Here is a 112,308-nt window from a genome sequence, read left to right on the forward strand (position 1 = left end):
ATAGAGGTGTAAAAGAGACAGCGAGTGCGCCCCGGCGGCGCCGGCGGCGTCGCGCCACTTCGGGTGCAGGTTCGGGGCCAGCGAGGGCAGCGCTACCGGCAGGGTCAGCTGGACGCGCTCGCCGCCGGGCAGCGTGGCCACCACCGGGATGTCGTAGGACCCGGCCACGACGAACTCGGCGTCGCGCTTCCGCGCGGCGGGCGTGAGCGTCGCGGCGCCGGTGGCGGGGTCGATCGCCACCCAGTTGCCGTGCGGCGAGCCCTCTGCCAGGGCGAACGTGGCCGAGTCGCCGAACCCGCCCGGGGCCTCAGACCGGGTTGTCTCCCCCGCGGGCGCCACGACCGTCCCCTCGGGGTAGGCGCGCGCGTCGGTCACCCGCACGGTCACGTCCTGCGTATCGCTGCTGCCGTCGCCGTAGGTGGCGGTGATGCGCAGCGTCGCGCGGTCCCCCGCCTTCGCGCCCGCGCCGGGGTGCACGGTGACGGAGTCGCCGTTGGCAGAGGCGGACCAGGATGTGGCGTCGATAAGCGATGCCTCGACCACCGCACCTTCCACCGAGTCGCCCGAATTGGCGACCTCGATCGGCTCGCCCTGCGGCGCGCTGGCATCGGCCCAGGTCGGCGCGGTGCGGTCGCTGACCGTGCGCACCGTCACCGGGACCTCGATGTCGCGAGTCGCGCCGCTGTGGTCGGTCACGCGCACGCGCAGCGTCCGCTCGCCGGCCTGCGAAAGCTTCGGGGTGTACGAAATGGTGCCTTGCTTATCGACGCTCCCCTCACCCCCAACAACCGCAAACTCCAACCCCTCGCGCACGCCCTCGAGCGGCGCGATGGTCACCGGCTCGCCCACCTGCGCCTCGGTCCGCGTGGGGTAGGCAACCTCGGAGCGGTTCGCGCCGACCGTGACGGGGACCTCGATGATGCGGACGTTGCCGCTGCCATCCTCCGCGCGCACCGGCACCCGCACCAGGCCCGACGGGACCTTCGCGTCCGGGCGCAGCGTGATCGTGCCGTCGGCGTCTACCTGCGCCCACGTCGGCGTCGGCCCGGTGTAGCCCGGCGCGCCCGAGTCAGCCTCCGTGACCGGCGCGAACGCGATGTTTTCGCCCGCGGGGGCGGCGACCTTACGCTCCTCGTCGCGGGCGATCCGCTGCGGCGGGTAAGGGGCATCGCCCAGGTCAGCGACGTTATCCCCCGGGGGTGCGACGACGGTGACGGTGAAGGTGTCGGTGTCAACCGTGTCGGGCTTGCCCTCCGTAGTGTCGGAGTACTTCGTTGTCGCCGTGAGCGTCGCGGTCGTGCCGACCTTGGCGTCGGCGGGCGCGGTGACGTCGATGGAGCCGTCCGCGTTGGCGGTGGCGGCGAACCCGTCGGTGTCGGCCGCGACCGAAGTCGTGGCGTCCTCGCCCGGCAGCGTGCCGGCGAGCGGGACGCGCACCGTGGTCGTTCCGCGCTCCAGCGTGGCGTCCTCCCAGCGCGGCTCGTACTGGGCGGCCAGCGGGGTCACGGTCACGTCGACACCGAAGCGGGAGTGCGACCCGTCCTGGAAGTCCACCCGCATCTGGACCTTGTGCTTACCCACATGCTCGGGCGCGGTCGGGCGCGCCACGATGCGGCCATCCTCCACGGATACCCACTCGGCGTCCTTGCCAACCACGGTGAACGTGGGGTTCACCGGCTGCTCCGGGTCGCCCGCGATGCCGGCGGAATCAAACTCCGGGAGCGCGGCGCTTCCCTCCTGCCCCGTCACGGTGGTGATCGGTGCGACCGCCCGGGGGACGTAGTTGTCCTTGTCGGACAGGTTGCCAAAGAAGACGTAGAGCGGGACGGTGTCCCACGCCTCTTCCATCGTGCTGTCGTTGAACGTGGTGAAGGACTCGCCGTCGCGGGCCTTCCAGCGGAAGCGGACCGGCAATGCCCCACCCGCGTAGCCCTGGTTGGTCAGCTCCTCCAGCTTCTTCTCCGCGTGGATGCGCAGCTCCTGGAACTGGCCGTTCGCGTCGTTGACCACCTCGACGTTGACGTACTGGGGATCAAGGAGCGGATTGCCAGGGTTTTCTTCCTGCGGCTGCGGCTCCACCACCAGGTCGGCGTCCCAGATCCCGTCCGGCCAGAACCCCGGCGTCTCGCGCTCCTTGCACCGCACCAGCTCCTCGCCCGGCTTCTCCCCGCACTGTACTTGCGGGTCCTTCCACGAAATGTCCTTCCGGGTCAGCGTGAGCGTCTCTCCCGGGGTCAGCGGGATCGGGCGGCGCGCAAACCGCGGCTCCTCCACCGTGGCCGGGTTGTTGTACGCCTCGTAGCTCTCCTCGTTGTTAAACAACACCACGGTCAGGTGCTGCGTCCAGTCGTGACCGTCCGGGTAGGTCACCTTCACGCTCAGCGACGCCACCTGCTCCGGCGTGGTCAGCTTGTTGGTCATGCGGAGGTACGCGGAGATGTCGTTGGTGATGCGGATTTGCCCGGTGTTGGAGTCCACCTCCAGCCACTCCGGGCCGTCCACCTTGGTGTAGGTCAGCGGCTGCGGTGGCGTCACCTGCTCGTATTCGGGGATGAAGTGCGCGTACACCGGCGGGTTGAACGCGTCGCCGCGCTCGACCTGGTCGCGCAGGACGTACAGCCAGTTGCCAAACTCGGGCCGGTAGAAGGTGAACAGGGGGTAATCGCTCGCGCCGGCGTCGCCAAGCGGTGCCTCAGCCGAGTTGGACACGTCGGAGGCCGCAGGGGCTGATGACGCTGGCGGCGCGCACAACGCGACGGCAGTCACGGTGGTGGTGACAAGTGCTACTGCAGAACGAACAATCCGTCCACGCATTTCAGTTCTCCCAAACTTTCCGCCGGACTAGAGCACGACACGCGCCAGAGAAGGGGGCGCATGAGCCTTCCATAAAAACTAGTAGGCGTTGGCGCAAAATTCCATAGGAAGCGGCGCGCCCGTGCGTGCGCACGCCTAGTAGACGGCCCGGCGAAGGCGCTCAAGCGCGTCGTGCACCCCGTCGACCGAGGGGTCCTCGCCGAGGTCCTTGGAGGAGAGCTGCAGCTGGGCGATGGAGGCGTCGGCAGCCTGAATGGCCTGCTCCACCTGCGCGACCAGCGGGTCGATGTTCTGGCCCACCGGCTGCTGCGCGGTGGACTGGGACCAGCGGCGGATCATCTCCAGCGGCATCTTGGTCAGCTCGGAGATGGAGTTCACCTTCAGCTCTACGCGGTTGGCCAGCGAGGAGTGCAGGAACACCGCGTTGTCCATGTCGCGGAGGGCGACCTCCATGGCGTCATAGAGCATCTGCATCGACTCAATCCGGTCCTCCTCCGCGGAGAACGTCGCCGTCTGCGCGGCGTGCAGGCGGGCCAGGGCGATCGCAGTGCGGGCCTTCGCCGCGCGGTCCTGGAGTTCCTCGGCGACCTCGGCGAGCGATTGCGCGTTTTCATCAATAATCCCGCGCATGGTGGCCCACACCTGCAGCGGTGCGAGCAACAGCGTGCGGGTGGCGCCCTCCGCCACCACGTTTTCCATCTCGCCTTTGACCCGGTTGGTCACGGCGTTTTCCTCCAACAGGGTCTGGCAGGCGCGCGAGAGCTCCTCGGCCGACTGCTTGATGGAGGTCTGGATGCCCATGAAACTCTCCAGCTCCGCGTACAGCGCCGCGGTGGCCTCGTACACCTCACCTTCGCCCTCGGGGAGGACAAAGCCGGCCTCCTCGCGCGCGGCGACCTCGGCGGGCAGGATCTCCGCCATGAACGCGTCGTAGTCCGGGATGAGCTCGCAGATCCGCTCCCACCCGAGCTCGGCCCGCTTCCGTCGTCCGACCCCCTCGGCCTTCGCCTTGTGCTCAACGGCGTTCGCCTCCTGGTACACCTTCGCGGCGTCCTGGAAGTAGTGCGTCATCGGCCGGGTGCGCACCGACAGATAGCGGTCCCCCGGCAGCGGGGTGACCGTGGCCAAGACGTCGTACGCCGAACCGCTCTTGGCCAAGTTTCGCACGTAGGCGGCGAACGGCTTGCCGGCCTGGATCCAGTCCCACATGGCCTTGAACGCGCCGCCCGGCATCTCGTCCTGGCGGATGAGGTTGTGCGGCTTGCCGATCATCTCTTCCAGCGGGTACTGGGCGTAGTAGATGAACACCTCGTTCACGTCGGTCATGATGCCCTTGGCATCCGTGACCGAGAAGAAGATGTCATCCACCTCGACCAGGTGCTGCGGGCCGTCCGTCACATCCCGGTCCAGAATCACGTCGTAGGCCATAGTGGGTCTCAATCTATCAGGTATTTCTGCGCAATATCCGATTAATTTCGGACGGTCAGATTCACCTTCTGGAACGACTTGGTGTCCGTGTAACCGCACTTCGCCATGATCCTGCGCAGGCCACCCACCAGGTTCATGGTGCCGTACGGGTCGTGCGACGGTCCGTGCAGCACAATCTCCAGCGGCTGGCGCTCCTCGGCAGCAACCACCCGACGCATCTCACCACGCGGGAAGCGCGGGTGCCCCAGCACCGACTCCCAGTACATGCCCTCGCCGGAGGCCTCCGCGGCGCGAGCGAGCGGCTCGCCCACCATGACCGCGTCCGCGCCCAGCGCGAGCGCAACGGCAATCTGGCCAGAGGTGCGCACGTCCGCGTCAGCGAGGACGTGGACGTAGCGGCCACCAGTCTCATCCAGGTAGTCGCGGCGCGCCGCGGCCACGTCGGCGATCGCGGTGGCCAGCGGGACGTCCAGCGCCATGTTCTGGTTCGACTGGCCGGAGCCGACGATCACGCCGGCCGCGCCCGAGCGCATGAGGTGCATCGCGGTGCTGTAATCAAAGACGCCGCCGGCGATCACCGGGACGTCGAGGGAGCCGATGAACTCCTTCAGGTTGAGCGGCTCGCCGCCCTGCTGCACGTGCTCGGCGGAGATGATGGTGCCCTGGATAAACAGGATCTCTGCGCCCGCCTTGATCAGGTGCGGCGCCAGCTCGCGCGCGTTCTGCGGGCTCACGCGCACCGCGACGGTCGCGCCCGAGTCGCGCACGCGCGCCATGTGCTCCGCAAACAGGTCCATGTCCAACTTCGCCTGGTGCAGCTCCTGCAGCACGGCGGTGCCGCGCGACTGGGACTGCAGCATGGTCTCCATCTCGTGCCAGTCGGTGCTCGCCGCGCCGACGACCTTGGCCACGGAGTCCGCAAACGACGCGTGACGGCCCAGCAGGCCCTCCGCGTTGAGGATGCCCAGGCCGCCCTGCTTGCCCATCTCAATGACAAACTCGGGGCTGGCCAGCGCGTCCGTCGGGTGCGAGCACAGTGGCAGGTCGAACGTGTAAGCGTCGATATGCCAGGTGGTGTCGACGTCCTTGGACGAGCGCGTGCGGCGCGCCGGGACCAGGGACAGATCGCGGAGGTCGTAGGCCTTGCGCGCCTCGCGGCCGCTGCCAATTTCCACGTATTCGTGCATGGTGTTGTTACAACTCGATCCTAGTGGCGGTAGTTCGGTGCCTCGACGGTCTGGGTGATGTCGTGCGGGTGGGATTCGCGCAGGCCAGCCGTGGTGATCTGGACAAACTGCTTGGTCTGCAGCTCCTCGATCGATGCGGAGCCGGTGTAGCCCATCGCTGCGCGCAGGCCGCCGACGATCTGGTGGGTGATGGAGTCGAGCTCGCCGCGGAACGGCACGCGCCCCTCAACGCCCTCCGGCACCAGCTTGTCCTCGCTGGTCACATCGGCCTGGAAGTAGCGGTCCTTGGAGAAGGAGCGCTTCTCCCCCGTCAGGCCGCGGCCCTGCATGGCGCCCATGGAGCCCATGCCGCGGTAGCGCTTGTACTGCTTGCCGCCCACCACGACGATCTCGCCCGGGGCCTCGGCGGTACCGGCGAGCATGGAGCCGAGCATGACGGTCGATGCGCCGGCGGCCAGGGCCTTGGCCACATCGCCGGAGAACTGCATGCCGCCGTCTGCAATGATCGGCACGCCCGCCTTGTGCGCCGGCACGGAGGCCTCCATAATCGCGGTGATCTGCGGCGCGCCGACGCCGGCGACAACGCGGGTGGTGCAGATCGAGCCCGGGCCGATGCCCACCTTGATGGCGTCCGCGCCGGCGTCAATCATCGCCTGCGCCGCGGAGCGGGTGGCCAGGTTGCCACCGATGACGTCGAGGCGGTCGCCGAAGTCCTTCTGCACGCGCGCCACCATTTCCAGCACGCGGTTGTTGTGCGCGTGGGCGGAGTCGACCACGAGGGCGTCGACGCCGGCCTCTGCCAGCAGACCGGCGCGGTCGTAGGAGTCCTCACCGGTGCCGATACCGGCGGCGACGAGCAGGCGGCCGTTCGCGTCCTTGGACGCGTTCGGGTACTGCTCCGTCTTCACAAAGTCCTTCACGGTGATCAGGCCGACCAGCTTGCCGTCCTTGGACACGATCGGCAGCTTCTCCACCTTGTTTGCGGAAAGCAGCTCGAGCGCCTTCTCCTTGGTCACGCCCTCTTCTGCCACGACCAACGGCATCGGCGTCATAATTTCGGCGACCTTGCGCTGGAAGTCGCGCTCGAAGCGCATGTCACGGTTGGTAACGATGCCCACGAGGCGCTCGTCCTCGTCCACGACCGGCAGCCCGGAGATCCGGAACCGGGCGCACAGCGCGTCCACGTCGTTCACGGTCATGTCCGGGCGCGCGGTGACCGGGTTGGTCACCATGCCAGACTCAGAGCGCTTGACCACGTCGACGTTTTCCGCCTGGTCCTGCGCGCTCAAGTTGCGGTGCAGCACGCCAATGCCACCCTGGCGGGCCATGGCGATGGCCATGCGCGACTCGGTGACGGTGTCCATCGCCGCCGACGCAATCGGCATGCCGAGGGTAATGTTGCGGCTGAACTTGGACGTCGTGGACACCTCGGCGGGCACGATGTGGGACTCGGCCGGCAGGAGCAGTACATCGTCAAAAGTCAGGCCCCGCAGCGCCACCTTGTTCGGGTCGTCGCCACCTGTGAGAACTCGTTCATTTGCCATATTGCTGCGTCTCCTCTCCCGCGCGGGTCACACCGTTTACTTTCCGTCATGATATATCGTCAGCGCCGTTTCACGTAAGGCGGGGGAATTGGCACGGGCCCGCAAAGCACATAGGGTTGGTGGTGTGAACTTTGATGACATGATGCCCAAGGACCCGTTCGCGGATGACCCGAACGATCCGGCGTCGTTTATTGAGGATGACGCGCTCCCGGAACCCCTCTCCCCGCAGGAGCGTGCCGACGTGCTGCGCGACCTGCAGTGCGTTCGCGACTGCATCCGCCGCCTGCAGCCCCGCGGCATCCGCGGCATCTACTTCATGTGCGACGACTGCGAGCAATGGCACTACTACGACTGGGCCATCATGGAACACAACATGCTGGCCACCCTGCGCAACCAGCTCCCGCCGGTGCACGAGCCGAGCGCGGAAATTGATTACGACGCCTACGTCACCTGGGACTACGCCATGGGGTTCCTCGACGGCCTGGAGGCCCGCTAACTTCGGGCCCGGCGCTTCCTAGTAGTTCTGCGCCTGACCAAGCGCGTCGCTGTGGTCCGCCACCGACCCGGCGCCCTCGCTTTCCCCGGCTGCACTCTGATCCACCTGGGACGGGGCAGCCGCCCCGTCCGTAGCGTTTTCCTCGTTGCCGGACTCTGTGCCCTGGCTTGGCGCAGCCGCGCTCGGTTGAGGTAGAGGGTTCGGGCGAACGGCACTGGACTGGCTTGACGGCTGAGCGCTCGGTCGGGCGGCAGCGCTGGACGACGGCTGCTCCAGGGTCGGCTGCGGGTTGGCTGAGGGCACCACCGTTTCCGTCACGGTCTGCGGCTCCGGAGCGGGAGCCGGCGACTCAGCAGGCGGCGGGGTGACCGTCACCGTGGAGACCTTGGTGCGCATCGTGGTGATCGGGGCCTGGCTCTTTTCGCCGTCCCGGTCCTGGTTTGCCCGCGGCTCCATGGATGCAAGCAGCGCCCTGGCCTGCTCGAACAGCGCGGACGCCGCGTCCTTGTCGCCGGAGTCGTTGGCCGCCTCGAGCTCGTCGAGCGTGGCGGCCAGCTCGACGGCCGCAGTGCGGTCTCCAAAGACTGCGGTCGCCGGGCCCCAGAGGGGCGAACCAGGGGTTGCGTTGTAGAGCGCCGCCCCGCTGCCAGTGACAACGGCGGTCGCCGCGGCAGCGCCGACCAGGCCGGAGACCCACGGGCTCACACCACGGCGCGACCGGCGCGGCTTCCGGGACGCGCTGCGGAACGGGATGACGGAACCTGCTGTACCGGTCTCGTCGGAGGCGTCGGAGGCGTCGGAGGCGTCGGGGGCATCGGAGGGGGTCGACGTGGCGTCGATAAGCAGCGGCTCCGACGCGGGACGATCCACCTCGCCCTTCAAGTCCAGGAAGAGTGCCGCGAGCTCATCCTCGCCGCCGGAGGGGTCCTCGCCTGCGGCGATCGCATCAAGCCAAGCGTCTACGTCGGCTACCGCGGCGAACTCCTCGGTGGCCTCATCATCGCGCCGAGTCATTGTGCAACTCCCCTTCCTCCAGTTTTTTACGCAGCGTCGCCAGCGCACGGTACTGGGCAACTCGCACCGCACCCGCGGTCGAGCCCACAGCCTGCGCCGTCTCCTCTGCGGAAAGGCCGACGAACACCCTCAGGATGACGATGTCGCGCGCCTTGTCATTGAGTACATCGAGCAACGCGCGCGCTCTGTTACTCCCGTCCCCCACCAGCGCAAACTCCTCCGGAGTCAGGCCGTGAAACTCCTCATCCGGCACCTCTTCGGTGGGGGTGAGCTTGTCGCGCGAGAGCGCGCGGTGCGCGTCAGCGACCTTGTTAAACGCGATGCCGTACACGAACGCCATAAACGGCTTGCCCTGGTCCACGTAGCGGTGGATCGAGGTGGCCACCGCGAGGCAGATCTCCTGCGCGACGTCCTCCGCCGTGGGCATGCGGTGCCCGCCAATCCGTGCGCGGGTGTAGCGCAGCACCATCGGGTGCACGATGGCCAGCACCCGCTGCAGTGCCCGCTTGTCCCCGTTTGCGGCGAGGGGGACGAGCCGCTGCAGCTCGTCCTCATCGTGGGGAGTCGTCATCTCGCTCCTTGCTCGCTCGCCGGCTTAAGGTCCACCGTTTTAAGTAACCGTAGGAAGTGTAATAGGTAGCAGACCATAGTGTTGCACTGCGGTCCAAGAGGCACACAAGCACGCAGAGCGCTTATCGACGCCACCTCCCCGGCATTTTCCGCACCTCTTCCAAGGTTCCCTTAAAGTTCACCAGCGCTTTACCTTTATCATCCACCCAGCTCACAGTGCATTTTTTCGGCGTTGCTTGCGCGAATACAGCTGTGGGACACCCATGGGAAACCTATCGTTTACCAAGGCGGTGGACACTTCGAAATCGGTGACGCCCCGCGCGGCCCGCCTGCACAACTTCACACGCTTTCCCTTCAGCACATTCTCTACAAGGAGCCTCTACGATAATGTCCCTGCCGCATCAGCTTCCCGGACCGAACGCAGACTTCTGGGATTGGCAGCTCCACAGCGCATGCCGTGGCGAAGCTTCCGAGGTGTTCTACCACCCGGATGGAGAGCGCGGACGCGCCCGCGCACAGCGCGAGAACCGCGCGAAGGCGATCTGCTACACCTGCCCCGTCCTCGAGCAGTGCCGCGAGCACGCGCTCCGCGTCGCTGAGCCGTACGGCATCTGGGGCGGCATGAGCGAGTCCGAGCGCCAGGTGATCCTGCGCGGCGGGCACGGCAGCAGCGTGAAGGTGCCAGCTGCGGCCTCCGCAAAGTAGCGCCCACACAAAATGCCCCGGGACTTTAAGTCCCGGGGCATTTTGCCGGTCCAACCGGCGCGCGGTGAGTCTACCGCTAGTGCGCGTGGCCTGCGTGGCCAGCGGCACCTGCGGCCTCGTCCTCCTCGGCCGGCTTGGTCACCACGGACGCCTCCGTGGTGAGCACCATACGGGCGATGGAGGTGGCGTTGACCACTGCAGAGTGGGTCACCTTCACCGGGTCGATGATGCCCTGCTCGACGAGGTTGCCGTACTCGAGCGTGGCGGCGTTGAAGCCCTCGTCGTTGTTCATCTCGGCGATCTTGGAGACAACGACGGAGCCGTCCAGGCCCGCGTTGTCAGCGATCCAGTACGCCGGCTTGCGCAGCGCGCGGGCGACGGCCAGCACGCCGACCTTCTGCTCGCCCGCGAACTGCTCGGCGTAGGACTCGAGCTCCTTTGCAATCTGCACGAGCGCGGAACCGCCGCCGGCGATCACGCCCTCCTGCACCGCGGCGCGCGCGGCGTTGATGGCGTCCTCGACGCGCAGCTTGCGCTCGTTGACCTCGGTCTCGGTGGCGGCGCCGACGCGGATGACAGCGACGCCGCCGGACAGCTTGGCCAGGCGCTCCTCTGCCTTCTCCCGATCCCAGGTGGAATCGGTGGACTCGATCTCGCGACGGATCTGGTTGCGACGCTCCTCGATGGCCTCGGCCGTCCCCGCGCCGTCGACAAGCACTGTGTCGTCTTTGGTCACGGTGACGCGGCGTGCGCGGCCGAGCTGGTCGAGGGTGGCGTCCTTGAGGTTGACGCCGACCTCCGGATCAATGACGGTGGCCTGGGTGACCACGGCCAGGTCGTCCATGAACGCCTTGCGGCGCTCGCCGAAGTACGGCGCCTTGACGGCGGCGACCTTCAGGGTCTTGCGCATCGTGTTGACCACGAGGGCCTGCAGCGGCTCGCCCTCGACGTCCTCCGCGATAATCAGCAGCGGCACGGAAGACTCTGCGATCTGCTCCAGCAGCGGCAGGAAGTCCGGCAGCGACGAGATCTTGTTGCGGACCAGCAGGACGCGCGCGTCCTCGAGCACGGCCTGGCCGGCGTCCGGATCCGTCATGAAGTACGGCGACAGGAAGCCCTTGTCAAAGGAGATGCCCTCGGTGAGGTCCACGTAAGAGTCGATGGACTGGGACTCCTCGACGGTGAGCACACCGTCCTTGCCCACCTTGTCCATCGCGCCGGCGACCATCTCGCCGACCTCCGGGTCGCGGGAGGAGACCGTGGCCACGTTCGCGATTTCCGACGATGCCGAGACCGGCGTCGCACGCTCGCGCAGCTCCTCCACGGTCTTCTCCGCCGCGGCGGCAATGCCCTTGTTCAGCTCGATCGGGTTCGCGCCCGCGGCGACGTTGCGCAGCCCCTCGGACACGAGCGCCTGCGCGAGCAGGGTCGCGGTGGTGGTGCCGTCACCAGCGATGTCGTTGGTCTTGACGGCGACGGACTTGACCAGCTGCGCGCCGAGGTTCTCAAACGGATCCTCGAGGTCGATGTCGCGCGCGATGGTCACGCCGTCATTGGTCACGGTCGGGCCGCCCCAGGACTTGGAGAGGACCACGTTGCGGCCGCGCGGGCCGAGGGTGACCTTGACTGCGTCGGCGAGGATGTCCACGCCGCGCTGGATGCCCTCGCGGGCCTCCTGTTCAAAAGCGATAAGTTTTGCCATTGGTGGCTAAGCCCCCTTCGCTTACTTTTCGACGACAGCGAGCAGGTCGCGAGCAGACAGCAGCAGGTACTCCTCGCCGTTGTACTTCAGCTCGGTGCCGCCGTACTTGGAGAACACGACGGTGTCGCCCTCCTTGACGTCCGGGGCGACGCGGTTGCCGTTGTCGTCCAGACGACCCGGACCAACAGCGATGACGACGGCTTCCTGCGGCTTCTCAGCGGCAGAGTCCGGGATAACCAGGCCGGAGGCGGTGGTGGTTTCAGCCTCTGCGATCTGGACGAGAACCTTGTCTTCCAGCGGCTTGATATTGACGTTTGCCATAATCGGTACCTTGGTGACCTTTCGTGATGTTGCGTTGCAATCTTGCAGGTTTTGCAGTTGTCTCGATTGTCTCGATGCGCAGCCGTCGTCGCGGGTAAACAACTGTGCTCTACACAACCTGGTTAGCACTCTACCCACACGAGTGCTAAGTCACAACAACACGGCCCCCCGAAATCGCTACTGCGCGTGATCCGCGTTCAGTACCGCGTTGCGCCAGAGCTCGTATTCCTCCGGATTGTCCTCACGGTAATTCTGCACCGCGCGGATCGCCTGATCCACAGACTCGATGGTGCGCTCCTCCACACTCTTGCCCTCGCGGTTGGTAAAGATGACCGGCCCGCAGATCGCGCGGGTCGGGTCCGTGAGAAACGCCGGGTTGTTCGTCGCCGCGGTGTTGCGCGCCAAAGAGGCCACCGGGTTCGGCTCCGCGCCCTGAGCGCGAGCCTCCGGGTTGAACAGCGCGTGGAAGCGGTTGCCTTCCTGCTCAAATGCGACGTCAACAAAGTCGTCGTGCATCCCGCCAAGGAAGTCACGCGCCGTGTCCTCATCAAACACGATGCGGCGGTAGCTCAGGTCCGGCGACACCAGGAAGCCGAACCGCTCCCGGTCCGCCTGCTCCGGATTCGTCGTGGTCTCCGGCGTGTGGCCCGTGGCGTGTGATGCATCAGTCATGGTCAGCAATCCTCCCTGGCGCAGTGCTGCTCTGGTGCAGTGATCTGCTCTTGGCTCTGCTCTCGCCCACCAACATAGTCACTCCCCAGCGTTTGTGCAGGAGCGAAAGCTCCTCCGGGCCAGGGGTCACGCGCCGACGAGCGGCGTTTCCACCTCGAGCGACGTGTCGGTGGCAGTGGACAGCGGGGACGGCCGCGCGCCCTCGTGGATGAGCTGGCCGGCCAGCGCAGCGATCATCACGCCGTTGTCCGTGCACAGCTTGAAGCGCGGAACCCGTAGCTCGATGCCGTGGGCCTCGCAGCGCTCGCGCGCGAGCCCGCGCAGCCGCGAGTTGGCCGCCACGCCGCCGCCGAGCAGCAGCGTCCGCGCACCGGTGTCCTCGCAGGCCATGACGGCCTTGGCGGTGAGCACGTCACACACCGCCTCCTGGAAGGAGGCACACACGTCTTCCATGCTGATGACGTGCCCCTCTCGCTCAGCGGCCTCCACGTAGCGGGCGACCGCGGTCTTCAGCCCGGAGAAGGAAAAGTCGAAGCGGTGCTCCCCACGCAGGTCCTGCGCTTTGAACAGGCCGCGCGGGAACGCGATGGCGTTCGGGTCACCCTGCGCCGCCAGCTTGTCCACCACGGGTCCGCCCGGGTACCCGAGGCCGAGGAGGCGGGCGACTTTGTCGTAGGCCTCGCCGGCGGCGTCGTCAAGCGTCGAGCCCATCTCCCGCATCGGGCGGCCCACGGCCTGGACCTCGAGCAGCTGGGTGTGGCCGCCGGAAACCAGCAGGGCGATGGAGTGCGGCAGCTCGGACTCGCCCTCCAGATTGGCCACCGCGACGTGGCCGCCGAGGTGGTTCACGCCGTAAAAGGGCACGCCCCAGGCGGCGGCGTACGCCTTCGCCGCGGACGCGCCGACCAGCAGCGCGCCGGCGAGGCCCGGGCCGACGGTCGCGGCGACGGCATCGGGCTTGGCAATGCCGGCCTCGCGCAGCGCGGCCTCCATGACCTGCGGCATGGCCTCGAGGTGGGCGCGCGAGGCGATCTCCGGCACCACGCCGCCGAAGCGCGAGTGCTGCTCCATCGAGGACGCGACGGCGTCCGCGAGGACCTCCATCGTCCCGTCCGGGTGCAGGTCCACGATGCCCACGCCGGTCTCATCGCACGACGATTCAATCCCCAGCACGATCATGCTTCCTGCTCCCCTTCTGGTGATGTATGACTTCCCCGCGCGGTCCTGCGGGAGCGCATCATAGCGTACGCGTCCGCGCCCGACGCCTGGTAATAGTTCTTGCGCACGCCGGTGGTGGCAAAGCCGTAGCGCTCGTACATGGCAATCGCGGGGGCGTTGTCTGTGCGCACCTCGAGGAACACGGGCCCGTCGAGTAGGTCGGCGGTGTGCAGGAGCTGGTCCATCAGTGCTCGGCCGACGCCGCGGCGCTGGTGCGCCGGGTCGACGCCGATGGTGTGGATCTCAAACTCGGGGTCCTCGCGCGGGCCCAGCATGGCCAGGCCGGCGTAGCCGATGAGCACTCCACCGTCAGTGTCGCCGTCATCGAAGGCGCCGACGTAGAAGGTGTGGCGCTGGGCAAACTCCGCCAGCAGCATCTTCTCGGTCCACGGCTGGTCGCCCGCAAACAGGGCCTGCTCTAGCTCGGCCACGCGGGTGGCGTCCGCCGGGACCAGTTCCCGAAACTGCACGTGCTCCCCTTACTTCCCCGGCGCGCGGAACTGGGAGAGGTCTACCTCCGGCAGGGCGGGTGACCTCGGGGTCGCCTTCGGCGGGACGGCGTCCGGGCGGCGCAGGTAGTGCGGCACCAGCGGGCCGGGTGTCGCGGTGAGGTCGGCCGCGGCAAGAAGACCGGCGGTGGTGGGCGCCTGGTAGGTCACCCGCTCCGCCTGCGCCGTGAGTTGTTCGGGGAGCTGCTCGGAGAGCTGCTCGGGGACCGAGCAGACCGCCACCGGCGGGCACTCCAGCGCCGCCGGGGCCACCACGTCGGGACCGTCCGCGCGCACGCCGGCGTCGTAACGCGCCCAGTACACCTCGCGCCTACGGGCGTCGGTGACTACGAGGGCCGAGGGGGCGTCCAGCACAGCGGCGACCGCGTCGTGCGTGACCACGCCGTGGACGGGCACGCCCAGGGCCTGGCCGAACGCGGACGCCGTTGCCATCCCCACGCGCAGGCCGGTGAACGGGCCGGGGCCGCAGCCCACCACGATGGCGTCGAGATCCGCAAACGCGCGACCCGCGCCCTGAAGGAGCTGCGTCACCGTGGGGACGAGCAACTCGTTGTGGGCGCGGGTGGCGGTCACGGATTCCGCGATTACCTCGCAGGAAGTAGCGCTGGCGGGGTCAGCGGGGTCGGAGACCTCCGCCAGGCCCGCGACCAGGTCTGTCGTTGCCGTGTCGAGTGCGAGTACAAGCATTACTGCGCCGGCATCATGAACCACTTGCCGCCCTGCTTGCCCACGATGATCGGGGTCTGCAGCGGGTAAGCAGTGGTGGCCGGGGCCTGGCAGATGTCCACGTAGCGCAGATCCACCTTGTCCAGACCCGGCTCGGCGTTTTCATCCTGCTTCAGCAGCGCGACGTACGCGGTGTTCTTCTCGTCATCGCTGGCGTTCTCGTCGGCGCTCATCTCCAGGTCATCCTGGGAGAGGTGCAGTGCCTCCAGCTTGCTGTTCAGCAGCTCCGGCGGCTCGGTCGGGCACAGGGTGGTAAAGCCCATGTACTGCTCTGCGTCGTAAATCTGGCTCGGGTCCAGCATCTGCCCCATGAGCGCGTCGCCGCTCGGGTTGAGCTCCTCGATGGAGTCCTGCAGCGAGTTCGTCGGCGTTGCGGAGGCTGCCTGCGCATTCGGGCGGGACATGGGGATGAAAATCATCGCGACGAGCAGCACGACCCACAAAGCGCAGGCCAGCGCAACCCATCCGCGGTTGGTGTTGGAGAGCTTCAGCATGGGCTAAAGCCTACATTGACTGACCAAGATCGCCAGTTTGCCCCTCACCCGGCTCGCCGCCGCGCCACTCCCAGCCAATAATGCGCCCCTCCGAGTCGGGGTCCTCGCGCACCATCGTCTCGCGGTCCAGCGTGACCAGCAGGTAGCGCGACCCGAGCTGCTCGATCAGTCCGCCGCCCCACTCCGCGACCACCACGGCCCGGTCCAGCTCCGTATCCAGGTCCAGCGCGTCGAGCTCGCCGAGCGGGTCGCCGCTCGAGCCCTCACCGAGCAGCCGGTACGCGTCGACGTGAATCAGCGAGGGGCCGCCGGACAGCGACCGATGCTCCCGCGCAATCACAAACGTCGGGCTGGTCACCCGCCCCTTCACGCCGAGCCCGTCCGCAATGCCCTGCGTCAGCGTCGTCTTCCCGGCGCCGAGCGGCCCGTCCAGAATCACCACATCGCCCGCGCGCAGGGTCGCGCCGAGCTCGCGGCCGAGCGCCTTCGTCTCAGCCGCAGTTTCGCACACTCGTTGCACGTGTCTCCCTCGCCTTTCGCTTATCGACGCCCCTCTCTTCCCTCCCCAACATACTCCCGCACCGTCCTGCCCTTGGGCGCGCACAGCACCTCGTAATTGATCGTGCCCACCGCGCCCGCCAGCTCGTCCACGCTCACGCCGCCGTCGCCGAAGAGCACCGCCTCGTCCCCCGGGCGCACGGTGCTGGCGCCGGTGGCGCCAGCCGAGCCGAGCCACAGCACAATCTGGTCCATGCACACCCTGCCCACCTGCGGGTACCACTGCCCGCCGATGGTGACGCCGAAGTGGTCCTGCCACGAACGCCCCACCCCGTCGGCGTAGCCCACCGGGACGAGCGCCGTGTACCCGTCCTCCGGCGCCTGCCAGGTCAGGCTGTAGCTCACGGACTCGCCGCGCGCGATCGGCTTGACCGCCACCACGCGGGCCGCCCACGTCATCGCGGGCCGCAGCCCGTGGGTCTGGCCCGGCACCGGTTCATCGCCGTACAAGCTCAGCCCCGGTCGTACTTGCTCGCAGTGCGCCTCCGGGCAGGTCCACAGGGCCGGCGAGTTTGCGATGTGGTTGACCCGCGGGTCGAGCCCCGCCGCCCGCGCCTGCGCCTGGGCGCGGGCGAACGCGGCGAGCTGCTCCGCGGTAAACGGGTTGCCCGGGTCGTCCGCGCAGGCCAGGTGGCTCATCAGGCCGACGACGCGGATCGCCCCTTCCGCCTCGGCGCGCGCCGCCCGTGCGAAGGCCTCGGGCCACGCGTCCTCGTCCAGCCCGGAACGGTTCATGCCGGTGTCCACGATGAGGTGGACGCGGGTGGGGGTGGGGGTCGCGGTGGCGTCGAGAAGCATGCCCAGGTGCGCAAGCGAGGGGACGCCGACCTCGATGCCGGCGGGGATCTCCTCGCCCGGGGTCCACAGCCAGGCCAGGACCGGCTTGTCGGTGAGCTGGGCGACCTGGCGGGCCTCCGCGAAGGTGGCGACACCGAACGCCTCCGCGCCGTTGCGGTCCATCACCGGCACGCAGCGCTGCACGCCGTGGTTGTAGGCGTCCGCCTTCACCACGCACATCAGGCGCGCGGGACCCGCCTGTGCTGCGAGGACGCGAGTGTTGTGCGCGATGGCATCAAGGTCGATGCGGGTGACCAGGGTTTGCGGACGTGTTGGGCTCATGCACGCTATTGTGCACCACTCGCGACCGGTTTAAAGCAAGTGCAGGACGCCGAGCAGGATGAGCAAGGCGGACACCGCCCACGTCGCGGCCAGGGTCACCGTGTGGGGGTTCGAGCGCGCCCACGCAAACCCGCGGCCCGCCAGACTCTCCGGGCGCGCGCGGACCCAGCCGACCAGCAGCGCGGACAGGGTTGGCAGCGACAGGGCCACGGTGGCGTAGAGGACCAGCGACGTGTAGCGGATCTCCGGCGGAATGCCCGCCGTGGAGAGCAGGGCCAGCCCGCCATAAAATGGCATCGAGGTGGCTGATTGCACCACACCGAGGATGAAGCCGGTGACCACCGTCAGGGCGTTTGGTTTGCGGAGCGTTTTCAAGATGGCGTCGATAAGCTTGCTGTTGTCTCCGCCCTTCAGCGCGAGCACCGCGGTGGCCAAGCCTGTGACCAGGAGGAGCACGCCGAAGATGGGGCCGTCGACGAAGTCGTGAACGAGGGGCCCGAGGCCGTCGAAAATAGCGAGCATGAGCAGGGCGAGGCTGGCCACGCCCAGCCAATCGCCCGCGATGAGCAGCGCCGTGATGGCTGCGTAGGTGCGGCTGTGGCGGGGCACCATGATGCCTACCGCCACGATGACGCCGATAAGCAGTAGGTTCACCGAATCGACGAATGCGAGCGAGAGTGCGCCGAGCATCCTGCCACCTCCTATCGTTCCCGGCTCACCCTAGCGGAAACGACGCGCGGGGCCGAAGCCGTGGACTGCGCACGTACGACGCACTGCTCGAGTACCATTGTCGGCGTGTCTGCGAAGTTGAAGAATCTTTCCGAACTGTCCAAGCGCGGCCCGCACCGCGTCCTCGAGGGCGACCTGGGCTACACCGGCCTGCCCGGCAAGGTGTACGCGCCGGTGGAAGGCAAGGACCTGCCCGCCGTCGCCTTCGGGCACGACTGGACCAAGAAGGTCGGCGACTACCACCGCTTCCTGCGCCACCTGGCCAGCTGGGGCATCGTCGTCGCCGCGCCGAACACGGAAACGGGGCTGGCGCCCGACCACCGCGGCTTCGCCGCCGACCTCGAAACGGCGCTGCAGATCTGCGCGGGCGTGCGCCTGGGCAACGGCAACATTACGGTCTCCTCCGGCAAGCTCGGCATGGTCGGCCACGGCATGGGCGGCGGCGCCGCGGTGCTCGCCTCCGTGGACAACCCGCAGGTCCGCGCCGTTGCGTCGATCTACCCCGCAAACGTGGCTCCCTCCTCCACGGAGGCGGCGCGCTCCACGTTCGTGCCCGCGATGATCATCGGCCCAGGCCCCGAGGGCGACGCACTGTTTGATCCGGGCAACCCCGCGAAGCTGGCCTACAACTGGGCCGGTGACGCGTGCTACCGCACCATCAAGAAGGGCGACCAGCAGGAGTTTTCCGAGGACGGCCTGCTCAAGCGCGTCCTCGGGCTGGGCAAGTCCAACCGCAGCATCCAAGAGACCGCGCGCGGTCTGGTCACCGGATTCCTCTTGCACCAGCTCGGCGGGGAGAACAAGTACTCCGCCTACTCCGACCCGGAGGCCGCGGGCGGCAGCGTGAAGTCGCTGGTGGGCGACGACCTGGCAGAGGCCGCCGGGCTGAGCCGCGACGACAGCGGGTTCTCGCTGTTCTAGGCGCGTACTAGGCCCGTTTTAGGCACGTTTTAGGCGCAGCCTCGCGATCATCCCTACCGTGGGCGCCTCCCGTTCGGTGGCTCGCGGCGCAGCACCGCCCGGATCGGCTTCTGCCCGTCCTCCGGCGGTTGTAGCAGCTTGGATGTCTTGAGCGGGTAGCTGTACTCTCCGCGCGGCACGACCAGCGGTGGCTTGTTCGGGTTCGCCTGCGCCATCGCGTGGTACTTCGCGGTCTGCGCCATTTTGCGCTGGTTGTCTCTGAGCATGGCCTCGAAATCCAGCATGCGCTTCTGGGTACGTCGCCGGTACTGCTCGGCAAACTCTGCGAAATCCATCACCATTCCCCTGTCTTCTTGATTGCCCACGGTTCATGCGCGTCCTGCGCTGGTTGCTCGGTGTGTTCAGGCTCTGCTGTGTGTTCGGTTTGTCCTTCGTGCTGCTCCGGTTGCGGTTCGACGACCGGGTCAGCGGCAGCCGGTGGCTCGGGAGCCTGGGCCGCTTCGGTCGGCGCGCCCTCCAGGTGCGCGACCTTCTCCGGCGGCGGGGCCGGCTCCTCCACCTGCGCAAGCTCAGGTGGCGGCGGGATCACGCCGTCCTCGGGCACAGGTTCGGGCTCGGGCACCGGTTCGGGCTCGGGCTCCGGCGTCGGTTCAGGCTCTGGCTCGGGCACCGGCTCTGGCTCTGGCTCCGTGACTTCGTGCGTACAGCACTCCGCCCCGGGGCACTCCGCCACCGCGTCGAGCGAGGCCGCAAAACAGTCGAGCCCCTCGAGCACCGCCGCGGCGCCGACCTGCACCAACGTGCCGACCCACGCAGAGGAATCCGAGGAAACCTGCTGCACAGGGGGCTGGAACTGCGACACCGTCTCGCAGTCCACTGCCTCAAGCCCCGCGTTGACGGCGCCGTCGAGCGCGTAGTTGAAGTTCACCTCAATGTTCATCGGCGGCATCTGCGGCGCTGGCGGCTGGACCACCTGCGGGAACACCCCAGCGCCAGCGCCCAACGCGGCGGACGCCGCCGACGTCGCGGCCTGTGACGCGGAGAGGCTCGCTACGCCCACGCCCACCGGAGCGGGGCGCTCAACGCACCTCGACTCGAAGCGGGGGCACTCGCGCTGAGCCGGGGGCTCCGGTACCGGTGCCGGCGCGGGGTCCGGTGCGACAGCCGGCGGCGCCACAGGCTGCGGCGCCGGCTTCGGGGAGGGAGCCTGAACCGGTTCCGTGCACTGCGCAGCAACCGTCCCGGCCGCGCTCGCGCCCACGCCTCCCGCCGCGCCCGCGCCACAGGCACCGCCGCCGTACTCCACCGCGGGTGCCGGCTGCCGCTCAGCGACCTGCTCCACGCACTTCGCGATCGTGTCCAGGCAGTCCTCGATCACGCAGTTGCGGTCCGACGCGGTCGCATTCGCCTGCGTGAGCGCACCAATCGCCACGTCAATGACCTGGTCGGTGAGCTGCGGGAACCCGAACTTCACAATCATCTCCAGCATGGTGCACACCGGGGAGAGCATCTCCTGCATCGCGATGTCGCCCGTCGCGCACACGTCCTCGATGGCCTTGCAGCACTCCTCGATCTGCCCGCCGACCTCATCGACCTGCGTGAAGTGCTCGGCTTCCCGCTCGGTGTCCGAGGACTCGCGCGCGGTAATGCCCACCTCGTCGAACCAGGGCCCGCAGATCGGCTCGCCTGTGGGACCGCGGCCGCCGCCGGGAGGCCCGAAGATGTCAGTCCCCAGGCTCCCGCCCGTGCGCACACTGCCCGTGCCACCGCACCGGGCGCGCAGCTGCGCGCCCGTCTGCGCGAACTGGCTAAGGTTCTGGCCCCGCAGCCTGTCGATGCTGCAGAGGAGCTCGTTCGCCATCCCCTGCGCGGTCGCACGTTTGCTTGACGACGCCACCGGCGCCGCCGAAATCAGCGACATCATCCGCTGCACTTCTGCCTCCACCGCCGTCACGAGAGCACCTCCCCGGCGCCAATCCCCGGCCCGAAGCCGGACGCGTTGCCCTCGTCCGTGCTCGCCACGTCGGAGGCCAGCTGCATGATGCGTTCCCAGTTGTGTGTGCGGGTGCGTAAGTAGGCGGACGTGGTGGCGTCGATAAGCTCGAGCGCCGCCGCTATTCGCACCCCCTGACTCGCAAACCCCTGGCCAAAGCTCGCGGGCTCAACCCGCGCGGGATGCGCCGCGATGGCCTCCCCCGCCGCCTCGTACGCGCCGATGGCTTGCGTGTAATGCTCGCGAACCGCCTCAACATCGACGTCGACGCCGTGCTGCGATGCGCTCATTGTTCCACCCCCATGATGTCCCCCGACCCGCGTGCGCGGGCCGCTGTTTTTGTTGTCCCCTTATTAGACGCAGCCACACCCCCTCCGGTTCCCTCTCCCCGGAAACTTTTTCAAACCCCTTGTTTCCGGGGAGAGGGAACCGACTGCGCGGGACGCCTGCTCGCAGACTACACGGCCGCGACCACGGCGGCGAGGCGACCGGCCACCTCGCGTGCGTGCTTCTCGTCCGAAGCCTCCACCATCACGCGGAAGATCTCCTCGGTGCCGGAGGCGCGCAGCAGGACGCGGCCCTGGTCTCCCAGCTCCGCCTCTGCGGCTTCCTTCGCGGCGATGACCTCCGGGTCCCTGAGAATGGCGGACTTATCCGACACCGGCACGTTGATCAGCTGCTGCGGCAGCACCTGCATCACCTGCGCCAGCTCGGCGAGCGTCTTGCCGGTCTCCGCCATGCGCGCCATGAGCAGCAGGCCGGACAGGGTGCCGTCGCCAGTCGTGGCGTGGGCGGGCACGACGATGTGCCCGGACTGCTCGCCGCCGAGCGAGAAGCCGCTGCGGTTGAGCGCCTCGAGCACGTAGCGGTCGCCCACCGCGGTCTCCTCGACGGCGATGCCCTCGCGCTGCATCGCAAGCTTCAGGCCAAGGTTGCTCATCACGGTGGCGACGAGGGTGTTGTCCGCCAGGGAGCTGCGCTCCTTCATGCCGGTGGCCAGGATGGCCATGATCTGGTCGCCGTCGACAATGTTGCCCTCCGCATCCACGGCCAGGCAGCGGTCCGCGTCGCCGTCGTGCGCCAGCCCGATGTCTGCGCCGTGCTCAACCACGGCTTTCTGGATCTGGTCCATGTGGGTCGAGCCGGAGCCGTCATTGATGTTGAAGGCGTTCGGAGCGTTGTGGATCGCGGTCACTTCGGCGCCCGCGGCCTCGTACGCCTTCGGGGCGACTTCCGACGCCGCGCCATTGGCACAGTCCACCACGACCTTAATACCGCTGAGGTCGGTGGTCATCGCCTCGGCGAGGTGCGCGAGGTAGCGCTCCTGCGCGTCCGGTGCCTCCTCGATCACGCGGCCGATGCCGGTGCCGGTGGGGCCGGTCTCCTCCAGCGTGGCCATGGTCCGCTCGATCTCGTCCTCAACGTCGTCCGGCAGCTTCTTGCCGCCCGCGGAGAAGAACTTGATGCCGTTGTCCGGCATCGGGTTGTGGGAGGCGGAAATCATTACGCCGATGTCCGCGCCGTAATCATCAGTCAGGAACGCCAGGCCCGGCGTAGGAATCACGCCGACGCGGAGCACGTCCACGCCTTTCGACGCCATCCCCGCCGCCATCGCCGCCGCCAGCATCTCGCCGGAAACGCGCGGGTCACGCCCAATCAGGGCGGTCGGGCGGCGCTTGGTGGAGCGCCGGTCGCGCGTCAGCACGGTCGCGGCCGCCGCGCCTAGTTTCATTGCCAGGGACGCCGTGAGCTTCTCGTTTGCAAGTCCACGGACGCCGTCAGTTCCAAACATTCGAGTCATACCGACAATTATGCAGCACACCCCGGCGGCGTACAGGTCCCACCCCCACCAACGACAAAACGCCGCCACCCCAGTTGAACGGGGCGACGGCGTAAAGCCTTGCAGTAAGGGAAGCGATTAACGCTTGGAGTACTGCGGTGCGCGACGGGCCTTGTGCAGACCTGCCTTCTTGCGCTCGACGGCACGTGCGTCACGGGTGAGCAGGCCGGCCTTCTTCAGGGTCGGGCGCTCAGCCGGGTTGTACACGTTGAGTGCGCGGGCGATGGCCAGACGCAGTGCGCCTGCCTGGCCGGTCGGGCCGCCACCGTTGAGGTTGGCCTTGATGTTGAACTGGCCTTCGCGCTCGAGCAGCGTCAGCGGCAGGAGGATGTCCTGCTGGTGCAGCTTGTTCGGGAAGTACTCCTCGAACTCGCGGCCGTTGACGGTGATCTTGCCCTCGCCCTCGGTCACGGTGATGCGAGCGATTGCGCGCTTACGGCGACCAACGGTCTGGATCGGGCCCTCGTGCAGGTTCACCGGCTCGGCGACGGTCTCCTCGGACTCGTCAACCTCAGGCGCAACTGCGTCGCCGATGGTGTAGTTGAATTCCTCGGTTGCGGCGGTGGCGGCGTCGATGTCGCCAGCGTCTGCAACGTTGTTCTCTGCGTTGGTGTTCGGCTCGGTCATTACTGTGCCACCTGCTTAAACTCGTAGGTTTCCGGCTTCTGCGCAGCGTACGGGTGCTCGTCGCCGACGAAGACGTGAAGCTTCTTGATGGACTGACGGGAAAGCTTGTTGTGCGGCATCATGCCCTTCACAGCTTCCTCGATCACGCGGTCCGGACGCTCGTCCAGGGCGCGGCCCAGGGTCATGGACTTCAGACCACCCGGGTAACCGGAGTGGCGGTAGCGCATCTCACGATCGCGCTTGTTCGAGGAGATGTGGATCTTGTCGGCGTTGATCACGATGACGTGATCGCCGGTGTCAACGTTCGGTGCGAACTGCGGCTTGTGCTTGCCACGCAGGATGTCCGCTGCGGTGGAAGCGAGCTTGCCCAGCACCACGTCGGTTGCGTCGATGACGTACCACTTACGGGTAATGTCACCGCTCTTCGGGTGGTAAGTAGACATGCATGACTCCTTAAAGTCTGTCTAGATGGCTGCCGGCCATACTTCGGTGCCCGCACCCCCAACGGCGGCCGGTGGAGACCCGATGGGCGCGTCGCCGGTTCAAACCGGCAGGACACACAGGGGTATAACCATACGCGATGCCCACCTCAGCTCCAAAACAGCGAAGCGCCGCCGCAGGATCCCCCAATCCCGCAGCGGCGCTCACGTTTCCCCCTGTATCGATTCCCCCGAATCTCCCCCCCGAGGCTCCCCGTTAGCCCCAGCTGTTTGCTGCGGCGTTGTTAACGGCGCTCATGGTGTTGTTGCCGTCCTCGACGGTGTTGGCGATCTGGTTGAGGATCTCGTTGAGATCCGCCGCCGCCTGATCCCACTTGGCCTGGTGCGCCATGTAGCTGGTCGCGGCCTCGCCTTCCCAGGTCGCCGTCATCGGACGGATGACCTCCTTGAGCTCGTTGAGCTGGCCGTTGATGGTGGCGGCGGAGGTGCGGATGTCCTGGGCGGTGCTGCCGATCTGGCCAAAGTCGTACTTGATGTGCATGTCAGTGGTGTCCTTTCGGTGGTGTGTGAGTTGTGGTTACAGCGCCAGTCCCGCGGAGCCGGACAGCTGGTCCAGGCTCTCGGTGGTGGCCACGTCGGTGTTCTCGTAGTGCTTGGCGTTGTCGCGGATGTTGTGCGAGATGTCCGTCAGCGCCTCGGTGAGTCGACGCTGTGCGTCGTCGTAACGCATCATCAAGCCGTCGAAGCTGCGCTGCGCGCTGCCCTGCCAGAACGTGCGGACGGACTCGGCGACCCCCTGGATCCGGTCGATCTCGCGGTTGACGTCCGCGTTGACGGAGTCAGCGTGGTCTGCCGTGGAGCGCATCACATCGGCTTCAGTCTGAAAGTTGCTCATGGTTCCCCCTCGTATCAAGAGTGTCTGGTTGGCAAACAGTCACTGTGTTGTGCTGTTCATATATTGGACGTAAAAACATGCCCGTCGGTTCCCTCGGTTGAGAAAAAAGTTTTCTACCCTTCCAAGGCAACCACCCCTTTATCCGCCTCTACCTGCACGTTTCCCTCATCAAAGCGCGCAGAATTCATTGCCATCGCGCACGTCGCTTCCTGGATCTGCGTCGGTGCTTCGCGTGTGTGGCACCCCACCGAGAGCTGCACGTTGCCCTCGGGCCAGGTCTTCCACAGCGCCTGCGAGCCGTCCGCCGCCCGCTCCAGGTAAGTCACTGCGTGCCCGTCGGTGGTGACCAGCTCGACGTCGTCGTCAAGCGCAATATCTTTGCGCAGCTGCTCCGCAAGCGTCTCCGGGGGCAGGTTGAACCGATCGTCCACGCTCAGCTGCAATCGGAAGTTCGGGTCGGGCCCGACCGCGCGCCACATGTCGCCGTCCTGCTCCAACGTAAACCCGGCGGGCAGCTCGACGCTCAGACCCTCCTGCTCAATCACTTCGGGCGCAGGGGCTTCATGCTTATCGACGCCCCCTCCCCCGGCTCCATCCACCCCGGTCTCCCCAAACAAGCCCCGGACGGTGAGCCATACCGCCACGGCGCACGCGAGCACAACCACCCCGACGACGCCGGCGAGGACCCACGTGCCGCGGCGGTCCGTGTCCGGCGCCAGCTCGCCCGCAAGCCCCTGCTCCGGCTGTGGTCGCCGCACCGGCGAAGGCCGAGCCGGGTACGCCTCGGCGGGCCCGATGCCGTCGGGCTCCTCCCGGAGCCGGTGCCGCGGCTCTGGCGCTGCGCTAGCCTGCTCAGGCTCGTGAGCGTCGCTGCGCTCCCATTCGTCCGTGGCGAGTTCGCCGGTGAGGTGGACGTCATAATCTGCGAGCGCTTGGTCCACCGCGTGGATCACAGACTCCTGGGCCACGAGGTGCACGTGCGCCCCGCCCGGGTCGGGCCCGAAGATGCTGCGCACGTTGCGCGCCACCTCAGCCGGTGTCGGCGCGTCCAGGCGGTGCAGGTTTGCCGCGCCGGAAAAGGTGGTGGCCTGTTTCGTGATGACCACGCGCAGCGTCGGCGTGTCTTGAGAAGTAAAGGTACTGGTCATAGGTGTTCTCCTTCCTCATACGGGGCACACAGCTGCACCGTGCCCACCGTGGTCCCGGCCTGCACCAGCGTCGCCCGCCCCGGGGCCTGCGGCGTCGGCTTCACGCCGAACAAGGCGCCCTCGTCGCGGGTGCCGTCCATCACCAGCACATCCGGGTGCACGTCCTTCATCGCGCCGAGGAAGCCGCCGAACAGGGCTCGCGAGACGCCGCCGAACTTGCGGGCGGCCACCACGTGCAGGCCGATGTCCCGGGCGTGCGGAAGCAGCGCCACGACGTCGCGCAAGTGCTCGTCGCCGACGAGCTCCAGGTCGTCGATGACCAGGTAGATGTCCGGCCCGGACCACCAGGAGCGCTGCGCCAGCTGCGCCGGGGTGACGTCCGCGCCGGGCAAGCGGGACCGCATCGTGGTCACCAGCGCCTTGGTCGCGTCCGCGATCGCCGTCGACGAAGCCGCGTACGCCGCAGTCATCTCGTCCGACGCGCGGCCCAGGTGGGCCCGGCGCGGGTCGCAGATGACCATGCGCGCCTGCTCGCGGTCCATCGCCTCGATCGCGGTGATCGCGCTGGCAATCACGGTGGACTTGCCCGACCCGCCCGCGCCGATGGCCAGGACGTGGCCCGACTCGCAGCGCACCGGTGCCAGGTGCGGTCCGCCGATGCCGAGGGGGATTGTGGGTGGGGTGGGCGTGGCGTCGGTAAGCAATGCGCCTGTGGTGACGTGGGCGGGCAGGACCTTGAGTTTGGGGACCGGCGTTTGGTCAGCGGCCTGGGCGGCGATGTGCGCGAGGTCCTGCGTGTTCGCGCGGGCGAGCAGCATGTGCTTGCCGCCCGGCGTGAGTCCGTGGCCGGGCTTGGCGGGCAGTTTTTGCTGGAGTTTGCGGTCAATGAGCGAGTCCATCGGCTCGGTCAAGTGCAGCTCGTAGCGGGTGCCAATGAGGTCGCGCACGTTTGGGCGGATCGCGTTCCAGCGCTGCGTCGTGACCAGCAGGTGCACGCCCGCGGCCGGCCCCTCCGAGGCAATGCGCGCGAGCGGCTCCTTGAGGTCCTCGAACTTGGAGTCCGGCGCGGTGAGCGTGTGCCAGCCGTCGATGAGCAGGATGGTCTCGCGCGCGGGGCGCATGCTTGCCGACGCCACCTCGATCACCCCCGTCACCTCATCCACCACGCGGCGCACGCGCTCCTCGTCGCTGCGCAGCGCCACCCCCGCGACGTGCGGCAGGCGCTCCAGGTCGTCGAGACCGCCGCTGCCCGCGTCGATTCCGTAGACCGCCAGCTCCTCGGTGGTGTGGTGCAGGCAGAGGGCGGCCACGATGGTGCGCAGCGCCGACGACTTCCCGGTCTGCGGCCCACCAGCGATCGCGATGTGCCCGCCGGAGACGGAGAGGTCCACCATGAGCGGGTCTTGGCGTTGGCGATAGGGGTCGTCGATAAGCCCGGCGGGTGCCCGGAGCCGCTCCGCGCCGCCCCCGCTGACGGTGTGGAGCTCCAGCGCGTCGGGCAGCGGCGGCAGCCACACCTGGTGTGCGCGCATCCCCGCCGACTCCGCGAGTTCGCGGGCCCGCTGCACCACCGCGTCCAGCGTGGTCGTCGTGGCATCCGTGTCCACCTTCGTCTGCGCCTCCAGCGCGGGCGGCTCCCAGCCCTCGAACAGGCGCACCGCCGGTGCCTCCGCCGACGCCCCCTCCACGACTCGCCTGGTCAGCGGGCCAGACACGTAGGAGGCGCGGAACCGGACCAGATCGGGCGAGCCCGCCTTGAGGAATCCGGATCCGGGCTCGCCCGGCAGCTCGTAGGCATCCGGCACGCCCAGGACCTGGCGGGACTCGCCCGCGCTAAACGTCTTCAGGCCGATGCGGTACGACAGGTGCGAATCCAACCCGCGCAGCTTGCCCTCGTCCAGTCGCTGGGAAGCCAGCAGCAGGTGCACGCCGAGCGAACGGCCCAGCCTGCCCACCGCCACGAACAGGTCAGCAAAGTGCGGGTGCTGTGTGAGCAGCTCGGAGAACTCGTCCACGATGATCACCAGCGCCGGCAGCGGGTCTAGCGCCTCCCCGCGCAGGCGGGCCGCGGTGTAGTCGGTGATGTTGGCAAAGTTCCCGGCGGTGCGCAGCAGCTCCTGGCGGCGATTCATCTCCCCTGAGATGGCGTCGTACATGCGCTCCACCAGCACGGCTTCATCTTCCAGGTTGGTAATTACCGCGGACGTGTGCGGCAAGGCGTCGCAGCCCAGGAAGGTCGCGCCGCCCTTGAAGTCCACGAGCACCAGGTTCAGCTCATCAGGCGAATGGGTGGCGGCGAGGGCGGCGACCAAGCTCCGCAGCATCTCCGACTTACCGCTGCCCGTCGCACCGATGCACAGTCCGTGCGGGCCCATGCCGCCGTGCGCCGCCTCCTTGAGGTCCAGGTACACCGCCTGCCCGTCCGGCGTGGCCCCAATCGGCACAGTCAGCCGCTGCCGGGTCCCCTCCCGGCCCGGCCACATGGTGTGCATATCCAGCGTCTGCACGTCATCATAGCCCAGCATGGCCAGCAGGTCCCCGCCCGTCTTGCGCGCCCCGGTGCCGTCGTCGGGCCGGCGGTAAAACGCCAGGTGGCGAGCGATGATCTGCGCCTCCTCGTCCGCGAACCGGTCGGGCGTGCCGAGATGCTCGGAGCCAGATTCCGTCATCGCCGTCAGCGTGTCCTCGCACACAACGTGAAAGGCGTGCTCGTCCACAAACGCGTCCGCGTCTGGGTGCACCGTGATCACGCAGTCCGCGGCCTGGGCAGTCTGGGCTATCGACGCCGCGTGCCCCCGCTGCCCCTCCCCGTCCGGCTCCGCCTGCGCATCGAGGACCGCGACGCGAAACTCCGCCTGCTCCGGCTCCCTGGTGTGCGGCAGCCACTTCGCCCACCGCATCCCGGAATGTTCCAGGTCCAGCCCTACCAGCTCCGGGCCGTGGAAGAACGCCAGCTGGGACACGATCGCGCGAGCTACCTCGCGGGCGCGCGGGCCCGCCAGCGTCACCGAAGGAAACGCGGCGAGCTGCACCACGATCGGCATGCCCGCCACTGTGTTCACCGCCGCGACGGCACGTCGCAGGCTCACCGCGCACACCGGATCCAAGTCCTCGGGCGAGCCCGGGTCTTCCACCTCAACCGGCGTGCACAGCGCCATGTTGCCGGTGCCCAGCCGCACCTGCAGCGCCTCCGGGCTCGCGGCGGTGCGCTCCCACACCCGGTAGGTGGGCACGCCCGTGAGCAGCAGCGCGGGCTCAGGGTGCACGTAGGTGAAGTGCTCGCGCTGCTGGACCGCATTGGTGCGCGCCCGACGCGTCAGCGCGTCAAGGTGGCGCAGATAAACGCGCCGCGTTTCGTCCATATCGCCCTGCTGCTCCTGCGGTTGGAACATGGCGAGCAACCCGAACGCCATCATGAGCGGGAAGATGAGCATCATCGGCCCCACGGCGCGCCCCGAAAGCATCATCAGCGCCATCACCGCGCCGACCGCCACCATCATGATCACGGGCATAAGAATGCGCAGCATGGGCATCGGCTGCTGCTTCTGCGCCTGCGGCACGGCCTCGGCGTGCAGCGCGCCAGCTGGCAGCGCAGGCGCCTCTCCCAGCTGCGTCGGCGCTGGCGCGAGCACCGGGTTGTGGTCGACTCCGAGCACGGGACGAATCCCCCCCCCTATCGTTGCTGGCCACAGCCGCTGGTTCCCCCGAACCAGCCCCCGAGCTGTGGACGTGCCCGGCAGTTTACGCCATACTTGGCACCACCGCGCGGCAAATGGGGGTCCGCGCCAGATTCACGGGGGTTTATACCTTGGTAGCCACGTCCGCGCACCACATCGTGCGCATGACCGTCCGCGTCAGCGCCGTCTCGTTCCACCGCGACATCGACCTGACGCTTCCCACCTCGTCCACCCTCGCGGAGATCCTCCCGGAACTCGCCACGTATGTGGAGCTGCCGCGCATCCATCGCCCGTGGGAGGCCACCACCGTCGGCGGCGAGCCCCTGGACATGGTGACGCCGCTGCACAAGCTGAAGCTTCGCGACGGCAGCGTCGCCGTCCTCCGACCCCAAGAGGTCACCGAACCGCCCATGGTGCGCGACGCCGCTGAGTCCCTCGACGCGGCCGCCGCCGGTGCCCGGGATACGCGCGGGCTGAGCGTGTTCGCCTCCTTCGCCGGCTGCGCCGGACTCGCCGTGGTGGCCGGCATGTTCGTATCCACCCCAGTCGCGCTCGGGCTGGGCGTGCTCGCCCTGTTCGCCCTCTCCATGGGCACCGGTTCGCGGTCCCTGTTCGCACCGCTTCCCGCGCTCGCCGGTGCCGCCGTCGCCCTCTGGGTGGCGGGTGAGCCCGCGCAGTGGGGCGGTGGTGCCGACCCGGCGCTGGGGGTGCTTGCCGGTGCCGCCACCGCGTGCGTGCTGCTCGTCGGCGGCGCCGTCACCGGGCTGGCCGCCACCTTGCCTCATCGCAGTGCTTTCCACGCCCGCCATCGCCACCCGCGCCGCCGGGCTGAAGGTGCCGCGCGTGCCCACCGCCGGCGAAGCGTTCACCACCGCGGACGGGTACCAGGTGGACGTCGATAAGCGAAGTGCCCGTGCTGTGACCATCGTTGCCGCGATCTCCTGCGCGGTGGCGGCCTGCCTGGTGCCGTCGATACTCGCGACCGTGTGGGACGGCGGGGCCTGGCCGTTCGCCTTCGCGGTGTGCACCGCGGGCGCGCTGGCCATCTACGCGGGGCGCAATCACTACCCGGTGCCGCGGGCCGCGCTCACCGCCGCGGCGCTCGGGGCGGTGCTGGCCTGCGCGGTCGCCGTCGCACGCAGTGCCCACCCGCATCCGGTGTGCATCGCGCTCGCCGTGTTTTTGGCACTGGTGGCAGCGACGGCGAGCTTGTGGATCCCGCGCGTCCCCGAGCTCGAGCCGACCACCGTCGTGTGGTTCGAGCGCGCCGAAACCGCGGCCATCATTGCGGCGATCCCGCTGGCCGTGCACCTGACCGGCGCGTTTGCCATGATTCGGGGGCTGTGACCGATGCGCCGCATCAGTTGGGCCGTGGGGGTCGCGCTCTGTGCCACCGCCCCGGTGACGTGTGTCCCGCCGGCACACGCCCAGGACTATGACTGCGCGGTGCCCGTCCACGCACCTCCGCCTCCCGCGCGCACCGCGGACGAACGCGCGCGGCTCGATGCGACCGATTCGCTGGCCAAGGCACACGCATTTGCCACCGGACGCGGGGTACGCGTGGCCGTCATCGACACCGGCGTCCACCCGCACCCGCAGCTGGACCAGCTTCGGCCGGGGCGCGACTTTGTGGACCGCGACGCCCCCGACCCGCTTCGCGACTGCGACTCGCACGGCACCGTCGTCGCCGGCATCATCGCCGGAACGGAGCTGGGTGTGGCGCCCGACGCCGAGCTCATCTCCATCCGGCAGACCTCCGCGCACTACCGCGACCACGCGCAGGAGGGCGAGGACCCCACCGCGGGATCGCTCGCTACGCTAGCCAGCGCCATCCACAACGCCATCGACGAAGGCGCCCACATCATCAACGCCTCCGTCGTTTCCTGCCAACCGCCGGAGCTCGCGGCGCGCATCGACACCGGCCCGCTCGACGCCGCACTCGCCCGCGCCGAAGCCGAAGGTGTGCTCGTTGTCGCCGCCGCCGGCAACGAATCCGGCGAGTGCAAGCAGGGCTTCGCCGTCTACCCCGCGCACTCGCCCACCGTGCTCGCCGTCAGCGCGCGCGACACCGCCCACGACCTGGCGGGATACTCCATCCGCGTCCCGGGCCCCTCGCTCTCCGCGGCGGGCACGGTCCCGCTGGCGCTGTCCTCCGATGGCACCGGCTTTGCCACCGGCACCGCAGGCAGCAACGGCCCCGCCCCCTACGCGGGCACCAGCTTCGCCGCACCCGCCGTCACAGGTGCCGCGGCCCTACTCAAGCAGCGCCACCCGCACCTGGGCCCCGCCGAGCTGCGCGCGCACCTCTACGCCGCATCCCAGCCCAGCGGCGGCGCACTCGACCCGTACGTCGCCGTGACCCAGCTCGAGCCTCAATCGCTTATCGACGCCCCACCGCTCACCCTCACCCCCGCCGCAGAACACGCCTCACCGTCCGTCGGCCGGCTGGGCCAAGTTCTCCTCGCCGCTTCCCTACTGCTCATCGCGCTGGTTGGGGTGGCGCGGCTGCGTGGGCTTCGTGGGATGCGGCGGCAGCGTAACTAGCTGGTCGGGCTGAGGCGGGCCGGGGTGCTGGTTTTAGGCCGAATCCACTCTGCCACCGCAGAGTAAGAAGCTGCTTGCTAGTAGGTCGCTGTCAGCGCGGCCTCGCGAGTAAGCCGCTCCCCCGCCGGCAGTAGCTGCACGATCGACCACGGCACCTGCTCGGTCCGCGCAACGCCCACGGTCTCCAGCGTTCCCGCGTCGGGTGCCTCGTAGCGCAGCCCGGTTTGGTCCACGACGTGGTAGCCGTGCCCGGTGTCCACGGCCACCGCACCACTCGGGAGGCCCGCGAAGCGGGTGGCGGGACCCTCACCGGACAGCAACACACTCCCCTCGAGCGCTTCGCTCGCAGGAAGGTGAGCGGCCCCGCCACCTTCGGTCGCGCAGGTCGCAAGCGCCCCATCAGCGGCATCAGCGGCATCGCCCGCCGGGTCGAGGAAGCGGACGAGTCTGGCTGGCAGGCGGATGTCCACCGGGGGCTCGGCGTCGGGCCGGTCCGCCACGGCTTGGGGTGTGAGTTCGGAGGGGATGGCGCCGGCGTCGATAAGCATTTGCGCCTGGGCGCTGGTGATTTCCTGCACGCCCCGGGAGGTTTCCGCCCAGTCGCTGGTGCCGGTGCGGACCACGCGCGGCAGTGGGTTGGGTAGGGCGAACGGCGGGTGCTCGCGGAGCGCGCCGAGGACCGGGGCTGGCGGGCGCCAGCGCGGGGTGGTGGCGTCGATGCCGAGCCCGCGGCGGATCACGCGGCCTTCCGGCGTGGCCGGCGGCGGCAACTGCGTGCGGCCGTCGCGGGTGACCAGCCATTCGCGGCCATCGGCTTCGGCGAGGAGCGCGGTGTCCTCGGCAAGCAGGGGCGCCTGCGCGGGCACGGCGAGCACCACGACTCCTCGCTGGCCACGGCGATCTCTCGCCGCAGCGCCGCCTTCGTGCGCCTGCGCACCCCGGAGGCGAGCACCACGACGGCGTCGCCGGGCGCGGTGCACGCCGACCAGTGCGTGTCCTCGGCGTCCTCGGGGGCGAACACGGACGGCGCGACCCCGATCCCCACCGGCACGCCCCGGGCGAGCGCGGCCAGGTGCTCGTCGCCCGCGCGCACCGGCTCCTCCGGCGCGCCCACGATCAGGCGGGCCGAGGTCAGGTTGGTCACCGGGTGCACGGTGTCGTCCACGCGCGCAAAGAGACTGCCGTCCGCAGCGCGGATCACCGCCGCCTCGCCCGGGTCCGGGTTCGGGCGCATCCACGCAAACAGCCCCATCACGCCCGAGATCATCAGCACCGCCACTAGCCCGAAGATCATCGCGCGGCGGCGCGAGGACAGCGGGTCGTGGATCATGCGGATGTCGCCGAGAATCAGGCCGTGCTCCACCCTGCGTCGCAGAAAACGGTGCCCGGAAACCTGCGTCTTTGTCGTTGGCAGCAAGCGCGCCATAGGTCTTGTCCCCCTCCAGAGGTCTGAACCCGGCTCCCCCGAACCGGACCGCTTCAGGCTACTGCAAAGGCGCTGCCCCCGCAGCGTAACCCGCCCCGCCGTTCGCGGGCTCGAGCTGGTAGAGCGTGTCGGAGCCGTGCTCGTGGGCGTCGTTAATCATGTCCTCGAGCTCAGCGCGGGAGAACTGCTCGTTGACGGCAAAGATCACCACATCGCCCTTGCGATAGACGGGCGTGAGGCCGCGCGAGGTCCAGAAGCCGCGCTGCATCTGCAGGCGCTCCAGCTGGATCGGCCAGAACGCGCCCGGGCTGAGCATGTAGAACTTGATGTTCAGCGCCTCCGCACCCTCGTCCACAATGTTCTTCGCAGTCGGGTCGCCGCGCAGGCCCTCGCCGATCTCGCGGGCGGCCCAGTAGGTGATGTCCATGTTGGAGCCCAACCCGCCGGTCGGCCACAGGTAGTGGCGCGACAGCGTGGGCAGCCCGTTGTACGCGTAGGCCCACGAGTGGCCGTCGGCCGGATCGCCCATGATCGTGCCGTTCCACGCCGCGGGCTGGGTGGCCAGCCAATCCCAGGCGGCGAGGTCATCATCATCAACCATGCGGTCGTCATTGCGCCCGCCGTCAAACGCGCGCCGCTCGCCGTCCACAGCGCCGGCCTGCACCATCGGTGTGCCAATCAGGGCAAGCACCAGGGCAATGCTTATCGACGCCACCCCGCTCCCCTTCTCCCATCCCCGGGAGCCCAGCCGCGCGGCCACCGGCGCGAGCGTGAACAGGCGGATCATCACCGCGACCCCGATCGCCGCGCCGACCGCCACCGACAGCGCCACCGGGAAGATCAGGCGGTGCGCCGTGTTGTAGTGCAGGTTGCCCACCAGCGTGAGCAGCCCGGAAAGCGGGCCGCCCACCGGTGCGAGCGCGTTCGCCGTGATGGCGAGCCAGATGGCGTAGAACAGCGGGGCCCACACCTGGCGGCGCCACACCACCAGCGCCACCGCGCCCAGCCCCGCCAGCCACAGCAGCACGGTCGGGTCGAAGTCCGGGAACAGCTGGTGCACGTGGCGGGTGTCCATCGTGAACGCGGCCGCCCACCCGCTGTCCAGGTCCTCGCTCTCCACGGGCTTCCAGCCCGACACCTCCTCGGCCTGCGCCGAGCCGGCGAACACCTGCGGCAGGTACAGCACCGCGCCGATGATGCCCGGGGCCGCCAGCCACAGCGTATCGCTGATTCGGCCGCGCTCGGGCGCGACCAGCGTGGAGGTCAGCCAGTACAGGCCCACGCCGATGACCACCACGGTCACCGCCGCCGGGTGGGCGGTGAGCACGCCGAGCAGCCCCACCAGCGCGGGCAGCGCCGTGATGCGCTCGGCGGGGACCCGCACGAACTGCCAGATGACCATGCCGGTCAGCGACATGGCAAACAGGTACGGCCACATGCCCACGTAGTCGCCGACCCAGATGAGCTGCGGGGCGACGGTCACGAGGATCGCCGCGAGCCCGCCCGCAATCTGCGCGGTCAGCCCGCGCGAGCGCAGGAACGCAAAAGCCATGCACGCCGCCGTCGCCGGCAGTGCCAGACCCGTCAGCACAATCATGCCGATGTTCAGCGTAGGGATCGGGTCCAGCCCGGCCACCTTGCCAAACATCGCGATGCCGGTGTGGAACGCCGACGGGTAGAGCAGCTGCGCGTGCGTCTCCACGTTCTGCAGCTCGCCCAGCCTGGTTGGCGAGGCAATCCCCTCATCCATGATGAAGCGCACCAGGTTGGCGTGCCACTGCACGTCCCACCCCTGGACGATGTTGTACACGCCGTGCGGCGAGCGCACGAGCCAGCCGAGGCGCTCGCTAATGAGCAGCCACGCGCCAACCACCACGCCCGCGGTGGGCAGCAGCCAGTACAGGTCCAGCAGGCTGCCCTTCCGCCAGTTCCCGGGGAAGAGCGCGCGCCGCCACGTCACGGCACCGCCGCGCCGCGCCTTGCGAGCAAACGCGTACCGCCACACCGCTGCCGCAGCGAACGCGACGACCAGGCTCACGCCGAGCGTCCACAGGTCCAGCGGCGCCGACGTCAGCCCCCACACCCAGGCGCTCATACCGAAGATGCCAAAGCTCACCGGCAGCGCCGCGGCCAGCGCCCGCGGCCCCTTCGCGCCCGCGATGAGGTTGAACAGGAACCCGGGCAGCAGGAAGAACGGGACGGCAAACCACGCGGCTGCAACTGGTGTCATCGTTCCTCCTTGCTCTGATACTTCGCTAGCATTCTAGGCCTTTGGGTTCGCTACAGTGTGCGCCGGTCGCGCGTCGTCGCGATTCTTTCCGCAAACGCGCTCTCGTGCGGATAGTCCACCCGCGTCAGCGTCAGCCCGCGCGCCGGCGCCAGCGGAACCTCCGGGTTCCGCGCGCGCTCCCCGAGCAGCCCCGTGACCCATTCCGCTTCACGACGCCCCTCCCCCACCGTCAGGCACGCTGCCACCAGCGCGCGCACCATGTTCCAGCAAAAGGCGTCCGCGGTGATGCGCGCCTCGAGCACGCTTGCCGACGCCTCCGCCCACCCAAACTCCTGCACCTGCCGAATCGTCGTCGCGTGCTCCTTCGGCTTGCAAAATGCCGCGTAGTCGTGCAGCCCCACCAGCTGCGACGCCGCCTCCTGCACGCGCGCGAGGTCCACTGGCTTCGGCCACACGGCGGTGTCGGTGCGTCGGGTCGGCACCGCACCCGCCGGGTTGGTGGTCACCTTGTAGGTGTAGGAGCGGGAAAGGGCGGCGAAGCGGGCGTCGAAAAGCGGGCTGACCTCGCGGACCCCGAAGACGCGCACATCCTCCGGAAGGAGCTTGGCCAGGCGGCGCACCAGGCGCGTCGGGTCGCCGTCGAGCGAGCGCTGCTCAAGCGAGGCACGCGGGATGTCGGCGTGCGCGACCTGGCCGGTCGCGTGGACGCCGGCGTCGGTGCGGCCGGCCACGGTGAGCGCGATCGGCGTGCGCAGGACCAGCGACAGCGCGTCCTCAATGGTGGCCTGCACGGTGCGCACGCCCGACGTTTGCCGAGCCCAACCGTGAAACTCTGTGCCGTCGTACGCGATGTCCAGCCGCACCCGCATCAGGTCCGGGTCGTGCTGCGCTGCGTCGTTCATTCGCATAAGGCTAGCAAACAGCGCGGGCGCGGCCGTGCTGGCGCTGGCATGGGCCGCGCAGCGTGCCCGCCGCCGGCTCCGTCGCCGGCCCATCACCGCAGATACCGATACTAAGACCCCGAAAAGACGCCCCAAAACGGCCTTATCGGGTTCTTACTATCGGTATCTACCGAAACACACCGCGAACACACCGCGCGAAACGGGCCCGGAACGCGAAAAACGGCCCCTCCCGAACGAATCGGGAGGGGCCGCAGCGAGCCCGGAGACGCGGGAGCTAGCCGTGGCTAGTCCTACTTCTCCTCGGACTCAGCCTCCTCGGCTGCCGGAGCCTCAGCGGACTCGGCTGCCTCGGCGTCTGCCTGCTTGGAAGCGGCAGCGCGTGCGGTGCGCTCAGCCTCCGTGGACGCGGTCTGCTCGAGGACGAGCGAGATCTGCGTCATCGGGGCGTTGTCGCCCGCGCGGTTCTCCAGCTTGATGGAGCGGGTGTAGCCGCCCTCGCGGCCCTCAAACAGGGGCGCGAGCTGATTGAACAGGTAAGCAACGATCTCCTTGTTCGGCAGTTCAGCGGCGACTGCGCGGCGGTCTGCCACGGTGCCCTTCTTTGCCTTGGTGATCAGCTTCTCGGCGTAGGGACGCAGCATGCGTGCCTTCGCGTCGGTGGTCTTGATTGCGCCGTGCTGGAAGAGGGAGATAGCCAGGTTGGACAGAATGTGCTTCTGGTGGCTGGCGGACCCTCCGAGACGGGCACCCTTCTTAGGGGTAGGCATTTTCGTACTCCTCGTGTGCGTTAGTTGAGCGCGTGCTCTTACGTGTTACTCGGCTTTACGCGAGTGTTACTCGGTCTCATCCCCGCTGGGATCGACGAAGTCGCCGGTCTCGGCATCGTAGCCCTCGATCTGCGTCGGGTCGAAATCTTCCGGAGCATCCTTCAAGGTCAGGCCCTGCGAAGCGAGCTTGATCTTGACCTCGTTGATGGACTTCTGGCCGAAGTTCCGGATGTCCAGCAGCTCGGACTCGGTGCACTCTGCGAGCTGACCGACGGTGTGGATCTCCTGGCGCTTCAGGCAGTTGTAGGAACGCACGGTGAAGTTCAGGTCCTCGATCGGCGTGTTGTACGCGGCGATGAACTCGGTCTCCTGCGGGGAGGGGCCGATCTCAATGCCCTCGGACGCCGTGTTCAGCTCGCGGGCCAGGCCGAACAGTTCCACCAGGGTGGAGCCTGCGGAAGCCAGGGCGTCGCGCGCTGCCATGGAGTTCTTGGTCTCCACGTCGATGATCAGCTTGTCAAAGTCGGTGCGCTGCTCAACACGGGTCGCCTCAACCTTGTAGGCGACGCGGGTGACCGGGGAGTAGATCTGGTCGACCGGGATACGGCCGGGCTCCCCGCCCGCGTTGGGCATGGCCGGGACGTAGCCGCGGCCGCGCTCGACAACAAGCTCCATCTCCAGACGAGCCTGCTCGCTCAGCGATGCGATGTGCAGATCCGGGTTGTGGATCTCCACGCCAGCCGGCAGCTCGATGTCGCCCGCGGTGACGTTGCCCGGGCCCTCGACGGACAGGTACATAACAACCGGCTCGTCGGAGTCGGAGGACAGCACCAGGTCCTTGATGTTGAGGATGATCTCGGAAACGTTCTCCTTCACACCAGCGATGGTGGTGAACTCGTGGAGCACACCATCGATCTTGATGGAGGTCACGGCCGCGCCCGGAATGGACGACAGCAGCGTGCGGCGCAGGGAGTTACCGAGGGTGTAGCCGAAACCAGGCTCGAGCGGCTCGATGACGAACTTCGAGCGGTTGGTGTCGATGTACTCCTCGGTCAACTGCGGACGGTGAGAGATGAGCATGAACTTCTCCTTTATCGGCTCCCGCTATTTGAAGCCGGTAGGAACGGATGTGTTTGGAAGATTCCGCGCACGGAAGCGTCGATAAGCAACGAGCGCGGGGCGAAGCAACCTGGGTTACTTCGAGTAAAGCTCGACGATGAGCTGCTCCTGCAGGGGCACCTCAATCTGAGCGCGCTCGGGCAGCTGGTGCACGAGGATGCGCAGGGTGTCCGGAACGACCTGCAGCCAAGCCGGAACGACGGAGTCGAGCAGGTTATCCTGCGCGTCCTCGAACCAGAGCATGTTGCGGGACTTGTCGCGGACATCGATGATGTCGTACTGGGTGACCTTGTAGGACGGGACGTCGACGCGCTTGCCGTTCACGGTGAAGTGACCGTGGGAAACCAGCTGACGGGCCTGGCGGCGGGTGCGAGCCAGACCTGCGCGGTAGACGACGTTGTCCAGACGGGACTCCAGGAGGATCAGCAGGTTATCGCCGGTCTTACCCGGGAGGCGGTTGGCCTCCTCGTAGTAGCGACGGAACTGCTTCTCCATCACGCCGTAGGTGAAGCGAGCCTTCTGCTTCTCCTGCAGCTGGAGCAGGTACTCAGATTCCTTGATGCGAGCGCGGCCAGCCTGCCCCGGGGGGTACGGGCGACGCTCGAAGGACATGTCACCGCCGACGAGGTCGACGCGGAGGCGACGGGACTTACGGGTAGCAGGGCCGGTATAACGAGCCATGGTGTTTTACCTCTTTTCCTTTCTGCCTTAAACGCGACGACGCTTCGGCGGACGGCAGCCGTTGAACGGCTGCGGCGTCACGTCCGAGATCGAGGACACCTCCAGGCCGGCGGCCTGGAGCGAACGGATAGCGGTCTCGCGGCCGGAGCCGGGACCCTTGACAAAGACGTCAACCTTCTTCATGCCGTGATCCATCGCCTTGCGGGCGGCGTTCTCAGCAGCCATCTGCGCGGCGAACGGGGTGGACTTACGGGAGCCCTTGAACCCGACGTGGCCGGAGGAGGCCCAGGAGATGACAGCACCGTTCGGGTCCGTGATGGACACGATGGTGTTGTTGAAGGTGGACTTGATGTACGCGTGGCCAGCGGCCACATTCTTCTTTACGACGCGACGACCGCGGCGCGCGCCGGAACGAGTCTTCGGAGGCATATGTTACTTCTTCTTTCCTGCGATAGTCTTCTTCGGGCCCTTGCGGGTACGCGCGTTGGTCTTGGTGCGCTGGCCGCGGACGGGCAGGCCACGACGGTGGCGCAGACCCTGGTAGGAGCCGATTTCAATCTTGCGGCGGATGTCAGCCTGCACCTCACGACGCAGGTCGCCCTCGACGGTGTAGGAGGACTCGATTGCGTCGCGCAGGGCTGCGAGCTGATCGTCGCTCAGGTTGTCCGTGCGCAGGTCAGGAGAAATGCCGGTCTTCTCGAGCAGTTCCTTGGCACGGGTAGCCCCGATGCCGTAAATGTAGGTGAGCGCGATCTCCATGCGCTTGTTGCGCGGGAGATCAACACCAGCGAGACGTGCCATGTGGCTACGTTCCTTTCGGGTTGTTACGGTGGTTTTCTCCCTACCCGCCCACGCCAAACAACGCTTTGTCCGGACCGAGCCGGAGGATGGGTTGAGACTCGCGCGGCTCCAGCCACCGTGGCCGGAGGTAGTCGACGCCGCGGGCAAACCCGCGCGTCTGGGCAAGGAGGCTTACGTAGTTACTTGTAGCGGTAGGTGATACGACCCTTGTCCAGGTCGTACGGGGAAAGCTCCACGACGACGCGGTCCTCAGGAAGGATGCGGATGTAGTGCTGGCGCATCTTGCCACTGATGTGGGCAAGGACTTGGTGCCCGTTGTCGAGCTCGACACGGAACGTTGCGTTCTTCAAGGGCTCGATTACGCGGCCCTCAACCTCAATTGCGCCTTCTTTTGCCATTCAATCCACTTCCTACAGCCCCGCGTTTCCGCAGGTACTAGTCGTATTTCACGTGTGCTACAGAGCGCGCAGACGGAATGCCTGCACACCAAACGACTATGTTAGCCAACTACCTGCACAAACACAAACCCCGCCTCCATGAAGTGGAGAGCGGGGTGCAGCGCTTATCGACGCTACGTTGTCCTAGTAGACGTAAACCTTGTCGCCGATCTGCAGATCGTTGAAGTAACGCTGCGCGTCAGCGCGGTACATGCGGACGCAGCCAGCGGACAGGATCGACGGATCGCCCTGATGGAAGGCGATGCCGTTGTTGGTGAAGTAGGTGGCGTACGGCATCGGCGCGTTGTTGAACTCGTACGAGATCTCGTCCTTCACCTTGCGGTTGACGTAGAAGGTACCGCGCGGGGTCTCCTGACCCGGGCGGCCGGGTCCGACCAGGTCGGCCGTGTAGTACATCTCCCCGTTGTTCTGCAGCCAGGAGCGGCGGCCGTCAACGTCCACGCACGCCTTCGCGTCCTTCGGGCAGGAGCCGTAGTCAAAGGCCGGGGCCGGTGCCGGTGCGGGCTGCTCAGCCGGGGCGGGTGCCGGAGCCGGGGCCGGGGCCGGAGCGGGGGCAGGTGCCGGAGCCGGCTTCGGCTTCGGGGTGCGCTCCTCGATCAGGCCCGGGAACAGCGCCTCAACCATCTGGTCGATGGACTCCTTTGCCTGCGCGGGCAGGTCCGGGTTCAGTGCGGCCAGGCTGTCTGCCTGGGTGCGCAGGGTGGTGCGCAGGTTCCAAGCTGCGTCCCGCACTGCCTGATCGGCACTTGTGCCCAGGTTCTGCAGCTGGATGTTCGCGCTCTTCAGGAAGCCGTCCAGGCCGGCTTCGGAAGACAGCGAGGCGAAGGAAGAACCCGCATTCGGCGCGGGCTGCGGAGCCGGTGCGGCCGGGGCCGCGTTGGCTGCGATCGGGTTGGCGGCCAGGGAAGCAATGACGCCTGCAGCGGCGGCAACGGCAGCCGCACGGCGCTTGGTTGCCGACGGCTTTGCGTGGCGGGGTTGGTAAGACATAGACAGCAGTTTAACTACTTCCGCCAAGTTTTGATAGTCAGGCACGCATAAACGGTGTGTTATTTGCGCGGGGTAAGCACCCGCGGCCCGCCGGAGGTCGCGGCGACGGTGTGCTCCCAGTGCGCCGCAGGTGACCCGTCGGCGCTGACGACCGTCCAGCCGTCGCCAAGCACATAGGAGTCATACTCTCCGCCGAGAATGAGCATCGGTTCGATCGCCAGGACGGATCCCTCCTGGATGACCGGCCCGTGGTGGGGGCGCCCCTCATTGGCCAGGAAGGGTTCCTCGTGCATGGTGCGGCCGATGCCGTGGCCTCCGTAGCCGTCAAGGATGCCCACCACTACTCCGAAGCGGTCCTCGGCGGTGCAGGTCGCCTGCTCGAGCGCGGACGATACGTCGGTGAGGCGATTGCCCGGACGCATCGCCTTCATGCCCTGCTCCAGGACCCACTCGGTGGCCTTGTTCAGCGCGTCTACCTCCGGTGCCAACTCACCAATGCCAAAGCTCAGCGCAGAGTCGCCGACCCATCCGTTGAGCGTGGCACCGCAGTCGATGGAGACGAGGTCGCCCTCTGCAAGCACGACGTTCTCGCTCGGGATGCCGTGCACCACCACGGCGTTCACCGAGGCGCAGATGGAGCCCGGGAAACCCTGGTAGCCCAGGAACGTGGGTGTCGCGCCGTGGTCGCGGATCACGGACTCCGCGATCCGGTCCAGGTCGAGGGTGCTCATTCCTGGCCGGGCGGCGGCGCGGACCTCCGTCAGCGCTTCGCCGACGATCCGGCCGGCGGCCTCCATGGCGTCGAGTTCCGCTGGTGTCTTGGCGGGAATCTTGCGTCTTCTGAAACCCATCGGTCGGGCCTTTCTTCGAGTTCTTGGGGCAGTAGGTGCTGTGCACAGAAAGAGGGCCGGTGCGCCACGCACACCGGCCCTCTTCGTCGTCCGCCCTTACTTGAGGTTTTGCAGCTGCTCCATCGCGCGGGCGTTGATCTCATCAACGTCGCCGACGGCGTCGATAGAAATGATCTGGTCGCCGTAGTGGTCGATCAGCGGCGCAGTCTCGTCGCGGTAGACGGAGAGACGGGTGCGGATCGTCTCCTCGTTATCGTCGGCGCGGCCGCGGGCGAGCATGCGCTCGACGACAACATCCTCGTCGACGACGAAGTTGAGCACGCCGTCCAGCTTCGTGTCGGCCTTCTCCAGCAGCTCGGTGAGGATCTCCGCCTGCTCGACGGTGCGCGGGAAGCCGTCCAAGAGGAAGCCATTCTTGGCGTCGTCCTCTTGGAGGCGGGACTCGACCATGCGCGCGGTGACGTCGGTAGGCACGAGCTTGCCGGCGTCGATGTAGCTCTTCGCCTCAACGCCGAGCGGGGTACCCTCGCCGATGTTGGCGCGGAACAGGTCACCGGTGGAAATGTGCGGGATCCCCAGCTTTTCGGAGAGGATCGCCGCCTGGGTGCCCTTGCCGGCACCGGGAGGGCCAAGAAGTACGAGACGCATTATCGCAGAAGTCCTTCGTAGTTGGATTGCAGGAGTTGGGATTCAATTTGCTTGACCGTGGTCAGGGCCACGGACACCATAATCAGGATAGCCGTGCCGCCGAACGCGCTCATACCCATGCGGCCGGAGCCAGCCAGGCCGGCGTCGAGCGCCAGGTTCGGCAGGATCGCAATCACAGCGAGGTACAGCGAGCCGACCACCAGCAGACGGTTCATCACATAACCGAGGTACTCCGCGGTCGGGCGGCCCGGACGAATATCCGGAATGAATCCACCGTACTTCTTCATGTTCTCAGCCTGGTCGACCGGGTCGTACTGCACCGAGACGTAGAAGTACGCGAAGAAGATGATCATGATGAAGTAAGCCACGATGTACTGCCAGGAGCCCGGGTTCTGCAGCCACGCCATGACGTGGTTCATCCACCAGTTGTCCGGCGGGGTCGGCTTGTTCATGTTCACGATCTGGGTAATCAGCACCGGCACGTACATCAGCGAGGAGGCGAAGATGACCGGGATCACGCCGGCCTGGTTTACCTTCAGCGGCAGGTAGGTCGCGGTGCGGCCGTACTGACGGCGGCCAACGACGCGCTTGGCGTACTGCACCGGGATGCGGCGCTGGCCCTGCTCGATGAAGATGATGCCCACGACGAGCACGATGATGGCCGCGATAACCACCGCGAGCGCAACTCCGCCGGAGTTCTGGAAGATGATCGCACCCTCGGACGGGAGCTTGGTGGCAATGCCGGCGAAGATGAGCAGGGACATACCGTTGCCCACACCCTTCTCCGTGATGATCTCGCCGAGCCACATGATGATGATGGCGCCCGACGTCATGACAATGATCATCATGATGAGGGTCCACACGTTGCGGTCCTCAACCAGCACGGGCATACCCTGGCCAAGCAGCTGCTCGCGGTCAGCCAGCGCGACGATGCCGGCGGACTGGAGGAGCGCCAACGCCACGGTGAGGTAGCGCGTGTACTGCGTCATCTTTGCCTGACCGGACTGCCCCTCCTTCTTCAGCTCCTCAAACTTCGGGATCACCACGGTGAGCAGCTGCACGATGATGGACGCCGTAATGTACGGCATGATGCCGATGGCAAAGATGGACAGCTGCAGGAGCGCGCCGCCGGAGAAGAGCCCGATGATGGAGAACATCGTCGCCTGATCGCCCTGGGAGATCTCCTCCAGGCGAGAGTGGATCAGGCCGTAATCCACGCCTGGCGTGGGGATCTGGGCACCGACGCGGTACAGGATCATAAGGGCGAGCGTGATCAGGATCTTGCGGCGTAGATCCTGATCTTTAAACGCCTGAAGAATAGCGGACACAAAGCCTCCTGGCTCCCACTGCAAAAATAAGCAGGAGATTGCGAACAGTATGAACTACGAGCCGCCCTACCTGCCCAAAGGCATACTAAAGCTCACCCGTACATATTTGACCCCACTACCCTAGCAGCCCATCTTGCGAACACTCGACTCGCATGAGGCTTAGCGGGTTGCTCCAATGTCACCACAAGGAGATTCGCACCTTTCTGGCACCTTTCCAGCCCAGGCACAGCTCGCCCCATTCGGCTGCGGGGCCGAGGCGTGGCGTCGATAGGCATCGAGCCCCGCCGATAGACAACTCTGTCTTGAATTTCTGGACCGATAGGTTTAAGGTACTGATTTGTCGAGATTAATCCTGATCGAAAGGACTGTCATGCTGAAGAAATTCGCAGCACTGACCACAGCCGCCGCACTCACGCTGGGGCTGACCGCTTGCTCGGGCGAGTCGAGCGACAACACCACCGCCGACGGTGACCTGGAGACCATCCGCGTGGCCACCTCGCCCGGCCCGTACTCGGAGCTGTTCGAGGACGCCGTTGGCCCGATCCTGGAGAAGGAGGGCTACAACGTCGACTACCAGTCGTTCACCGACCTCACCCAGGCCGACACGGCGCTGGCCGAGGGCTCCGCGGATCTCAACGTGGACCAGCACACCGGCTGGATGAACGTGTTTAACAACGAGAAGGGCGCGGATCTCACCTCCATCACCGAGGTCCCGACCGTGCCCGCTGGCGTGTACTCGGAGCAGCACCAGAGCATCGACGAGGTCGCCGATGGCCAGTCCGTGGGCGTCCCGATGGACGGCTCGAACAAGTCGCGCGCCCTGCACGTGCTTGTCGACGCCGGCTGGATCACCCTCCGCGACGACGCCGACGAGACGCTCGTCTCCGAGGCCGACATCGCTGAGAACCCGCACAACCTGGACATCCAGCCGATGGACTCGGCAAACCTGTCGCGCTCCCTGCCCGACCTGGACTGGGCCGTGATCCCGGGCTCCATGTCCTACTCCGCGGGCCTGGACCCGAACCTGCAGCTCTTCCAGGAGAACCTGCGTCCGGAGCTGATCCTCGTGGCCGTGACCACCGAGGACAAGGCCGACAAGCCGTGGGCGAAGGCCGTGGCTGACGCCTACCGTTCCGACGAGTTCAAGGACTATTTGAACGAGCACAACGAGAACAACTACTGGTTCCTCCCGGAGTCGCTGCAGTGACCGGCCCCGCCGTCGCCTTCGACCACGTCTCCAAGGTCTTTGATACCTCCGGAGGCGCGTTCGCCGCGCTCGACGACATCACGTTCGCCGTCCCCACGGGCGGGATCTTCGGTGTCGTCGGCACGTCTGGTGCGGGCAAGTCCACGCTGATCCGCACGGTCAACGGCCTTGAGTCGCCCACCTCCGGCACCGTCACGGTGCTCGGCCGCCAGCCGTCCGAGCTGAGCCCGAAGGAGTTGCGGGAGCTGCGCCGCGAGGTCTCGATGGTCTTCCAGAACTACAACCTGCTGGAAACCAAGACCGTCGCGCAAAACGTAGCCACTCCCCTGCTGCTGTCCAAGACGCCGAAGGCGGAGATCACCCGCCGCGTTAATGAGGTCCTTGAGCTCGTCGGCCTGACCGACCGCGCCGACCACAAGCCGCGTCAGCTGTCGGGCGGACAGCGCCAGCGCGTCGGCATCGCCCGTGCGCTGGTGACCAATCCGAGCATTTTGCTTTGCGACGAACCCACGTCCGCCCTCGACCCGCTGACCACCACCCAGATCCTCGACCTCCTGCGTGCCATCAACGCTGAACTCGGCGTGACCATCCTGCTCATCACGCACCAAATGGATGTGGTCGCCCGGCTCGCGGACTCCGTCGCGGTACTGGATTCCGGCAAGCTGGTCGAGTCCGGCCCCGTTGCGGAGGTCTTCGCCAACCCGCAGGTGGCATTGACGCAGCGCTTCGTCGAGACCGTGATCCCCCGGGAGATCCCCGAGAGCGTTCGGGCCACTATCGACGCCAGCGCCTTCGACCAAGTGGTCCAGCTCATTCACTCCGGGCGCGCCGCCTCCGGCGTGTTCACCGAGCTGATCAACCGCTTCGGCCTGGACGCGCAGCTGCTGTCCTCCTCGGACGCCGACCTCGCCGGCACGACCGTCGGCGCGACCGTGCTCGGCCTTCGCGGCGGTGCCACGCAGGACGTAGCCGACGCCGTGGCGTGGCTGGAAGGGCTCGAGGGAGTTTCCGTCAATCGCATTCGTAGCGGAAAGGACGCATAACCATGGATCAGCTGAACTCCTGGTGGCGCGACACGACAGGGTCGCGCGTGACCCCATCCATGTACATCGACTCGTTTGGCGAGACCGTCTATATGGTCGGCATCTCGCTCTTCGTCGGCGCCCTCATCGGCATCCCACTGGCGCTCGCCCTGGTGATCACGCGCCCGGGCGGGCTGAAGCCGAACCCGATTGCCTACGGCGTCCTCAACGTCCTGGTCAACGTGGTTCGCTCGCTGCCGTTCATCATCCTGCTGGTGGCGATCTCGCCCTTCACCCGCGTGATTGCCGGCACCGCGATCGGCACCACGGCGGCGCTCGTGCCGTTGACCCTGTACATCGCGCCATTCATCGCGCGACTCATCGAGCAGTCGCTCCTGGAGGTCAACCCCGGCATCACCGAGGCGGCCGACTCCATGGGCGCCACGATGGGCCAAACCATCCGGCACTTCCTGCTGCCGGAGGCAAAGTCCTCGATCACCCTCGCGGTAACGACGGCGACCGTCGGTCTCATCTCCGCGACCGCCATGGCCGGCACCATCGGCGGCGGTGGCGTTGGCGACCTCGCCATCTCGTACGGCTACCAGCAGTTCGATTCCGTGGCGATGCTTACCACCGTGATCATCCTGATCGTCGTGGTGCAGGCGATCCAGTCCATCGGCAACAGGCTCGCACACCGCGCGCGGGCGTAGCTGGCTCTCCGGTGATGCGGCCTGTGCCTTCCGCGCTACATGACGAGAACCGCATGACGAGAAGACTGGGAATGGGGCCTGCGTGTTTGTCATCGTGTTCTCGTCGTCTAGCTGGCAACGCCGCCTCGAGCGCAGACAGCGCCAACAGGAACTCGTCCCCGCCTGTCCCGGAGCCTAAACAGCGCAACCTGGAGCTCGTTCTCACCCACCCGGGGCCTAAACAGCGCAACCAGCACTTCGTGAAACCCCGATCGGGGACCGATAATCGAGCTCCTGCTTGCACTGTTTAGCCGTGCCCAGCGACCTGCTCTGACTTGAACGCGCCCAACCCGTGGCCACCGTACCCTCTTTTCGCTACACTGCAGGGGCATGAGCCCCCACGCCATGACCAAAAGCAAATTCCCACCCGCCGACGGCGTCTACGAGGCAGACGAAACCACCAGCCAGATTTCTCTCCTGCTCTGCCACGGATGGCACCGCGATGAAATCACCGCGTGGTTGGAGGACAACATGGACTCCGACCCAACACCCCTGGTAGAGGAAGTCAGCGCAGAATACGCCCGCCTCGTGCCGGAGGCCTCCGAGGACGCCAAGCGCATCCAAGCTCTGCACGAGGCGCTAGCAAAGCGCAACATCTCGTTCTCCTTCGACGAAGGCTACACCAAGGACGAAGCGGTCGAGGACGGCGGCACGCACGCCGAAAAGGCCGGCCACCGGGGCTATGCCTACTGCACCCAGCAGGATGTGGACAGCGTCATCCACATCGGGCTCCTCTACTTCGGCTTCGGGGATTATGAAAACCCAAGCCTGGAAACGGATGCCGAAGTTGCCGCCCTAGTAGTCGAAGCGCTCAAAGAGGTTGGCCTCAGCCCAGTGTGGGACGGCAACGCAAACGCACGCATCATGTGCGAGGACCTTGTGTTTGAGCTGCCGCTAAACCTCTAACCCTCAACGCAAAAAGCCCGCCACCCCTTAAAACAAGGGGTGGCGGGCTCGAGCGTTCTCGGCTCGGAAAAGGCGCTTACGCCTCAGTGACGGAGCCGCCGGCAGCCTGGATCTTCTCGGCTGCGGACTTGGAGAACTTGTTCGCGGTGACGTCGAGCTTGACGTCGATCTCGCCGTTGCCCAGAACCTTGACGGGCTGGTTCTTGCGAACCAGGCCAGCTGCAACGATGTCCTCGATGGACACGGCGCCGCCGTTCGGGAAGGCCTTGGCCAGGTCGTTGACGTTCACTACCTGGAATTCGACGCGGTTCGGGTTCTTGAAGCCCTTCAGCTTCGGCAGGCGCATGTGAAGCGGCATCTGGCCACCCTCAAACGCTGCGGAAACCTGGTAGCGAGCCTTCGTACCCTTGGTACCGCGGCCGGCGGTCTTGCCGCCCTTGCCGGCTTCACCGCGGCCTACGCGGTGCTTCGGCTTGTTTGCACCCTTTGCCGGGCGCAGATCATGAAGCTTGATGATGTCAGCCATGTGCTATCTACTCCCCTGCAACTTCTTCAACGGTGACAAGGTGACGGACCTTGAGCACCTGGCCGCGGGTCGCGGCGTTGTCCTTCTTGATCACGGACTGGCCGATCTTGCGCAGGCCCAGAGCCTCGAGGTTCTGGATGGTCTGCGGCTTCTCGCCGACCTTACCGTGGTGCAGTGTGATCTTCAGTGCCATTGTGCTTACGCCTCCTGTCCTGCGCGTGCGCGCAGCATACGGGCCGGGGCAACGTCCTCGACGTCCTTGCCACGCTTCGCGGCGACCTCTTCGGGGCGCACCAGTTCCTTCAGGCCGGCAACGGTTGCCTGAACGACGTTCAGGGCGTTGTCGGAACCGAGGGACTTGGCCAGGATGTCCTGGACGCCTGCGCACTCGAGCACCGGGCGGACAGCGCCGCCGGCGATGACACCGGTACCGGGAGCAGCCGGGCGAAGCATAACGACGCCCGCAGCTTCCTCACCCTGGACCGGGTGCGGGATGGTGCCGCCGATCATCGGGACGCGGAAGAAGTTCTTGCGAGCTTCCTCGGCACCCTTCTGGATTGCGGCGGGAACTTCCTTCGCCTTGCCGTAGCCGACGCCGACCATGCCCTGGCCGTCGCCGACCACAACGAGTGCGGTGAAGGACATGTTGCGGCCACCCTTAACGGTCTTTGCGACGCGGTTAATGGTGATGACGCGCTCGATGTACTTGTCGCGCTCGTCGTTCTGGTTGCGGCGGCCGCGGCCACCGCGCTCGTTCTTGTTGCCTTTGTTGTTCTGGTTGTCGGCGGAGCGTCCGCCGTCACGCCGTTCACGTTCGGCCATTACGCGATCCTTCCGTTGATGGTGATGGTTGCGGTGATCATTAGAACTTCAGACCACCTTCACGAGCTGCTTCAGCAAGAGCCGCAACGCGGCCGTGGTACTTGTAGCCGCCGCGGTCGAAGACGATCTCTTCGATGCCAGCTGCCTTGGCGCGCTCTGCGACGAGTGCGCCGACCTTGGCTGCCTTGTCCTTCTTGTCCCCGTCCAGGTTGCGGACGTCCGGCTCCATGGAGGAAGCGGCCACGAGAGTGTGGCCAGCCAGATCGTCGATGACCTGCACGTGGATGTGGCGGGACGAGCGGTGCACGACGAGACGCGGGGTCTCCGGGGTGCCACGCAGGGTCTTGCGGATGCGGTTGTGGCGACGTGCGCGAGCCTCGCGACGGCGGGACGAGATGTCCTTGCCAATCGGGGTGCGCTTGGTGTTCTCTGCAGTATTGCTCATGATTACTTACCCGTCTTTCCGACCTTGCGACGTACCTGCTCGCCCGCGTAGCGGATGCCCTTACCCTTGTACGGGTCATCCTTACGCAGACGGCGGATGTTCGCCGCAATCTGGCCAACCTGCTGCTTGTCGGTACCTTCGATCGAGAGCTTGGTGTTGCCGTCGACAGCAAAGGTGATGCCTTCGGGCGCCTCAATCAGGATCGGGTGCGAGTAGCCGAGGGAGAACTCGAGGTCCTTACCCTTCTGCTGCACGCGGTAGCCGACGCCGAAGATCTCCATGTTGATCTTGTAGCCCTCGGTCACGCCGATCACAAGGTTGTTGATCAGCGAACGCGACAGGCCGTGCAGCGAGCGGTTCTTGCGGTGGTCGTCCGGGCGGGACACCACAATCTGGTTCTCCTCAACCGCAACGGTGATCGGGGCCGGAACCTCGACGGTCATGGTGCCCTTCGGGCCCTTGACCTCGACGGTCTGACCGTCGACCTTGGTTTCAACGTTGTTCGGGATTGCGATGGGTGCGTTACCTACACGCGACATAGTCTTTTCAACCTCCCTTTACCAGACGTAAGCGAGGACTTCCCCGCCTACACCCTTCTCTTGGGCCTGACGGTCGGTCAGGAGACCGTGGGACGTGGAGATGATGGCCACGCCCAGGCCTCCGAGGACCTGCGGCAGGTCGGTGGACTTTGCGTACACGCGCAGACCCGGCTTGGAAACGCGGCGCAGACCAGCGATGGAAGCCTCGCGGGTCGGGCCGTACTTGAGGTCCAGGGTGAGTTCCTTGCCCACCTTGGTGTCCTCAACCTTGTAGTCAGCGATGTAGCCTTCCTGCTTTAGAATCTCGGCGATGTTCGCCTTGAGCTTCGAGGACGGCATGGACACGCTGTCGTGCTGCGCATTGTTTGCGTTGCGCACGCGGGACAGCATGTCCGCAATCGGATCAGTCATGGTCATAGTGAGTGACCGGTTCCTTTCTCGTTGCGGTTCCCTAAGCCCACCTGACCCTGAAAGGTCGCGTTTGCCGTGTGGTCTGTCGGGGGCTACTTCACGCTCCCCACGCTCAGTAACGTGGGGCGCTCGCCGCCTCCCTTGCACGCGGTCCGCATTCTGGCGGGGGGCCTGCAACAAAGTTGGATGTACAGTTGGTCTTTCGGCTTGTGTTCCTCACACAAGTCCGACCGATAACCCTATACCTTGCGCCCCTTCCAGGGCAAATCGCTTTTCGACGCCCACTCGCCCGCCACCCAGCCTTCTCTTCAGAACGGCAACGCGGGCCGCGGAGCGACGCGCGTCTGCCCAATGTCGGAGGCATCGCCCGCTTGCTGCCCCTGGACGTACGCAGCGGGGTCGAAGGAACGGTTCGATGAGTCGGCGTGGATGTACAGGCCGTGTGCGGCGGCGAATTCCGCCTGGGCGTTGCGGGCCTGCTCGGCATCGTCGATAAGCACCAGTGCATACTCGCTCGATGACTCGGTGACGCGATGCTCTGCCTCGGCGAGGCGTTGGCCGATACGGATGGCGTAGCCCGTCATGTACGAGCGACGGGTGACCACGATGGATTCCGCAAGACTCGTGGCCCTGAGCTGGCCGGCGCCGCCCAGCATGACCACGCGGAGCATGGAGTACAGCAGACTCACGCGCTCGAGATGACTCTCCAGCCCAAACACCGTGACCTGGTTGACGCGCGTGGAATTGTACACGCGCTGGTAAAAGCCGGCGCAGTGCAGCGCCTGCGCGATACAGAGCAGGAGTTTTGCCTGCATATCGGTGTATGTTCCGGCGATCTTAAAGATTCGGTAAGTCGCGGCCTTTTCCGCTTCCGGCTGCGACAGGTCGCGCTCGGAGAATCCGTACGCGGCCATCAGGTCAAAGGCCTTCGCGTAAAACGAGTCCCCTTCGGGTGTCCCCTCGCGATCTTTAGCCTGGTTGAGCAGCTTTTGCACACGATCTTTCACCTTGGTGTTATCTTGCATTGCCATTGCCTTTCGTGCATTTTGTTCAGTACGGTTATTTTTACTATACTTCGTTTGATTCCGCTACCCGATTGGGGATCCGCGAATGGCCAGACCGCGCTCCGCATTTGACGCAACGCGCTATCCTGGCCCAACACCGAAAGGAGAACTCATGGCGAAGGACGATGCACTGCACACCACCCACGAATGGCTCGCCGCCGTGGCGAAAGAACTCGGCGTCGCGCCCGAGGCGGTGCGCTCGCTAGTGGGCGACGTGCTGGACCTCACCGCCGCTGTGGCCCACAACGGGCCGTCGCGCCCGGCGGCGCCCACCACGGCGTTTCTTGTCGGGCTCGCGGCGGGGCAACAGCTGGGCCCGGACGCCACGCCGGACGCGACGGAGTCGGCGACCCGCAAACTCATTGAGGCGACCACGCAGCTGCTCGAGCGCTACGGCACCATCGACAACAGCGACAACAACGACGGGAGCCACGCGGGCGATGAGCAGGATTAACCAGCGCTTCGCCGTCACCAAGGTCACCCTCGGCGACGGCGAGCAGGCGGGGCGGGTGTTCACAGACACCCGCGCGGATACCGTCACCACCGAGGAGCCGTTGGAGATCCGCGCCGGCGGGGAGACGCTCACCACCACAATGCGCACCCCGGGCCACGACGTGGAGCTCGCGCACGGCTGGTGCTACGCGGAAGGCCTGATTACCGCGCCGCAGGATGTGCGCACGGCCCGCTACTGTGCAGGCGCCGTCGGATCTGGCGGCGAGAACACCTATAACCTGCTTGACTTGGAGCTCGCCGAGACGGCAAAGCCGGTCACGCCGGAGTTCATCCGTCTCACCCCCACTACCAGCGCGTGCGGTGTCTGCGGCACGCAGTCTATTAGCGAGCTGCTGCACAAAGTCCACATGCCCATCACCCCGATCGAGCTAGACCCAGAGCTCGTGGTGACGCTGCCCGACGCGCTGCGCGCGGAGCAGAAGCAGTTCAGAAAGACAGGCGGGATCCACGCCGCGGGCGCGTTCGACCTTGCGGGCAACCCGATCGTCGTGCGCGAGGACATCGGCCGCCACAACGCCGCGGACAAGGTCATCGGCCACCTGCTGCTGGAGGGCCGCCTCCCCGCGGACGGCATGGTGCTGGTGATGAGCTCGCGCGCCTCGTTCGAGCTCGTCCAAAAGGCGGCCATGGCGGGATTCCCCGCGCTGGTGGCGGTTTCCGCCGCGTCGTCGCTGGCAGTGGAGCTGGCGCGCGAGACCAACATGGCGCTCGCAGGCTTTGTCAGGGACCGTCACTTTAACCTGTACGCCGGCACCCTCGCTTCGGTATGATCCCCAGCATGACCGCGCGCGAAGTCCCCCAAGAGATCATCGACATGTTCTACCCGCCCATGCAGTACATGCGGGAGAAACTCGACCCCGATTTCGGGCACCTCGCCGCCGTCCGCGCCACCGCCATCAACGGCTGCACGGTCTGCACGGCCATCCACCGTCGCAATGCCCGCGAGCACGGTTGGAGCGAGGACTACATCCTCAAGGTCGAGCAGTGGACCCGCCACGCCAGCGAGTTCAGCGAGACCGAGGCGCTCATCCTCGAGCTCGCCGATACGATCACCGAGCTCGATGACGCCCCCGATTCCCTCCCGGACGACCTGTGGAACCGCGCGCTGGACGCCCTCGGAGAGGAAGTCACCCGCGCGCTCATCGTGGGAATTGTGAGCGTGAACAGCTACAACCGTCTCGGCATCGCCTTCAAGCAGGACCCCCGCGACGTCGCGCGCGTCACCGACTTCGACCTGCAGTAGCCCAAAAGCACCGGCAGCGCACCCGGCGTCACGCCAAGGTTGTGCCAAGATGGTGGGCGTGAATACACCCCACTCCCCCGCTCCCGCCGACGGGACGGATGCCGCCGCTCTGCTCGGCGCCGTCCGTGACCTCCGCGATGCGGTCGCCGACACCGACGTCCCCACCGACAGCGCCGCAGCCGCCGACGCCCGCGCCGTGGTCAACCAGTTCGACGATTACATCCTGCCCCGCCTGAGCAACCTCGACGCGCCGCTGCTGGCCGTCATCGGCGGCTCTACCGGATCCGGCAAGTCCACGCTGGTCAACGGGGTCCTGCAGGAGCACGTATCCAACCCGGGCGTGATCCGCCCGACCACACGCCAGCCGATCCTGGTGGCCAACCCCGCCAACGCGGACTGGTTCAACTCCCCGGAGGTCCTGCCCGGCCTCGCCCGCTCCCACGGCGCCGGCGACGAGCAGTCCACCACGCTGCGCATCGTGCGCACCGAACAGATCCCCGAGGGCCTCGCGCTCGTCGACGCCCCCGATTTCGACTCTATCGACGACCACAACAGGGCCCTGGCCTCCCAGCTCTTGGCGGCCGCGGACCTGTGGATCTTCGTCACCACGCCCGCGCGCTACGCGGACCAACTGGTGTGGAACTTCCTCAACGACGCCGCCGGCCGCGGCATCGAGGTGGTCGTGGTGCTCAACCGCCTCGACGAGTCCTCCGCCGAGACCGTCCCCGCGGACCTGCGCCGCATGATGGACCAGGCCGGGCTGACGAGCGCGACGGTGTTCACCGTCCCCTTCGTCACCGGCACGGACGAGTTCCTGCCCAACGAGGTGGTAGCCCCGCTGCGCGACTACCTGTCCACCCTGGCCAACGACACCGCGGCCCGCCGCGACGTGGCCGGCAAGACGGTCGCGGGTGCGCTGGCGGGGGCGCTCGGGCGCGTCGACAAGCTCACTGCTGCCCGCGGGCAGCAGGAGGCGTTTGCGAACCAGCTGGACGCGGCGGTTTCAGAGCAGTACCGCGCCGCCAGCCAGCACGTCATCGAGGCGACCAGCGACGGCAAGCTCCTGCGCACCGAGGTCATGGACCGCTGGCAGGACGTCGTGGGCACCTCGGACGTCTTCCGCGGCGTCGAGCGCTGGTTCTCCCAGGCAGTAGACAAGGTGGGCAGCTTCTTCACGGGCCAACCCGCCCCGCTGCGCGAGGTGGAAACGGAGATTGAAACCGGGCTGCACGCAGTGCTTATCGACGCCGCCGAGACCGCCGCCGCACGCTCCTGGTCCCACGTCGGCACGGTCGCCCCGGAGCTGCGCGCTCAGGCGGACCCCTCGCTGGCCCGCGCCAGCGCCACCGTCTCCGACGACGCGGCCCGCCTCGTCCGCGACTGGCAGCAGGCCATGCTGGAGCGAATCCAGGACACCGCCGGCCAGAAACGCCAGCGGGCCCGCGCGATGTCGCTGGGCCTCAACGTCCTCACCGTCGCGCTGATGCTCGTCGTGTTCGCCTCTACCGCGGGACTCACCGGCGGCGAGGTCGCCATCGCCGGCGGCTCCGCAGTGGTGGGACAGAAGATGCTGGAAACCATCTTCGGCGAGGACACGGTGCGCCGCATGGCAGCCGAGGCGAAGGCCGACCTCAACGAGCGTCTCGAGGCGCTCATGGAGGCCGAGCGCAACCGCTACCGCGACGTCACCGCCCCGCTGCACCGTGGCGCCACCGCGGACCAGCTGCGCGAGGCGGCAGGCCAGGCCCGCGCGCAGGCCAGCGTCCGCTTCCCGGAGGCCCTGCCCGCCCCGGCGAACCTCCCGGCGGTTGCGGGCGGTGAGGGTGGCGTCGACAAGCAACAAAGCTCCGGCGAGGCCGACTCGAAGCTGCGCGGCCTCCTGGACCAGCTGCGCGGCACGTTCACGCGCCCGGACGGGCAGGACGGGGGCACCGATGGCGCTGTTTAGCTCGAAGGCACCGCTCGGAGAGCGGCTCGACGCGCTCGGGCAGGCCGCGGAGATCGGCCACCCCTACCTCTCCCCCGCGCAGCGCGAGCGCCTCGAGAAGGTCGCCCGCGCCGGCGCTGAACGACGCGCCCTGTCCGCCGAACACACCGTCGTCGGCTTCTTCGGCGCGACTGGCTCGGGCAAGACCTCGCTGTTCAACGCCATTGTCGGCGAGGACCTGGGCAAGGCCGCCGCGCGCCGCCCCACCACCTCCTCCCCGCTCGCCGCGATCTGGGAGCCCGCCGGCTCCGAGGAGCTGCTCGACTGGCTCGGCGTAGAAGACCGCCGCGCCCGCAGCGGCGAGTTCGCCTCCGGCGCGGGCCCGCTCATCCTGCTTGACCTGCCCGATTTCGACTCCGTTGAGGCCTCCAACCGGGAGATCGCGGAGCGGCTCGCCGGCCAGGTCGACGTCCTCGTCTGGGTGTCTGACCCCGAAAAGTACGCCGACAGCGTCATCCACGAGCAGTTCATCCGCCCCCACGCGGACCACGCCGCGGTGACCCTCGCGGTGCTGAACAAGTCGGATCTGCTGGCCGAGGGCGACATCCCCACCGTCAGCGCCTCCTTCAAGGGCCTCTTGCTTGACGACGGCCTCTCCAACGCCCACGTCATCCCCACCTCCACCCGGACCGGCGCTGGCCTGGACAACTTACGCGACGCTATCACCCGCGTCGCCCGCGCCCACACGGCGCAGTCCGCCCGCATCGAGGCCGACATCCACTCCGCCACCGCGGACCTCATCCCGGCCGCTTCCGGCAAGCAGCTGGCCAAGCAGGAGAAGCAATCGCGGCCGGACAAGCACGCGAAGCGCGACATGGACGCCACGCTCGCCGAGGCGACGAGCGCCGACCGCATCGCCGACAAGGCCGCCGCGGCGTACCGCAAGCGCCTGCACGAGCGCACCGGCTGGCTGCTAACCTCCTGGATCACCCGCTTCCGGCCGGACCCGCTCAGACGGATGGGCGTGCGTGACGACGCCGACGAGCTCGGCGTTCACCGCTCCTCCCTCCCGGAACTGGACGCCGCCTCGAAGGCGGTGTCCAACCGGGGCGTGCGCGAGTACGCGGAGGCGGTGTCGCAGGGGTTGCCGCCCCAGTGGGCCGCCGCCGTGTCGGATCGGGCCGGTGGGGTCGCCGAGCAACTCCCCGCGGAGCTCGACCGCGCCGTCGCCCGCACGCGCGTCCCGGCGCAACCGTCGAAGGCGTGGTCGCTCCTCACCTTGATCCAGTGGCTCGCGCTCGTCGCCGCGCTCGTCGGCGTCCTCTGGTACTTGCTTGTCGCCCTCGTCCCCGGCGTCCTTACGCCGCTGCTCGGCGGCGACCTGGTCCCGGACGTCGAGGGCTGGCCCATCCCCACCCTCCTCATCATGGCGGGGCTGCTCACCGGGCTGGTGATCGGCCTGGTCAGTGCCGTGTTCGGCGGGGTGCTCGGTTCCGGGGTGCGCAGGCGCACGAAGGCGGCGCTGCGGCGAGAGATCGCCGTGGCCAGCGAGGACACCGTGGTGGCACCGCTCGGCCAGATCCGCGAGGACTACGCCCGCTTCGCCGACCGGGTGTCGCTCGCCCGCGGGTAGGCGGCGCGCTCTCCCCCCCGCGGCGGGCGCTTTGTCGCGTCTCTTGGGGCGCCCCCGAATGACGAAAATGCGTAAAATTTCCCGCGCAGCCAACGGCCTAGACCGCGCCACCTGGTGAAACGCGGCGCCCCTCCGGGAAACGTCAGAAATCTCTCACACCCAGTAGGCGCCCTCCCAATGCGCTGCCACCCCACCAACGCGAAAATGCCCCCGGCTCCAAGCCGGGGGCATCGTCGTCAAGCGATCAAGCAAGCGCTTATGCGCGCTTCATCTTGCCGTCCTTGTCGGCGAACGGGAAGCCGAGGTGCGTCAGCAGCGCGCGACCCTCGTCGTCGTTCGTCGCGGTGGTGACGACGGTGATGTCCATGCCGCGGACGCGATCGATCTTGTCAATGTCGATCTCGTAGAACATGGTCTGCTCGGTCAGGCCGAAGGTGTAGTTACCTGCACCGTCGAACTGCTTGTCGTTCAGGCCGCGGAAGTCGCGGATACGCGGAAGCGCGACCGTCAGGAGACGGTCCAGGAACTCCCACATGCGGTCGCCGCGGAGGGTGACCTTCGCGCCGATCGGCATGCCTTCACGGAGCTTGAAGTTAGCGATGGACTTCTTCGCGCGACGAATCTGCGGCTTCTGGCCGGTGATCGCGGTGAGGTCCTCGAGTGCGCCGTTGATGACCTTGGAGTCACGCGCGGCGTCGCCAACACCCATGTTGACAACAATCTTGGTCAGGCCCGGGATCTGCATGACATTGTCGTAGCTGAACTTCTCGTTCAGCTGGGTGCGGATCTCGTCCTGGTAGCGGGTCTTCAGACGCGGGGTGTAGTTCTCGCTCATGCTAGATGTCCTTCCCGTTCGACTTGGCTACGCGGACCTTGTTGCCGTCCTCGTCAAAACGGTAGCCGACGCGAGTCGGGTTGCCGTCGGAATCCAGAACCATCACGTTGGACACGTGGATCGGTGCTTCCTGGGTGACGATGCCGCCGGACTCGGCGCCGCGCTCGTTGTACGAGTTTGCAACGTGCTTCTTCACACGGTTCACGCCCTCGACGAGGACCTTGTCACGCTTCGGGTAGGCCTCGATGACCTTGCCCTGCGCGCCCTTGTCCTTGCCAGAGATGACCTGGACCATATCGCCCTTCTTGATCTTCATAAGTTAGATCACCTCCGGTGCGAGAGAAACAATCTTCATGAACTTCTTGTCGCGCAGCTCGCGAGCAACGGGGCCGAAGATACGGGTACCGCGCGGCTCGGTGTCGTTCTTGATCAGAACGGCAGCGTTCTCGTCGAAGGAGATGTAGGAGCCGTCCGGACGACGGGTCTCCTTGGTGGCGCGGACGATGACGGCCTTGACAACCTCACCCTCCTTGACGTTGCCACCCGGGGTAGCTTCCTTCACAGAGGCGACGATCGTGTCGCCGATGCCGGCGAAGCGTCGAACAGAACCGCCGAGAACGCGGATGCACAGCAGTTCGCGTGCACCAGTGTTGTCGGCGACCTTCAGACGCGATTCTTGCTGAATCACAGTTGGTCTCCTGACCTGGATCGATGTGCGTCAGATTTCCGTCCTGTACGCACGTGGTCATGTGCTTACTTGCATGCCTTCGCTTATCGACGAACACCGCCCCGGCCCTTAAGCCGCAAGCTGGTGTCGAAGGGTCTCGGTTTTTCAGCTCGGAAACGCGCTTATAACCCGACCAGCGAGAGACAACTGCAGTATTAAAGCACGATATGCGCCCGAAATCCAAATCCGGTACCATTGTCGCGGCGCCGATCCTCCCGGTTCTCGGCCATGCCCGCAACGGGGGGGCAATAGCGGGGGCACGGTGGCGAGGATCACCTGCGCAGAATTAGCATTGCGCAGCTTAAACCACGTATGGTGTTACCTATGAACTTCGACAGCACATTGGCCGAATCAATCGGCTTTAAGGCGTACCTTTTCACCCACGAACTCCCCAAGTTCGCCGTACGTTCCATGCTCGCCGGCATGTTCCTCACTATCATCACCGCGTTCGCCGCTGTCGCAGCGACCTCGGTCGAGGCCCAGCTCCCCGGCTTCGGTAAGTATGTCTTCGCCCCGATCTTCGCAACCGCCCTCTACATCATCATCGTCCTCGGTGCCGAGCTGGCCACCGGCAATATGATGTACGCCACCTACGGCACCATCACCGGTCGCGTCCCCGGGTTCAAAGCGTTCTTCGCCGTCGTCGTGTGCACGCTGTTCAACCTGCTCGGCGTCCTGATCACCGCGTACTTCATCACCAAGACGACCGCGTTCGACACCGTCACCGCAGAGAACTTCCTCTACGGCGCCACCGCGGGCAAGCTGGCCAAGGACCCGGCGCACCTCTTCCTGGAGGGCATCTTCGCGAACGCCGTGGTGAACATCGGCATCCTCATGGCAGTCCAGGCCGGAAAGGACTTTAGCGCGAAGCTCATCGCCATCGTGCTGGTCATCCCGTCCTTCGCGGCGATGGGCTACGAGCACTCCATCGCGTCCTTCGTCATCTTCTCCCTCTCCGGCTACGGCATCGGCCCGGAGCATTTCGAGGGCTTCACCCTGGCCAACGGCCTGTCCAACTGGCTGTTCGTCTGGCTGGGCAACTACGTCGGCGGCGGCCTCATCATGGGCGGCGTCTACGCCTGGCTCAACCGCGGCGTCTCCCCGCTGCGCAGCTTCCCAATCGGCCACAAGACGGTCTAAGTACTCTCCCCCGGGGCGCGGATGCGCCCCTTTCCCAAGCGCCTACACAAACTGCCGCACAAGCGCCACCAACGCCACCACGACGATGATGCCGCGCAGTACGGAGTTTGGAAGGCGCTTTGCTATTTGCGATCCGCCCACGCCGCCGATCAGGCCGCCCGCGGCGACGATGAGCACCCCGAGCCACACAATCTCCGCCCCGAAGAACGCCCACGCAACGAGGTACACCAGCGCCGCGGTGATGTTGACAAACAGGGACAAGAAGTTCTTCACCGGGTTGACGTCCTTGAGCGAACGCCCCGTCGCCACGGACATAATGGCCATGTACAAAATCCCCTGCGCGGCGGTGAAGTAGCCCCCGTAGACCGCGGCGGCCCCCATCGGCGCGATCAGCTGGGGGCGCTTCCACGCCTGGCCAACAGCACCGCCCGGCTCCCCCGGTGCACCCGCCGCAGCTCGCTGCCCGAGCCACGCGGTGAGCCTCGGCTGGAAAATCACCATGAGCAGCGCCACCACGATGAGCACCGGCACGACAAAATCCAGCGTGCTCGACGGCGACGACAACAACAGGAGCGAGCCGGTCGCCGAGGCGAGGATGGTCACGACCACCATGGGCGCGAGATATGGGAGCTCCTTTTTGATCTCCTTGCGATAGCCCATCACCGAGCCGAACGACGCGAACACCATGCCGGTGGTGTTGGTGCGCACGGCGACGCCGGGCGGTAGCCCCAGCGCCATGAGCACTGGAAGCGTGAGCAAGGAACCGGAGCCCACCGCGGAGTTGATCGCCCCCGCCATTATCGCCATGACAAACAGCAGCAGCGCGCTGACCGGTTCCATACTCGTTTACTCCTTGTGCACTCCCGGGGTTGTTGCGGCCGGCGTAGCCGGCTTGGGTTCTACGTTAAAGCACGGCTGCCCAAAAGTGAGCTCGCCCGGTAGCGCTGTCGCGGGGTTGATCGCACCGACGCGCTTGGTGTTGGACACCACGATCGGGGTAGTGACCTCGTAGCCGGCGTCGGTGATGCCGTCGATATCAAAGGTGGCAAGCAGATCACCCGCGCGTACCTCGTCGCCTTTTTGCACGTGCGCGGTGAAGTGCTCGCCCTTGAGGTTGACAGTGTCGAATCCGATGTGCATGAGCACGTCAACCGGTTTGCCGTCGCTGCCCGTGCCGCGAATGGCGTAGGCGTGCCCGGAGGGGAACGTCACTGCCACTTTGCCGTCGAGCGGTGCGCGCAACTCACCGACCCTCGGTACGACCGCGATGCCGTCGCCAAGCTTGCCCTGCGCAAACATCGGGTCGCTCACGCTCGAAAGCGCCCGCGCCTCCCCCTCGAGCGGGGAGACCACGCGCAGCGCATCAGCCGACGGCGCCACGAGCGCAGCCGAGGCTGCCGTGCCCTCTGCTGTCCCGTCAGATGGGGCGTCGGGCACGTCGGGGTCGATGGAACCGTGCTTTTGCACGAGGTAGCGACCGTAGCCATATGCCGCGCCGAATGCGAGCACGAACGTCACCACCGCGAGGATGAGGAAGGTCCCCATGTCGCTTGCTCGCATGGACACCACTCCGATAAAGCCCGCGGCTCCGAGGGCCATCGCTTTCACGTCGAAAAGCGCGATGAGCATTGCGCCTATCGACGCCGCGCCCATCCCCACATAAAACGGCCAGCGCAACCGCAAGTTCACGCCGAAGATCGCAGGCTCAGTAATGCCGAACACGGCCGAAATACCCGATGAGCCCGCAAGGCCCTTGAGCTTGGCGTTGCGGGTGAGGAAGTACACGGCCAGCGCCGCCGCGCCCTGCGCGATATTCGCCATCGACGCGGTGGCGAAGATGAAGGAACCGCCCTGGTTAAACAGCTCCAACTCGATCGGCGGGAAGGACTGGTGCAGACCCGTGATCACAATCGGCGAGTAGACCAAGCCGAAGAGCAACCCGCCGATCGGGCCGCCGACCTCGTACAGGTTGGCCAAGCCGTGGATGAGCAGGTCGCCCAGCCAGCGCACCGCCGGGCCGACCGCGATGAAGGTGATGAAGCCGGTGATCAACAGCGTTGCCAGCGGGGTGACCAGGAAGTCGACCGTGCCCTTCAGGCGCTTGTGGAACCATTTCTCCACCGTGGCGAGAATCCACGCCACAGCCAGTACCGGTAGCACCGCGCCCTGGTAGCCGGCTTGTGCGACCGGGAACCCGAACAGGTCCCAGTACGACATGGAACCGTCCGCCATCGCGGTCGCCACGTCGTAGCCGTTGACCAGCTCCGGGTGCACCATCGCCATGCCGATACCAGCGCCCAGATACTCGTTGCCGCCGAATCGCTTCGTTGCCGAGAACCCGACCAGCACCGGCAGGAACGCGAACGGCGCCGATGACAGCACGTTAATGATTTGGGTGAGGCCCTCGATGGCCGGGAACATGGCCACCAACGAGTCGTCGCCAAACAGCCCCTCGGCGGTGAGCACGTTGTTAAGGGCCATGAGCAAACCGCCGCCCACCAGGATGGGGATCAGTGGCACGAAGATGTCCGAGAACACCTTGATGAACCGGGTAAACCAGTTGCCTTGGTTCGCCGCGACCGACTTCAACTCCTCGGTGGAGACGGCGATGTTTTTGCTCGTGGTAGCGTCGAGTTCCTTGAACACCAGGTCGACGTCGCCGGGTCCGACGATGATCTGGAACATCCCACCGGTTTCAAACGTGCCCTTGAGGTCCGGGTCATCGTCTAACGCGGCGGTGTCCGCCTTGTTCGAGTCTTTGAGCACCATGCGCAAACGGGTGGCGCAGTGGGCAACGCCAACAATATTGTCTTCGCCGCCCACCCCCTCCAGCACCCGTTTCGCCACAGCAGTGTGATCCATGGAGAGATCCTTTCCGGCAGGAGGTGGGGCGGCGGGCACCACCCCGGATTACCCCTGCTCACCTGTAAAAATAAGGGTCCCTTCCAGTCAACCACGCAAAAGGTGTGACCTCCGATCCCCTACCGCAAGAATCCCCCATCCGGGGCTACGCGAGCTGGAAGGATGCCCACTCGTTTCCGTTTGGCGCGAACACTGCGGAGGAGAACGCAACCTCCCCGCCGCCGGCAGTGAGCTCTAGCGCCGAGCCGTCGGCGGTGCACACGAGCTCGCCCGCGCCGCATTCCGCCCAGCGCATCAGGCCGTCGACGGTCACCGAGAGCGTGCCGCGCACGGTGGCTTGCCCACCGTCGCCGTCTGTTTGCGGCGCCCACGCGACGGTCGCGCCCACGTTGCCCTCCACGTCAACCAGCTCCAGTGTCTGCGGTGTCGCATCCAGCGCTTGGCGCGACACCAGCATTTCGTCCTGGTCTCTGGGGAGGCGGAGGGTGGTGTGCAACGTGGCGTCGATAAGCGAGAGCTCCCTGGGTAGCGTGAGCTGATGCACCCAGCCCTCCGCAGCAAACGTGGGCGTGTCGTCGCGCGCGGGGAGGCCCATCCACCCGAGCATGAGCGCGCCGGCGCCAAGGCTGACCAGCTGCGGGGCGTAGAACTCGTGGCCATAATCGAGCGGCGTGAAGCCCGTGACCACTTCGAAGGTCAGCCCGTCGAGGCGACCAACGACGTAGCCGCACTCATCCGAATCCGGGAACTGCGGGCAAAACACCAGCACATCGAGCACCTCGCCGGTCGCGCGATCCTCCATGCGAAGCAGATTCGGGCACTCCCACATGTAGGCCGACGCGGTGTTGTAGTCCAGGCCCACGAACTCGAGCGGGCCCGCAAGCTCCCAGGTATCCAAGTCCTGCGAGGTGTACACCACCACCGCGCCGGTGTTGTTCTCGCGGCGCGCGCCGATAACCATGCGCCACGACCCATCCGGCGCCTGCGTGACATGCGGGTCGCGGAAGTCGGGGGTAAAGCCCTCCGGGAACCCCTCGATCGCCGGGTTGTCGGCGCGACGGTGATACACCCCGCCGAGCGGGCCCTGCACATCCTCCACATCCACGATGTTCTGGCTGGTCACACGCTCGCCGTCAGCCTTGAGGTTGCCGGTGTAAAACAGCCGCATGTGCCCCTCGTGCACCACCGCCGAGCCCGAGTAACAGCCGTTCGCGTCGTAGGGAAAGTCCGGGTACAGCGCGTCCGGCAGGTGGTAAAAGCGACCGTCATCTAGCCGGGTCACCGCGTGCCCCCAGCCGGTGCGCTTCGGGGTGCGGGGAAACGACGGGTCGTGCTGGTAGAACACGTGCAGCTCGTCGCCGATCAGGGTCAGTCCGTTCGGGTCGTTCAGGCGCCCTTGCGGCGGGGTGAGGTGAAACTTCGGCCGATACGTCATAGCCATAGTCTACGGTGAGAAGCATGATTACCGTGTACGGCGAAGCGCTCGTCGACCTCGTGCCCACCTCCCCCGACCCGCTCGCCCCGCTCCAACCGGCGCTCGGCGGAGGCCCCTTCAACGTGGCCCGCGCGCTCGGCCGCTTCGGCGCCGACGTCGCCTTTAAATCCAGGTTGTCGCGCGATGCGTTCGGTCGCGCGCTCGAGCAGTCGCTTATCGACGCCCACGTCACCCTCACCCACTGCACCACCGGCCCCGAACCCACCACCCTGGCCGTGACGGCCCTGAACCCGGACGGGGCTGCCACCTACACCTTCTACGTCGACGGCACCGCAGACCGCCTCGCCACCCCGCAGCCGGTTGACGCCGGCTTCGCCGTCTTCGGCACGCTCTCCCTGGCACTCGAGCCGGCGTCGCTGCGCTACGCCGAAGCCGCGGCCGCCTCCGCCCGCAACGGCGCAGTGGTCTGCCTCGACCCCAACATCCGACCCGCCTTCGCCTCCGAAAAACACCGCCTCTTCCTACGCGGCATGCTCGACAACGTCACCGTGCTCAAACTCTCGGACGAAGAAGTCGACTTCCTCGGCGACACCTCCCATGTGCCCGTGGTGGTGACCACGCTCGGCAGCGACGGCATCCGCGTGCGCGCGCCCTTCGGTACGCTCACCATCACAGCACCAAAGGTGCAGGTCGCGGACACCATCGGTGCCGGCGACACCATCATGGCCGCACTTGTCTACCAATTCCAGCACCGCGGCCTTGACCGCGACGGGCTGCTCGCGCTCACCGATAACGAGTGGTCCCACATCCTCACCTTCGCATCCCACGCAGCGGCCCTGACGGTCTCGCGCACGGGCGCGGACACACCCACACTGGACGAGGTGGAAGCGTTCCTGCAGAGATAACGGTTGGGGCGGCGGTTTTCGCGCTCGCCGGGCACGAAAAAGCGGGCCGGTAGCAGACACATCCTGCCCACCACCGGCCCGCTTGGCTGAAGCGTGTTACTCCACAGTCACAGACTTGGCCAGGTTGCGCGGCTGATCCACGTTCAGGCCGCGGGCCTCCGCAACGGCGCAGGCGAAGATCTGCAGCGGCACCGTGGACAGGATCGGCTGCATGAGGCCGGCGGACTCCGGAATGCGGATGACCTCGTTGGCGTACTGGTTGACGTCCTCGTCGCCCTCCTCCGCGATCACGATGGTCACGGCGCCGCGGGCGCGGACCTCCTGGATGTTGGAGACGACCTTGGCGTGGAGGTTATTGCGCGAGTGCTTGGAGGGCACGATGATGAACACCGGCTGCCCCTCCTCCACGAGCGCGATCGGGCCGTGCTTGAGCTCGCCGGCGGCGAAGCCCTCCGAGTGCAGGTACGCGACCTCCTTGAGCTTCAGCGCGCCCTCGAGCGCGACCGGGAAGCCCACGTGGCGACCCAGGAACAGCACCGACTTGGCGTTTGCCAGGTCCTTGCCCAGCTGCTTGACCTGGTCCTCGTTGTCCAGGACCTTCTGCAGCTTGTCCGGCATGGCCTGCAGCTCATCCACCACGCCGCGGATCTCGTCCGCGTATTTGTCGCCGCGCACCTGGGACAGGTACAGGGCGAGCAGGTAGGACGCCACGATCTGGGAGATGAACGCCTTGGTGGACGCCACGGCGATCTCCGGGCCGGCGTAGGTGTACAGGACCGCGTCGGACTCGCGCGGGATGGAGGAACCGACGGTGTTGCAGATCGCGATGACCTTCGCACCCTGCTCACGGGCGTGGCGCACGGCCATCAGGGTGTCCATGGTCTCGCCGGACTGGGACACGGCGACCACAAGGGTCTGCTCGTTGACGATCGGGTCGCGGTAGCGGAACTCGTGCGCGAGCTCCACCTCCGTGGGGATGCGGCACCAGTGCTCGATGGCGTAGCGCGCGACCTGGCCCGCGTAGGAGGCGGTGCCGCAGGCGACGATGATGATCTTGTTGATGGAGCGGAGCAGCGATTCGTCGATACGCAGCTCGTCCAGCGTCAGGGCACCCTCCTCGTTGAAACGACCGTAGAGCGTGTCGCGGACTGCCGACGGCTGGTCGTGGATCTCCTTCTCCATGAAGGAGTTGTAGCCGCCCTTTTCCGCTGCGGTGACGTCCCACTCAACGCGGAACGGCTTGCCCTCGGCCTGCTCGCCGTCGAAGGAGGTGATCTCGTAATCGTGCGCCGTCAGGGTGACAATCTGGCCGTTGTCCATCTCCACCGCGTCGCGGGTGAACTCGATGAAGCCGGAAACATCGGAACCGAGGAAGTTGCGGTCCTCGCCCAGGCCGATGACCAGCGGGGAGTTCAGGCGCGCAGCGACGATGCGGTCCGGGTGATCCGCGTGGATGGCCAGCAGGGTGAAGGCACCCTCGAGGCGGTTCGCGGTGATCTGCATCGCCTTGGTCAGGTCGCCGTCAGCCTCGTTGTCGTAGACATCGAGCAGGACGGTCGCGGCGACCTCAGTATCGGTCTCGGAAATAAAGGTGTGGCCCTTCTCCTCCAGCTCGTGGCGCAGGGAGGCGAAGTTCTCAATGATGCCGTTGTGCACCACCGCGAGGCGGCCGTTGCCCACTACGTGCGGGTGCGCGTTCGCGTCGGTCGGGCCGCCGTGCGTGGCCCAGCGGGTGTGGCCAATGCCCAGGTTGGAGCCCGGGAGCGGGGCCTTTTCAATCTCCGCCTCCAGGTCTGCGACCTTGCCCGCCTTCTTGCGGTGCTCGATAGCGTTGCCGCTCATCACGGCGACGCCAGCTGAGTCGTACCCTCGGTACTCCAGCCTGCGCAAACCTTCAATAATCACGCCCAGGGCGTCGTGCTCGCCCGACGCGGGGTCACCAATATATCCAACGATTCCACACATAGCGACCAGAATACACGGGGTACACCATTGCTCCGAGTTCGCGCGCGCTTAATTGGATACGACAACCTTTGCGTTGTCGCCCTCGCCGTCCACCCGGACCGCGTACGTGGTGATGGTGTGGTTGTCTCCCTGCAACGATGCACCGTCGTCAAGATAGAACCTCTGCTTGAGCAACGGCGAAGCAATCGTGGGGCGCCCATCGACCTCCCCCACGATACCGCGCGAGAGCACGCCGGCACCCGTGTACGGATCGATGTTGTCCACCACGTACAGCTGCTCGCCGTCGACGGTGCGGAGTCGGAACACCGCTACCTGCGTCTCGCCGGGCAGCAGCGCCGCAGCGCCCACGCCCACCGAAAGGTCCTTCAGTGCACAAATCACTGTGTCTGTCATTTTTCTCCCAATCTCTAGTGATTCACACTGGCTAGTTGGCAGCGCCAACGGTCGGGGTCATCAACGGGACCTTTCGACCACCTTGCGGGTGCTCTTCAAACTGCACGGTGGGGTCCGGGGTACCCGGCGCATTAATAAAGGACACGAAGCGCTTCAGCTTCTCCGGATCATTCAGCACGTCCTGCCACTCGTCCGAGTAGTTCGCTACGTGGTGGTCCATGAACGCCTCCAGGTCATCGGCGATACCCAACGAGTCATCCACCACCACGTCCCGGATGTGGTCGAGACCCCCCTCGACCTCCGCCTGCCAGGCGGCGGTGCGCTGCAGGCGATCGGCGTTGCGGATGTAGAAGGCCAAGTAGCGGTCGATGTAACGGATCAGGGTCTCGTCGGTGAGGTCCTTGGCCAACAGTTGTGCCTGGCGCGGCGTAGCGCCCGCGTTGCCTCCCACATAGAGGTTCCACCCCTGCTCGGTGGCGATCACACCGATGTCCTTGCCTCGCGCCTCCGCGCACTCGCGGGCACAACCCGACACGCCCATCTTCAGCTTGTGCGGGGAGCGAAGGCCTCGGTAGCGCAACTCCAAATTGATTGCCATAGCCACCGAGTCCTGCTGTCCGTAGCGGCACCAGTCCGTGCCCACGCAGGACTTCACCGCGCGCAGGGACTTGCCGTACGCCTGACCGGACTCCATCCCCACGTCGATCAGTCTGCGCCAGATCTCAGGCAGATCTTCGGTGCGCGCGCCGAACATGGCGATACGCTGGGCACCGGTGATTTTGAGGTAGAGGCCGAAGTCCTCAGCGATGCGCCCCATCTCCTGCAGCTGTGCCGGGGTCACGTTGCCTGCCGGCTGGCGCGGGATCACGGAATAGGTCCCGTTCTTCTGCATGTTGCCCAACATGCGGTCGTTCGTATCCTGCAGGCCGGCGGTCGCCCCATCGAGCACGTGATTTTCGGTGTGCATGGACGCCACAATGTTTGCGAACGTTGGCTTGCACACCTCGCAACCACCGCCGGTGCCGAAGCGCTCAATGAAGGTCGGGAAGTCCGTAATACCGGTGGAGCGGGCGATTTCGAACAGCTCGGCGCGCGATTGCTGGAAGTGGGGGCACACAGCCTTCGATTGCTCAATGCCTTCGGCTTCCAAAATGCCCTTGAGCAGCGGGATACAGGACCCGCACGAAGTACCGGCGCGGGTCGCGCCCATGAGCGTTTCTACAGAATGGCACCCCTGGCCAATTGCCGCGCGTACGTCGCCTTTGGATACGTTGTTACAGGAGCAGATTTGCGCTGCGTCCGGGAGGTCGCCTGCACCAATGGCGGTGGTCCCCGCCCCAGACTCGGGGGCAATCAGGCTGACAGGGTCGCCCGGTAGCTCGGAGCCAACCATCGGGCGCAGCATCGAGTAGTTTGAGGCCTCGCCAACCAGGATGCCACCGATGAGGCGCTTGCCTTCCGCATCCAGGATGAGCTTCTTGTACACGCCCGAGACCGGGTCCTGAATGTGCAGCTCCTTGTGGCCCTCGTCGGCATTGAACGCGTCGCCGAAGGAGGCGACGTCCACGCCCATGAGCTTGAGCTTGGTGGACATATCCGGGTCCTCGAAATCAGGACCTTCCTCCCCCGCCAGGCGTGCGGCCACAATCTCCGCCATGGTGTTGCCGGGCGCGACCAGTCCGTACGTCTTGCCATCCACCGCTGCGCACTCGCCGATGGCGGAGATGTGCTCGATGGAGGTTCGGCACTGGCGGTCGGTGAGGAAGCCGCCGCGCGGCCCCAGTTCCAGGCCAGCGTCCGGGCCCATCGTGTCGCGCGGGCGGATGCCGGCGGAGAAGATCACCAGGTCGGTCTCAATCTGGCCGTCTTCGCCCAGGTCCAACACGACGGCCCCGTCGCGCTGCGTCGACGGTTCGATCGAGCGGCTGGTCACGCCTACGTGGACGTCCACGCCCATCTGGCGGATCGCCTGCGAGAGCATCTCGCCGCCTGCGTCATCCACCTGCAACGGCATGAGCCGCGGCGCCATCTCCACCACGTGTGTTTTCGCGCCCATGTGCTGAGCAGCGCCTGCCGCCTCAAGCCCAAGGAGGCCACCGCCAATCACCACGGCGGTCGCTTCGCCGTGCGTGCCCACCACGCCCTCGATCGCGGCGCGGATACCATCCATGTCATCGAGCGTGCGGTACACGTGCACCTGTGGCAGCTCATTGCCCGGGAGGCGCGGCACGAACGCGCGCGAGCCGGTGGCAAGGACGAGCTCTTGGTATGCGAACACGCGGCCGTCGTCAAGCACAATCTCCTTCGCCTCAGGCTTGATCGACACCGCGCGTCCTGGCACCACGGTGACATTTTCCGGGAGACGGTCGAGGTAGAGCGCCTCGCGGTCCCAGTTGCCCACGTAGCTGGACAGCTGCACGCGGTCGTAGGCGTAATCCTCGGTCTCACGGTTGATCACCGTGATCTGCGCGTCCGGACGCCGCGCCGAAAGCTCTTGGGCAAAACGGTGCCCAACCATGCCAAAGCCCACGACCAGAATCTCGGCATGGGTGGTCTGCGTACTCATAAAACCGTCCTTTGCAGTAGGGGCGGCGCGGCTGCGCCAATTACCCCCGATCGTACCGGCTAAAAAGCGGTGCGCGGTGGCTTCACCCCCACCAGCCCGTTCGCCGATATCCCCGCGCCCCTACCCCATCACGCCAGTCAATTTCCCGTGGAACGCGCTCGAACGCTCGCCCATCCCCACGAAGGTCACCGTCTTCCCGTACTGGGCGTAGCGCTGCTCGATGGAATCCAGCGCAGCGATCGTGGACGCATCCCACAGGGTGGCCTCGCTGAGGTCCACCACCACCCGTTCCGGGTCGGCGGAGTACCGAAACAGCGTGGTCAAGTCGTTCGAAGACGCGAACAGGAGCTGGCCGCGCACCGCGTAGCGCGCCTCACCGTCAACCTCCTCGCGGGTGACCTCCACCAGGTGCGCCACGTTACGCACGAACACCACGGACGCCGTGAGCACGCCGACCACCACGCCGATGGCCAGGTTGCCCGTCAGGATCACCACGACCACGGTAAGCGCCATAATGACCGTCTCAGACAGCGGGAGCTTGCGCAGCGTGGACGGGCGCACCGAGTGCCAGTCAAAACTGCCGATGGCCACCATGATCATCACGGCCACGAGCGCTGCCATGGGGATCTGGCCGACCAGCTCATTGAGCAGCAGCATCAGCCCAAGCAGGAACGCGCCGGCGAGGAAGGTGGACACGCGGGTGCGCGCGCCCGACGCCTTGACGTTGATCATGGACTGCCCAATGACCGCGCAGCCGCCCATGCCGCCGAAGAGGCTGGAGACCATGTTCGCGGCCCCCTGCCCGATCCCCTCGCGGGTCTTGTTGGAGTGGGTATCCGTGATCTCATCGATGAGTTTCGCCGTCAGCAGCGACTCCATGAGCCCCACCAGCGCCACCGCCAGCGCGTACGGGGCCACCACCTTGAGCGTGTCCAGTTCCCACGGGATCTGCGGCAGCACCATGTGCGGCAGGGAGCGCGGTAGCTCGCCGCGGTCCCCCACGGTTGGCACGTCGATGCCAAACCCGATCACTACCGCGCTGACCACCACGATGGCCACGAGCGGCGGCGGCACCGCTTCCGTGATGCGCGGCATGGCAATCACGATGACCAGGCCGAGTGCGACGAGCGGGTAGACGGCGGCGGGGACGCCGAACAGCTCGGGCAGCTGCGCCGAAAAGACCATGATGGCCAGCGAGTTCACAAAGCCCACCATGACGCTGCGCGGAATGAATCGCATCAGTTTGGCCACCCCGAGCAGCGCCAGCACAATCTGGAACACGCCGGCGAGCATGATCGTGGCCAGCAGGTAGTCGTAGCCGTGCGCGCGCACGAGTGGCGCGACCACGAGTGCGACCGCGCCGGTCGACGCCGAGATCATGGCCGGCCTGCCGCCAACTATCGCCGTGACCGTCGCCATGATGAACGACGAGTACAGCCCCACCTTGGGGTCCACGCCCGCGATCACGGAGAAGCTGATCGCCTCCGGAATCAGCGCCAGGCCCACGACGAGCCCGGCCAGCACCTCCTTGCTCAGGATCCGCGGCGTTCGCAGCGCCTCCCACACTGTTGGCCGGGGCGCGTAGCGCTCGCCGGTCTGGGCGGTCAGCGTTTCCACAGGCATCAGGTCCTCCTGGTCTCGAGGTCAGCAACGTTCACACTGTAGTACCGCGCCCGGGCAGATGCCTATCGACGCCTACTTGCCCGCCACGGTGGCGTCGATAAGCATGCAAAAACCGCACCCCCTTGGAGAGGGTGCGGCTGGTGCGGGGTCCGCTAGGGACTAGCGAGCCTTCTCGACGATCTCGACGAGACGGAAGTGCTTGTCCTTGGACAGCGGGCGGGTCTCCTCGATGAGGACCAGGTCGCCGACGCCGGCGGTGTTGTCCTCGTCGTGAGCCTTGACGCGGTTGGTCGTGCGGACAATCTTGCTGTACAGGCCGTGGGACTTGCGGTCCTCGACCTCAACAACGATGGTCTTGTCCATCTTGTCGGACACGACGTAGCCGCGGCGGCGCTTCTGCACTGCCTTCTGGGTGTTCTGTTCAGTCACGTTTGCCTCACTCATGATTAAGCCTCAGCTCCCGGGACGACGGACAGGCCGAGCTCTCGCTCGCGCAGCACGGTGTAGATGCGTGCGATGTCGCGCTTCACGGTGGAGATGCGGCGGTTGTTGGTCAGCTGGCCGGTCGCGAGCTGGAAGCGCAGGTTGAACAGCTCTTCCTTCGCGTCGGACAGGCGGCTCTTCAGCTCTTCATCGGTGAGTTCGCGGAACTCAGATGCGGGGGTACCGTTCGCCATTAGTACTGGTCCTCCTTCTTGATGATGCGAGTCTTGCACGGAAGCTTCGCAGCCGCACGGCGCAGAGCCTCGATGGCAACCTCGTCATTCGGGTAGGACATCTCGAAAAGGATGCGACCCGGCTTCACGTTGGCAACCCACTTCTCCACCGGGCCCTTACCGGAACCCATACGCACGCCGAGCGGCTTCTGGGTCAGCGGGCGGTCCGGGAAGATGTTGATCCAGACCTTGCCGCCACGCTTGACGTGGCGGTTGATGGCAATACGGGATGCCTCAATCTGACGGTTGGTGATGTAGGCCGGCTCGAGTGCCTGCAGGCCCCAGTCACCGAAGTTGATGGTGTTCCCGCCCTTGGACACGCCACGACGGTTCGGGCGGTGCTGGCGGCGGTACTTCACGCGCTTAGGGATAAGCATGTGTTTAGCCCTCCTGCTTCTTCTCGGCGCGCTGGCGGCGCTGGCCGCCGCGACGCGGGCGACGGTCGCCGCGGCCACGGCGCTCGTTGGACGGAGCGTTGAGCTCGGACTCGCGGACACCGCCAACAACGTCGCCCTTGTAGATCCAGACCTTGACGCCGATGACGCCGAAGGTGGTGTGGGCTTCTGCGGTGCCGTAGTCGATCTCCGCACGCAGGGTGTGCAGCGGCACACGGCCTTCGTGGTAGCGCTCGACGCGGGACATTTCAGCGCCACCCAGACGGCCAGAGGTCATCACCTTGATGCCCTTGACCTGCGGGTTGCGCATTGCGGACTGGATAGCCTTGCGCATTGCGCGACGGAACGCAACGCGGTTGACCAGCTGCTCAGCGATGGACTGTGCAACGAGGGTCGCGTTGGCGTCAACGTTCTTGACCTCGAGGATGTTGAGGGCGACCATCTTGCCGGTGAGCTTCTCCAGCTCGCGGCGGATGCGGTCAGCCTCAGCACCGCGGCGGCCAATCACGATGCCCGGGCGGGCGGTGTGAATGTCGACGCGGACGCGGTCGCGGGTGCGCTCGATGTTGACGTCGGCGATGCCGGCGCGCTCGAGACCCTTGGACAGGAATTCGCGGATCTTGATGTCCTCGTGGACGTAGTCTGCGTAGTTCTTGTCGGCGTACCAGTGGGACTTGTAGTCAGCGGTGATACCCAGGCGCAGGCCGTGTGGGTGAATTTTCTGGCCCATTACTTAGCCCCTTCCTTGGACTCGACAACGACGGTGATGTGGGACGTGCGCTTCCGGATCTGGAAGGCGCGGCCCTGGGCGCGCGGCTGGTAGCGACGCATGGTGGGGCCTTCGTTGGCCCAGCACTCGGACACGACGAGCGTGCGCGGGTCCAGACCGAAGTTGTTCTCGGCGTTGGCGGCTGCGGAAGCAACAACCTTCGCAACATCCTTGGACGCTGCCTGCGGCGCGTACTTCAGGATGGCGAGTGCCTCAGATACGGACTTACCGCGGACGAGGGCCAGCACGCGGCGGGCCTTCATCGGGGAAGTGCGGACGAACTTGGCCGTCGCGGATGCAGTGGTGATTGTGTCAGCCATTGCTTATCGACGTCCCTTCTCTACCTTGACGTGACCCTTGAAGGTCTTGGTTGGTGCAAACTCGCCGAGCTTGTGACCGACCATGGACTCGTCGACGAACACCGGGACGTGCTTACGGCCGTCGTGGACGGCGAAAGTGTGTCCGATGAAATCGGGGAGAATGGTCGAGCGGCGGGACCAGGTCTTGATGACCTGCTTGGTGCCGGCCTCGTTCTGAGCATCCACCTTGTTGAGGAGGTGCTCATCGACGAACGGGCCCTTCTTCAGGCTGCGTGGCATGTCTGTTTACCTCCTCTTAGCGCTTCTTGTTCTTCGAGCGACGACGGCGCACGATCATGTTGTTGGAGTAACGGTTCGGGTTGCGGGTACGGCCTTCCTTCTGGCCCCACGGGGAAACCGGGTGACGGCCACCGGAAGTCTTACCCTCACCACCACCGTGCGGGTGGTCGACCGGGTTCATGACAACACCGCGGACAGTGGGCCTCCAGCCCTTCCAGCGCATACGGCCGGCCTTGCCCCAACGGATGTTGATCTGGTCGGCGTTGCCAACCTCGCCCACCGTTGCGCGGCAGCGGATGTCCACGCGACGGATCTCGGAGGACGGCATGCGCAGCACGGCGTAGGAGCCTTCCTTACCCAGCAGCTGGATCGAAGAACCAGCGGAACGGGCAAGCTTGGCGCCAGCACCGGGCTTGAGCTCCACAGCGTGGATGGTGGTACCGGTCGGGATGTTGCGCAGCGGAAGGTTGTTGCCAACCTTGATGTCCGCGTTAGCGCCCGACTCGATCACGGTGCCCTGCTTCAGGCCCTTCGGCGCAATGATGTAGCGCTTCTCACCGTCGTAGTAGTGGAGCAGTGCAATGTTTGCGGTGCGGTTCGGGTCGTACTCGATGTGAGCGACCTTTGCCAGCACGCCGTCCTTGTCGGAACGGCGGAAGTCGATGACGCGGTAGCGACGCTTGTGGCCGCCGCCGCGGTGACGAGTGGTGATGTGGCCGTGGGTGTTACGGCCACCCTTCTTCGGGAGCGGGCGCAGCAGCGACTTTTCCGGGGTCGAGCGAGTGATCTCGTCGAACTCGGAAACGGAGCTGGCACGGCGACCCGGAGTTGTCGGCTTGTACTTACGAATAGCCATAGTGTGTCCTTTTCTATCGGTGTCTTCTGCAGCAGCCGCTGTTAGGCGGTTGCACCGCCGAAGATGTCGATGGAGTCGCTGCCCTCGCGGAGAGTGACGTAGGCGCGCTTGGTGTCCTTGCGCTTGCCGTAGCCGGTGCGGGTGCGCTTGCGCTTGCCCTCACGGTTGGCGGTGTTCACCGAAGCGACGTCGACGCCGAAGATCTCTTCCACGGCGATCTTGATCTGGGTCTTGTTAGCAGACGGGCTGACATAGAACGTGTAGGTGTTCTGCTCCATCAGCGCGTAGGTCTTCTCGGAGAGGACCGGGGCGATGATGATGTCGCGCGGGTTAACAGTCTTAGCCATTTACTTCTCCTCCTCCGCAGCGGTGGCGGTAGCCTGTGCCGCGTCGCGGTTGATGAAGGTGTGCAGTGCCTCGACCGAGAAGACCACGTCGTCTGCGTTGAGCACGTCGTAGGTGTTCAGCTGACCCGGCTCGATGATGTGGACGCCCGGCAGGTTCCTTGCGGAAAGACGGGAGTTGTTGTCATCGCGGCCGATCACCAGCAGAACGGACTTACGGTCGGTCAGGCGCTCCAGGAAGGTGCGTGCAGACTTGGTCGAGGGCTTCTGGCCCGGGACCAGGTCCTCAACGACGTGGATGCGTGCGTTACGCGCGCGGTCGGTGAGGGCACCTACGAGAGCTGCCTTAATCATTTTCTTGGGGGTGCGCTGCGCGTAGGAACGCGGCTGCGGACCGTGAACGGTGCCGCCGCCGGTGAACTGCGGAGCGCGGATGGAACCCTGGCGGGCACGGCCGGTGCCCTTCTGGCGGAACGGCTTCTTACCACCGCCGCGCACGTCGGCGCGGGTCTTGGTGGCGTGGGTTCCCTGACGAGCTGCTGCGAGCTGTGCGGTGACAACCTGGTGCAGCAGCGGGATGGAAGCTTCGCGGTCAAAAAGTTCTGCCGGAAGCTCTACGGAACCGTTGGTCTTTCCGTCAGCGGTGTGGACGTCAAGCGTCAGGTTCGTCATGCGTGAGCACCGCCCTTCACTGCGGTCTTGACGGTAACAACGCTGCCCTTGGCGCCCGGGATTGCACCCTTGACCAGGATCAGATTGTTGTCGCCGTCGATGCGTTGGATCTTCAGGTTCTGGGTGGTAACGCGGTTACCGCCCATGCGGCCAGCCATGCGCTTGCCCTTGAAGACACGGCCCGGGGTAGCACAGCCACCGATGCCGCCGACGCGGCGGTGGGAGGCCTGGTTACCGTGTGCGGCACCCTGGCCGGCAAAGCCGTGGCGCTTCATCGCGCCGGCAAAGCCCTTGCCCTTGGTGGTGCCGACGACGTCGACGAACACGTCGCCGTCGAAGATGGTGGCGTTGTATTCCTGGCCGACCTCGTACTCGGAGGTATCGTCCATGCGGATCTCCGCAACAACGCGACGCGGCGTCACGCCAGCCTTCTTGAAGTGGCCAGCCTGCGGCTTCTTGGACTTACGGGGGTCAATGTCGCCGTAAGCAATCTGGATGGCGTCGTAGCCATCGGTCTCTTTGGTACGGATCTGGGTGACCACACACGGCCCAGCCTCGACGACGGTCACCGGGATTACGCGGTTCTCATCGTCGAAGACCTGGGTCATGCCGAGCTTCTTACCCAGAATGCCCTTGATCTGGTTCTCAGACATGTATTAGTTCTCCACTACTGAACGTTTTGGGGATCTCTTGCTTACTGGATGTTCACGTCGACGCTTGCCGGAAGGTCGATGCGCATGAGCGCGTCAACGGTCTTCGGCGTCGGATCGAGAATGTCGATGAGGCGCTTGTGAGTGCGCATCTCGAAGTGCTCGCGAGAGTCCTTGTACTTGTGGGGAGAACGAATAACGGCGTACACGTTCTTTTCGGTGGGCAACGGCACCGGTCCAACGACGCGGGCACCCGTGCGGGTGACCGTAGCAACGATCTTCTTCGCAGATGCGTCGATCGCCTCGTGGTCGTAGGCCTTGAGCCTGATGCGGATCTTCTGTCCCGCCACGCTTACCTCTTCCTCGCATCCCCACTTTCAAGTCCCGCCTCGCTCGTAGTTGAACGAGGCAAAGACGAAGCGGTGGGGTTTGTAGCTTCTAGTTTCTCTATAACGTTGTCCGGGCTGGGCCCATGGCTCAACGCCAGTGTCGTTTCATTGACTTCTTGACACTTCCGGAAGGTGACAAGGCGCTAGCAAATAACTGCGCGCTGCAAGTCAGTGCTTCCGCCTCGGCGCGTGCCGGGGTGCAAGACTCGGAAGGGTGCGTGACCCTTGCGTACTGCCGCTGTTTATTTGCCATGGCGCCTTCTCCGGTCCTGCCCGCATTTCGAGTCAGGTCCTTCAACCGAAGGTGTCATGTTCACCGGACCACCGCGCTTGCGCGCCATGTTTCGGCAACCTGAGTATTAAAACACGTCCTCCCCATTTACGCAAGCCCGAGCTTTTTCGCTTCTCGACGCCCCCACCTTCCCCTCATCCCGCCACCCCAAAGATTGCAACTTAATACCAATTCGTGCCGGGTCTCCTCAACGCCCGGAGCCTCGGCGCGGAAAATGTGTACCCTTGTTTGCTGAGCCCGGTTATCCATCAGTTCATCGCTTTTCCGCAGGTGGAACGGGCCGATTTTTCTACAGCTACAAAACGCAGTGAAGGAAGGACCAGTCATGGCCGATCACACTCTGAACGAGAACACCCCTGCCCCCACCAACTCCACCTCGACCGCCGTGGACGCCGAGCAGACCCGTCCGCGCAACGAGAACCTGGAGTCCGACTCCGGCTCCACCGTCATCGACGACAACGTCGTGGGCAAGATCGCCGGCATCGCTGCACGCGAGGTCTCCGGCGTGTACAACCTGGGCGGCGGCGCTGCCCGTATGTGGGGCGCGGTCCGCGAGTCCCTGACCTCCTCCACCAACGTCCAGCAGGGCGTCAACGTGGCTGTCGAGGACGGTCACACCTCCGTCGCCGTGGCGATCATCGCTGAGTACGGCGTGGCTATCCACGAGCTGGCGAACGCGATCCGCGAGAACGTCACCGTCGCGCTGACCCGCATGACCGGCCTGATCGTTGACCGCGTCGACGTCACCGTGCACGACGTGCACCTGCCGGAGCAGGAGGACGAGTCCGACAACGAGGACGCTGCATTCCAGTCCAACAACCAGGCGCTGGGTCAGTAGTTATGGCGCGGACCCCCATCACCCTTGAGGTCGGGGAAGCCGTCCGCGACAGTGCGCTCGGTGTTCCCGGCGTCGCCGCTCTGGACAATGGCCGCGTCGGCGAGGTGGCGCTCCTGCTGCCTAAGGCCCGTATCGACGGCTTGCGCCAGGTCGACCGCAACGACGACCGCGGCATCGAAGTGCACATCGTCTTCGACACGGCGTCGGGGCGCGACATTCAGTCAGTAGCCGAGGATGTCCGCTCCGCCGTACTCGGCGCGACGGACCTCCCGTTCGTTGACGTCGTCGTGGCCGACGCACGGTAGGCACCCGGATCTCGTCTCTTGCGGCTGAGCGCCGCCCCGCCACCCGCGGGGGCGCACGGCCGCCAATCCCCGAAAAGTGGTATTGATATGAATCTTTCTTCCAATAAAACGCTGGCCGGCGTGATCATCGGCGTGGTCATCGCATTCTTCGTCATGTTCGGCGGATGGCTGGGCCTGCTGTGGCTGCTGCTGTTCACCATCGTCGGTGGCGTCATCGGCGCGCAGCTCGACGGCCGCCTCGACATCGCCGAGATCCTGAGCACGAGCTCCGGTAAAGGCCGCAGCTAATGGGTACGACGTTCTACCACATCAGCGAGCGCTCAGTTGAGCGCGTCGCCGAGGTGGCGGCTTCGTCGGTGCCCGGCACCCTCGCGGTGGATGCGAAGCTCGCCGGACTGGCCGGCCGCAGCTTCCCCAGAATTGATGTCCACCTCGACCGACAATCGGGTGTCGCGGCAATCGAAGCCGAGATCGCTACCGCCTACCCCGCGCCGATCGCCGCCATTACGGACGCCGTGCGCGCCACCGTGATCTCCCACGTGCGCACCCTCACCGGTCTGGACGTCTCGCGCGTCAACGTGTCCGTTTCCAGCGTGGAGGCGCAGGACCTGAACTCGCGCGTGACGTGGGACGACGTGGCAAGCCACTCCGCGTTTGCCATCCCGACGCCGATCAAGGTCAACCAGCTCAAGGTGACCTCTCCTGTGACGCGGGAGCGCCAGCCGCTGAAGGCCATCCACGCGCGTTCCCTCGTGGACGACATGTGGGAGTTCAACGCGCCGCACCCGACGAAGGTCGCGTCGGTGCACGCGCCAGCCGAACCCACCGCGAGGTCCATCCGCGCGCCGAAACCGATGGACGTGCAGACGAAGGGCTTTGTGGCCGCGGGGCCGGGGCTCAGGGGCGTCGATAAGCCTGCTCCTGCGCAGCCGTGGTCCCCGCGCACCCCGGAGCCGCGCGTGCCAGCACCGTTCACCGTGAACTCCACGCAGCTCAAGCGCGTGCGGGTGCCGGAGCCCGCAGCGGTGCGCCGCACCGAGGTGCCGCCTCGCCGCAGGCTCACCGAGATCACCGCCGCCCCGCTGCGCCTACGGAAGGTGGAGACGCGGCCGGCGCGCCCGCTGCGCAAGGTCACGGTCAACGCCACGCCGCTGCGCGAGCCTCAGGTCCCGACGCCGCAGCGCGTCGTCCGCCCGCGAGCGCCGCGCCCGCAACCGCTGAAACAGATCTCTATTACACCGGTGGTGAATAAGTATGACCGCACCCGATAGCACCTCCGCGCCGGCTTACGACGCCACAGCACCGGTCGACCAGCCGCACACCCAGACCGTGCAGCCCACCGCACACCCGGCGGGCCCGCACCCGGGCGACGAGCCGCGGGCAAACCCCGCTGTCCGCTGGCTCACCCTGCTGATCGGTTTGATCCTGCTTGCGCTCGCCGCGGTGGTCGGCCGCGACCTGTGGTACTTCTTCCAAAACAGCAATTCCGACGATTCGTGGCTGCGCCCGGTCTTCGAGTTTGTCGGCCGCGCCACCATGGACGTCACCGCCGTGACGGTGGGCATCATCATCGCCATCATCGGTCTCGTGCTCATCGTCTACGCCTTCGTGCCCAGGGGACGCACGCACGTGCGTGTTGATTCGCCGGCGTCCATCTGGACCCGCCCGGTGGACATCGCGCGCAAGGCGACCCACACCACGCGCGCCGAGGTCGGCAACGCGCGCATCCAGTCCCGCGCGGACCGCAAGAAGCTGCGCGTGCAGGTCGAGGACGACGGCTCCGGTGCCGCGCTCCAGGAGCGCCTGACCTCGGTGCTGTCCGGCGAATTCCAGCGGCTCACCACCCCGCCCGCCATCAGCGTCAAGGTCACGCCGAAGCAGCAGAGCGCCTCGACCAGCACGGCGAGTGCGGAGACCCAGACCGGCAGCGCTGCCGACGCGTACGCCACGCCGGAATCAGCCGCAGAGATTTCCCAGCAGACCCAGGGGGTTCAGCGATGAGCAAGACACTGTCCTTCTTCGACCGACTCGTTGTGTTCCTCGTCGGCCTGCTCCTGCTGGTCGCGGGGCTCATCCCCGTGGCCTACTACTGGGAAATCCCCTACGTGAGCGAGTACCTCAACCGCTTCGACCGCGAATCGCTGGGCACAACGCCCGACGAGTCCTGGTACCGCACGGCGCTGATCATCGCGTTCGTCGCTCTGCTGATTCTTGGCGCATGGTTCGTCCTGGCCAACATCCGCAGCCGCGCGTTCAGCACCCGCGAGATCATGTCCGCGGACTCGCAGCACGGCGACAGCACAATCAACGTTGCCCGTGTCGCCGACGCCGCCTGCGCGTTCCTGGAAAAGTCCGAGATGGTTACCGAGGCCCGCAGCAAGGTCTCCGTTGTGGGCAACCGCCCCACGGCGCGCTTCACCGTCACTGCGTCCCCGAGCTATTCGCTTGACGACGTCACGCGGTTCCTCGAAGCCGCCGACGAGGACTTCCGTCTGGCCAACCACACCATGGAGATTGACACGGTGTGGCAGCTGCACCTGGATAGGATCGTCGCGTAGCGCCCCGTGCCGCTGGACCGGCTCCTACACCTCCAGCAGCACGATCTGCGTCACTCGCCCCAGCGACGCCGGCCCCGCGCCGCCTCCTGGGGCGATTTGCATGTCCTCCCCCACTGCACACCGCAGGATCCGCGACCACCGCAATTCCTCGCGAGCCGTCGCGCGGCGCCCCTCGGGCCGCCACACACGCAGACGCTGACCCAGCACGGCACGTGCGCCGTCCTCGAGCGCAACAAGCCACCGGGTACCGCCAATGTCCCCGCGCTCCAGCCCCGCAAGTTCCGGCGCGTCCTGCGCGTCCAGTACCGTCACGAGCCTCACCACGCCAAGACGGTGCTGGAACCCTTCCGTGTCCTCGACGACGAGCGGCCTGCCCGGCCCCACGGGCCGAAACGCCGCGTACTTCCACACGCTGGGCATCTGATCCGGGTTCGCGCTTGAGCGCACCACCACGGTGCTGCCGTCCATGCTCACTTCGTGTGCGGGTTCCTCGGTGGTGATCAGCACGGGTTGTTCCGGGAGCTCGCGCAGCAGCGCGGGGTGTTCGGCTTCGAGTTCGCGGAGCAGCCCCAGGAGTTCCTCGTCCGTGGTGCCGTAGGAGGCTCCCCGGTTTTGCAGCACGCCGATCAGCGCGGAGAGCGACAAGTCGGGTTGGCCCTCCCACGTGTCTCGGAGCGCGTCGAGGAGGGTGGGGATGCGGGTTGGGTCGTTGTGCACAGTTGCAGAGTCTAATCAGGCGCTGAATTCGGGCGCGCGAAAAGGGCCACCTCCCCTCGCGGGGTGGTGGCCCTTTGCTTATGCTCTGGTGCTTACCAGATCAGCGACTGAATTAGTCGAGGATCTTGGTAACGCGGCCAGCGCCGACGGTGCGGGAGCCCTCGCGGATAGCGAAGCGCAGGCCCTCATCCATAGCGACCGGCTGGATGAGCTCGACGGACATGTCGACGTTGTCGCCCGGCATGACCATCTCGGTGCCCTCCGGCAGCTTCACAACACCGGTGACGTCGGTGGTGCGGAAGTAGAACTGCGGACGGTAGTTGTCGAAGAACGGGGTGTGGCGGCCGCCCTCGTCCTTGGACAGGACGTAGACGGAACCCTCGAACTTGGAGTGCGGGGTGTAAGCGCCCGGTGCGATGACAACCTGGCCACGCTCAACGTCCTCGCGCTTCAGGCCACGGAGCAGCAGTGCTGCGTTGTCGCCAGCCTCAGCGGTGTCGAGGAGCTTGTTGAACATCTCGATGGAGGTGACGGTGGTCTTGGTGGCCTTGTCACGGATGCCGATGATCTCGACCTCGTCGTTGATGTTCAGGACGCCACGCTCAACACGGCCGGTCACAACGGTACCGCGGCCGGAGATGGTGAAGATGTCCTCAACCGGCATCAGGAACGGCTTGTCGGTCTCGCGCTCCGGATCCGGGATGGAGTTGTCGCAGGCTTCCATCAGGTCGATGACGGACTGGACCCACTTCTCGTCGCCCTCGAGAGCCTTCAGAGCGGAGATCTGCACGATCGGAGCTTCCTCGTCGAACTCCTGCTCGGCCAGCAGCTCGCGGACCTCCATCTCGACGAGCTCGATGATCTCTTCGTCGTCAACCATGTCGCACTTGTTCAGTGCAACGAGGATGTACGGGACGCCAACCTGGCGAGCGAGCAGCACGTGCTCACGGGTCTGCGGCATCGGGCCGTCGGTAGCAGCGACGACGAGGATAGCGCCATCCATCTGAGCAGCGCCGGTAATCATGTTCTTGATGTAGTCGGCGTGGCCCGGGGCGTCAACGTGTGCGTAGTGACGCTTCGGGGTGTTGTACTCCACGTGGGAGATGTTGATGGTGATGCCGCGCTCGCGCTCCTCCGGAGCCTTGTCAATCGCGTCGAACGCGAAGGCCTTGTTCTCCTCCGGGTAAGCGTCAGCGAGCACCTTGGTGATTGCGGCGGTGGTGGTGGTCTTGCCGTGGTCGACGTGACCGATGGTGCCGATGTTCACGTGCGGCTTGCTGCGCTCGAACTTTTCCTTTGCCACTGTATGTCCTCCTGGACTTCATGGTGGCTACGACCTTCGCAGCCACGTAGTTTACATTTGCCCTGCCCCGGCCCCGTTCACACGATGCCGAGGGCAGTGACCATTTCACAATGTGCCAGTTACATGATCCTAGATATTTGGTGACCGTTTTTCAAACCGGTCGACCCGAAAAACCCGGATCTACCAAGTGAGTAACGGCCGGCTCAGACACCCACAGTCTGCGGACGACCCTCGACGGATCCTTCCGAGCTGTGCGGTGACTCAGCCCAGCCGTTACCCCTTTGGCGGGAGCGCCTCCCCCATCAGCCGGTACCTCCGCTGGCACGCGGAGCTACCGTCCGAGGAAGGTGCCGGGGCGATCGACTAGCTGCCGTTGCGCTCGTCGATGATCTCCTGTGCGACGGACTGCGGAACCTCAGCGTAGGAGTCGAACACCATGGTGAAGTTCGCACGGCCGGCGGTGGAGGAGCGCAGGTCGCCGATGTAGCCGAACATCTCGGACAGCGGCACCTTTGCCTTGACGACCTTCGCGCCGGAGCGGTCCTCCATTGCGTAGACCTGGCCACGACGGGAGCTGATGTCACCGTTGACGGTGCCCATGAACTCCTCCGGGGTCACGACCTCGACGGCCATGAGCGGCTCGAGCAGCACCGGCTTTGCCTTCGCAACTGCTTCCTTCAGCACCTGGGAGCCGGCCATCTTGAAGGCCATCTCGGAGGAGTCGACCTCGTGGTAGGCACCGTCTTCCAGGGTGGCCTTGATGTTCACCAGCGGGAAGCCAGCCAGGTAGCCGTACTGCATCGCGTCCTGGATACCAGCGTCGACGGACGGGATGTACTCCTTCGGAACGCGGCCACCGGTGACGGCGTTCTCGAACTTGTAGGTCGCGGACTCGCCCTCCTCCAGGGTCTCCGGATCCGGATCGTACGGCTCGATGGTGACGATGACCTTTGCAAACTGGCCGGAACCACCGGTCTGCTTCTTGTGGGTGTAGTCCAGGGACTCGACCTTCTTGCGGATGGTCTCGCGGTAGGCAACCTGCGGGTTACCAATGTTTGCCTCGACCTTGAACTCGCGCTTCATGCGGTCAACCAGGACGTCGAGGTGCAGCTCGCCCATGCCGCCGATGACGGTCTGGCCGGTCTCCTCGTCGAGCTTGACGGTGAAGGTCGGGTCCTCTTCCGCCAGCTTCTGGATAGCGGTACCCAGCTTCTCCTGGTCGGCCTTGGTCTTCGGCTCAATTGCCACCTGGATAACCGGATCCGGGAAGTCCATGGACTCCAGGATGATCGGGTGGTCCGGGTTGCAGAGGGTGTCACCCGTGGTGGTCTGCTTCAGGCCGATGAACGCGTAGATGTTACCGGCGTCGGCGTGCTCGACCGGGTTCTCCTTGTTCGCGTGCATCTGGAAGAGCTTGCCCACGCGCTCCTTGTTCTGCTTGGTGGAGTTGAGCATGTTCTCGCCCGGGATAGCCTGGCCGGAGTACACGCGCACGTAGGTGAGCTTGCCAAAGAACGGGTGGACGGCGACCTTGAAGGCCAGTGCGGAGAACGGCTCCTCCACGGACGGCTTACGGGTCATCGGGGTCTCGCCGTCGAGGGCGGTGCCGTGCACCTCGCCCACGTCGAGCGGGCTCGGCAGGTAATCGACGACAGCGTCGAGCAGCGGCTGGACACCCTTGTTGCGGTAAGCGGTGCCGCACAGGACCGGGTAGATCTCGGAGTTGACCGTCATCTTGCGGATGGCAGCCTTGATCTCGTCCTTGGTCAGCTCCTCGCCGCCGAAGTACTTCTCCATGAGCTCCTCGTCGGACTCAGCGACTGCCTCGAGCAGCTTCTCGCGGTACTCCTCAGCCTTGTCCTTGAGGTCGGCCGGGATCTCCTCGATGGTCGGCTCTGCACCGGTCTCGACCTTGCCGCGCCAGGTGATGGCCTTCATGTCAATCAGGTCGACGACGCCGTCGAAATCGTCCTCAGCGCCGATCGGCAGCTGCATGACCAACGGCTTCGCGCCGAGGCGGTCGATGATGGTCTGCACGGTGAAGTAGAAGTCAGCGCCCAGCTTGTCCATCTTGTTGACGAAGCAGATACGCGGCACGTCGTACTTAGCAGCCTGGCGCCAGACCTGCTCGGACTGCGGCTCAACGCCCTCCTTGCCGTCGAACACGGCAACAGCGCCGTCGAGCACGCGCAGGGAGCGCTCCACCTCAACGGTGAAGTCCACGTGGCCCGGGGTGTCGATGATGTTGATCTGGTTGGAGTCCCAGAAACAGGTCACGGCAGCGGACGTAATGGTGATGCCGCGCTCCTTCTCCTGCTCCATCCAGTCGGTGGTGGAAGCACCGTCGTGGGTCTCGCCGACCTTACGGTTGATGCCGGTGTAGAAGAGGATGCGCTCGGTCGTGGTGGTCTTACCAGCATCGATGTGAGCCATGATGCCGATGTTGCGAACCTTGTGCAGGTCCTTAAGCACTTCTTGTGCCACGTTATTACCCCAACTTAAAAGTCGTCGACGCTCTGCAGACTCGGGGGAATCTCCAGCGGGCGCCTATGGCGAATAATTTCCTTTGTCAATTCTGCCACCTTTTTCATCAAATGGCAGGGTGAGTCGCGTCGGTCATTCCAAAAAACACCCGGACGCAACTGCACAACAACGATGCACGAAGCAGATATTCAATTTGCTTCTACGCAGTTGCGGCAGCTGACATCCGGGTGTCATAGAAAACCGTGCGCGCCGGTGATTACCAGCGATAGTGGGCGAAGGCGCGGTTGGCCTCGGCCATCTTGTGCATGTCCTCGCGACGCTTCACGGAAGCACCGAGACCGTTGGATGCATCCAGGATCTCGTTAGCAAGGCGCTCGACCATCGTGTTCTCACGACGCTGGCGGGTGAAGGTCACCATCCAGCGAAGTGCGAGGGTGTTGGAACGGCCGGGCTTGACCTCAACCGGGACCTGGTAGGTCGCGCCACCAACACGGCGGGAACGAACCTCGAGGTCCGGGCGGATGTTGCCCAGGGCCTTCTCCAGGGTGCCAACCGGGTCGGTGCCGGTCTTCTCGCGGCACGCCTCGAGTGCGCCGTAGACGATGCGCTCGGCGGTGGACTTCTTGCCGTCCTGCAGCACCTTGTTCACCAGCTGGGTAACAAGTTCGGACTGGTAAACCGGGTCCTTGACTACGGGACGCTTCGGAGCTTGCTGTTTACGCATTTCTGATTACTGTCCCTTCTTTGCGCCGTAACGGGAACGAGCCTGCTTACGGTCCTTGACGCCCTGGGTATCCAGTGCGCCGCGGATGATCTTGTAGCGGACACCCGGGAGGTCCTTCACACGACCACCACGCACGAGCACCATGGAGTGCTCCTGCAGGTTGTGGCCCTCACCCGGGATGTATGCGGAAACCTCGATGCCGGAGGTCAGGCGCACACGGGCGACCTTACGCAGTGCCGAGTTCGGCTTCTTCGGAGTGGTGGTGTACACGCGGGTGCACACGCCGCGACGCTGGGGCGAGCCCTTCAGCGCAGCGGTAGCCACCTTCTTGCTCTTATCGTGGCGGCCCTTGCGGACCAGCTGCTGAATAGTAGGCATTCACGCTCTTTCTGTTAAGCGGTGCGCGCTAAGGTGGCCGTACATGCAAAAATGGGGGCTCTTTTCGGGGCCCTGCCGTGTGCATGAACTACCTGACCGCGAGTGCGCAGCCGCACGGAGTTCGTATCTTTCCGCCACGCGAATTATCGCGAGCGAAACCTCATTCAAGCTACATCACCCCGCGTCACAAGAGCAAATCGCTTATCGACGAGCCACCCGACGCCTCCTCATTTACACTGCAAGCATGTCGACCACGACCTCACCGCCGGGTGAGTTCTCCCAGTCTGCGCGCGAGATCGCAGCCGAGTCCGTCATCATTCCCGTACGCGCCGCCGGTCTCCTCCTCCGGCACCTCCCGCAGCTCATCACATGTGTCTGCCTGGGGCTGGCGGGACGCCAGGCCGTGATCTGGCTCGCGGTGTGGATTTCCAACTTCAGCAAGGTCGGGGCCAGCCTGGTGATGCCGCTTGCTCCGCTCTCCGTCATGGTCGCACTGATCTACGCCCTGTGGTACCTCCGCCCGTCGCTCCCCTTCCTCTCCCGGGCGATTCCGGGGCGGGAGGAGACGTCGTCACGCACGCGCCTGTTTTCGGCGGGCGGGATGCTGATTTCGTTTCTCACTGTGTACGCCACGCACGGCATGCTTAAGGAGGACCTCGCCGCGTTCCGCCGCGCCGCCACGAACGACGAATTCATGAACCAGGGCTTTGCCGCGGACTTTAGCCGGGTGTTCGTCGACGGCACCGCATCCCTGCTCGCCCTCATGGCGGTGACGATCGTGCTGCGCAAGATTATTGGTTACTTCGCGCTGGCAGAACGTGGTCTCGGCCTCACCTATCTTGCCGCCTACCTCGACGTGCTGTGGATGTCCACCGTATCGATATTTGTGACCAACAAGCTCGCAGACGTACAGGATTGGGCGCTGAGCAGGCGGGGAATTGCGCCCGCGTACGACCGCTACGTGGACCTGAGGGACGGCATTGCCGAGCACACAGGCATCCTCGCCAGCGCCTGGGATTGGCTGGCGGAGGCGTTACCGGTGATCAACCAGCTGGTGACCATTCCGGTCGCGTGGCTCACCCTCGGCGCAGTGGTCTTCGGCACGTCGCTGGTTGCCAGCCGGGAGAAGGAAGCGGCGCCGGACGCCGAAGCTGCGGACAGCTCGCAGCGCTTCAGGAGGCGGGCGCGCCACGTGGTTGAAAAGGAGGCCAAGTACGTTGCCAACCAGGCGATGCAGCCTATCGCCGGGCCGCTGAAGACCACGTGGAGCGGCCTTCGCACGCTGGCCAAGGCAGGCATCGTGCCAATGGTGATGTTTTGCATCGTGTTCATGCTCGCCGCCGGAGTCGAGTTGGGCGTGGTCGAGGTGGGTCGCGCCATCGTGGGACCACAGGACGCGCTTGTCAGCGAAGTCATCGCTGCGTACATCCTCATCGTCGCGCGCGCCGCGTACCTGCTGCTCGTGGTGTGCCTGATCGCCTCGGGGCTCGACTTCTTCCTGCGCCGCTCCTACTCGCCCGCCGCAGATCCCGATGCGTCTCTCGCCTTGGACTCCGGGTCATCCACGTAGTTTTTCGGCTCCGGCAGGTCGAGGGTGACGTAGTCGGGCTCGTTCCACCCGAGGTGGAGCTGCTCCGGCTGCACGCCCTCCGGCATCGCGATGGGGATGAGTTTGCGCCACTCCTCCGGGCGCGGGTCACCCTGGACAACGCGGACCGTAGCGGTGCGGAGGTCCACCGACTCCGTCGCCGGCCCGCCCTCGCCCGGCGGGGTGCAGCTGTGCAGGGCGCTCATGCCACTCACCACTTCGCCGAAGATTTGATCCGTGCGCTGGTAGTCACGCCCGTCCGAGCCTGTCGCCCACATGCGGCAGTGGGACAGCACCGAGTCTTCCGGTGCGCGCCACTGGGTGAGTAGCGCCCAGATGGCAAACCCGTCGGGCGCATCGAGCCCGATCTCTTCCTCGTGTTCGACCCGTTGGAACCCGATCACCTCCACCTCAGCGGTGCGGCGCGGCGGCGCGCTCCCCTCCCCCTCCACGAGGCCATCGATGGGCAGGTCAAACGAGCCCGGGGTGCCGGCCGCGATGCGTTGCTCCTGGGTCCAGGACCACGGCCGATAGATCCCGAAGTACGGCTGCGACGATGCCGCCAGCATGCACCCGATCGCCACCGGGGCGGCAGCCCACCAGGCAAGTTTCATAGCGTGAGCCCCTCCCTGCTGATGTTTCCGGCTTCGACTGGTTCGCCGAGCTCCAGCACCACCCGCGGCGCCATCTGCGTGGCGGACGGGTGCAAGAACAGCCTCGCCCCCGCAATCTGCTCTGCCGGCATTTCGAAGACGAGGGTGCACTGCGTAGGAAGTTGCGGGTACAGGGTGCCACACGACGACGCGAGGTGGTTCGCGGGTCCGTAGAGCGTGCCGTCGGTAGCCTTGATCTGCCCTTCGAGTACCTGGCCAGTATCGGGTGTGTGGGTAAAATCCACGACCAGCCAGCGGGCGTGCGTTGGTACGCCGTTGATCGCATCGGCGGTAATGGTGTGGACTCCATCAACCCGCCCGATCTTCGGTGCCTCGGCGCCGTAGTCAAACGGCGCGAAGGCCCGGTCCTGCGCGTCGGGAAGCTGCTCGCGGATGAGGCCGCCCAGGCTGAGCAGGGCCAGCGCGGCCGCGGTCGCCACTATTCGGCGCGGCATCGTCGTCACCGCAGGCTCACCTCCGCAGCACGGTCCTTAGTCAGCCAGGCCTTCGCCCCGTCCAGGAAGGAGGTACGGTACTCCAGCGACGTGATCACCAGCGTGTCCGCCTCCGCGGCATTCGTGCCGCTCGGGCCTTGGAAGATGAGCGCGACATCCAGCGGCACGCCAGGGTTGGGCGAGATCGCCTCGGATGGCGCAACCTCGGTGAGCGCCTCCGCGCTGTGCTTGCGTACGACCGCGGCTCTCATGTCCGGTTGCTCCTTTGGGCCAAGGCGCGAATCCTCCAGCGCGAACGCCATGAGGAACTGCGGCGCAGGGACAGGCCGTGAGGCAGTGTTGGTGAGTCGCATTTCCACCACGCGTGCGTCGCCAAGCGTATAGGTGCGCCGCACCGAGATCTCGAACGGTGCGGCCGTGAACTCGGCAGGCTGCGCGAGCGCACCGGTGCCCCTCGGCGCCGCGGCCACGGTGAGGCCCTCGGGCGGGGCCGCTTCCAGTCCGCCGCTGACACCGGTGATGCCCACAACCGCGAGCAACGCCGCGAGGGTCGCGTTGGTCCGGGTGCCAAGGTCGGCCGCGACCGATTTGGCCAATCCAGCAAATGGCCGGGGGCCTTTCGCCGCTGGTGTCGACGATACTTCGCTCACACCTGGAATCTAAGCAGAGTTTTCGCAGGCGCGCTCGGCACGCGTGCTTATCGACGCCAACGGCCCGGCCCCTGCCGCGCAGTCGCGGAGGAGCCGGGCCGGTTGGTGAGCAGACCTAGCTAACAGCCAGAAGGCTAGATCTGGTCGATGCCGTACTCGTCGAGCGGGACGGAGGCGCCGGTGTACTCGCCGTAGCCCTCGTCGCCGTAGATGCCCTCGCCGAAGCTCGGGATGGAGTACGCCGCGGAGCGCGCGGCCTCGGTCGGCTTGACCTGGATGTTGCGGTAGCGGGAAATGCCCGTACCAGCCGGGATCAGCTTACCGATGATCACGTTCTCCTTCAGACCGATGAGCTGGTCGGAGCGCTTGTTGATCGCGGCGTCCGTGAGCACGCGGGTCGTCTCCTGGAAGGAGGCGGCCGACAGCCAGGACTCGGTAGCTAGTGAGGCCTTGGTGATACCCATGATCTCGGAGCGCATCTCCGCCGGCTGGCCCTCGTCCGCCACGGTGGCGGCGTTGACCTGGCGTGCCTCGGAGAGGTCGATCAGCGTGCCCGGCAGGAACTCGGTCGAGCCGGAGTCGATGACCGTGCCGCGGCGCAGCATCTGGCGGATGATGATCTCGATGTGCTTGTCGTGGATGGACACACCCTGGGTGCGGTACACGGCCTGCACCTCGTCGATGAGGTGCTTCTCCACGCCGCGACGGCCGAGGACCTCGAGCACGTCGTGCGGGTCTGCGGCACCGCGGAGCAGGCGCTCGCCCACCTCGACGTGGTCGCCCTCGCGCAGGGAGCGCTCGATCATGGCGTCCGGGTTGGACTCCATCGGGCGGCGCACCTGGGCCAGGCCCTGGCGCTTGGACAGCTTCTCGTACACCACGTCGTCGGAGTCATCGTCCGGGTGGATGGTGAGGGTCCAGAAGTTGCCCTCGTCCTCCAGGGAGACCGTACCGGCGACCGACGCGATCGGCGCGCAGTTCTTGGGCACGCGGGCCTCGAACAGCTCCTGGACACGCGGCAGACCACCGGTAATGTCGCCGCCGACACCACCCTGGTGGAAGGTACGCATGGTCAGCTGGGTACCCGGCTCACCAATGGACTGTGCAGCGACGATGCCGACGGCCTCGCCGATGTCTACCAGCTGGCCGGACGCCATGGACTTGCCGTAGCACTTGGCGCAGACGCCAGTCGGGGTCTGGCAGGTCAGCACGGAGCGGACCTTGACCTCGGCGACGCCCTTCTGCACGAGCACGTCGATACGCTCCTCGGACAGCTCGGTGCCGGCCTCGAAGACGACGTTGCCCTCGGAGTCCTTCGCGTCGGAGGCCAGGACTCGGCCGGACACGGAGGTCTCCACCAGGTCGTGGCGGACGAAGGAGTCACCAGCGGCCTCTGCCACCGGGACCTTGACGCCCTGGTGGGTGCCACAGTCCAGCTCGCGGACAATGACGTCCTGCGCCACGTCCACCAGACGACGGGTGAGGTAGCCGGAGTCCGCGGTACGCAGTGCGGTATCGGCCAGGCCCTTACGGGAACCGTGGGAGTTGTTGAAGTACTCCATCACGGACAGGCCCTCGCGGAAGGAGGTCTTGATCGGGCGGGTGATGTACTCACCGCGCGAGTTCACGACCATGCCCTTCATGCCTGCCAGGGTCCAGATCTGGCGCATGTTACCGGCAGCACCGGACTTCACGATCATCGGAATCGGGTTGTCGTCCGGGTAGAGGTCCTCCACGGCCTGGCCGACCTTGTTGGTGGCGTCCTGCCACAGCTCAACCAGTCGGTCGTAGCGGTTCTCCTCGGTAAGCGCACCCTTCTCCCAGAACTTGCGCTCGATCTCCTCGGCTTCCTTCTCGTAGCGCTCGAGGAACTGCGTCTTGTTCGGGAGCACCAGCACGTCAGACATGGTGATGGTCACGCCGGAACGGGTTGCCCAGTAGAAGCCGGCGTCCTTCATCTTGTCCAGCGTCTGCGCGACGGTGATCATGGGGTACTTCTCCACCATGTCCTGGATGATGTCACCCAGCAGCACCTTGCCGGCGCCGCCGCCCTTGCGCACCATGGCGCCTTCCTGGAAGGGGAAGTTGAACGGCAGAAGCTCGTTGAACATGATGCGGCCGAGCGTCGTCTCGGTCATCCATGCCTGGCCCTTGGTCCAGCCGTCCGGGAACTGCTCCTCCTCGACCTCAACGGTCGGGCGCAGGTGGTCGATGCGGACCTTGATCGGGGCCTGCAGGCCGAGCACGCCGCGGTCGTACGCCATGATCGCCTCGCGGTAGGAGGAGTAGACGCCTTGTGCCGGGCCGTTCTCGTCGGCAGGCGCGTAGGCGCCCTCGCCGCCGATCTCATCGGTGGACTTCAGCATGGTGAGGAAGTACAGGCCGGTCACCATGTCCAGGCGCGGCATTGCAAGCGGCTTGCCGGACGCCGGGGACAGGATGTTGTTGGAGGACAGCATCAGTACGCGGGCCTCCGCCTGTGCCTCTGCGGACAGCGGCAGGTGGACTGCCATCTGGTCGCCGTCGAAGTCAGCGTTGAACGCCTCGCACGCCAGCGGGTGCAGCTGGATGGCCTTGCCCTCGACCAGCTTCGGCTCGAAGGCCTGGATGCCCAGGCGGTGCAGGGTCGGTGCGCGGTTGAGCAGCACCGGGTGCTCGGAAATGGCCTCTTCGAGCACGTCCCACACCTCGGGGCGCTGGCGCTCCACCATGCGCTTCGCGCTCTTGATGTTCTGCGCGTACTGGTTGTCCACCAGGCGCTTCATCACGAACGGCTTGAACAGCTCGAGCGCCATCAGCTTGGGCAGACCGCACTCGTGCAGCTTGAGCTGCGGGCCGACGATAATCACGGAACGACCGGAGTAGTCGACGCGCTTACCCAGCAGGTTCTGGCGGAAGCGGCCCTGCTTGCCCTTGAGCAGGTCCGACAGGGACTTCAGCGGGCGGGAGCCCGGTCCGGTGACCGGACGGCCGCGGCGGCCGTTGTCAAACAGCGCGTCCACGGACTCCTGCAGCATGCGCTTCTCGTTGTTCACGATGATCTCGGGCGCGCCGAGGTCAATCATGCGCTTGAGGCGGTTGTTGCGGTTGATCACGCGACGGTACAGGTCGTTCAGGTCGGAGGTGGCGAAGCGTCCGCCGTCCAGCTGCACCATCGGGCGCAGCTCCGGCGGGATCACCGGGATCGCGTCCAGGATCATGCCGGCCGGGTCGTTGCCGGAGCGCTGGAACGCAGCGACGACCTTGAGGCGCTTGAGCGCGCGGACCTTCTTCTGGCCCTTGCCCTCAGCGATGATGGTGCGCAGCTCCTCGGCCTCGGACTCGAGGTCGAAGTTGCGGATCAGCGTCTGGATTGCCTCAGCGCCCATGCCGCCGGTGAAGTAGTCCTCGTAGCGGTCGACGAGCTCCTCGTAGAGCACCTCGTCGATAATCATCTGCTTCGGGGCGAGCTTCTGGAAGGTCTGCCAGATGTCGTCGAGGCGCTCGACCTCGCGCTCGCCGGCCTCGCGGATGTGCGTCATTTCCTTGTCGGCTGCCTGCTGCACCTTCTTGCGGGCAGCGGCGGTCGCGCCGGAAGCCTCGAGCTCGGCGAGGTCTTCCTCCAGCTTGTGTGCGCGCTCGGCGATCTCGGAGTTTGCGTCCTCCTCGACTTCCTTCTTCTCCAGCAGCATCTCCGCCTCGAGGGTGGACATGTCGTTGTGACGTGCCTCCTCGTCGACGCTGGTGATGATGTTGGCGGCGAAGTAGATGATGCGCTCCAGGTCCTTCGGAGCGAGGTCAAGCAGGTAACCCAGGCGAGACGGGACGCCCTTGAAGTACCAAATGTGGGTCACGGGAGCGGCGAGCTCGATGTGGCCCATGCGCTCACGGCGCACCTTGGACTTGGTCACCTCGACGCCGCAGCGCTCGCAGATGATGCCCTTGTAACGGACGCGCTTGTACTTACCGCAGGCGCACTCCCAGTCGCGGGTGGGGCCGAAGATGCGCTCGCAGAACAGGCCGTCCTTCTCGGGCTTGAGGGTGCGGTAGTTGATGGTCTCCGGCTTCTTCACTTCGCCGTGGGACCACTTACGAATGTCTTCTGCAGTGGCCAGGCCGATGCGAAGCTCGTTGAAGAGGTTTACGTCAAACACGTAAATTCCCTTTCACCTCCCCCAGCTGGGGAGGATTGCGTGTGGATAGTTTCTTCTCGTTTCATTCAGGGCGCCGCAAGCACAAGTGCTTATCGACGCCCACCTGGCGCCTAGACGGTATCCGCCGCTGACCCCTCGTCGCGCGAGAGGTTGATGCCCAGCGAGGAACCGGCCTGGTCAAACTCATCGTCGTCGCCGTCGAGCTCCATGGCGCTGCCGTCCGTGGAGAGCACCTCAACGTTGAGGCACAGAGACTGCAGCTCCTTGAGCAACACCTTGAAGGACTCCGGGATACCCGGATCCGGGATGTTGTCGCCCTTCACAATCGCCTCGTAGACCTTCACGCGGCCGACCACGTCGTCCGACTTGATGGTCAACAGCTCCTGCAGGGTGTAGGCAGCGCCGTACGCCTGCATTGCCCACACCTCCATCTCGCCGAAGCGCTGGCCACCGAACTGGGCCTTACCGCCCAGCGGCTGCTGCGTAATCATGGAGTACGGACCGGTGGAACGGGCGTGGATCTTCTCGTCCACAAGGTGGTGCAGCTTGAGCATGTACATGTAGCCGACGGAGATCGGGTACTTGTACGGCTCGCCGGAGCGACCGTCGTAGAGACGGGTCTTGCCCTGGCCGTCGACCATCACGTCACCGTCGCGGTTCGGCTTGGTGTTTGCCAACAGTCCTGCGATCTCCTCGTTGGACGCGCCGTCGAATACCGGCGTTGCGGTCAGCGACTCCGGCGGGACGTCGTAAAGGTGCTCCGGCAGGGTCTCCAGCAGCGCGGCGTTCTTCGGGTCGTCCGGGTTCACGGTCCAGCCGGCCTTGGCCAGCCAGCCCAGGTGCACCTCGAGGACCTGACCGATGTTCATACGACGCGGCACGCCGTGCGTGTTCAGGATGATGTCCACCGGGGTGCCGTCCTCCATGAACGGCATGTCCTCCGTCGGCAGGATCTTGCCCACAACGCCCTTGTTGCCGTGGCGGCCTGCCATCTTGTCGCCGTCCTGGATCTTGCGTTTCTGCGCGACGTAGACGCGGATCATCTCGTTCACGCCTGCGGACAGATCGTCGTCGTCCTCGCGGGAGAAGCGGCGGACCGCGATGACCTTGCCGGTCTCACCGTGCGGCACCTTCAGGGAAGTGTCGCGGACCTCGCGGGCCTTCTCGCCGAAGATGGCGCGCAGCAGGCGCTCCTCCGGGGTCAGCTCGGTCTCGCCCTTCGGGGTGACCTTACCCACGAGGATGTCGCCGTCGCGCACGTCAGCACCGATGCGGATCACGCCGCGCTCGTCGAGGTCCTTGAGCACGTCCTCGGACACGTTCGGGATCTCGCGGGTGATTTCCTCGGCACCGAGCTTGGTGTCGCGGGCGTCAATCTCGTGCTCCTCGATGTGCACGGAGGTGAGGATGTCCTCCTCCACCACGCGCTGGTTGAGGATGATTGCGTCCTCGTAGTTGTGGCCTTCCCACGGCATGAAGGCGACGAGCAGGTTGCGGCCGAGTGCCATCTCGCCGTTCTTCGTGCCCGGGCCGTCCGCGATCACCTGGCCAGCCTCGACGCGCTGACCAGCAGACACGATCGGGGTTTGGTTGTAGCAGGTGCCCTGGTTGGTGCGGTGGAAGGTACGCAGCTGCTGGGTGTCGCGAGTGCCGTCGTCGCCCAGCACGGTGATGTAGTCACCGGTCACGGTCTCGATGACACCGGAGAGCGGGGAGATGACGGTATCGCCAGCGTCGTAAGCAGCGCGCTGCTCCATGCCGGTGGCCACGTACGCAGCCTCGGAGCGCAGCAGCGGCACAGCCTGCTTCTGCATGTTCGCACCCATGAGGGCGCGGTTCGCGTCGTCGTGCTCGAGGAACGGGATCATCGCCGTTGCCACGGAGACCATCTGGCGCGGCGAGATGTCGAGGTAGTCAACGCCTTGCGGGCCGACGACGCCGATGTCGCCGTCCTTGAGGCGGACCTCGATGCGCTCACCGGTCAGCTCGCCGTCCTTGGTCATCGGGGTGGCCGCCTGCGCAATCGCGTAGCGGTCCTCCTCGTCGGCCGTGAGGTAGTCGATCTGGTCCGTGAGCTTGCCGTCGTTGACCTTGCGGTACGGGGTCTCGATGAAGCCGAACGGGTTGACGCGCGCGTAGGACGCGAGCGCGCCGATCAGGCCAATGTTCGGGCCCTCAGGAGTCTCAATCGGGCACATGCGGCCGTAGTGGGACGGGTGCACGTCTCGGACCTCGATGCCGGCGCGCTCACGCGACAGGCCGCCCGGACCCAGCGCGGACAGACGACGCTTGTGCGTCAGGCCGGACAGGGAGTTGTTCTGGTCCATGAACTGCGAGAGCTGCGAGGTACCGAAGAACTCGCGGATCGCAGCGGAGACCGGACGCACGTTAATCAGAGAGGTCGGCGTGATGGACTCCGCGTCCTGGGTGGTCATGCGCTCGCGCACGACGCGCTCCATGCGGGAGAGGCCGACGCGGACCTGGTTCTGGATCAGCTCGCCAACGGTGCGCAGGCGACGGTTACCAAAGTGGTCGATGTCGTCGGTGTTGATCGGGATGAGCTCGCCGGACGGGGAGGTCATCTCGGTCTCGCCAGCGTGCAGGCGCACGAGGTACTCGAGCGTGGTGGCGATGTCTTCCTCAGTCAGCGTCATCAGGCCATCGTGATCGCCGCCGAGACCCAGCTTGCGGTTGACCTTGTAGCGGCCAACGCGGGCCAGGTCGTAGCGCTTGGGGCGGAAGAAGGAGTTCTCCAGCAGGGACTGCGCGAGGTCGCGGGTCGGCTGCTCGCCCGGGCGCTGCTTGCGGTAGATCTCCAGCAAGGCCTCGTCCATGTTGGCCACGCCGTCGTTCTCCAGCGTGGACATCATGAGCTCGGAGAAGCCGAAGCGCTCCTTGATCTGCTCCTCGGTCCAGCCGAGCGCCTTCAGCAGGACGGTCACCGGCTGACGACGCTTACGGTCAATGCGCACACCTACGGTGTCGCGCTTGTCCACGTCGAACTCCAGCCACGCACCACGGGAAGGGATCACCTTCACGGCGTGCAGCGGACGCTCGGTGGACTTATCAATCGTCTCGTCAAAGTAGACGCCCGGGGAGCGCACGAGCTGGGAGACGACGACACGCTCGGTGCCGTTGACAATAAAGGTGCCCTTGTCCGTCATCAGCGGGAAGTCGCCAATAAAGACGGTCTGGGACTTAATCTCCTGCGTATCGTTATTAATAAACTCCGCCGTCACGTAGAGCGGCGCGGAGTAGTTAATGTCCTTCTCTTTTGCTTCCTCGATGGTGTACTTCGCATCTTCGAAGCGCGGCTCGGACAGCGTCAGGCTCATGTTGCCGGAGTAGTCCTGGATCGGAGAGATCTCCTCCAGGATGTCCTCCAGGCCGCTGGCCACGCGGGCGTCCTCGCCGCGCAGCTCCTGCTCGCGGGTGCGCCACTCAGGCGTACCGACGAGCCACGCAAAAGATTCAAGCTGTACATCAAGAAGACCCGGGACGGTGATCGGCTCAGCGATCTTGGCGAACGAGTAACGTTCGGGGGCCCCGGGAATATCAGCCATTGACATGGTCTGGTTTGAGACTGCCAAGTTGGGTCCTTCCAGCACCTAGGGCGGACGCCACGCTATTTACTCTGGCTCTGTAAACAACCGGCATTTCCGCTGGGTAAGTTAGCATTTCGGTCTGCTTCGGAAGACCCGCCCCCAGAGATGACAAAATCACCTTGTCAAATCAGCACCCTTCGACATACCCCCTGCTCACACAGGCTTTCCGACGGGCGCCTCATGCAAGGCTCGCGCACTTCACTGGAGACGGCTTCCAGCGCAACGACTTAGCCTATAGCACAGTGCACGCTTTGTAAAGAGCAGACACACCCCCGTGTCGCCTGCGCGTCGTCGGAGCGAAAGCGGTGCCGTCGATAAGCTTGCTCCTGCACCGGAAACCTCACCGGTGACGTCGCTGCGGGGAAGCCTACCACCAGAGGTTGCTAACTCGGCAACCCCGCGACACCCGGCTAGCGGGCGCGGCCGGGACGGAACGCGCCGACCAGGCCAAACAGGGCGACAAGCGCGCCGAGCGCGATGGTACCCCACGTCACCTTTTGCGATACGGATTGCGGCACCACGCGGGAGAGCTGGGCCACCATCGCCTCGGTATCCTCCGGCGACATCGCGGCGTCGTAGGTAATGACGTTGGTGGGGTGCTCGCCGTTGTCGTCGGCGTAGAAGATGTCGACCTTTTCTCTCATGCCAACCACAAGACCGGTGACCTGGTCGACCTGAATTTCGCGGTCCGCAGCGTAGTTGCGGAAGGTGCGCACGCTGTCAGCATCCTCGCCTTCGCCGACCTCGACGGTGCTGGCGTTCAGGGCGTCGGCGTAGCGCAGCGCTAAGTTCGTCGGCTCGATGTGCTGGGTAAAGGTATACACAGTGCGGCCGCCGATCTCTTCCTCGCCGGCAAACTGCGCGGGCGCACTCCCCCGCAGCTGCGGGTCGAACACGTTGTAGTCCTGCTGCTGCACGTCGGACGGCAGCTTCAGCCAGGGCCCGTCCACGGGCACCTCCGTCGCAGGCATCGCCATCTGGCTGGACACCTGCGCAGGCAAGGCCACCTGGCCGGTGGCACGGTCCAGCACCATCGACCAGGTGGACGCGGTAACGAGGTTGTCAAAGTCCGAACCGGCCGTGCCGGCACGCAAGGTATCGCCGATGCGCACGCTCGCCACGTCGTCATTCGAGGGGTCCTGTACCTCCATATGGAGCTGGCGGGTCACGGGGGCAGGCTCGCCTTCGCGTGTGCCGTCGTCGTCGCGAAGCGTCCAGGTGGTGTGCGCGAGGTCGAGGGGCAGGCGGGCGTCGCCAAGCAGGAAGCGCGGCGCGAGCAGGCCGGCAACCACGAGCGCGATGCCGAGACCCACGAGGAGCGCGGAGAGAATCCTGGATTTAGGCAGCATGGGCCAAAGTGTAGTGGACACAGCTCGGGCTCCCCTGCGGGCGGGCATGACCACGTAACATCCTCAGCGAACGAGGCGTTGCGCCCCCGGTATCTCAGAATGCAAGATTTTTGCACACAGCTTCGGCTCAGCATATGTAAGGACATTCGCGCGTTTCGCACCCGCTTTGCAATGCTTCACGCCCACCTCCCCCTTTTGCGCGGATACAAATACGTACCTCTATACCCTTTGCGGCAGGTAAATTACCCTTTCCGGCCTACTGGTTAGTGTTTGAAAACTATTACCCCCCCCTGATCACCCCCGCAATTCACACGGCCCGGATATAAGCTTGGACGCATACATAGTGAGTAGGGACACATTTATACCGCCTTTTCGCGTACTGGCGTCGCCGAATCACCCCCAGGCACCCCAAAGCCATTTCCAGCTTCCTGAGACTCACTTAGAATATCGTGCCAAACCGTCAGAAAACGCTAAGGAGAATATGATGGCTTACCCACCTGCCCAACCCCATAAGAGAGGCCGTCGCCGCGGCATGACAATGCTTGCAGCCTCGATGGCCATCGCCGTCGGATCGCAAGCGCTTCCAGTAGTTGGCCCTCACGCAGCAATTGCCAACGTGGCTCACGCCGCCGAGGCACCGAGCGCGAGCGACTGGGACCCCGCCAACATCGTCGAAGCGGATGCCATCACGCCGACTGACCGCGTGAACAAGGGCGTCCTCGACGGAAAACGCAACGTGGTGTGGGGCTACCTCTCCTACGCTGACCGTGGCACCATGGAGGTCGACGATATGCGCAACCCATGGAGCGACACCCCGGTTCCGGAGGGCGCGGACATGTACATGCGCTACGACACCGGTGGCGGGAAGATGTCTCGCATCCACAAGGCGACGACACACACGGATGACTTTGGCAACACGGTCTACGCCTTCGAGTTCAAGGACGGCTCCCCGAAGCTGGCTGCAGGCACCTGGAAGGATGGCTCCGCTGACGTCCAGCTGCTGATCGGCGAGAACAACTCGGCGATCAACCCGCACATCAACGAGCCGTTCTCCGTCGTACGCGCGACCCCGGGTGGCGCATGGTACAGCGGCAGCGTCGAAGATTCCCGCAACCTCAACTGGTCCATCCACCCAGTGGCAGTCAACGACCGTCGCGGCCCCACGTGGGGTGAGACGGTGGTCAAGGTCTACCAGGTCTCCCCCGCGTCGAATACCCTGAAGAGCCAGCTCTCCGAAACCCCGGATAAGGCCGTCAAGCGTACGTACTCCGGCCGGGTATGGAACGACTCTATGAAGGGCACCAACACGGAGAACGTGTGGGCCAAGGACCAGTACAACATCAACGTGGACAATGGTGTGCTTTTCGACGGCACGGACACCCCGGCCGAGGGACACACTGTCTACCAGGCGGTACCGAACGACGAGGCGTACCAGGCGCTGGATGCGATCCGTCGCGATACAAACACCACCGGTAACCGCACGACAGCCGACATCCAGGGCCGTATCAAGCGAACGGCAGACTACGTCCGTGCGCATCCCGAGAACTTCACCGTCTACTCCGCACCGGTGAAGGCGGATGGCACCTACATGCTGCGCTCGTCCTTCGACCAGGCCCGTCACGCGGACTACGTCTACATGTGGGTCGAGGACGCAGACCACAACATCAAGACAAACCTGTCGTCCTGGAACACCTCTGAGTTCCGCGCACCGGTGGGCAATGACGTCTACACCGAGTCGGGCCACGCACAGCGCTCCCTTGCCGACACCGACTGGGCGCATAACGGCCACGTGCCTGGCCAGAAGCACCTGGGCAACAATGCGAACGTTGCCACCGCCCCGCACCGCGACGGTGGCGGCAACTGGACCAACGTGAACTTCGCGTTGGCTACAAACGCTGACGGCTCCAGCCACACGGTCACCCCGGGCCAGCCCGATCGCGAGGCTGATAACGACGCGAACGATCCGACCTATGGCGGCCGCGTCGAAACGCCGCGCGGGACCGACACCGTCATCGACGGCCCGAAGAACACGGACGGCTCCGACCTTCCTGGCGACACCACCTTCGAGCAGCACCCGACTAAGCCGGTCACCGGCCCGAACGGTGAGCAGCTCCCGGGCTTCCCGGGCAAGGTAACGGTCGACCCGGGTACCGGCAAGGTCACGGTCAACCCGGACAACGGCGCTCGCGAGGGCGACTACGACATTCCGGTCAAGGTCACCTACCCGGACGGCACCACCGATACGGTCGACGTTGAGGTCACCGTCCCGGCCCGCGACAACGCGACCGAGGATCCGGACAAGTCCGATGCGGAGAACTTCGACCCGTACTACCAGCCCGCACAGGGCAAGCCGGGCGTGGGCACGAAGGTTGACCAAACCCAGGACCTGCCGAAGGGCAGCACCTTTACCCCGACCCTGCCGAACGGCTGGACCGCGTCCGAGCCGGATGAAAACGGCGACTTCACCGTCACCCCGGCGAAGAACGCTCGCCCGGGCAAGGTCGACATCCCCGTCCTGGTGACCTACCCGGACGGCTCACAGGACACCGTCACCGCGCCGTTCACCGTCCTGCCGCTGGATAAGGACACGAACGACCCGCGTTACGAAGACACGGAGACCCCGAAGGGCGAGCCCACCGAGATCGATTCGCCGAAGAACCCGGACGGCTCCGAGCTTCCGGAGGACACCACGTTCAAGCCGGGCGAGAACGACTTCCCGGGCAAGGTCGAGGTCGACCCGGGCACCGGTAAGGTCACCGTCACTCCTGACGACGATGCAACCCCGGGCGACTACGAGATCCCGGTCGAGGTCACCTACCCGGATGGCTCCGAAGAGACCACTACCGTCACTGTCACCGTCCCCGAGGACCCCAAGGACAACGGCGACGGCGGCGATACCGGCTCCTCCGACCAGGCTGCTGACAACGACCCGAGCTACGGCACCACCGAGGGCGCGGCTGGCAAGGAGACCAAGGTTTCCCAGAACGGCGACCGCGAGCTGCCTAAGGGTACCAAGGTCACGGTCGCAGATGCCCCGGAGGGCTGGACCTTCGGCGAGCCGAACGCGGCCGGCGACTTCACCGTCACCCCGGATAAGGACGCGTTCTCCGGCACCCGCGTGACCATCCCGGTCCGCTTCACCTACCCGGACGGCACCATCGACGACACCGAGGCTGTCTTCGTGGTGACCAACGACGCAAGCGGCAACGACCCCTCCTACGAGGACACCGAGGCTCCGCGAGGCGAGGAGACGCTTGTCGACGCCCCCACGAACCCGGACGGCTCCTCGCTGCCGGAGGACACGACCTTCGAGCAGGGCGACTCTGACGATTCGGACTTCCCGGGCAAGGTCACCGTCGACCCGGGCACCGGTGAGGTCACGCTCACGCCTGACGAGGACGCCACCCCGGGCGACTACACCATCCCGGTTGACATCACCTACCCGGACGGCACCGAGGAAACCATCGACCTTCCAGTCCGCATCCCGGATGACACCACCATCACCCCGCCGGACAACGGCGGCAGCGACAACGGTTCCGGTGACGGTTCGGACGATGGCTCCGGCGACGGTTCGGATGACGGATCCGATGATGGCTCCGGCGACGGTTCGGATGACGGATCCGATGATGGCTCCGGCGACGGTTCGGATGACGGTTCCGATGATGGCTCCGGCGACGGTTCGGATGACGGTAAGGACAACGGCTCTACCGACGCTGTAGACAACGATCCGGCGTACTCCCCCGGGTCCGGTCCGGCGGGTACCGCGACCGAGCTGAAGCAGGATGGCGACCGTGAGCTCCCAGAGGGCACCAAGTTCGTCCTGCCGAAGGCACCGGCTGGCTGGACCTTCGGTGAGCCGAACGAGAACGGCGACTTCACGGTCACCCCGCCCGAGTCCGCTCTGCCGGGTACGGCAGTGTCTATTCCGGTCAGCGTGGTCTACCCGGATGGCTCCCGCGAGACCGTCAACGCACCGTTCGAGGTTGTTGGCACTTCCGATGACGCAACGGACAACGAGCCGGTGTACGACGGCGACACCAAGGTCGAACCCGGTGACACCGAGACCGTCGACGCACCGCGTAACCCGGACGGTTCTGCGCTTCCGGATGACACCAAGTTCGAGCACAAGGACGACGATTTCCCTGGCAAGGTCGAGGTCGATCCGGGCACCGGCGAAATCATTGTCACCCCGGACGAGGACGCAAAGCCCGGCAAGCACACTGTCGTCGTGGAGGTGACCTACCCGGACGGCACCACCGACACCGTTGAAGTCCCCGTCGAGGTCATCCCGGCTGACAGCGGAGACGACGACAAGGACGACGGTAAGGGCGGCGACAACGGTAAGGGCAGCGAGGACTCGACTTCCCAGGCTGACAACAACAACCCTGGCTACGAGAACCAGCGCGGTCCGGCCGAAACCCCGGTCAAGTTCGAGCAGAACGGCGACCGCGAGCTGCCGGAAGGCACGACGTTCGTCTTCCCGAAGTTCCCGTCCGGCTGGACCCTGGATGGTGACGCTGACACCGGTGACTTCACCATCAAGGCGCCTGCGAACACTCCGAACGGCACCGAGGTGACCATCCCGGTCATCGTTTCCTACCCGGATGGTTCCAGTGAGACACTGTCTCCGATCTTCACCGTCGGTACCACCTCGGGCGGTTCCGATAAGCCCGGCGACGGCGGCAATACCGGCACGACCCCCGGCGGAAACACCGGCGGCAACGACACCGATGGCAAGGACCCGCAGGATAGCGACGCGCACGATCCCACCTACGGTGGCGACCGCACCACGACGCCTCGCGAACAGGACACTGTTATTGAGGGCCCGAAGAACGAGGACGGCTCCGATCTTCCGAAGGACACCACCTTCGCACCCGGTAAGCACACCTTCCCGGGCAAGGTGACCGTCCACCCGGGCACCGGCAAGGTGACGGTAAACCCGGACAAGGACGCCAAGGGCGGAAGCTACGACATCCCCGTCGTGGTGACCTACCCGGATGGTTCGAACGAAACGATCACCGTCCCTGTGCAGGTTCCGCCGCAGGTGTCCAACGGTGCGACCGTTGAGGTCAAGCCGGGCGATACCGTCACCGTTGGTGGCGACATCGATCCGAAGGATCTGCAGATCCGCTACCCGGATGGCACCATCAAGGACATCTCCGAGCTCAACCCGGGCAAGGACGCTGATGGCAACATCACCATCACTGTCCCGAAGGACTGGGCCGAAGGCACCTACGTCGTCGAGACCAAGGATGGCGACCGCGTCGTGGTCATCAAGGTTTCCTCGGAGTCGCAGGGCACGACCACTGGTTCCTCGGAACTGAGCGATCGCTGCATCGCCGGTCTCGCGGGCGTCGGCATCCCGCTCCTGCTCCTGATCCCGCTGGGTGTGGCTACCCAGGTGACTATCCCGGGTCTCGAGGAGTTCCGCGCCGAGGCTGGCAAGGCTATCGAGCAGGTGAACACGCAGATCCAGCAGCAGCTGGGTATCTTCGACGAGCAGTTCGCCCAGGCGGCACAGTCCGTGCTTGGACCGAACTTCCCGGCCCGCGAGCTCGGCACCGCAGCCGCGGCTCTGGCGCTCACCGCACTCGGTCTGCTCATCGCTGACCAGATTGCCCAGGCCTGCGCGCCTGAGTACGACGGCCTGAGCTCCAAGATTGGCGGCGGCGAAGGCGGCAAGGCACAAGGTTCGTCCGCACAAGAGTCGTCCGCGCAGAAGAACGCAAAGAAGAACGAGGAGGATGAAAACTAGTCCCTTGTAGTGGGGCTTAGGCAGCCCACAGCAATCCCCTGCACGGTCGTTGCGACGATCGGGCGGGGGATGTGTTGTGTGTGCAGCAGGCAATACGCCCGCTAGTTCATCAGCACTGCGATAGCGTCTCCGCGCTTCGCCGCTGCGGCGTAAATCCCTGCCAACTCTCCCACCGCCAAGGAATCTTCCAACGTCCCGAGGTCGACATCAGCAAGCAAGGACGAAAGCTTATCGACGTCACCGGGGTCGTTCCCCCGCAGACCGTCCGTTTCCTGCTGCGGATCCAAATCCGCACCCCCATACACAATCGCCGTCGCAGCATCTTCACCGACAAGTTCGACCAGCACCCGGTGCGTCGCCGCGTGCAGCTTGTCGATATCTGCAACCGGGTAAGTCTCTTCCTCCATCACGTCGAACATCGCGTCCACACGAGTCTCCGCATCAGCGGAAAGAAGCGACGAATACTCCCCTGCTGGCACCGAAACATAGATCGGAAGGGGACCACTCACTACGTCATCAGCCAGCGGCTCCGACTCGGTCGAAACCCCAGCAACGCTGTTGTTATCAGAAGCAGACAGCATTCGGTCGAGGGCACCATCGAGGTACTTATTTCTGTCCCGGAAGCGCGATGCCGCCAGCCATTGCAGCTGCGGCGCTTCACGAAAGAACTTTTTCCGCACCCCTGTTTGGATCACCACGGATTGTTGCCCTGCGATCGTGTCTGACTCAATCCGGAGCAGCCTGTCGAGTTGGTCAATATTGGATGCCGACATCACCTCACACAAAATGGTCAGATCGAAATTCAGTACCGCATCCAGCTCAGGGCCCATTTCCTCGTCTTTGAGCCGCTCCATCTCATCAACCACATAGCTAATGTCGGGGTTTTTCACCCCGAGTCCAGGAAAATATCCAAAGAGATAGCGAGCTAGTGGATCATCAAACGATCGCTCCGCCAGTGGACGGACCCCCTCACGAATCGCATTGAGCTCAGTCCGACTTGCACGCGCTTTGAGTTGGTCGAACAGACTCATGCTCGCATCCGGATCAAGCATGTTTGCCAATTCAGGATTGACTTCCTCCACCACCCGCAGAAGCTCACTGGTAGCAGCCTCCGACTGGTTCTTCCGATCCAACTTCACGAACATGTCCGTAAATCCTCACCTGTGAGAGTCTCAACTACAGAACGAAAACGTGACTGTCTCACGCGAGGCCGACCTCGCGGTACAGCGAGCGGATCACTTCCATGAACCAGTCTGGCTTGTCGGTATATGCGAGCTCGTGGACATACCGCGCGCCGCGGCGCTCGTCATAGCCGAGCGATTTGTCGGGCCTGGTGATGTCGAAGCGCGAGCGGAAAAGCGACGCATCACTCTCAAGCGCGACGAAAACCTCCCCAGCAGCGAATTCCGCTTTCGCGTCGCCACAAGACATCTTCCTGCGTACAACTGCGTACACCTCATCCGCAACCGCTGCCCAGTCCTCGACCAACAGCGCCTCGTCCGCCGGGGAGAGTTTCACACGCTCCATCGGGATGCCCTGAAAACTCACGTTCTCCAGTTTGCAGTCGGACAGATCAACCCCTTCGAGCTGGTCATAGCGAAAGTGCTCGCTCAACCCGAGGTTGCGCAGCTCGCCGGTGATCGTAGAATCCACCACACGCGCAGAAATCGGAGACTGCACACCGCCGCCCTCAATCACCACATCGCGCAGGGTAGAGCCGGAGACGGTGCTCAACCAGTCAGCTCGGAAATCGAACGCTGGGCTGGACAATTCAGTATCTATGAACGCGATATGCGAGACACTGCCCGGCCTCCCGTGCGGGCGCGTGATCGTGCATGATTCAAACCGGACCATCGAAAAATCTATACCGTCGACACTCGGCTCGTCGAAGACACGGTCGTCGTAACGCACAGCGTGCAGTTCCATTGTTTATAGCTCCACTCCGTAGGTTTGCATCCACTCAGCCATGCTCGGATATGGCCCGTCCAAAAACTCCCGGTCCAAGAAGTGGTAGCGCCCAAACTCGATCGCGCCGTCGTGCTTTCGGTGGTACGCCACGTAGTCATCACCGTCAAACATCCCGACTGGGAACCAGGCGTCCGGATCCGCGCCGAACGCTTCAGCCGCTTCGCGCAGGCTGGAATAGCCAGCCTGCACACTACTCGGATCGCTCGGCGGTTGGTTCGGAGCGAACCATTCGCCGTATTCGAACTCGAACGCAACGTACGAGTTGAAAAATTCGCGGTATTCAGACGGCACCCAATCTGGCACGCACGCCAAGCTGAATTCGATGACATCCGGGTCGAAGCCCCGGATCCAAGGAATGAGACGACCAGGTTCTTTTTCAGGTGCATCAAGCATTTCAATCAGCCCCTCGTAATGGCTCGCCGTCAATGTATTCAAACCCTGTCCTGAGCTCCACTTCCGCATCGCGGTACAGCGCTCACAGGTTGCCAGGGTACCGAATAGTCTTCGAATTCGAAGGGGCCACTGGGTGCAACCTGGCCTGAGCCCCCGTTCATCAGTGGTAAAGGAGCTGCACTCCTGCCCCCCCACACACGCGAAACCCCCGCTCCCCGGTGTGAATACCGGTGGACGGGGGTGACGTCGAGAAGCGAAAGGCTCTTACTTGAGGGTGACCTTTGCGCCAGCCTCCTCGAGCTTGGCCTTTGCAGCCTCAGCGTCGTCCTTGTTTGCGCCCTCGAGGATGGCCTTCGGAGCACCCTCGACCATTTCCTTAGCGTCCTTCAGGCCCAGGCCGGAGACGATCTCGCGGACAGCCTTAATGACACCGATCTTCTTGGCGCCCGCGTCCTCGAGCACGACGTCGAACTCGTCCTTCTCTTCCTCAGCAGCAGCGTCGCCAGCAGCGCCCGGAGCGGCAGCAACAGCAGCAACCGGTGCAGCAGCGGTGACGTCGAAGACCTCCTCGAATTCCTTCAGGAACTCGGAAAGCTCGATGAGGGTCATTTCCTTGAACTGCTCAATGAGCTCGTCCTTGGACAGCTTAGCCATAATGGCATCCTTTCTGTTTGTGGGCGCTTTGGCCCGAATGTTTGGTGTGTGTAGTTAGTTCGCGTTATGCAGCGTCGTCCTGCTTGTCCTGCAGTGCAGCGACAAGGCGGGCCGTCTTGGACGCCGGAGCCTGGAACAGGCCGGCGGCCTTTGCCAAGGAGCCCTCGAAGGCACCAGCGAGCTTTGCAAGAGTGGTCTCGCGGTTGTCCATCTCGGCGATGGCATCAACCTGAGCAGCATCGATGGCATTGCCATCCATGTAGCCGCCCTTGATCACGAATGCGTCGTGATCCTTGTTGAACTTCTTCATGACCTTCGCAGCGTCGACAGCCTCGCCCTTGATAAAGGCGATAGCGGTCGGGCCGACAAGAAGATCGTCGAGACCCTCGATGCCCTGCTCGTTAGCAACGATCTTGATGAGGGTGTTCTTGGCGACGTGGTATTCGACGTCGAAGCCGAGCTCACCGCGCAGTTCCTGCAGCTGACCAACGGTCAGGCCACGGTACTCAGTCAGCACGATCGAGCTAGCCGCCTCGAACTTCTCCTTCAGAACCTTGAGCTCCTGCTCGTTCTTCGGGTTAGCCATGTACACACGCCTCCTTCCAATTCTTCATGTCCTTCAATCCGCCCGGAGCATCTCGCTTCTCGACGCTCACACGTCCCAAAGAAAAATGCCCCGTGCAGAAGCACGAGGCACCCTGAAAGGCAAGCCACGTTTCTCCTGCGTGGGCCGATCCCTGGAGTGGGATTCCTTCGACTCTGCGGTGGCAGAGTGACCGACGGTCTTCGGTGAAACTTGAGCACGGGTTTTCACCCGTTCAAACTTCGCGTCGTACCTTAGTCGGTCCCCTGCCAAAACACCAAATCGCGCCTACACTCCCGACGATTCCGCCGCGTCCGCGCTGGAGCTCCCCGGTTTCGGGGCGTGCCGCAGCATCTTCGCCGCCGCCGTGAAGAGCACGATGCCGCCGAGCAGAGCCATCAGGCCCACGCCGAGAATGAGTCCTCCCCAGAAGCCGCTGGCGGTCATGCCCTGCGAGGTCGCGACCTGCGCCTGCGCTGCATCCTCGCCGCTATCACCATCGCTGTCGCTTCCGCGCTTCGGCTTCGTGCCGTCGAAGGAGGACACGATCCCACCGGAACCGCTGCCGGTGGTCTTTTCGCCGGAGCCGTGGTCAGGCTTCGCGGGCGTCGTTGTTTGCTTCTTCGGTGTTGTCTGCTTCGTCGGTTTCTGCTTCTTCGGCGCCGACTTGCCCTGGGGAGTGGTGCCCGCCTTCTTGCGCGGAGCACTGCTCGCGCTCTCCGAGCCCTTGCCGCCAACGGAGCCCCTGCCGCCGGCGGAGGCGCTAACCCGATGCTCGCGTGTCGGGGCGGCCGCGCCACTTCCCCGCCTGCTGGGAGCACTCTGAGCCGGTGCCGGCGGCTTCGGCGACGTCAGCTGTGGTGCCGGCGGCTTCAGCGACGTCGTCGCGACGGCATCCTTGCCCCCACCACGCAGGTGCGCGAAGAACGGCCCTGCTTTCTCCCCGAAGGCGCCAAACTCCTTGTCCACGGAGCGGATCCCCTTGGCCAGGGCCCCCACCCACGTGTCCGAGCTGCCGGCACCAGAATCGGCGCCGGGCTCGTCGCTGGTATTGGCACAGTCGGTGTCGTCAAGCGATGCGTACCCGCTCGACGCGTACTCCTTCGCCTGCGCCACTGCGGAGTCGCCCACGGCAAACGCCGCGGTCAGCTCCTTCGAGAACGCCTCGCCCGAGCTGGCGGTGCCCTCGAAGCGGAACGTCGCGGAGTAGAGGCCGTCCTTGGTAAAGCCGAACGCCTGGTGGTCGTGGTCGTTGACCCCGTACTCCAGCGCGGTCGCAGCGTCACCGGAATCGAGCTCCAGTGTCGTGCCACCGAGCGACTCGTGCCAGGAGAAGATCCGCCCGGGGCCTTCCACATCCTTCATGGTCACCTTCACGTTGCTGCCTGGTGCCAAGCTGTCCTGCGTCAGCCGCGTCGTGGAAAACCCGAGCCACGGCAGGCCCTTCACCTGCGCCTGTGGCAGCACCCACATTGATTCGGGTTCGCCGGGGAAGCTTGCGCGGAAGTTCGCCGGGATCTGAGTTCTCGCCGCGTCGGGCACCTCGAACAGGAACGTGCCGGAGTCACGCGGGGTCGGCGAGCGCGGATCACTGTCATCGATGAGCTTCGCCCCAATGCCGCCGTCATCCACCAGCCCCATATCCATGTGACCAGCACTGATCAACGCCTCCGGCTTGGTGCGCAGTGCGCGCGCCGCCTCGCAGCGCCCCTCGTCCGGTCGCGTCGCGCTGGGCTGCTCGCTTGTCGACGCCACCGCGCCCCCGCCCGACGCGGAGCCGTCATCGGGTTCTTGACTGGGTTCTTGGCTGGGTTCGCCTTCCTGCGGAAGCAGCTGCACCGTGGTCAGCGGCGCGCTCTCGCCGGTGCCACCGGTGCCAGCTTCCGCGCCAGCACCGCCGTCCTCAACGCCCTGCCCCGGGTCGCCGCCAACGTAGTTGGTCACTTTGCGCAGTTCGGTGGTGGTGCCGTCGGCCAGGCCCACATCGCCGTCATCGCCGACGAGCCAGTATTGGGTGATGGGCTTGGTGTGCTGCGGCGTGCCGTCGATAAGCGAGGCCCTGCCCTGCCACGTCAAGGCGTAGATGCCGGGCTTGGAAAAAGCCCAGTTGAAGTGGCCGTGCGCGCCGACTTCGTAGTCGACCGTGCGGGCCTGCGGGTCGGCACTGTTGAAGACGATTTCCGCGGGCGAGATGGCATTTTTGAAGAAGATGTGCACGTCGCCGGGCCCCTCGATGTCTGTGAGGTCGAAGTGCATGAGGTCGTCCTCGAAGTTGCTGGGGATGGCGGACGGGTCGCCCTCGTGGGCGGGATCGAAGGCGCCGAGACCCGACCAGATGGGGCGCCAGTTGTCGGCCCAGTCCACGGACTGCGGTGCGAGCCACACGGTATCGCCGGGCTGACCAAGGAAGTCGAGCGAGCCGTCGTCCGGGATCTGGATGCGGGAGACCTCGTTGCCGTCCGGATCGGCGTCGCGCGGCAGGCGGAAGCAGACATCGTCCTGGTTTACGACCTGCTGCCCGTCCACTGCCATGACGGTGAGGTCCCCGCCGACGCGGGTGCCGTAGAGCGCGTCGTTGTGGGAGTGATAGAGCAGCTTGCGGCCTGCGCAGGGGTGCGTCTTGCCGTCGCGGCCTGCCCACGGGGTATCGGCCGGCAGGTCGACGCCGAAGCCGGTATCGCCAGGCACGTGGCCAGTGTCGGTCAGCTCGGCTGCGGCAGCCACCGGAGAGCTGGCAACAACGAGCGCCGCCGCGGCGATGAGTCTGAGCAGTCGCATCTAGACGGTCTCCTTACGCGGCGCCCGGCCCGGCGCGCGCAGCACCCCGCGGCGCGGCGCGAACAGCCAGCTCAACCCGAAGATCGCGGTCACGCACAGGACGATGGTCGCACCGGTCGGCGAGTCGAAGGACCAGGCCAGCCACACGCCGAGGACGCTGCCGACGATGCCGATCAGCGCGGCCAGCACCATCATCGTCTCCAGGTTGTCCGTGAACAGGCGCGCGGCGGACGCGGGCGTGACCAGCAGCGCGATGACCAGGATGTTGCCAATGGTCTGCACCGAAATCACCACGGCAGCGGTCACGCACAGGTAGAGCACCAGGTCGAGCGCGGCCACGGGCAGGTTCATCGCACGTGCGGTCTCGCGGTCCAGCGCCACCGCGGTAAGCCACGGCCGCAGCGCCGCAACCAGCGCAATGATCACCGCGCCGGTCACGCCGCTCACCCACAGGTCGCGCACGCTTACGCCAGTCAGGGAGCCAAAAAGAAATGCGCTTAACGACGCCGTGTAGCCCTCGACCCGCGAAATAATCACCAACCCAAACGCGAACGCCGCGGCGAACACGATGCCGATGATCGCGTCCTCCTTGATCGTCCTGCGCTGCGACAGCACGGCGATCACGACGGCGACGACCGCCCCGGCCACAGCCCCGCCGAGCAGCACCGAGGCGTGGAGCGCGAACGCGATGGCCACCCCCGGAAAGACCGCGTGGGCGACCGCGTCGCCGATGAACGCCATCCCGCGCAGCACCACGAAGCAGCCGACCACGGCGCACAACACCGAGGCCAGCACCGCCGCCAGGAGCGCGCGGGGCAGGAACGCGAGCTGCGGGTTGGCCACGTCAGCGAGGAACTGCAGGAAACCAATCTCAAGCATGCGTGGCCTCCTTGGCACGGTGTGGTTGGTGTGGCTGGTTCCGTACGTGCGTCTGCAAGGCGGCCAGCCAGGGCGAGGACGGCCCAACCCCAAACGTGTCCATCCACGGTTGGGTGTCGCACAGCTGTCCGGGGGCCGAGTCGGCCACGACCCCGCCGCGGAAGAGGATGAGGCGGTCGCAGGAATCGACGGCCTCGACGATGTTGTGCGTGGACATGACGATGGAGATGCCGTGGCCCGCCAACTCGCGGAACAGGGCGAGCAGCTGCTCGGTGGACGGGATGTCCAGGCCGGTGAACGGCTCGTCGAGGAAGAGGGCCCGGGGT

112 protein-coding genes (1 of these 112 only partly in view) are annotated in these 112,308 nt (G+C 65.8%); 25 read left to right on the top strand and 87 right to left on the bottom strand.

What is annotated here, in order from left to right; translation table 11 throughout:
• From CKJ84_RS09270 to guaB, 4 genes are all read right to left on the bottom strand, one after another.
• Positions 1-2,814: Rib/alpha-like domain-containing protein (locus CKJ84_RS09270; RefSeq protein WP_143340354.1), on the bottom strand; the 2,814-nt coding region annotated here is incomplete at its 3' end.
• Between the two features lie 135 nt (positions 2,815-2,949).
• The gene (locus CKJ84_RS09275) at positions 2,950-4,242 is read right to left on the bottom strand and encodes a PAS domain-containing protein (protein ID WP_095546769.1); all 1,293 of its coding nucleotides are present in this window, start codon (positions 4,240-4,242) and stop codon (positions 2,950-2,952) included.
• A gap of 41 nt (positions 4,243-4,283) precedes the next feature.
• A complete protein-coding gene (locus CKJ84_RS09280) occupies positions 4,284-5,429 on the bottom strand; it encodes a GuaB3 family IMP dehydrogenase-related protein (protein ID WP_095277787.1) in 1,146 nt (381 codons plus the stop codon).
• A 20-nt stretch (positions 5,430-5,449) separates the two neighbouring features.
• A complete protein-coding gene (guaB, locus tag CKJ84_RS09285) occupies positions 5,450-6,973 on the bottom strand; it encodes an IMP dehydrogenase (protein WP_095546770.1) in 1,524 nt (507 codons plus the stop codon).
• Between the two features lie 124 nt (positions 6,974-7,097).
• On the opposite strand from guaB, the gene CKJ84_RS09290 reads away from it, so the two are divergent.
• Positions 7,098-7,469, top strand: a complete 372-nt coding sequence (locus CKJ84_RS09290) for a DUF5319 domain-containing protein (RefSeq protein WP_186439349.1) — start codon at positions 7,098-7,100, stop codon at positions 7,467-7,469.
• A gap of 18 nt (positions 7,470-7,487) precedes the next feature.
• Here the strand turns inward: CKJ84_RS09290 and CKJ84_RS09295 are convergent, their stop codons facing one another.
• Both CKJ84_RS09295 and CKJ84_RS09300 read right to left on the bottom strand, forming a co-directional pair.
• The gene (locus CKJ84_RS09295; protein ID WP_095546771.1) at positions 7,488-8,483 is read right to left on the bottom strand and encodes a hypothetical protein; all 996 of its coding nucleotides are present in this window, start codon (positions 8,481-8,483) and stop codon (positions 7,488-7,490) included.
• Positions 8,467-9,054, bottom strand: a complete 588-nt coding sequence (locus tag CKJ84_RS09300; RefSeq protein ID WP_095546772.1) for a sigma-70 family RNA polymerase sigma factor — start codon at positions 9,052-9,054, stop codon at positions 8,467-8,469. Before CKJ84_RS09300 ends, CKJ84_RS09295 begins: the two co-directional genes overlap by 17 nt.
• Positions 9,055-9,440: 386 nt before the next feature.
• On the opposite strand from CKJ84_RS09300, the gene CKJ84_RS09305 reads away from it, so the two are divergent.
• The gene (locus CKJ84_RS09305; protein ID WP_095546773.1) at positions 9,441-9,758 is read left to right on the top strand and encodes a WhiB family transcriptional regulator; all 318 of its coding nucleotides are present in this window, start codon (positions 9,441-9,443) and stop codon (positions 9,756-9,758) included.
• Positions 9,759-9,834: 76 nt separating this feature from the next.
• On the opposite strand, the gene groL is transcribed toward CKJ84_RS09305, so the two are convergent.
• The 10 genes from groL to CKJ84_RS09355 all read right to left on the bottom strand — a co-directional run bounded on the left by groL (position 9,835) and on the right by CKJ84_RS09355 (position 17,767).
• Complete coding sequence (gene groL, locus CKJ84_RS09310; protein ID WP_095546774.1) at positions 9,835-11,460, bottom strand: chaperonin GroEL; 1,626 nt, start codon at positions 11,458-11,460, stop codon at positions 9,835-9,837.
• A gap of 21 nt (positions 11,461-11,481) precedes the next feature.
• Positions 11,482-11,781: a co-chaperone GroES gene (gene groES / locus CKJ84_RS09315; RefSeq protein ID WP_038588532.1), complete on the bottom strand. Its 300-nt coding sequence runs from the start codon at positions 11,779-11,781 to the stop codon at positions 11,482-11,484.
• A 177-nt stretch (positions 11,782-11,958) separates the two neighbouring features.
• Positions 11,959-12,453, bottom strand: a complete 495-nt coding sequence (locus tag CKJ84_RS09320) for a hypothetical protein (protein WP_233125644.1) — start codon at positions 12,451-12,453, stop codon at positions 11,959-11,961.
• Positions 12,454-12,579: 126 nt separating this feature from the next.
• On the bottom strand, positions 12,580-13,632 hold the full coding sequence (tsaD, locus tag CKJ84_RS09325; protein WP_095546775.1) for a tRNA (adenosine(37)-N6)-threonylcarbamoyltransferase complex transferase subunit TsaD: 1,053 nt from the start codon (positions 13,630-13,632) through the stop codon (positions 12,580-12,582).
• Positions 13,629-14,141 (bottom strand): ribosomal protein S18-alanine N-acetyltransferase, encoded by a 513-nt coding sequence (rimI, locus tag CKJ84_RS09330; RefSeq protein WP_095546776.1) that lies wholly within the window; start codon positions 14,139-14,141, stop codon positions 13,629-13,631. Before rimI ends, tsaD begins: the two co-directional genes overlap by 4 nt.
• A 9-nt stretch (positions 14,142-14,150) precedes the next feature.
• The gene (tsaB, locus tag CKJ84_RS09335) at positions 14,151-14,867 is read right to left on the bottom strand and encodes a tRNA (adenosine(37)-N6)-threonylcarbamoyltransferase complex dimerization subunit type 1 TsaB (protein ID WP_095546777.1); all 717 of its coding nucleotides are present in this window, start codon (positions 14,865-14,867) and stop codon (positions 14,151-14,153) included.
• On the bottom strand, positions 14,867-15,400 hold the full coding sequence (locus CKJ84_RS09340) for a hypothetical protein (RefSeq protein WP_095546778.1): 534 nt from the start codon (positions 15,398-15,400) through the stop codon (positions 14,867-14,869). The genes tsaB and CKJ84_RS09340 overlap by 1 nt, the downstream gene beginning before the upstream one ends.
• A gap of 10 nt (positions 15,401-15,410) precedes the next feature.
• A complete protein-coding gene (gene tsaE, locus CKJ84_RS09345) occupies positions 15,411-15,920 on the bottom strand; it encodes a tRNA (adenosine(37)-N6)-threonylcarbamoyltransferase complex ATPase subunit type 1 TsaE (protein ID WP_233125645.1) in 510 nt (169 codons plus the stop codon).
• Between the two features lie 20 nt (positions 15,921-15,940).
• On the bottom strand, positions 15,941-17,077 hold the full coding sequence (alr, locus tag CKJ84_RS09350; RefSeq protein WP_095546779.1) for an alanine racemase: 1,137 nt from the start codon (positions 17,075-17,077) through the stop codon (positions 15,941-15,943).
• 30 nt (positions 17,078-17,107) lie between these two features.
• On the bottom strand, positions 17,108-17,767 hold the full coding sequence (locus tag CKJ84_RS09355; RefSeq protein ID WP_095277813.1) for a hypothetical protein: 660 nt from the start codon (positions 17,765-17,767) through the stop codon (positions 17,108-17,110).
• A gap of 105 nt (positions 17,768-17,872) precedes the next feature.
• On the opposite strand from CKJ84_RS09355, the gene CKJ84_RS09360 reads away from it, so the two are divergent.
• Complete coding sequence (locus tag CKJ84_RS09360; protein WP_095537263.1) at positions 17,873-18,727, top strand: dienelactone hydrolase family protein; 855 nt, start codon at positions 17,873-17,875, stop codon at positions 18,725-18,727.
• A 53-nt stretch (positions 18,728-18,780) separates the two neighbouring features.
• On the opposite strand, the gene CKJ84_RS09365 is transcribed toward CKJ84_RS09360, so the two are convergent.
• From CKJ84_RS09365 to eccCa, 10 genes are all read right to left on the bottom strand, one after another.
• On the bottom strand, positions 18,781-19,062 hold the full coding sequence (locus tag CKJ84_RS09365; RefSeq protein WP_133064017.1) for a hypothetical protein: 282 nt from the start codon (positions 19,060-19,062) through the stop codon (positions 18,781-18,783).
• The gene (locus tag CKJ84_RS12245; protein WP_158221692.1) at positions 19,062-20,681 is read right to left on the bottom strand and encodes a hypothetical protein; all 1,620 of its coding nucleotides are present in this window, start codon (positions 20,679-20,681) and stop codon (positions 19,062-19,064) included. Before CKJ84_RS12245 ends, CKJ84_RS09365 begins: the two co-directional genes overlap by 1 nt.
• Positions 20,678-21,010 carry a hypothetical protein gene (locus CKJ84_RS09375; protein ID WP_095546780.1) on the bottom strand — a complete coding sequence of 111 codons (333 nt, stop codon included), beginning with the start codon at positions 21,008-21,010 and terminating at the stop codon, positions 20,678-20,680. Before CKJ84_RS09375 ends, CKJ84_RS12245 begins: the two co-directional genes overlap by 4 nt.
• Positions 21,011-21,177: 167 nt before the next feature.
• On the bottom strand, positions 21,178-22,521 hold the full coding sequence (gene glmM / locus CKJ84_RS09380; RefSeq protein ID WP_095546781.1) for a phosphoglucosamine mutase: 1,344 nt from the start codon (positions 22,519-22,521) through the stop codon (positions 21,178-21,180).
• 117 nt (positions 22,522-22,638) lie between these two features.
• Complete coding sequence (rpsI, locus tag CKJ84_RS09385; RefSeq protein ID WP_095277824.1) at positions 22,639-23,187, bottom strand: 30S ribosomal protein S9; 549 nt, start codon at positions 23,185-23,187, stop codon at positions 22,639-22,641.
• Complete coding sequence (rplM, locus tag CKJ84_RS09390) at positions 23,187-23,630, bottom strand: 50S ribosomal protein L13 (protein ID WP_038588493.1); 444 nt, start codon at positions 23,628-23,630, stop codon at positions 23,187-23,189. Before rplM ends, rpsI begins: the two co-directional genes overlap by 1 nt.
• A gap of 253 nt (positions 23,631-23,883) precedes the next feature.
• On the bottom strand, positions 23,884-24,168 hold the full coding sequence (locus CKJ84_RS09395; RefSeq protein ID WP_095277827.1) for a WXG100 family type VII secretion target: 285 nt from the start codon (positions 24,166-24,168) through the stop codon (positions 23,884-23,886).
• A 36-nt stretch (positions 24,169-24,204) separates the two neighbouring features.
• Positions 24,205-24,522, bottom strand: a complete 318-nt coding sequence (locus CKJ84_RS09400; protein WP_095546782.1) for a WXG100 family type VII secretion target — start codon at positions 24,520-24,522, stop codon at positions 24,205-24,207.
• Positions 24,523-24,635: 113 nt separating this feature from the next.
• On the bottom strand, positions 24,636-25,670 hold the full coding sequence (locus CKJ84_RS09405) for a type VII secretion-associated protein (protein WP_095546783.1): 1,035 nt from the start codon (positions 25,668-25,670) through the stop codon (positions 24,636-24,638).
• Positions 25,667-29,326, bottom strand: a complete 3,660-nt coding sequence (eccCa, locus tag CKJ84_RS12645) for a type VII secretion protein EccCa (RefSeq protein ID WP_095546784.1) — start codon at positions 29,324-29,326, stop codon at positions 25,667-25,669. Before eccCa ends, CKJ84_RS09405 begins: the two co-directional genes overlap by 4 nt.
• Before the next feature lie 152 nt (positions 29,327-29,478).
• Here eccCa and CKJ84_RS09415 point away from each other — a divergent pair, with 152 nt between their 5' ends.
• Genes CKJ84_RS09415 through CKJ84_RS09425 form a run of 3 tightly spaced genes read left to right on the top strand, consistent with a single transcriptional unit; the run spans position 29,479 to position 31,891 of the window.
• Complete coding sequence (locus CKJ84_RS09415) at positions 29,479-30,249, top strand: EsaB/YukD family protein (RefSeq protein WP_158221693.1); 771 nt, start codon at positions 29,479-29,481, stop codon at positions 30,247-30,249.
• Positions 30,182-30,694: a hypothetical protein gene (locus tag CKJ84_RS09420; RefSeq protein ID WP_233125654.1), complete on the top strand. Its 513-nt coding sequence runs from the start codon at positions 30,182-30,184 to the stop codon at positions 30,692-30,694. Before CKJ84_RS09415 ends, CKJ84_RS09420 begins: the two co-directional genes overlap by 68 nt.
• Positions 30,695-30,697: 3 nt before the next feature.
• A complete protein-coding gene (locus tag CKJ84_RS09425) occupies positions 30,698-31,891 on the top strand; it encodes a S8 family serine peptidase (RefSeq protein WP_095546787.1) in 1,194 nt (397 codons plus the stop codon).
• Positions 31,892-31,968: 77 nt separating this feature from the next.
• Here CKJ84_RS09425 and CKJ84_RS12615 read toward each other — a convergent pair whose 3' ends face one another.
• From CKJ84_RS12615 to secY, 14 genes are all read right to left on the bottom strand, one after another.
• On the bottom strand, positions 31,969-32,739 hold the full coding sequence (locus CKJ84_RS12615; RefSeq protein WP_255407230.1) for a type VII secretion protein EccB: 771 nt from the start codon (positions 32,737-32,739) through the stop codon (positions 31,969-31,971).
• On the bottom strand, positions 32,628-33,317 hold the full coding sequence (gene eccB, locus CKJ84_RS12620) for a type VII secretion protein EccB (RefSeq protein ID WP_095546789.1): 690 nt from the start codon (positions 33,315-33,317) through the stop codon (positions 32,628-32,630). The genes CKJ84_RS12615 and eccB overlap by 112 nt, the downstream gene beginning before the upstream one ends.
• A 58-nt stretch (positions 33,318-33,375) precedes the next feature.
• Positions 33,376-35,547, bottom strand: coding sequence for a DUF6541 family protein (locus tag CKJ84_RS09440; RefSeq protein ID WP_095546790.1), 2,172 nt, complete (start codon positions 35,545-35,547; stop codon positions 33,376-33,378).
• 50 nt (positions 35,548-35,597) lie between these two features.
• On the bottom strand, positions 35,598-36,449 hold the full coding sequence (truA, locus tag CKJ84_RS09445) for a tRNA pseudouridine(38-40) synthase TruA (protein ID WP_233125646.1): 852 nt from the start codon (positions 36,447-36,449) through the stop codon (positions 35,598-35,600).
• 290 nt (positions 36,450-36,739) lie between these two features.
• On the bottom strand, positions 36,740-37,216 hold the full coding sequence (rplQ, locus tag CKJ84_RS09450) for a 50S ribosomal protein L17 (RefSeq protein WP_095277866.1): 477 nt from the start codon (positions 37,214-37,216) through the stop codon (positions 36,740-36,742).
• A gap of 66 nt (positions 37,217-37,282) precedes the next feature.
• Positions 37,283-38,296 (bottom strand): DNA-directed RNA polymerase subunit alpha, encoded by a 1,014-nt coding sequence (locus tag CKJ84_RS09455; protein ID WP_095546791.1) that lies wholly within the window; start codon positions 38,294-38,296, stop codon positions 37,283-37,285.
• Positions 38,297-38,410: 114 nt separating this feature from the next.
• Positions 38,411-39,016: a 30S ribosomal protein S4 gene (gene rpsD, locus CKJ84_RS09460; RefSeq protein WP_095277872.1), complete on the bottom strand. Its 606-nt coding sequence runs from the start codon at positions 39,014-39,016 to the stop codon at positions 38,411-38,413.
• A gap of 27 nt (positions 39,017-39,043) precedes the next feature.
• Complete coding sequence (rpsK, locus tag CKJ84_RS09465) at positions 39,044-39,445, bottom strand: 30S ribosomal protein S11 (RefSeq protein WP_095277876.1); 402 nt, start codon at positions 39,443-39,445, stop codon at positions 39,044-39,046.
• 3 nt (positions 39,446-39,448) lie between these two features.
• Positions 39,449-39,817, bottom strand: a complete 369-nt coding sequence (gene rpsM / locus CKJ84_RS09470) for a 30S ribosomal protein S13 (RefSeq protein WP_038588440.1) — start codon at positions 39,815-39,817, stop codon at positions 39,449-39,451.
• A gap of 179 nt (positions 39,818-39,996) precedes the next feature.
• Positions 39,997-40,215, bottom strand: a complete 219-nt coding sequence (gene infA / locus CKJ84_RS09475) for a translation initiation factor IF-1 (protein WP_095277878.1) — start codon at positions 40,213-40,215, stop codon at positions 39,997-39,999.
• A gap of 183 nt (positions 40,216-40,398) precedes the next feature.
• Entirely contained in the window at positions 40,399-41,265 is an 867-nt protein-coding gene (locus CKJ84_RS09480; protein WP_198947136.1) for a L,D-transpeptidase, read from the bottom strand.
• Positions 41,266-41,324: 59 nt separating this feature from the next.
• Positions 41,325-42,116 carry a type I methionyl aminopeptidase gene (map, locus tag CKJ84_RS09485; protein ID WP_095546792.1) on the bottom strand — a complete coding sequence of 264 codons (792 nt, stop codon included), beginning with the start codon at positions 42,114-42,116 and terminating at the stop codon, positions 41,325-41,327.
• A gap of 96 nt (positions 42,117-42,212) precedes the next feature.
• Complete coding sequence (locus CKJ84_RS09490; protein ID WP_095277884.1) at positions 42,213-42,764, bottom strand: adenylate kinase; 552 nt, start codon at positions 42,762-42,764, stop codon at positions 42,213-42,215.
• A complete protein-coding gene (secY, locus tag CKJ84_RS09495) occupies positions 42,764-44,092 on the bottom strand; it encodes a preprotein translocase subunit SecY (RefSeq protein WP_095277887.1) in 1,329 nt (442 codons plus the stop codon). Before secY ends, CKJ84_RS09490 begins: the two co-directional genes overlap by 1 nt.
• Before the next feature lie 370 nt (positions 44,093-44,462).
• On the opposite strand from secY, the gene CKJ84_RS09500 reads away from it, so the two are divergent.
• The 4 genes from CKJ84_RS09500 to CKJ84_RS09515 all read left to right on the top strand — a co-directional run bounded on the left by CKJ84_RS09500 (position 44,463) and on the right by CKJ84_RS09515 (position 47,976).
• Positions 44,463-45,299, top strand: a complete 837-nt coding sequence (locus CKJ84_RS09500; RefSeq protein WP_095546793.1) for a MetQ/NlpA family ABC transporter substrate-binding protein — start codon at positions 44,463-44,465, stop codon at positions 45,297-45,299.
• On the top strand, positions 45,296-46,342 hold the full coding sequence (locus CKJ84_RS09505) for a methionine ABC transporter ATP-binding protein (RefSeq protein ID WP_095546794.1): 1,047 nt from the start codon (positions 45,296-45,298) through the stop codon (positions 46,340-46,342). The genes CKJ84_RS09500 and CKJ84_RS09505 overlap by 4 nt, the downstream gene beginning before the upstream one ends.
• A gap of 2 nt (positions 46,343-46,344) precedes the next feature.
• The gene (locus CKJ84_RS09510; RefSeq protein WP_095546795.1) at positions 46,345-47,031 is read left to right on the top strand and encodes a methionine ABC transporter permease; all 687 of its coding nucleotides are present in this window, start codon (positions 46,345-46,347) and stop codon (positions 47,029-47,031) included.
• A 369-nt stretch (positions 47,032-47,400) separates the two neighbouring features.
• Positions 47,401-47,976, top strand: a complete 576-nt coding sequence (locus CKJ84_RS09515; protein ID WP_133064715.1) for a hypothetical protein — start codon at positions 47,401-47,403, stop codon at positions 47,974-47,976.
• Between the two features lie 76 nt (positions 47,977-48,052).
• On the opposite strand, the gene rplO is transcribed toward CKJ84_RS09515, so the two are convergent.
• The 7 genes from rplO to CKJ84_RS09550 form a co-directional block, all read right to left on the bottom strand.
• Positions 48,053-48,502: a 50S ribosomal protein L15 gene (gene rplO / locus CKJ84_RS09520; protein ID WP_095535300.1), complete on the bottom strand. Its 450-nt coding sequence runs from the start codon at positions 48,500-48,502 to the stop codon at positions 48,053-48,055.
• Positions 48,503-48,509: 7 nt separating this feature from the next.
• Positions 48,510-48,695, bottom strand: a complete 186-nt coding sequence (gene rpmD, locus CKJ84_RS09525; RefSeq protein ID WP_095277900.1) for a 50S ribosomal protein L30 — start codon at positions 48,693-48,695, stop codon at positions 48,510-48,512.
• 5 nt (positions 48,696-48,700) lie between these two features.
• Positions 48,701-49,324: a 30S ribosomal protein S5 gene (gene rpsE, locus CKJ84_RS09530; protein WP_095277903.1), complete on the bottom strand. Its 624-nt coding sequence runs from the start codon at positions 49,322-49,324 to the stop codon at positions 48,701-48,703.
• A 40-nt stretch (positions 49,325-49,364) separates the two neighbouring features.
• A complete protein-coding gene (rplR, locus tag CKJ84_RS09535; protein WP_095277905.1) occupies positions 49,365-49,769 on the bottom strand; it encodes a 50S ribosomal protein L18 in 405 nt (134 codons plus the stop codon).
• Positions 49,770-49,771: 2 nt separating this feature from the next.
• The gene (rplF, locus tag CKJ84_RS09540; RefSeq protein ID WP_095546796.1) at positions 49,772-50,308 is read right to left on the bottom strand and encodes a 50S ribosomal protein L6; all 537 of its coding nucleotides are present in this window, start codon (positions 50,306-50,308) and stop codon (positions 49,772-49,774) included.
• 18 nt (positions 50,309-50,326) lie between these two features.
• Positions 50,327-50,725, bottom strand: a complete 399-nt coding sequence (rpsH, locus tag CKJ84_RS09545) for a 30S ribosomal protein S8 (protein WP_095277910.1) — start codon at positions 50,723-50,725, stop codon at positions 50,327-50,329.
• Positions 50,726-51,027: 302 nt separating this feature from the next.
• Positions 51,028-51,744 (bottom strand): DUF2786 domain-containing protein, encoded by a 717-nt coding sequence (locus CKJ84_RS09550; protein WP_095546797.1) that lies wholly within the window; start codon positions 51,742-51,744, stop codon positions 51,028-51,030.
• 151 nt (positions 51,745-51,895) lie between these two features.
• On the opposite strand from CKJ84_RS09550, the gene CKJ84_RS12545 reads away from it, so the two are divergent.
• The 5 genes from CKJ84_RS12545 to CKJ84_RS09575 are packed head-to-tail and all read left to right on the top strand — an operon-like array spanning position 51,896 to position 57,099.
• Positions 51,896-52,237: a DUF6457 domain-containing protein gene (locus CKJ84_RS12545; RefSeq protein ID WP_233125647.1), complete on the top strand. Its 342-nt coding sequence runs from the start codon at positions 51,896-51,898 to the stop codon at positions 52,235-52,237.
• The gene (gene fdhD / locus CKJ84_RS09560; RefSeq protein WP_095546798.1) at positions 52,224-53,066 is read left to right on the top strand and encodes a formate dehydrogenase accessory sulfurtransferase FdhD; all 843 of its coding nucleotides are present in this window, start codon (positions 52,224-52,226) and stop codon (positions 53,064-53,066) included. Before CKJ84_RS12545 ends, fdhD begins: the two co-directional genes overlap by 14 nt.
• A gap of 8 nt (positions 53,067-53,074) precedes the next feature.
• Positions 53,075-53,539, top strand: coding sequence for a carboxymuconolactone decarboxylase family protein (locus tag CKJ84_RS09565; RefSeq protein WP_158221604.1), 465 nt, complete (start codon positions 53,075-53,077; stop codon positions 53,537-53,539).
• A 58-nt stretch (positions 53,540-53,597) separates the two neighbouring features.
• Complete coding sequence (locus CKJ84_RS09570; protein ID WP_233125648.1) at positions 53,598-55,487, top strand: GTPase domain-containing protein; 1,890 nt, start codon at positions 53,598-53,600, stop codon at positions 55,485-55,487.
• Positions 55,474-57,099: a GTPase gene (locus CKJ84_RS09575; protein WP_095546799.1), complete on the top strand. Its 1,626-nt coding sequence runs from the start codon at positions 55,474-55,476 to the stop codon at positions 57,097-57,099. The genes CKJ84_RS09570 and CKJ84_RS09575 overlap by 14 nt, the downstream gene beginning before the upstream one ends.
• A 256-nt stretch (positions 57,100-57,355) precedes the next feature.
• Here CKJ84_RS09575 and rplE read toward each other — a convergent pair whose 3' ends face one another.
• From rplE to rplN, 3 genes are read right to left on the bottom strand one after another with little or no spacing between them, the layout of a single operon-like run.
• Positions 57,356-57,934, bottom strand: coding sequence for a 50S ribosomal protein L5 (gene rplE, locus CKJ84_RS09580; protein WP_095277921.1), 579 nt, complete (start codon positions 57,932-57,934; stop codon positions 57,356-57,358).
• A 1-nt stretch (position 57,935) separates the two neighbouring features.
• Positions 57,936-58,250: a 50S ribosomal protein L24 gene (gene rplX / locus CKJ84_RS09585; RefSeq protein WP_095277923.1), complete on the bottom strand. Its 315-nt coding sequence runs from the start codon at positions 58,248-58,250 to the stop codon at positions 57,936-57,938.
• A 3-nt stretch (positions 58,251-58,253) separates the two neighbouring features.
• On the bottom strand, positions 58,254-58,622 hold the full coding sequence (rplN, locus tag CKJ84_RS09590; RefSeq protein WP_095277925.1) for a 50S ribosomal protein L14: 369 nt from the start codon (positions 58,620-58,622) through the stop codon (positions 58,254-58,256).
• 363 nt (positions 58,623-58,985) lie between these two features.
• Here rplN and CKJ84_RS09595 point away from each other — a divergent pair, with 363 nt between their 5' ends.
• A complete protein-coding gene (locus CKJ84_RS09595) occupies positions 58,986-59,801 on the top strand; it encodes a formate/nitrite transporter family protein (protein ID WP_158221603.1) in 816 nt (271 codons plus the stop codon).
• A gap of 42 nt (positions 59,802-59,843) precedes the next feature.
• Here CKJ84_RS09595 and CKJ84_RS09600 read toward each other — a convergent pair whose 3' ends face one another.
• The 3 genes from CKJ84_RS09600 to CKJ84_RS09610 all read right to left on the bottom strand — a co-directional run bounded on the left by CKJ84_RS09600 (position 59,844) and on the right by CKJ84_RS09610 (position 64,098).
• Positions 59,844-60,641, bottom strand: a complete 798-nt coding sequence (locus tag CKJ84_RS09600) for a sulfite exporter TauE/SafE family protein (protein WP_095546800.1) — start codon at positions 60,639-60,641, stop codon at positions 59,844-59,846.
• A 6-nt stretch (positions 60,642-60,647) separates the two neighbouring features.
• Entirely contained in the window at positions 60,648-62,663 is a 2,016-nt protein-coding gene (locus CKJ84_RS09605; RefSeq protein WP_095546801.1) for a sucrose-specific PTS transporter subunit IIBC, read from the bottom strand.
• Positions 62,664-62,808: 145 nt separating this feature from the next.
• Entirely contained in the window at positions 62,809-64,098 is a 1,290-nt protein-coding gene (locus tag CKJ84_RS09610; RefSeq protein ID WP_095546802.1) for a glycoside hydrolase family 32 protein, read from the bottom strand.
• Positions 64,099-64,121: 23 nt separating this feature from the next.
• Here CKJ84_RS09610 and CKJ84_RS09615 point away from each other — a divergent pair, with 23 nt between their 5' ends.
• Positions 64,122-65,003 carry a carbohydrate kinase gene (locus CKJ84_RS09615; protein ID WP_095546803.1) on the top strand — a complete coding sequence of 294 codons (882 nt, stop codon included), beginning with the start codon at positions 64,122-64,124 and terminating at the stop codon, positions 65,001-65,003.
• Between the two features lie 96 nt (positions 65,004-65,099).
• Here the strand turns inward: CKJ84_RS09615 and glmS are convergent, their stop codons facing one another.
• From glmS to rpsJ, 15 genes are all read right to left on the bottom strand, one after another.
• Entirely contained in the window at positions 65,100-66,968 is a 1,869-nt protein-coding gene (gene glmS, locus CKJ84_RS09620; RefSeq protein ID WP_095546804.1) for a glutamine--fructose-6-phosphate transaminase (isomerizing), read from the bottom strand.
• A gap of 48 nt (positions 66,969-67,016) precedes the next feature.
• On the bottom strand, positions 67,017-67,361 hold the full coding sequence (gene nirD / locus CKJ84_RS09625) for a nitrite reductase small subunit NirD (RefSeq protein ID WP_095546805.1): 345 nt from the start codon (positions 67,359-67,361) through the stop codon (positions 67,017-67,019).
• Between the two features lie 31 nt (positions 67,362-67,392).
• Positions 67,393-69,927, bottom strand: a complete 2,535-nt coding sequence (gene nirB, locus CKJ84_RS09630; protein ID WP_095546806.1) for a nitrite reductase large subunit NirB — start codon at positions 69,925-69,927, stop codon at positions 67,393-67,395.
• A 120-nt stretch (positions 69,928-70,047) separates the two neighbouring features.
• Positions 70,048-71,550: a SulP family inorganic anion transporter gene (locus CKJ84_RS09635; RefSeq protein ID WP_095546807.1), complete on the bottom strand. Its 1,503-nt coding sequence runs from the start codon at positions 71,548-71,550 to the stop codon at positions 70,048-70,050.
• A 159-nt stretch (positions 71,551-71,709) separates the two neighbouring features.
• Positions 71,710-71,994 carry a 30S ribosomal protein S17 gene (rpsQ, locus tag CKJ84_RS09640; RefSeq protein ID WP_095277945.1) on the bottom strand — a complete coding sequence of 95 codons (285 nt, stop codon included), beginning with the start codon at positions 71,992-71,994 and terminating at the stop codon, positions 71,710-71,712.
• 2 nt (positions 71,995-71,996) lie between these two features.
• Positions 71,997-72,227, bottom strand: coding sequence for a 50S ribosomal protein L29 (gene rpmC, locus CKJ84_RS09645; RefSeq protein WP_038588270.1), 231 nt, complete (start codon positions 72,225-72,227; stop codon positions 71,997-71,999).
• A complete protein-coding gene (rplP, locus tag CKJ84_RS09650) occupies positions 72,227-72,643 on the bottom strand; it encodes a 50S ribosomal protein L16 (RefSeq protein WP_095277947.1) in 417 nt (138 codons plus the stop codon). Before rplP ends, rpmC begins: the two co-directional genes overlap by 1 nt.
• A gap of 4 nt (positions 72,644-72,647) precedes the next feature.
• Positions 72,648-73,391 (bottom strand): 30S ribosomal protein S3, encoded by a 744-nt coding sequence (rpsC, locus tag CKJ84_RS09655; protein WP_095277949.1) that lies wholly within the window; start codon positions 73,389-73,391, stop codon positions 72,648-72,650.
• On the bottom strand, positions 73,391-73,750 hold the full coding sequence (gene rplV, locus CKJ84_RS09660) for a 50S ribosomal protein L22 (protein ID WP_095277951.1): 360 nt from the start codon (positions 73,748-73,750) through the stop codon (positions 73,391-73,393). The genes rpsC and rplV overlap by 1 nt, the downstream gene beginning before the upstream one ends.
• A gap of 3 nt (positions 73,751-73,753) precedes the next feature.
• Complete coding sequence (gene rpsS, locus CKJ84_RS09665; protein ID WP_095277954.1) at positions 73,754-74,029, bottom strand: 30S ribosomal protein S19; 276 nt, start codon at positions 74,027-74,029, stop codon at positions 73,754-73,756.
• Between the two features lie 16 nt (positions 74,030-74,045).
• Positions 74,046-74,885: a 50S ribosomal protein L2 gene (gene rplB / locus CKJ84_RS09670; RefSeq protein ID WP_095277956.1), complete on the bottom strand. Its 840-nt coding sequence runs from the start codon at positions 74,883-74,885 to the stop codon at positions 74,046-74,048.
• 41 nt (positions 74,886-74,926) lie between these two features.
• On the bottom strand, positions 74,927-75,232 hold the full coding sequence (rplW, locus tag CKJ84_RS09675) for a 50S ribosomal protein L23 (RefSeq protein ID WP_095277958.1): 306 nt from the start codon (positions 75,230-75,232) through the stop codon (positions 74,927-74,929).
• The gene (rplD, locus tag CKJ84_RS09680) at positions 75,233-75,901 is read right to left on the bottom strand and encodes a 50S ribosomal protein L4 (protein ID WP_095277960.1); all 669 of its coding nucleotides are present in this window, start codon (positions 75,899-75,901) and stop codon (positions 75,233-75,235) included. It lies immediately after the preceding gene.
• Positions 75,898-76,554 (bottom strand): 50S ribosomal protein L3, encoded by a 657-nt coding sequence (gene rplC / locus CKJ84_RS09685; protein ID WP_095277962.1) that lies wholly within the window; start codon positions 76,552-76,554, stop codon positions 75,898-75,900. Before rplC ends, rplD begins: the two co-directional genes overlap by 4 nt.
• A gap of 41 nt (positions 76,555-76,595) precedes the next feature.
• Positions 76,596-76,901 carry a 30S ribosomal protein S10 gene (gene rpsJ, locus CKJ84_RS09690; RefSeq protein WP_038588232.1) on the bottom strand — a complete coding sequence of 102 codons (306 nt, stop codon included), beginning with the start codon at positions 76,899-76,901 and terminating at the stop codon, positions 76,596-76,598.
• Positions 76,902-77,557: 656 nt separating this feature from the next.
• Here rpsJ and CKJ84_RS09695 point away from each other — a divergent pair.
• The 6 genes from CKJ84_RS09695 (at position 77,558) to CKJ84_RS09720 (ending at position 80,933) form a co-directional block, all read left to right on the top strand.
• On the top strand, positions 77,558-78,070 hold the full coding sequence (locus CKJ84_RS09695) for an Asp23/Gls24 family envelope stress response protein (RefSeq protein ID WP_095546808.1): 513 nt from the start codon (positions 77,558-77,560) through the stop codon (positions 78,068-78,070).
• 2 nt (positions 78,071-78,072) lie between these two features.
• Positions 78,073-78,375 carry a hypothetical protein gene (locus CKJ84_RS09700; RefSeq protein WP_095535285.1) on the top strand — a complete coding sequence of 101 codons (303 nt, stop codon included), beginning with the start codon at positions 78,073-78,075 and terminating at the stop codon, positions 78,373-78,375.
• Positions 78,376-78,462: 87 nt separating this feature from the next.
• Complete coding sequence (locus CKJ84_RS09705) at positions 78,463-78,663, top strand: hypothetical protein (RefSeq protein WP_095277968.1); 201 nt, start codon at positions 78,463-78,465, stop codon at positions 78,661-78,663.
• A complete protein-coding gene (locus tag CKJ84_RS09710; RefSeq protein ID WP_095546809.1) occupies positions 78,663-79,646 on the top strand; it encodes an Asp23/Gls24 family envelope stress response protein in 984 nt (327 codons plus the stop codon). Before CKJ84_RS09705 ends, CKJ84_RS09710 begins: the two co-directional genes overlap by 1 nt.
• The gene (locus tag CKJ84_RS09715; protein WP_198949269.1) at positions 79,630-80,376 is read left to right on the top strand and encodes a hypothetical protein; all 747 of its coding nucleotides are present in this window, start codon (positions 79,630-79,632) and stop codon (positions 80,374-80,376) included. Before CKJ84_RS09710 ends, CKJ84_RS09715 begins: the two co-directional genes overlap by 17 nt.
• On the top strand, positions 80,373-80,933 hold the full coding sequence (locus CKJ84_RS09720) for a hypothetical protein (protein ID WP_095535283.1): 561 nt from the start codon (positions 80,373-80,375) through the stop codon (positions 80,931-80,933). The genes CKJ84_RS09715 and CKJ84_RS09720 overlap by 4 nt, the downstream gene beginning before the upstream one ends.
• Before the next feature lie 24 nt (positions 80,934-80,957).
• Here the strand turns inward: CKJ84_RS09720 and CKJ84_RS09725 are convergent, their stop codons facing one another.
• The 5 genes from CKJ84_RS09725 to rpsL form a co-directional block, all read right to left on the bottom strand.
• The gene (locus CKJ84_RS09725; RefSeq protein WP_095546810.1) at positions 80,958-81,650 is read right to left on the bottom strand and encodes a hypothetical protein; all 693 of its coding nucleotides are present in this window, start codon (positions 81,648-81,650) and stop codon (positions 80,958-80,960) included.
• Positions 81,651-81,762: 112 nt separating this feature from the next.
• Positions 81,763-82,953 carry an elongation factor Tu gene (tuf, locus tag CKJ84_RS09730; RefSeq protein ID WP_095277977.1) on the bottom strand — a complete coding sequence of 397 codons (1,191 nt, stop codon included), beginning with the start codon at positions 82,951-82,953 and terminating at the stop codon, positions 81,763-81,765.
• Positions 82,954-83,316: 363 nt separating this feature from the next.
• Positions 83,317-85,437, bottom strand: coding sequence for an elongation factor G (gene fusA / locus CKJ84_RS09735; RefSeq protein ID WP_095546811.1), 2,121 nt, complete (start codon positions 85,435-85,437; stop codon positions 83,317-83,319).
• A gap of 256 nt (positions 85,438-85,693) precedes the next feature.
• Positions 85,694-86,161: a 30S ribosomal protein S7 gene (gene rpsG, locus CKJ84_RS09740; RefSeq protein ID WP_095277982.1), complete on the bottom strand. Its 468-nt coding sequence runs from the start codon at positions 86,159-86,161 to the stop codon at positions 85,694-85,696.
• Positions 86,162-86,167: 6 nt separating this feature from the next.
• The gene (gene rpsL, locus CKJ84_RS09745; RefSeq protein WP_076598032.1) at positions 86,168-86,539 is read right to left on the bottom strand and encodes a 30S ribosomal protein S12; all 372 of its coding nucleotides are present in this window, start codon (positions 86,537-86,539) and stop codon (positions 86,168-86,170) included.
• 244 nt (positions 86,540-86,783) lie between these two features.
• Here rpsL and CKJ84_RS09750 point away from each other — a divergent pair, with 244 nt between their 5' ends.
• A complete protein-coding gene (locus CKJ84_RS09750; RefSeq protein WP_095546812.1) occupies positions 86,784-88,109 on the top strand; it encodes a hypothetical protein in 1,326 nt (441 codons plus the stop codon).
• Here the strand turns inward: CKJ84_RS09750 and CKJ84_RS09755 are convergent.
• The 6 genes from CKJ84_RS09755 to CKJ84_RS09780 form a co-directional block, all read right to left on the bottom strand.
• Positions 88,049-88,741 (bottom strand): hypothetical protein, encoded by a 693-nt coding sequence (locus CKJ84_RS09755; protein WP_095546813.1) that lies wholly within the window; start codon positions 88,739-88,741, stop codon positions 88,049-88,051. The genes CKJ84_RS09750 and CKJ84_RS09755 overlap by 61 nt on opposite strands.
• Positions 88,738-89,244 (bottom strand): hypothetical protein, encoded by a 507-nt coding sequence (locus CKJ84_RS09760; protein WP_095546814.1) that lies wholly within the window; start codon positions 89,242-89,244, stop codon positions 88,738-88,740. The genes CKJ84_RS09755 and CKJ84_RS09760 overlap by 4 nt, the downstream gene beginning before the upstream one ends.
• Complete coding sequence (locus tag CKJ84_RS09765) at positions 89,241-89,885, bottom strand: hypothetical protein (protein ID WP_143340357.1); 645 nt, start codon at positions 89,883-89,885, stop codon at positions 89,241-89,243. Before CKJ84_RS09765 ends, CKJ84_RS09760 begins: the two co-directional genes overlap by 4 nt.
• Positions 89,886-90,019: 134 nt before the next feature.
• Positions 90,020-94,018 (bottom strand): DNA-directed RNA polymerase subunit beta', encoded by a 3,999-nt coding sequence (locus CKJ84_RS09770; RefSeq protein ID WP_095546816.1) that lies wholly within the window; start codon positions 94,016-94,018, stop codon positions 90,020-90,022.
• A 110-nt stretch (positions 94,019-94,128) separates the two neighbouring features.
• Positions 94,129-97,626 carry a DNA-directed RNA polymerase subunit beta gene (locus CKJ84_RS09775; RefSeq protein ID WP_095535276.1) on the bottom strand — a complete coding sequence of 1,166 codons (3,498 nt, stop codon included), beginning with the start codon at positions 97,624-97,626 and terminating at the stop codon, positions 94,129-94,131.
• 407 nt (positions 97,627-98,033) lie between these two features.
• The gene (locus CKJ84_RS09780; RefSeq protein ID WP_095546817.1) at positions 98,034-98,972 is read right to left on the bottom strand and encodes a DUF3068 domain-containing protein; all 939 of its coding nucleotides are present in this window, start codon (positions 98,970-98,972) and stop codon (positions 98,034-98,036) included.
• A 532-nt stretch (positions 98,973-99,504) separates the two neighbouring features.
• On the opposite strand from CKJ84_RS09780, the gene CKJ84_RS09785 reads away from it, so the two are divergent.
• Positions 99,505-104,727, top strand: a complete 5,223-nt coding sequence (locus tag CKJ84_RS09785) for a Rib/alpha-like domain-containing protein (protein ID WP_158221695.1) — start codon at positions 99,505-99,507, stop codon at positions 104,725-104,727.
• Between the two features lie 101 nt (positions 104,728-104,828).
• On the opposite strand, the gene CKJ84_RS09790 is transcribed toward CKJ84_RS09785, so the two are convergent.
• From CKJ84_RS09790 to CKJ84_RS09825, 8 genes are all read right to left on the bottom strand, one after another.
• Positions 104,829-105,872 (bottom strand): DUF1877 family protein, encoded by a 1,044-nt coding sequence (locus tag CKJ84_RS09790; protein ID WP_095546819.1) that lies wholly within the window; start codon positions 105,870-105,872, stop codon positions 104,829-104,831.
• Positions 105,873-105,927: 55 nt separating this feature from the next.
• A complete protein-coding gene (locus CKJ84_RS09795) occupies positions 105,928-106,653 on the bottom strand; it encodes a hypothetical protein (protein ID WP_095546820.1) in 726 nt (241 codons plus the stop codon).
• A 3-nt stretch (positions 106,654-106,656) separates the two neighbouring features.
• On the bottom strand, positions 106,657-107,130 hold the full coding sequence (locus CKJ84_RS09800; RefSeq protein ID WP_143340358.1) for a hypothetical protein: 474 nt from the start codon (positions 107,128-107,130) through the stop codon (positions 106,657-106,659).
• A 222-nt stretch (positions 107,131-107,352) separates the two neighbouring features.
• Complete coding sequence (gene rplL, locus CKJ84_RS09805) at positions 107,353-107,742, bottom strand: 50S ribosomal protein L7/L12 (RefSeq protein WP_095275082.1); 390 nt, start codon at positions 107,740-107,742, stop codon at positions 107,353-107,355.
• Positions 107,743-107,806: 64 nt separating this feature from the next.
• The gene (gene rplJ / locus CKJ84_RS09810; RefSeq protein WP_095546822.1) at positions 107,807-108,328 is read right to left on the bottom strand and encodes a 50S ribosomal protein L10; all 522 of its coding nucleotides are present in this window, start codon (positions 108,326-108,328) and stop codon (positions 107,807-107,809) included.
• A 285-nt stretch (positions 108,329-108,613) separates the two neighbouring features.
• Positions 108,614-111,103: a choice-of-anchor M domain-containing protein gene (locus CKJ84_RS09815; protein WP_095546823.1), complete on the bottom strand. Its 2,490-nt coding sequence runs from the start codon at positions 111,101-111,103 to the stop codon at positions 108,614-108,616.
• Complete coding sequence (locus CKJ84_RS09820; RefSeq protein ID WP_095546824.1) at positions 111,104-111,982, bottom strand: anchored repeat-type ABC transporter permease subunit; 879 nt, start codon at positions 111,980-111,982, stop codon at positions 111,104-111,106. It lies immediately after the preceding gene.
• A protein-coding gene (locus CKJ84_RS09825; protein WP_095546825.1) for an anchored repeat-type ABC transporter ATP-binding subunit crosses the window boundary here: on the bottom strand, positions 111,975-112,308 show its final stretch. Its footprint extends 479 nt past the window's final position; the window shows 334 of its 813 coding nt (coding positions 480-813); its start codon lies off the right edge, out of view — the gene reads right to left on this strand; it ends in the stop codon at positions 111,975-111,977. Before CKJ84_RS09825 ends, CKJ84_RS09820 begins: the two co-directional genes overlap by 8 nt.

The organism is Corynebacterium sp. NML 120412 (assembly GCF_002285155.1).
Taxonomy (GTDB): Bacteria; Actinomycetota; Actinomycetes; order Mycobacteriales; family Mycobacteriaceae; genus Corynebacterium; species Corynebacterium gottingense.

What these genes read in the sequence shown, in the direction of transcription:
- guaB (WP_095546770.1), bottom strand. Translation starts at nt 6,973, where the DNA reads ATGGCAAATGAACGAGTTCTCACAGGTGGCGACGACCCGAACAAGGTG.
- CKJ84_RS09500 (WP_095546793.1), top strand. Translation starts at nt 44,463, where the DNA reads ATGCTGAAGAAATTCGCAGCACTGACCACAGCCGCCGCACTCACGCTG.
- nirB (WP_095546806.1), bottom strand. Translation starts at nt 69,927, where the DNA reads ATGAGTACGCAGACCACCCATGCCGAGATTCTGGTCGTGGGCTTTGGC.
- CKJ84_RS09550 (WP_095546797.1), bottom strand. Translation starts at nt 51,744, where the DNA reads ATGCAAGATAACACCAAGGTGAAAGATCGTGTGCAAAAGCTGCTCAAC.
- rpmC (WP_038588270.1), bottom strand. Translation starts at nt 72,227, where the DNA reads ATGGCGAACGGTACCCCCGCATCTGAGTTCCGCGAACTCACCGATGAA.
- CKJ84_RS09755 (WP_095546813.1), bottom strand. Translation starts at nt 88,741, where the DNA reads ATGAAACTTGCCTGGTGGGCTGCCGCCCCGGTGGCGATCGGGTGCATG.
- CKJ84_RS09820 (WP_095546824.1), bottom strand. Translation starts at nt 111,982, where the DNA reads ATGCTTGAGATTGGTTTCCTGCAGTTCCTCGCTGACGTGGCCAACCCG.
- rpsK (WP_095277876.1), bottom strand. Translation starts at nt 39,445, where the DNA reads ATGCCTCCGAAGACTCGTTCCGGCGCGCGCCGCGGTCGTCGCGTCGTA.
- rplO (WP_095535300.1), bottom strand. Translation starts at nt 48,502, where the DNA reads ATGGCTGACATCATCAAGCTTCATGATCTGCGCCCGGCAAAGGGTGCA.
- CKJ84_RS09705 (WP_095277968.1), top strand. Translation starts at nt 78,463, where the DNA reads ATGAATCTTTCTTCCAATAAAACGCTGGCCGGCGTGATCATCGGCGTG.
- CKJ84_RS09615 (WP_095546803.1), top strand. Translation starts at nt 64,122, where the DNA reads ATGATTACCGTGTACGGCGAAGCGCTCGTCGACCTCGTGCCCACCTCC.
- CKJ84_RS09715 (WP_198949269.1), top strand. Translation starts at nt 79,630, where the DNA reads ATGACCGCACCCGATAGCACCTCCGCGCCGGCTTACGACGCCACAGCA.
- CKJ84_RS09280 (WP_095277787.1), bottom strand. Translation starts at nt 5,429, where the DNA reads ATGCACGAATACGTGGAAATTGGCAGCGGCCGCGAGGCGCGCAAGGCC.
- rplL (WP_095275082.1), bottom strand. Translation starts at nt 107,742, where the DNA reads ATGGCTAAGCTGTCCAAGGACGAGCTCATTGAGCAGTTCAAGGAAATG.
- CKJ84_RS09400 (WP_095546782.1), bottom strand. Translation starts at nt 24,522, where the DNA reads ATGAGCAACTTTCAGACTGAAGCCGATGTGATGCGCTCCACGGCAGAC.
- CKJ84_RS09785 (WP_158221695.1), top strand. Translation starts at nt 99,505, where the DNA reads ATGACAATGCTTGCAGCCTCGATGGCCATCGCCGTCGGATCGCAAGCG.
- truA (WP_233125646.1), bottom strand. Translation starts at nt 36,449, where the DNA reads ATGAACGACGCAGCGCAGCACGACCCGGACCTGATGCGGGTGCGGCTG.
- CKJ84_RS09600 (WP_095546800.1), bottom strand. Translation starts at nt 60,641, where the DNA reads ATGGAACCGGTCAGCGCGCTGCTGCTGTTTGTCATGGCGATAATGGCG.
- CKJ84_RS09425 (WP_095546787.1), top strand. Translation starts at nt 30,698, where the DNA reads ATGCGCCGCATCAGTTGGGCCGTGGGGGTCGCGCTCTGTGCCACCGCC.
- glmS (WP_095546804.1), bottom strand. Translation starts at nt 66,968, where the DNA reads ATGTGTGGAATCGTTGGATATATTGGTGACCCCGCGTCGGGCGAGCAC.
- rpsG (WP_095277982.1), bottom strand. Translation starts at nt 86,161, where the DNA reads ATGCGTAAACAGCAAGCTCCGAAGCGTCCCGTAGTCAAGGACCCGGTT.
- groL (WP_095546774.1), bottom strand. Translation starts at nt 11,460, where the DNA reads ATGGCAAAACTTATCGCTTTTGAACAGGAGGCCCGCGAGGGCATCCAG.
- groES (WP_038588532.1), bottom strand. Translation starts at nt 11,781, where the DNA reads ATGGCAAACGTCAATATCAAGCCGCTGGAAGACAAGGTTCTCGTCCAG.
- CKJ84_RS09515 (WP_133064715.1), top strand. Translation starts at nt 47,401, where the DNA reads ATGAGCCCCCACGCCATGACCAAAAGCAAATTCCCACCCGCCGACGGC.
- CKJ84_RS09720 (WP_095535283.1), top strand. Translation starts at nt 80,373, where the DNA reads ATGAGCAAGACACTGTCCTTCTTCGACCGACTCGTTGTGTTCCTCGTC.
- rplB (WP_095277956.1), bottom strand. Translation starts at nt 74,885, where the DNA reads ATGGCTATTCGTAAGTACAAGCCGACAACTCCGGGTCGCCGTGCCAGC.
- rpsQ (WP_095277945.1), bottom strand. Translation starts at nt 71,994, where the DNA reads ATGAGTGAGGCAAACGTGACTGAACAGAACACCCAGAAGGCAGTGCAG.
- CKJ84_RS09575 (WP_095546799.1), top strand. Translation starts at nt 55,474, where the DNA reads ATGGCGCTGTTTAGCTCGAAGGCACCGCTCGGAGAGCGGCTCGACGCG.
- tsaB (WP_095546777.1), bottom strand. Translation starts at nt 14,867, where the DNA reads ATGCTTGTACTCGCACTCGACACGGCAACGACAGACCTGGTCGCGGGC.
- CKJ84_RS09565 (WP_158221604.1), top strand. Translation starts at nt 53,075, where the DNA reads ATGACCGCGCGCGAAGTCCCCCAAGAGATCATCGACATGTTCTACCCG.
- CKJ84_RS09340 (WP_095546778.1), bottom strand. Translation starts at nt 15,400, where the DNA reads ATGCTGAAGCTCTCCAACACCAACCGCGGATGGGTTGCGCTGGCCTGC.
- CKJ84_RS09490 (WP_095277884.1), bottom strand. Translation starts at nt 42,764, where the DNA reads ATGCGTCTCGTACTTCTTGGCCCTCCCGGTGCCGGCAAGGGCACCCAG.
- CKJ84_RS12545 (WP_233125647.1), top strand. Translation starts at nt 51,896, where the DNA reads ATGGCGAAGGACGATGCACTGCACACCACCCACGAATGGCTCGCCGCC.
- rpsE (WP_095277903.1), bottom strand. Translation starts at nt 49,324, where the DNA reads ATGGCCGAACGTGAACGGCGTGACGGCGGACGCTCCGCCGACAACCAG.
- fdhD (WP_095546798.1), top strand. Translation starts at nt 52,224, where the DNA reads ATGAGCAGGATTAACCAGCGCTTCGCCGTCACCAAGGTCACCCTCGGC.
- CKJ84_RS09375 (WP_095546780.1), bottom strand. Translation starts at nt 21,010, where the DNA reads ATGAGCGCATCGCAGCACGGCGTCGACGTCGATGTTGAGGCGGTTCGC.
- CKJ84_RS09405 (WP_095546783.1), bottom strand. Translation starts at nt 25,670, where the DNA reads ATGACCAGTACCTTTACTTCTCAAGACACGCCGACGCTGCGCGTGGTC.
- rpsL (WP_076598032.1), bottom strand. Translation starts at nt 86,539, where the DNA reads ATGCCTACTATTCAGCAGCTGGTCCGCAAGGGCCGCCACGATAAGAGC.
- CKJ84_RS09750 (WP_095546812.1), top strand. Translation starts at nt 86,784, where the DNA reads ATGTCGACCACGACCTCACCGCCGGGTGAGTTCTCCCAGTCTGCGCGC.
- CKJ84_RS09300 (WP_095546772.1), bottom strand. Translation starts at nt 9,054, where the DNA reads ATGACGACTCCCCACGATGAGGACGAGCTGCAGCGGCTCGTCCCCCTC.
- rplC (WP_095277962.1), bottom strand. Translation starts at nt 76,554, where the DNA reads ATGTCTGAGAACCAGATCAAGGGCATTCTGGGTAAGAAGCTCGGCATG.
- CKJ84_RS09795 (WP_095546820.1), bottom strand. Translation starts at nt 106,653, where the DNA reads ATGGAACTGCACGCTGTGCGTTACGACGACCGTGTCTTCGACGAGCCG.
- CKJ84_RS09815 (WP_095546823.1), bottom strand. Translation starts at nt 111,103, where the DNA reads ATGCGACTGCTCAGACTCATCGCCGCGGCGGCGCTCGTTGTTGCCAGC.
- rplX (WP_095277923.1), bottom strand. Translation starts at nt 58,250, where the DNA reads ATGAAGATCAAGAAGGGCGATATGGTCCAGGTCATCTCTGGCAAGGAC.
- CKJ84_RS09320 (WP_233125644.1), bottom strand. Translation starts at nt 12,453, where the DNA reads ATGACTGATGCATCACACGCCACGGGCCACACGCCGGAGACCACGACG.
- CKJ84_RS09780 (WP_095546817.1), bottom strand. Translation starts at nt 98,972, where the DNA reads ATGCTGCCTAAATCCAGGATTCTCTCCGCGCTCCTCGTGGGTCTCGGC.
- rplV (WP_095277951.1), bottom strand. Translation starts at nt 73,750, where the DNA reads ATGGCTGACACAATCACCACTGCATCCGCGACGGCCAAGTTCGTCCGC.
- rplD (WP_095277960.1), bottom strand. Translation starts at nt 75,901, where the DNA reads ATGACGAACCTGACGCTTGACGTCCACACCGCTGACGGAAAGACCAAC.
- CKJ84_RS09440 (WP_095546790.1), bottom strand. Translation starts at nt 35,547, where the DNA reads ATGACACCAGTTGCAGCCGCGTGGTTTGCCGTCCCGTTCTTCCTGCTG.
- rplE (WP_095277921.1), bottom strand. Translation starts at nt 57,934, where the DNA reads ATGAGCGAGAACTACACCCCGCGTCTGAAGACCCGCTACCAGGACGAG.
- rplF (WP_095546796.1), bottom strand. Translation starts at nt 50,308, where the DNA reads ATGTCGCGTGTAGGTAACGCACCCATCGCAATCCCGAACAACGTTGAA.
- rpsS (WP_095277954.1), bottom strand. Translation starts at nt 74,029, where the DNA reads ATGCCACGCAGCCTGAAGAAGGGCCCGTTCGTCGATGAGCACCTCCTC.
- glmM (WP_095546781.1), bottom strand. Translation starts at nt 22,521, where the DNA reads ATGACTCGAATGTTTGGAACTGACGGCGTCCGTGGACTTGCAAACGAG.
- CKJ84_RS09275 (WP_095546769.1), bottom strand. Translation starts at nt 4,242, where the DNA reads ATGGCCTACGACGTGATTCTGGACCGGGATGTGACGGACGGCCCGCAG.
- rplP (WP_095277947.1), bottom strand. Translation starts at nt 72,643, where the DNA reads ATGCTTATCCCTAAGCGCGTGAAGTACCGCCGCCAGCACCGCCCGAAC.
- CKJ84_RS09480 (WP_198947136.1), bottom strand. Translation starts at nt 41,265, where the DNA reads ATGTCTTACCAACCCCGCCACGCAAAGCCGTCGGCAACCAAGCGCCGT.
- rpsD (WP_095277872.1), bottom strand. Translation starts at nt 39,016, where the DNA reads ATGGCTCGTTATACCGGCCCTGCTACCCGTAAGTCCCGTCGCCTCCGC.
- alr (WP_095546779.1), bottom strand. Translation starts at nt 17,077, where the DNA reads ATGAGCCCAACACGTCCGCAAACCCTGGTCACCCGCATCGACCTTGAT.
- rpsM (WP_038588440.1), bottom strand. Translation starts at nt 39,817, where the DNA reads ATGGCACGTCTCGCTGGTGTTGATCTCCCGCGCAACAAGCGCATGGAG.
- CKJ84_RS09395 (WP_095277827.1), bottom strand. Translation starts at nt 24,168, where the DNA reads ATGCACATCAAGTACGACTTTGGCCAGATCGGCAGCACCGCCCAGGAC.
- CKJ84_RS09790 (WP_095546819.1), bottom strand. Translation starts at nt 105,872, where the DNA reads ATGTTCGTGAAGTTGGATCGGAAGAACCAGTCGGAGGCTGCTACCAGT.
- CKJ84_RS09510 (WP_095546795.1), top strand. Translation starts at nt 46,345, where the DNA reads ATGGATCAGCTGAACTCCTGGTGGCGCGACACGACAGGGTCGCGCGTG.
- CKJ84_RS09455 (WP_095546791.1), bottom strand. Translation starts at nt 38,296, where the DNA reads ATGCTCATCTCTCACCGTCCGCAGTTGACCGAGGAGTACATCGACACC.
- CKJ84_RS09635 (WP_095546807.1), bottom strand. Translation starts at nt 71,550, where the DNA reads ATGCCTGTGGAAACGCTGACCGCCCAGACCGGCGAGCGCTACGCGCCC.
- rplJ (WP_095546822.1), bottom strand. Translation starts at nt 108,328, where the DNA reads ATGGCTAACCCGAAGAACGAGCAGGAGCTCAAGGTTCTGAAGGAGAAG.
- map (WP_095546792.1), bottom strand. Translation starts at nt 42,116, where the DNA reads ATGGGTTTCAGAAGACGCAAGATTCCCGCCAAGACACCAGCGGAACTC.
- rplR (WP_095277905.1), bottom strand. Translation starts at nt 49,769, where the DNA reads ATGAGCAATACTGCAGAGAACACCAAGCGCACCCCGATTGGCAAGGAC.
- infA (WP_095277878.1), bottom strand. Translation starts at nt 40,215, where the DNA reads ATGGCAAAAGAAGGCGCAATTGAGGTTGAGGGCCGCGTAATCGAGCCC.
- CKJ84_RS09595 (WP_158221603.1), top strand. Translation starts at nt 58,986, where the DNA reads ATGAACTTCGACAGCACATTGGCCGAATCAATCGGCTTTAAGGCGTAC.
- tsaD (WP_095546775.1), bottom strand. Translation starts at nt 13,632, where the DNA reads ATGATCGTGCTGGGGATTGAATCGTCGTGCGATGAGACCGGCGTGGGC.
- eccB (WP_095546789.1), bottom strand. Translation starts at nt 33,317, where the DNA reads ATGGCGCGCTTGCTGCCAACGACAAAGACGCAGGTTTCCGGGCACCGT.
- CKJ84_RS09695 (WP_095546808.1), top strand. Translation starts at nt 77,558, where the DNA reads ATGGCCGATCACACTCTGAACGAGAACACCCCTGCCCCCACCAACTCC.
- rplM (WP_038588493.1), bottom strand. Translation starts at nt 23,630, where the DNA reads ATGTCTACTTACCACCCGAAGAGCGGTGACATTACCCGTAAGTGGTAC.
- CKJ84_RS09365 (WP_133064017.1), bottom strand. Translation starts at nt 19,062, where the DNA reads ATGGATTTCGCAGAGTTTGCCGAGCAGTACCGGCGACGTACCCAGAAG.
- rplW (WP_095277958.1), bottom strand. Translation starts at nt 75,232, where the DNA reads ATGGCTAAGACTGTTAACCCGCGCGACATCATCATCGCCCCGGTCCTC.
- nirD (WP_095546805.1), bottom strand. Translation starts at nt 67,361, where the DNA reads ATGACAGACACAGTGATTTGTGCACTGAAGGACCTTTCGGTGGGCGTG.
- CKJ84_RS09610 (WP_095546802.1), bottom strand. Translation starts at nt 64,098, where the DNA reads ATGACGTATCGGCCGAAGTTTCACCTCACCCCGCCGCAAGGGCGCCTG.
- CKJ84_RS09605 (WP_095546801.1), bottom strand. Translation starts at nt 62,663, where the DNA reads ATGGATCACACTGCTGTGGCGAAACGGGTGCTGGAGGGGGTGGGCGGC.
- CKJ84_RS09295 (WP_095546771.1), bottom strand. Translation starts at nt 8,483, where the DNA reads ATGACTCGGCGCGATGATGAGGCCACCGAGGAGTTCGCCGCGGTAGCC.
- CKJ84_RS09355 (WP_095277813.1), bottom strand. Translation starts at nt 17,767, where the DNA reads ATGCTCGGCGCACTCTCGCTCGCATTCGTCGATTCGGTGAACCTACTG.
- rpsH (WP_095277910.1), bottom strand. Translation starts at nt 50,725, where the DNA reads ATGACCATGACTGATCCGATTGCGGACATGCTGTCCCGCGTGCGCAAC.
- CKJ84_RS09710 (WP_095546809.1), top strand. Translation starts at nt 78,663, where the DNA reads ATGGGTACGACGTTCTACCACATCAGCGAGCGCTCAGTTGAGCGCGTC.
- rplQ (WP_095277866.1), bottom strand. Translation starts at nt 37,216, where the DNA reads ATGCCTACCCCTAAGAAGGGTGCCCGTCTCGGAGGGTCCGCCAGCCAC.
- rpsC (WP_095277949.1), bottom strand. Translation starts at nt 73,391, where the DNA reads ATGGGCCAGAAAATTCACCCACACGGCCTGCGCCTGGGTATCACCGCT.
- rpmD (WP_095277900.1), bottom strand. Translation starts at nt 48,695, where the DNA reads ATGGCACTGAAGATCACACTGCACCACGGTAAGGTCGGCGAGAAGCCG.
- CKJ84_RS09700 (WP_095535285.1), top strand. Translation starts at nt 78,073, where the DNA reads ATGGCGCGGACCCCCATCACCCTTGAGGTCGGGGAAGCCGTCCGCGAC.
- CKJ84_RS09305 (WP_095546773.1), top strand. Translation starts at nt 9,441, where the DNA reads ATGTCCCTGCCGCATCAGCTTCCCGGACCGAACGCAGACTTCTGGGAT.
- rpsI (WP_095277824.1), bottom strand. Translation starts at nt 23,187, where the DNA reads ATGACCGAGCCGAACACCAACGCAGAGAACAACGTTGCAGACGCTGGC.